This is a genomic window from Binatus sp. (SeqCode) (assembly GCF_035272065.1).
Lineage (GTDB): Bacteria > Desulfobacterota > Binatia > Binatales > Binataceae > Binatus.
The window spans coordinates 1-114,902 of record NZ_DATEQZ010000051.1 but is presented as its reverse complement, the minus strand read 5'-3'; the positions used below and the strand labels follow the sequence as shown (position 1 = coordinate 114,902).

112 protein-coding genes, 1 tRNA gene and 2 pseudogenes (1 of these 115 running past the window's edge) are annotated in these 114,902 nt (G+C 61.7%); 64 read left to right on the top strand and 51 right to left on the bottom strand.

Features of this window, described 5'->3' with window-relative positions; translation table 11 throughout:
* A protein-coding gene (locus VJX68_RS09425) for a helix-turn-helix transcriptional regulator (protein ID WP_324095430.1) crosses the window boundary here: on the bottom strand, positions 1-31 show its beginning. It extends 191 nt beyond the left edge of the window; only the first 31 of its 222 coding nucleotides appear in the window; it begins with the start codon at positions 29-31; the stop codon falls past the left edge of the window.
* Between the two features lie 651 nt (positions 32-682).
* Here VJX68_RS09425 and VJX68_RS19325 point away from each other — a divergent pair.
* The 4 genes from VJX68_RS19325 (at position 683) to VJX68_RS19425 (ending at position 3,100) form a co-directional block, all read left to right on the top strand.
* Positions 683-982: a PEGA domain-containing protein gene (locus VJX68_RS19325; protein WP_414643471.1), complete on the top strand. Its 300-nt coding sequence runs from the start codon at positions 683-685 to the stop codon at positions 980-982.
* Between the two features lie 380 nt (positions 983-1,362).
* Positions 1,363-1,656 (top strand): hypothetical protein, encoded by a 294-nt coding sequence (locus VJX68_RS09420; protein ID WP_324095429.1) that lies wholly within the window; start codon positions 1,363-1,365, stop codon positions 1,654-1,656.
* Between the two features lie 947 nt (positions 1,657-2,603).
* Positions 2,604-2,828 (top strand): hypothetical protein, encoded by a 225-nt coding sequence (locus VJX68_RS09415; protein ID WP_324095428.1) that lies wholly within the window; start codon positions 2,604-2,606, stop codon positions 2,826-2,828.
* On the top strand, positions 2,825-3,100 hold the full coding sequence (locus tag VJX68_RS19425) for a ParE family toxin-like protein (protein WP_422653047.1): 276 nt from the start codon (positions 2,825-2,827) through the stop codon (positions 3,098-3,100). The genes VJX68_RS09415 and VJX68_RS19425 overlap by 4 nt, the downstream gene beginning before the upstream one ends.
* A gap of 52 nt (positions 3,101-3,152) precedes the next feature.
* Here VJX68_RS19425 and VJX68_RS09410 read toward each other — a convergent pair whose 3' ends face one another.
* The 6 genes from VJX68_RS09410 to VJX68_RS09385 form a co-directional block, all read right to left on the bottom strand.
* Positions 3,153-3,338, bottom strand: coding sequence for a hypothetical protein (locus tag VJX68_RS09410; RefSeq protein ID WP_324095427.1), 186 nt, complete (start codon positions 3,336-3,338; stop codon positions 3,153-3,155).
* Positions 3,339-3,607: 269 nt separating this feature from the next.
* Positions 3,608-3,982 carry a hypothetical protein gene (locus VJX68_RS09405; protein WP_324095426.1) on the bottom strand — a complete coding sequence of 125 codons (375 nt, stop codon included), beginning with the start codon at positions 3,980-3,982 and terminating at the stop codon, positions 3,608-3,610.
* Complete coding sequence (terL, locus tag VJX68_RS09400; protein ID WP_324095425.1) at positions 3,946-5,538, bottom strand: phage terminase large subunit; 1,593 nt, start codon at positions 5,536-5,538, stop codon at positions 3,946-3,948. The genes VJX68_RS09405 and terL overlap by 37 nt, the downstream gene beginning before the upstream one ends.
* Positions 5,535-5,741 (bottom strand): 30S ribosomal protein S21, encoded by a 207-nt coding sequence (gene rpsU, locus VJX68_RS09395; RefSeq protein ID WP_324095424.1) that lies wholly within the window; start codon positions 5,739-5,741, stop codon positions 5,535-5,537. Before rpsU ends, terL begins: the two co-directional genes overlap by 4 nt.
* A gap of 122 nt (positions 5,742-5,863) precedes the next feature.
* Positions 5,864-6,226: a hypothetical protein gene (locus VJX68_RS09390; RefSeq protein WP_324095423.1), complete on the bottom strand. Its 363-nt coding sequence runs from the start codon at positions 6,224-6,226 to the stop codon at positions 5,864-5,866.
* Positions 6,219-6,695: a P27 family phage terminase small subunit gene (locus VJX68_RS09385; protein WP_324095422.1), complete on the bottom strand. Its 477-nt coding sequence runs from the start codon at positions 6,693-6,695 to the stop codon at positions 6,219-6,221. Before VJX68_RS09385 ends, VJX68_RS09390 begins: the two co-directional genes overlap by 8 nt.
* Positions 6,696-6,994: 299 nt before the next feature.
* On the opposite strand from VJX68_RS09385, the gene VJX68_RS09380 reads away from it, so the two are divergent.
* Positions 6,995-7,183, top strand: a complete 189-nt coding sequence (locus tag VJX68_RS09380; protein ID WP_324095421.1) for a hypothetical protein — start codon at positions 6,995-6,997, stop codon at positions 7,181-7,183.
* Between the two features lie 275 nt (positions 7,184-7,458).
* On the opposite strand, the gene VJX68_RS09375 is transcribed toward VJX68_RS09380, so the two are convergent.
* Complete coding sequence (locus VJX68_RS09375; protein ID WP_324095420.1) at positions 7,459-7,734, bottom strand: nuclear transport factor 2 family protein; 276 nt, start codon at positions 7,732-7,734, stop codon at positions 7,459-7,461.
* A gap of 120 nt (positions 7,735-7,854) precedes the next feature.
* On the opposite strand from VJX68_RS09375, the gene VJX68_RS09370 reads away from it, so the two are divergent.
* The 8 genes from VJX68_RS09370 (at position 7,855) to VJX68_RS09335 (ending at position 15,654) form a co-directional block, all read left to right on the top strand.
* The gene (locus tag VJX68_RS09370) at positions 7,855-10,221 is read left to right on the top strand and encodes a phosphoketolase family protein (protein WP_324095419.1); all 2,367 of its coding nucleotides are present in this window, start codon (positions 7,855-7,857) and stop codon (positions 10,219-10,221) included.
* Between the two features lie 4 nt (positions 10,222-10,225).
* Complete coding sequence (pgm, locus tag VJX68_RS09365) at positions 10,226-11,890, top strand: phosphoglucomutase (alpha-D-glucose-1,6-bisphosphate-dependent) (protein ID WP_324095418.1); 1,665 nt, start codon at positions 10,226-10,228, stop codon at positions 11,888-11,890.
* Between the two features lie 9 nt (positions 11,891-11,899).
* The gene (locus VJX68_RS09360; protein ID WP_324095417.1) at positions 11,900-13,078 is read left to right on the top strand and encodes an acetate/propionate family kinase; all 1,179 of its coding nucleotides are present in this window, start codon (positions 11,900-11,902) and stop codon (positions 13,076-13,078) included.
* A gap of 89 nt (positions 13,079-13,167) precedes the next feature.
* Positions 13,168-13,731, top strand: a complete 564-nt coding sequence (locus VJX68_RS09355; protein WP_324095416.1) for a glutathione S-transferase family protein — start codon at positions 13,168-13,170, stop codon at positions 13,729-13,731.
* A gap of 12 nt (positions 13,732-13,743) precedes the next feature.
* The gene (locus VJX68_RS09350) at positions 13,744-14,445 is read left to right on the top strand and encodes an SOS response-associated peptidase (RefSeq protein ID WP_324095415.1); all 702 of its coding nucleotides are present in this window, start codon (positions 13,744-13,746) and stop codon (positions 14,443-14,445) included.
* Between the two features lie 247 nt (positions 14,446-14,692).
* Positions 14,693-14,768 (top strand) — tRNA-Cys (locus VJX68_RS09345).
* A 203-nt stretch (positions 14,769-14,971) separates the two neighbouring features.
* Entirely contained in the window at positions 14,972-15,289 is a 318-nt protein-coding gene (locus tag VJX68_RS09340) for a hypothetical protein (RefSeq protein WP_324095414.1), read from the top strand.
* 47 nt (positions 15,290-15,336) lie between these two features.
* On the top strand, positions 15,337-15,654 hold the full coding sequence (locus VJX68_RS09335; RefSeq protein WP_324095413.1) for a hypothetical protein: 318 nt from the start codon (positions 15,337-15,339) through the stop codon (positions 15,652-15,654).
* A gap of 73 nt (positions 15,655-15,727) precedes the next feature.
* Here the strand turns inward: VJX68_RS09335 and VJX68_RS09330 are convergent, their stop codons facing one another.
* The 7 genes from VJX68_RS09330 to fabF form a co-directional block, all read right to left on the bottom strand.
* On the bottom strand, positions 15,728-16,627 hold the full coding sequence (locus tag VJX68_RS09330) for a pyridoxamine 5'-phosphate oxidase family protein (protein ID WP_324095412.1): 900 nt from the start codon (positions 16,625-16,627) through the stop codon (positions 15,728-15,730).
* Between the two features lie 5 nt (positions 16,628-16,632).
* Positions 16,633-17,112, bottom strand: a complete 480-nt coding sequence (locus VJX68_RS09325; RefSeq protein WP_324095411.1) for a hypothetical protein — start codon at positions 17,110-17,112, stop codon at positions 16,633-16,635.
* 4 nt (positions 17,113-17,116) lie between these two features.
* The gene (locus VJX68_RS09320; protein ID WP_324095410.1) at positions 17,117-19,042 is read right to left on the bottom strand and encodes a methylmalonyl-CoA mutase family protein; all 1,926 of its coding nucleotides are present in this window, start codon (positions 19,040-19,042) and stop codon (positions 17,117-17,119) included.
* Between the two features lie 109 nt (positions 19,043-19,151).
* Positions 19,152-19,553: a GFA family protein gene (locus tag VJX68_RS09315; protein ID WP_324095409.1), complete on the bottom strand. Its 402-nt coding sequence runs from the start codon at positions 19,551-19,553 to the stop codon at positions 19,152-19,154.
* Positions 19,554-20,017: 464 nt separating this feature from the next.
* Positions 20,018-20,977 (bottom strand): ArsA family ATPase, encoded by a 960-nt coding sequence (locus tag VJX68_RS09310; RefSeq protein ID WP_324095408.1) that lies wholly within the window; start codon positions 20,975-20,977, stop codon positions 20,018-20,020.
* Positions 20,978-21,081: 104 nt separating this feature from the next.
* Positions 21,082-22,059: a beta-ketoacyl-ACP synthase III gene (locus VJX68_RS09305; RefSeq protein ID WP_324095407.1), complete on the bottom strand. Its 978-nt coding sequence runs from the start codon at positions 22,057-22,059 to the stop codon at positions 21,082-21,084.
* A 20-nt stretch (positions 22,060-22,079) separates the two neighbouring features.
* Positions 22,080-23,327, bottom strand: coding sequence for a beta-ketoacyl-ACP synthase II (gene fabF / locus VJX68_RS09300; RefSeq protein WP_324095406.1), 1,248 nt, complete (start codon positions 23,325-23,327; stop codon positions 22,080-22,082).
* Positions 23,328-23,475: 148 nt separating this feature from the next.
* On the opposite strand from fabF, the gene VJX68_RS09295 reads away from it, so the two are divergent.
* The 15 genes and pseudogenes from VJX68_RS09295 (at position 23,476) to tyrS (ending at position 41,457) form a co-directional block, all read left to right on the top strand.
* The gene (locus tag VJX68_RS09295) at positions 23,476-23,844 is read left to right on the top strand and encodes a hypothetical protein (protein WP_324095405.1); all 369 of its coding nucleotides are present in this window, start codon (positions 23,476-23,478) and stop codon (positions 23,842-23,844) included.
* A 113-nt stretch (positions 23,845-23,957) separates the two neighbouring features.
* On the top strand, positions 23,958-25,988 hold the full coding sequence (gene tkt / locus VJX68_RS09290; RefSeq protein WP_324095404.1) for a transketolase: 2,031 nt from the start codon (positions 23,958-23,960) through the stop codon (positions 25,986-25,988).
* A 63-nt stretch (positions 25,989-26,051) separates the two neighbouring features.
* Positions 26,052-28,718: pseudogene (locus tag VJX68_RS09285) on the top strand (bifunctional transaldolase/phosoglucose isomerase); the annotation flags it as partial.
* A 166-nt stretch (positions 28,719-28,884) separates the two neighbouring features.
* Complete coding sequence (gene pgl / locus VJX68_RS09280) at positions 28,885-29,628, top strand: 6-phosphogluconolactonase (RefSeq protein WP_324095403.1); 744 nt, start codon at positions 28,885-28,887, stop codon at positions 29,626-29,628.
* Between the two features lie 30 nt (positions 29,629-29,658).
* On the top strand, positions 29,659-30,186 hold the full coding sequence (locus VJX68_RS09275; protein ID WP_324095402.1) for a DUF2939 domain-containing protein: 528 nt from the start codon (positions 29,659-29,661) through the stop codon (positions 30,184-30,186).
* 133 nt (positions 30,187-30,319) lie between these two features.
* The gene (typA, locus tag VJX68_RS09270; protein ID WP_324095401.1) at positions 30,320-32,167 is read left to right on the top strand and encodes a translational GTPase TypA; all 1,848 of its coding nucleotides are present in this window, start codon (positions 30,320-30,322) and stop codon (positions 32,165-32,167) included.
* 60 nt (positions 32,168-32,227) lie between these two features.
* Positions 32,228-35,233 carry an AsmA-like C-terminal domain-containing protein gene (locus tag VJX68_RS09265; protein WP_324095400.1) on the top strand — a complete coding sequence of 1,002 codons (3,006 nt, stop codon included), beginning with the start codon at positions 32,228-32,230 and terminating at the stop codon, positions 35,231-35,233.
* Entirely contained in the window at positions 35,230-35,940 is a 711-nt protein-coding gene (locus VJX68_RS09260; RefSeq protein ID WP_324095399.1) for a TIGR04282 family arsenosugar biosynthesis glycosyltransferase, read from the top strand. The genes VJX68_RS09265 and VJX68_RS09260 overlap by 4 nt, the downstream gene beginning before the upstream one ends.
* A 9-nt stretch (positions 35,941-35,949) precedes the next feature.
* Entirely contained in the window at positions 35,950-36,198 is a 249-nt protein-coding gene (locus VJX68_RS09255) for a glutaredoxin family protein (protein ID WP_324095398.1), read from the top strand.
* 1 nt (position 36,199) lies between these two features.
* Positions 36,200-36,598: a divalent-cation tolerance protein CutA gene (gene cutA / locus VJX68_RS09250; RefSeq protein WP_324095397.1), complete on the top strand. Its 399-nt coding sequence runs from the start codon at positions 36,200-36,202 to the stop codon at positions 36,596-36,598.
* Complete coding sequence (locus VJX68_RS09245) at positions 36,595-37,638, top strand: Gfo/Idh/MocA family protein (protein WP_324095396.1); 1,044 nt, start codon at positions 36,595-36,597, stop codon at positions 37,636-37,638. The genes cutA and VJX68_RS09245 overlap by 4 nt, the downstream gene beginning before the upstream one ends.
* 7 nt (positions 37,639-37,645) lie before the next feature.
* Positions 37,646-38,731, top strand: coding sequence for a histidinol-phosphate transaminase (hisC, locus tag VJX68_RS09240; RefSeq protein WP_324095395.1), 1,086 nt, complete (start codon positions 37,646-37,648; stop codon positions 38,729-38,731).
* A 12-nt stretch (positions 38,732-38,743) separates the two neighbouring features.
* The gene (gene pth, locus VJX68_RS09235) at positions 38,744-39,427 is read left to right on the top strand and encodes an aminoacyl-tRNA hydrolase (protein WP_324095393.1); all 684 of its coding nucleotides are present in this window, start codon (positions 38,744-38,746) and stop codon (positions 39,425-39,427) included.
* 243 nt (positions 39,428-39,670) lie between these two features.
* Positions 39,671-40,159: a hypothetical protein gene (locus VJX68_RS09230; RefSeq protein ID WP_324095392.1), complete on the top strand. Its 489-nt coding sequence runs from the start codon at positions 39,671-39,673 to the stop codon at positions 40,157-40,159.
* A gap of 113 nt (positions 40,160-40,272) precedes the next feature.
* Positions 40,273-41,457, top strand: a complete 1,185-nt coding sequence (gene tyrS / locus VJX68_RS09225; protein ID WP_324095390.1) for a tyrosine--tRNA ligase — start codon at positions 40,273-40,275, stop codon at positions 41,455-41,457.
* A gap of 8 nt (positions 41,458-41,465) precedes the next feature.
* Here tyrS and VJX68_RS09220 read toward each other — a convergent pair whose 3' ends face one another.
* On the bottom strand, positions 41,466-41,729 hold the full coding sequence (locus VJX68_RS09220) for a hypothetical protein (RefSeq protein ID WP_324095389.1): 264 nt from the start codon (positions 41,727-41,729) through the stop codon (positions 41,466-41,468).
* A 5-nt stretch (positions 41,730-41,734) separates the two neighbouring features.
* On the opposite strand from VJX68_RS09220, the gene VJX68_RS09215 reads away from it, so the two are divergent.
* On the top strand, positions 41,735-41,941 hold the full coding sequence (locus tag VJX68_RS09215; protein ID WP_324095388.1) for a hypothetical protein: 207 nt from the start codon (positions 41,735-41,737) through the stop codon (positions 41,939-41,941).
* A 13-nt stretch (positions 41,942-41,954) separates the two neighbouring features.
* On the opposite strand, the gene VJX68_RS09210 is transcribed toward VJX68_RS09215, so the two are convergent.
* Positions 41,955-42,395 carry a helix-turn-helix domain-containing protein gene (locus VJX68_RS09210; protein WP_324095387.1) on the bottom strand — a complete coding sequence of 147 codons (441 nt, stop codon included), beginning with the start codon at positions 42,393-42,395 and terminating at the stop codon, positions 41,955-41,957.
* A 498-nt stretch (positions 42,396-42,893) separates the two neighbouring features.
* Positions 42,894-43,247: a hypothetical protein gene (locus VJX68_RS09205; RefSeq protein ID WP_324095386.1), complete on the bottom strand. Its 354-nt coding sequence runs from the start codon at positions 43,245-43,247 to the stop codon at positions 42,894-42,896.
* A gap of 237 nt (positions 43,248-43,484) precedes the next feature.
* Between VJX68_RS09205 and VJX68_RS09200 the strand changes: the two genes are divergently transcribed.
* Positions 43,485-43,817 carry a gamma-glutamylcyclotransferase family protein gene (locus VJX68_RS09200; RefSeq protein WP_324095385.1) on the top strand — a complete coding sequence of 111 codons (333 nt, stop codon included), beginning with the start codon at positions 43,485-43,487 and terminating at the stop codon, positions 43,815-43,817.
* A gap of 64 nt (positions 43,818-43,881) precedes the next feature.
* Here the strand turns inward: VJX68_RS09200 and VJX68_RS09195 are convergent, their stop codons facing one another.
* The 6 genes from VJX68_RS09195 to nadA form a co-directional block, all read right to left on the bottom strand.
* The gene (locus VJX68_RS09195; RefSeq protein WP_324095384.1) at positions 43,882-45,303 is read right to left on the bottom strand and encodes a sigma-54-dependent transcriptional regulator; all 1,422 of its coding nucleotides are present in this window, start codon (positions 45,301-45,303) and stop codon (positions 43,882-43,884) included.
* Positions 45,275-46,783 (bottom strand): sensor histidine kinase, encoded by a 1,509-nt coding sequence (locus VJX68_RS09190; RefSeq protein WP_324095383.1) that lies wholly within the window; start codon positions 46,781-46,783, stop codon positions 45,275-45,277. Before VJX68_RS09190 ends, VJX68_RS09195 begins: the two co-directional genes overlap by 29 nt.
* 30 nt (positions 46,784-46,813) lie before the next feature.
* Positions 46,814-47,443, bottom strand: coding sequence for a DedA family protein (locus VJX68_RS09185; RefSeq protein WP_324095382.1), 630 nt, complete (start codon positions 47,441-47,443; stop codon positions 46,814-46,816).
* Positions 47,444-47,445: 2 nt separating this feature from the next.
* On the bottom strand, positions 47,446-47,868 hold the full coding sequence (locus VJX68_RS09180) for a CYCXC family (seleno)protein (protein WP_324095381.1): 423 nt from the start codon (positions 47,866-47,868) through the stop codon (positions 47,446-47,448).
* A 21-nt stretch (positions 47,869-47,889) separates the two neighbouring features.
* Positions 47,890-48,528 (bottom strand): NUDIX hydrolase, encoded by a 639-nt coding sequence (locus VJX68_RS09175; RefSeq protein ID WP_324095380.1) that lies wholly within the window; start codon positions 48,526-48,528, stop codon positions 47,890-47,892.
* Between the two features lie 71 nt (positions 48,529-48,599).
* Positions 48,600-49,613, bottom strand: a complete 1,014-nt coding sequence (gene nadA, locus VJX68_RS09170) for a quinolinate synthase NadA (protein WP_324095379.1) — start codon at positions 49,611-49,613, stop codon at positions 48,600-48,602.
* 139 nt (positions 49,614-49,752) lie between these two features.
* Between nadA and VJX68_RS09165 the strand changes: the two genes are divergently transcribed.
* Positions 49,753-50,901 (top strand): acyl-CoA dehydrogenase family protein, encoded by a 1,149-nt coding sequence (locus tag VJX68_RS09165; protein ID WP_324095378.1) that lies wholly within the window; start codon positions 49,753-49,755, stop codon positions 50,899-50,901.
* 73 nt (positions 50,902-50,974) lie between these two features.
* Here VJX68_RS09165 and VJX68_RS09160 read toward each other — a convergent pair whose 3' ends face one another.
* From VJX68_RS09160 to VJX68_RS09130, 7 genes are all read right to left on the bottom strand, one after another.
* A complete protein-coding gene (locus VJX68_RS09160) occupies positions 50,975-51,706 on the bottom strand; it encodes an alpha/beta fold hydrolase (protein WP_324095377.1) in 732 nt (243 codons plus the stop codon).
* 229 nt (positions 51,707-51,935) lie between these two features.
* Positions 51,936-53,144: an efflux RND transporter periplasmic adaptor subunit gene (locus VJX68_RS09155; RefSeq protein ID WP_324095376.1), complete on the bottom strand. Its 1,209-nt coding sequence runs from the start codon at positions 53,142-53,144 to the stop codon at positions 51,936-51,938.
* 2 nt (positions 53,145-53,146) lie between these two features.
* Positions 53,147-54,310 (bottom strand): ABC transporter permease, encoded by a 1,164-nt coding sequence (locus VJX68_RS09150; RefSeq protein ID WP_324095375.1) that lies wholly within the window; start codon positions 54,308-54,310, stop codon positions 53,147-53,149.
* 1 nt (position 54,311) lies between these two features.
* Complete coding sequence (locus VJX68_RS09145; RefSeq protein ID WP_324095374.1) at positions 54,312-55,451, bottom strand: ABC transporter permease; 1,140 nt, start codon at positions 55,449-55,451, stop codon at positions 54,312-54,314.
* Positions 55,452-55,524: 73 nt separating this feature from the next.
* Complete coding sequence (locus VJX68_RS09140; RefSeq protein ID WP_324095373.1) at positions 55,525-56,253, bottom strand: ABC transporter ATP-binding protein; 729 nt, start codon at positions 56,251-56,253, stop codon at positions 55,525-55,527.
* Between the two features lie 30 nt (positions 56,254-56,283).
* The gene (locus VJX68_RS09135) at positions 56,284-56,961 is read right to left on the bottom strand and encodes a PadR family transcriptional regulator (RefSeq protein WP_324095372.1); all 678 of its coding nucleotides are present in this window, start codon (positions 56,959-56,961) and stop codon (positions 56,284-56,286) included.
* Positions 56,962-57,030: 69 nt separating this feature from the next.
* Entirely contained in the window at positions 57,031-57,552 is a 522-nt protein-coding gene (locus VJX68_RS09130; protein ID WP_324095371.1) for a sterol desaturase family protein, read from the bottom strand.
* 502 nt (positions 57,553-58,054) lie between these two features.
* Here VJX68_RS09130 and VJX68_RS09125 point away from each other — a divergent pair.
* The 13 genes from VJX68_RS09125 (at position 58,055) to VJX68_RS09065 (ending at position 71,911) form a co-directional block, all read left to right on the top strand.
* Entirely contained in the window at positions 58,055-58,639 is a 585-nt protein-coding gene (locus tag VJX68_RS09125) for an RNA polymerase sigma factor (RefSeq protein WP_324095370.1), read from the top strand.
* Positions 58,632-60,173 carry a cupin domain-containing protein gene (locus tag VJX68_RS09120; RefSeq protein WP_324095369.1) on the top strand — a complete coding sequence of 514 codons (1,542 nt, stop codon included), beginning with the start codon at positions 58,632-58,634 and terminating at the stop codon, positions 60,171-60,173. Before VJX68_RS09125 ends, VJX68_RS09120 begins: the two co-directional genes overlap by 8 nt.
* An 18-nt stretch (positions 60,174-60,191) precedes the next feature.
* Positions 60,192-60,686, top strand: coding sequence for a VOC family protein (locus tag VJX68_RS09115; protein ID WP_324095368.1), 495 nt, complete (start codon positions 60,192-60,194; stop codon positions 60,684-60,686).
* Positions 60,687-61,011: 325 nt separating this feature from the next.
* A complete protein-coding gene (locus VJX68_RS09110; protein WP_324095367.1) occupies positions 61,012-61,473 on the top strand; it encodes a peroxiredoxin in 462 nt (153 codons plus the stop codon).
* A gap of 232 nt (positions 61,474-61,705) precedes the next feature.
* Positions 61,706-63,346 carry a DegQ family serine endoprotease gene (locus VJX68_RS09105; protein ID WP_324095366.1) on the top strand — a complete coding sequence of 547 codons (1,641 nt, stop codon included), beginning with the start codon at positions 61,706-61,708 and terminating at the stop codon, positions 63,344-63,346.
* 88 nt (positions 63,347-63,434) lie between these two features.
* Positions 63,435-64,670, top strand: a complete 1,236-nt coding sequence (locus VJX68_RS09100) for an NAD(P)/FAD-dependent oxidoreductase (protein WP_324095365.1) — start codon at positions 63,435-63,437, stop codon at positions 64,668-64,670.
* A 127-nt stretch (positions 64,671-64,797) separates the two neighbouring features.
* Complete coding sequence (locus tag VJX68_RS09095) at positions 64,798-65,010, top strand: hypothetical protein (RefSeq protein WP_324095364.1); 213 nt, start codon at positions 64,798-64,800, stop codon at positions 65,008-65,010.
* A 23-nt stretch (positions 65,011-65,033) separates the two neighbouring features.
* A complete protein-coding gene (locus VJX68_RS09090; protein WP_324095363.1) occupies positions 65,034-65,858 on the top strand; it encodes a helical backbone metal receptor in 825 nt (274 codons plus the stop codon).
* Between the two features lie 75 nt (positions 65,859-65,933).
* Positions 65,934-66,317, top strand: coding sequence for a hypothetical protein (locus VJX68_RS09085; protein WP_324095362.1), 384 nt, complete (start codon positions 65,934-65,936; stop codon positions 66,315-66,317).
* A gap of 9 nt (positions 66,318-66,326) precedes the next feature.
* Positions 66,327-67,529: a CaiB/BaiF CoA transferase family protein gene (locus tag VJX68_RS09080; protein ID WP_324095361.1), complete on the top strand. Its 1,203-nt coding sequence runs from the start codon at positions 66,327-66,329 to the stop codon at positions 67,527-67,529.
* 71 nt (positions 67,530-67,600) lie between these two features.
* Positions 67,601-68,923 (top strand): aminotransferase family protein, encoded by a 1,323-nt coding sequence (locus tag VJX68_RS09075; protein ID WP_324095360.1) that lies wholly within the window; start codon positions 67,601-67,603, stop codon positions 68,921-68,923.
* Between the two features lie 41 nt (positions 68,924-68,964).
* Positions 68,965-69,837, top strand: a complete 873-nt coding sequence (locus tag VJX68_RS09070; RefSeq protein ID WP_324095359.1) for an alpha/beta fold hydrolase — start codon at positions 68,965-68,967, stop codon at positions 69,835-69,837.
* Between the two features lie 13 nt (positions 69,838-69,850).
* Positions 69,851-71,911 (top strand): chloride channel protein, encoded by a 2,061-nt coding sequence (locus VJX68_RS09065; RefSeq protein WP_324095358.1) that lies wholly within the window; start codon positions 69,851-69,853, stop codon positions 71,909-71,911.
* On the opposite strand, the gene VJX68_RS09060 is transcribed toward VJX68_RS09065, so the two are convergent.
* Genes VJX68_RS09060 through VJX68_RS09045 form a run of 4 tightly spaced genes read right to left on the bottom strand, consistent with a single transcriptional unit; the run spans position 71,887 to position 75,792 of the window.
* Complete coding sequence (locus VJX68_RS09060; protein ID WP_324095357.1) at positions 71,887-72,537, bottom strand: PHP domain-containing protein; 651 nt, start codon at positions 72,535-72,537, stop codon at positions 71,887-71,889. The genes VJX68_RS09065 and VJX68_RS09060 overlap by 25 nt on opposite strands.
* Before the next feature lie 11 nt (positions 72,538-72,548).
* Positions 72,549-74,066 (bottom strand): serine/threonine-protein kinase, encoded by a 1,518-nt coding sequence (locus VJX68_RS09055; RefSeq protein ID WP_324095356.1) that lies wholly within the window; start codon positions 74,064-74,066, stop codon positions 72,549-72,551.
* A 60-nt stretch (positions 74,067-74,126) separates the two neighbouring features.
* Positions 74,127-74,459 (bottom strand): hypothetical protein, encoded by a 333-nt coding sequence (locus VJX68_RS09050; protein WP_324095355.1) that lies wholly within the window; start codon positions 74,457-74,459, stop codon positions 74,127-74,129.
* Between the two features lies 1 nt (position 74,460).
* Positions 74,461-75,792: an FHA domain-containing protein gene (locus tag VJX68_RS09045; protein ID WP_324095354.1), complete on the bottom strand. Its 1,332-nt coding sequence runs from the start codon at positions 75,790-75,792 to the stop codon at positions 74,461-74,463.
* Between the two features lie 147 nt (positions 75,793-75,939).
* Here VJX68_RS09045 and VJX68_RS09040 point away from each other — a divergent pair, with 147 nt between their 5' ends.
* Together VJX68_RS09040 and VJX68_RS09035 are read left to right on the top strand one after the other, a co-directional pair.
* The gene (locus VJX68_RS09040) at positions 75,940-77,010 is read left to right on the top strand and encodes a CaiB/BaiF CoA transferase family protein (protein WP_324095353.1); all 1,071 of its coding nucleotides are present in this window, start codon (positions 75,940-75,942) and stop codon (positions 77,008-77,010) included.
* Positions 77,007-77,165: a hypothetical protein gene (locus tag VJX68_RS09035; RefSeq protein WP_324095352.1), complete on the top strand. Its 159-nt coding sequence runs from the start codon at positions 77,007-77,009 to the stop codon at positions 77,163-77,165. The genes VJX68_RS09040 and VJX68_RS09035 overlap by 4 nt, the downstream gene beginning before the upstream one ends.
* Here the strand turns inward: VJX68_RS09035 and VJX68_RS09030 are convergent.
* Positions 77,162-77,989 carry a TIGR03619 family F420-dependent LLM class oxidoreductase gene (locus VJX68_RS09030; RefSeq protein WP_324095351.1) on the bottom strand — a complete coding sequence of 276 codons (828 nt, stop codon included), beginning with the start codon at positions 77,987-77,989 and terminating at the stop codon, positions 77,162-77,164. The two genes, VJX68_RS09035 and VJX68_RS09030, sit on opposite strands and share 4 nt — an antisense overlap.
* 102 nt (positions 77,990-78,091) lie before the next feature.
* Between VJX68_RS09030 and VJX68_RS09025 the strand changes: the two genes are divergently transcribed.
* From VJX68_RS09025 to VJX68_RS09010, 4 genes are all read left to right on the top strand, one after another.
* Positions 78,092-78,724 carry a TetR/AcrR family transcriptional regulator gene (locus VJX68_RS09025; protein ID WP_324095350.1) on the top strand — a complete coding sequence of 211 codons (633 nt, stop codon included), beginning with the start codon at positions 78,092-78,094 and terminating at the stop codon, positions 78,722-78,724.
* A gap of 23 nt (positions 78,725-78,747) precedes the next feature.
* Entirely contained in the window at positions 78,748-79,770 is a 1,023-nt protein-coding gene (locus tag VJX68_RS09020; RefSeq protein ID WP_324095349.1) for a hypothetical protein, read from the top strand.
* 20 nt (positions 79,771-79,790) lie between these two features.
* Positions 79,791-80,564, top strand: coding sequence for an enoyl-CoA hydratase/isomerase family protein (locus tag VJX68_RS09015; protein ID WP_324095348.1), 774 nt, complete (start codon positions 79,791-79,793; stop codon positions 80,562-80,564).
* A gap of 99 nt (positions 80,565-80,663) precedes the next feature.
* Entirely contained in the window at positions 80,664-80,921 is a 258-nt protein-coding gene (locus tag VJX68_RS09010) for a hypothetical protein (RefSeq protein WP_324095347.1), read from the top strand.
* A gap of 46 nt (positions 80,922-80,967) precedes the next feature.
* On the opposite strand, the pseudogene VJX68_RS09005 reads toward VJX68_RS09010, so the two are convergent.
* The 5 genes and pseudogenes from VJX68_RS09005 to VJX68_RS08985 form a co-directional block, all read right to left on the bottom strand.
* Positions 80,968-82,082: pseudogene (locus tag VJX68_RS09005) on the bottom strand (LLM class flavin-dependent oxidoreductase).
* A gap of 157 nt (positions 82,083-82,239) precedes the next feature.
* Positions 82,240-83,895, bottom strand: a complete 1,656-nt coding sequence (locus VJX68_RS09000) for a PfkB family carbohydrate kinase (protein WP_324095346.1) — start codon at positions 83,893-83,895, stop codon at positions 82,240-82,242.
* Positions 83,888-85,078 (bottom strand): dihydrodipicolinate synthase family protein, encoded by a 1,191-nt coding sequence (locus VJX68_RS08995; protein WP_324095345.1) that lies wholly within the window; start codon positions 85,076-85,078, stop codon positions 83,888-83,890. Before VJX68_RS08995 ends, VJX68_RS09000 begins: the two co-directional genes overlap by 8 nt.
* A gap of 285 nt (positions 85,079-85,363) precedes the next feature.
* Positions 85,364-86,065 carry a hypothetical protein gene (locus VJX68_RS08990; protein WP_324095344.1) on the bottom strand — a complete coding sequence of 234 codons (702 nt, stop codon included), beginning with the start codon at positions 86,063-86,065 and terminating at the stop codon, positions 85,364-85,366.
* Positions 86,062-87,330, bottom strand: a complete 1,269-nt coding sequence (locus VJX68_RS08985) for a hypothetical protein (RefSeq protein ID WP_324095343.1) — start codon at positions 87,328-87,330, stop codon at positions 86,062-86,064. The genes VJX68_RS08990 and VJX68_RS08985 overlap by 4 nt, the downstream gene beginning before the upstream one ends.
* Before the next feature lie 369 nt (positions 87,331-87,699).
* On the opposite strand from VJX68_RS08985, the gene rpmE reads away from it, so the two are divergent.
* The 8 genes from rpmE (at position 87,700) to VJX68_RS08945 (ending at position 94,629) form a co-directional block, all read left to right on the top strand.
* Positions 87,700-87,939 (top strand): 50S ribosomal protein L31, encoded by a 240-nt coding sequence (gene rpmE, locus VJX68_RS08980; RefSeq protein WP_324095342.1) that lies wholly within the window; start codon positions 87,700-87,702, stop codon positions 87,937-87,939.
* 129 nt (positions 87,940-88,068) lie between these two features.
* Positions 88,069-89,130, top strand: a complete 1,062-nt coding sequence (prfA, locus tag VJX68_RS08975) for a peptide chain release factor 1 (RefSeq protein ID WP_324095341.1) — start codon at positions 88,069-88,071, stop codon at positions 89,128-89,130.
* A 6-nt stretch (positions 89,131-89,136) separates the two neighbouring features.
* The gene (gene prmC, locus VJX68_RS08970) at positions 89,137-90,015 is read left to right on the top strand and encodes a peptide chain release factor N(5)-glutamine methyltransferase (protein ID WP_324095340.1); all 879 of its coding nucleotides are present in this window, start codon (positions 89,137-89,139) and stop codon (positions 90,013-90,015) included.
* Between the two features lie 6 nt (positions 90,016-90,021).
* Positions 90,022-91,278, top strand: coding sequence for a UDP-N-acetylglucosamine 1-carboxyvinyltransferase (gene murA / locus VJX68_RS08965; RefSeq protein ID WP_324095339.1), 1,257 nt, complete (start codon positions 90,022-90,024; stop codon positions 91,276-91,278).
* Positions 91,278-92,621 carry a histidinol dehydrogenase gene (hisD, locus tag VJX68_RS08960; RefSeq protein ID WP_324095338.1) on the top strand — a complete coding sequence of 448 codons (1,344 nt, stop codon included), beginning with the start codon at positions 91,278-91,280 and terminating at the stop codon, positions 92,619-92,621. The genes murA and hisD overlap by 1 nt, the downstream gene beginning before the upstream one ends.
* Positions 92,622-92,646: 25 nt before the next feature.
* Positions 92,647-93,312 carry an imidazoleglycerol-phosphate dehydratase HisB gene (hisB, locus tag VJX68_RS08955; RefSeq protein WP_324095337.1) on the top strand — a complete coding sequence of 222 codons (666 nt, stop codon included), beginning with the start codon at positions 92,647-92,649 and terminating at the stop codon, positions 93,310-93,312.
* A gap of 10 nt (positions 93,313-93,322) precedes the next feature.
* Entirely contained in the window at positions 93,323-94,069 is a 747-nt protein-coding gene (locus VJX68_RS08950) for a HisA/HisF-related TIM barrel protein (RefSeq protein ID WP_324095336.1), read from the top strand.
* Positions 94,070-94,458: 389 nt separating this feature from the next.
* Positions 94,459-94,629: a Flp family type IVb pilin gene (locus tag VJX68_RS08945; protein WP_324095335.1), complete on the top strand. Its 171-nt coding sequence runs from the start codon at positions 94,459-94,461 to the stop codon at positions 94,627-94,629.
* A 127-nt stretch (positions 94,630-94,756) separates the two neighbouring features.
* Here the strand turns inward: VJX68_RS08945 and VJX68_RS08940 are convergent, their stop codons facing one another.
* Together VJX68_RS08940 and VJX68_RS08935 are read right to left on the bottom strand one after the other, a co-directional pair.
* Entirely contained in the window at positions 94,757-95,137 is a 381-nt protein-coding gene (locus VJX68_RS08940; protein ID WP_414643470.1) for an NAD(P)-dependent oxidoreductase, read from the bottom strand.
* Positions 95,122-95,778: an NAD(P)-dependent oxidoreductase gene (locus tag VJX68_RS08935; RefSeq protein WP_324095333.1), complete on the bottom strand. Its 657-nt coding sequence runs from the start codon at positions 95,776-95,778 to the stop codon at positions 95,122-95,124. The genes VJX68_RS08940 and VJX68_RS08935 overlap by 16 nt, the downstream gene beginning before the upstream one ends.
* 57 nt (positions 95,779-95,835) lie before the next feature.
* On the opposite strand from VJX68_RS08935, the gene VJX68_RS08930 reads away from it, so the two are divergent.
* Both VJX68_RS08930 and VJX68_RS08925 read left to right on the top strand, forming a co-directional pair.
* Positions 95,836-98,010, top strand: a complete 2,175-nt coding sequence (locus VJX68_RS08930) for an acetate--CoA ligase family protein (protein WP_324095332.1) — start codon at positions 95,836-95,838, stop codon at positions 98,008-98,010.
* Positions 98,011-98,116: 106 nt separating this feature from the next.
* Positions 98,117-99,295, top strand: a complete 1,179-nt coding sequence (locus VJX68_RS08925; protein WP_324095331.1) for an acyl-CoA dehydrogenase family protein — start codon at positions 98,117-98,119, stop codon at positions 99,293-99,295.
* Positions 99,296-99,660: 365 nt separating this feature from the next.
* Here the strand turns inward: VJX68_RS08925 and VJX68_RS08920 are convergent, their stop codons facing one another.
* On the bottom strand, positions 99,661-101,055 hold the full coding sequence (locus VJX68_RS08920; RefSeq protein WP_324095330.1) for a hypothetical protein: 1,395 nt from the start codon (positions 101,053-101,055) through the stop codon (positions 99,661-99,663).
* A gap of 52 nt (positions 101,056-101,107) precedes the next feature.
* Between VJX68_RS08920 and sppA the strand changes: the two genes are divergently transcribed.
* Positions 101,108-102,922: a signal peptide peptidase SppA gene (gene sppA, locus VJX68_RS08915; RefSeq protein ID WP_324095329.1), complete on the top strand. Its 1,815-nt coding sequence runs from the start codon at positions 101,108-101,110 to the stop codon at positions 102,920-102,922.
* 8 nt (positions 102,923-102,930) lie between these two features.
* On the opposite strand, the gene VJX68_RS08910 is transcribed toward sppA, so the two are convergent.
* The 7 genes from VJX68_RS08910 to VJX68_RS08880 form a co-directional block, all read right to left on the bottom strand.
* Positions 102,931-103,854: a DUF2333 family protein gene (locus VJX68_RS08910; RefSeq protein ID WP_324095328.1), complete on the bottom strand. Its 924-nt coding sequence runs from the start codon at positions 103,852-103,854 to the stop codon at positions 102,931-102,933.
* 56 nt (positions 103,855-103,910) lie between these two features.
* On the bottom strand, positions 103,911-104,672 hold the full coding sequence (locus tag VJX68_RS08905; protein WP_324095327.1) for an acyl-ACP desaturase: 762 nt from the start codon (positions 104,670-104,672) through the stop codon (positions 103,911-103,913).
* A gap of 141 nt (positions 104,673-104,813) precedes the next feature.
* Positions 104,814-106,064, bottom strand: coding sequence for a D-alanyl-D-alanine carboxypeptidase family protein (locus VJX68_RS08900; RefSeq protein ID WP_324095326.1), 1,251 nt, complete (start codon positions 106,062-106,064; stop codon positions 104,814-104,816).
* An 82-nt stretch (positions 106,065-106,146) separates the two neighbouring features.
* Entirely contained in the window at positions 106,147-107,220 is a 1,074-nt protein-coding gene (locus VJX68_RS08895) for a GNAT family N-acetyltransferase (protein WP_324095325.1), read from the bottom strand.
* Positions 107,221-107,302: 82 nt separating this feature from the next.
* Positions 107,303-107,920, bottom strand: coding sequence for a GNAT family N-acetyltransferase (locus tag VJX68_RS08890; protein WP_324095324.1), 618 nt, complete (start codon positions 107,918-107,920; stop codon positions 107,303-107,305).
* A gap of 181 nt (positions 107,921-108,101) precedes the next feature.
* Entirely contained in the window at positions 108,102-109,097 is a 996-nt protein-coding gene (gene gspC, locus VJX68_RS08885; protein WP_324095323.1) for a type II secretion system protein GspC, read from the bottom strand.
* Between the two features lie 18 nt (positions 109,098-109,115).
* Complete coding sequence (locus VJX68_RS08880; RefSeq protein ID WP_324095322.1) at positions 109,116-110,480, bottom strand: glutamate--cysteine ligase; 1,365 nt, start codon at positions 110,478-110,480, stop codon at positions 109,116-109,118.
* 236 nt (positions 110,481-110,716) lie between these two features.
* Between VJX68_RS08880 and VJX68_RS08875 the strand changes: the two genes are divergently transcribed.
* The 3 genes from VJX68_RS08875 (at position 110,717) to VJX68_RS08865 (ending at position 114,779) form a co-directional block, all read left to right on the top strand.
* The gene (locus VJX68_RS08875; RefSeq protein WP_324095321.1) at positions 110,717-112,315 is read left to right on the top strand and encodes an arylsulfatase; all 1,599 of its coding nucleotides are present in this window, start codon (positions 110,717-110,719) and stop codon (positions 112,313-112,315) included.
* A 251-nt stretch (positions 112,316-112,566) separates the two neighbouring features.
* Positions 112,567-113,067, top strand: a complete 501-nt coding sequence (locus VJX68_RS08870; protein WP_324095320.1) for a potassium channel family protein — start codon at positions 112,567-112,569, stop codon at positions 113,065-113,067.
* 56 nt (positions 113,068-113,123) lie between these two features.
* Complete coding sequence (locus VJX68_RS08865; RefSeq protein ID WP_324095319.1) at positions 113,124-114,779, top strand: NHL repeat-containing protein; 1,656 nt, start codon at positions 113,124-113,126, stop codon at positions 114,777-114,779.
* The last annotated feature ends 123 nt before the right edge of the window (positions 114,780-114,902 follow it).

Below are 114,902 nucleotides of genomic sequence, written 5' to 3'. Positions count from 1 at the left end.
GGTCGGGTTCGGGAATGTTTGGTTTTCTCATCGCGCCACCTCTGCTTCGGCAGCGCGATCCAAAAAAAACGAGCGGCCGAAGCGATTAAGATTAATCGCCTCAAGGCCCGCTCGATTCTTTCGATACAGCCGAGTCCTTGCGGTACTCGGTCAGGGACGCCCTTTGAATTTAGGTTCGCCCTGTATTGCTGTTACAAGACTATAGAGAGGTGCGCGCGCAGTCAACTCCCGAGGTTCAATGATCGTCGCCAAAGGCAAATGAAAAAGTCTAATAGGAAATGGCGCTTTCAATTAGCCCCGTTTGCTTCATCTAACGAGCGTTAGGGACACGCGCGAGAGTCACGGCTTCTTGCGCTTTCGCGCCCTTCGCCCGCACTCGCTTCATCTCGGCTGATATCTGTTCCGCCGTCCAGCCGGCAAACCGCGATTTACCGCCCTTGCTCGCAAAGACCTTTCGATCTTCCTTCTTGAGTTTGCGCATCCGCCGCCGCCCCAGAGCCACCGCCGCAGGATTCTGTTTCCTCGCGACGACCGCATCATATACCGGGCGAACGTGCGACCGCGGCAACAACGGCGCGACGGCGGCAACAACGGCGGGCTGCGCTTGCGCTAACGTGCCTTGTGCTAGCGCGCGTCGACTAGTATTTTCGCCTGAACAAGTGCCCATTGCGCGGGGGAGTAAGTGAAACGAACGGGTGTCCGATTTGGAGCGGTAGTGGCGCTAGCGCTAGCGGGCCTTCTTCAACAAGGATGCGCCACAATTTTTCACGGTAAATCCCAGACAGTAAATGTAACCTCGGACCCTCCAGGTAGTTTGGTCGCTGTCGGAGGCAATACGTTTGTAACTCCCGCCCAGGTCACGCTGCGAAGAGATTCCGACTATACCCTCGTTGCTTCGAAGCCCGGTTACCAAGGGACCGGTAGTATCCAGCATTCCGTGGATTGGTATACCTTTCTTGGGAACATATTTTTGGCGGTCTGATTGGCTGGGCCATCGATTTTTCTAGCGGTTCCGCCTACGAGCTATCTCCAGAGACTGTCGCCATTCAGATGGTGGCGGTCCAGAATCCTTCCGGCCAGAACTATGGCGATACCCGTCGGCCGGCCGCTCCGCCGTCACGCGCACCCGTAGCACCGCCAGATCCGGAGCCTAAGGTTTTGCAACCGCCTCCAGTCGGCAATAATTTCCCCCCGCTTTAATCGGGACGCAACGATTACGACTGGGATCGACCAATCCGCATGGAACTTCCCTGGAAACGAAAGCTTCCGATCGGCGAAACTCTATACAGAGAGGCAGAACGGCTCGGTCTTCATTTCGACAAAACAGACAAAACGCGCGATGCCGATTTGCAACAACGAGTATTGGTCGCTTGGGCGGAGCGGCGAAACGCGATCGTCAACTATACGCAGACCTTCGCTATTGTCGGCACACTTCTGATCACGTTGGGCGTCGCGCTCTCGACCCAACGCGAACAAAGGAATCGAGAATCGGCCGACCTGATGCTCAAGTTTGACCAGCTGTTGTATTCGGGCAGAAGCGCGCCCGTAATGAGGGCACTGGAGATGGATGTCGGACTCGACAAGGCAAAGGACGTTGACGACGAGGCGATCGACGAATTTCTTGGAAACTACGAATTACTGGACGCGGCTTACTAGCGTAAACTGATCGACCCAGACATGGCCTACAATGCGTTCGAGGGTGACCTGAAGAGTGCGCTAAAGGATGCAAAGGTAAGGCGTTTCATAACCGACTCGAGGAGCGGCAACGATAACGCGGATATTTACAGTGGCGTATTGCATCTCGCCCGCGTTTGGAACCTCCAGTTCGTTCCACTCTCCTCTGCGAGTCCGGCCGGCGCACCCAGCGTCGGGTCGCCACCTTCTCCCAGTCCCTGATAACCAAGCGATTGCGCGTCGCCACGCCCGCCGCGCTCGGGTTCACAGTTTGATTAGAACACATTTGACTTTGCTCTAGTCGACAACTAGCGTCGCGACCTGATGCCGGTTACGCATCGCTCGCTCGCCGTCGCAGCGGGTTTGCTTTTTCTTGGCTGTGTCGCAGCCCCCCAGCCCGACTCACTACTCGTTGAAGCAGCCAACGCTCCGATAAGATGCAGCGAATCGAAGGATTGCGAAGTGAAATGGGCGCGGGCCTTTGATTGGGTGCGGCATCATTCCTCATGGCAAATTACTGCGGCCAGTCCCGAATTGATTCAGACCGAGGGGCCGATGGGCCTGCCGAATCCTGCTTTCGTAGTGCGGCGCGTCTGCCGCGATTCGCGCACGAGTTGACTGCCTCAAGGCGCTACTCATTACGACGGATCCGATTGACGCGTGTGAGGAGGGTGGCTGGCCGTTACGCAAGCTCACCAAGCAGATCGACAAGGATTTGCAAACGCTTCGCAGACAGTTGCCGAAAGCGGCGCCGCGGACATCGACCCCGTTGATTGCGCAATGGCGGAGGGAGGAGGATGCGCGCCGCGCCGCGCTTAGATAGTCAGAACCGCCCCTCGGGCGCTTTGCGGCTTGAGCGAGATCAACCCGCGCACCACAAATTGGCACATATTTGCCCTGCCGTGAGGTTCGTGTATAGTCGGATCGTTATGACGGAACGGCTCAAGCAAGCCTTCGAAAAGGTGGTCGCCGAACTGCCCGAATATGAGCAGGACGCCTTCGCGGAGGTGATTCTGAAACTGATTGAGTCCGATGAGCACCAGTGGGATGCTCAGTTTGCGAGTTCTGCACCGAAGCTTGAAAAGCTCGCCGACCAAGCCCTTGCAGAGTATTCGGAAGGGCGCACCGAAATTCTTGACGTCTCGAAACTCTGACTTCTCGAACGACAAAAGCGTTCCGGGGCTGCTATCGTAGTATTCCAGGGCCGGTCCAATCGCTCGCGAATCAAACTTACAAACAGTTCGTTCAAGACCCCTTTCACCCTAGTTTGCACTTCAAACAAGTACATCCGACACGACCGATTTGGTCTGTTCGCATCGGGATTCATTATCGGGCAGTCGGCGTCAAGCCATATGCTGATCAAATAGTCTGGTTCTGGATCGGCTCGCACGCCGACTACGACAAGCTGATCGCCAACCTTCCATAGTGCTTGGCTGTCTCTCGGTCGCTTCACTGCATCGGCACGCGGCTTCGCCAATTCAATCTAGCTTCAACTTGGCCGGCGGCCGTTTGACCTGATCGAGGTTAACGATGATCGGGTCGCGCAAGTTGGGGAAAAGGGCGAGCTTCTGAGCTTCTCCGAAAGTCACACATTCGTCGCCGAATTGCACATAGCGGACCTGGCCCTTCGGCCCGATCGTCTTCGTGAGTACGATGAAGGCCATCCGACTTCTAATTTAAGCACAGGTGAGGCTGCGGCGCTTCACCGGAGCGCCGCAGCTTACCGATGGTGACTCCAGCCGAGATTTTCGGAACGTTCCGAAAGTTCAACGCCACGGGTGATCGTGCGCTGGCGGGCGCGGGGGACGGGTCCGTCGTTTTCTCGCGCACGAGCGGCACGTGTCCCTTCGGCCGTCAGGCTGAGACCTCTCGCGGCCAAACAGCGCCAGGGGCCGCCTCTGCTTGCACGTGTCGCACCTTTTCACGACCAGCGTCACTGCATCGGCCCGTCCGGGCTTTGGCGCAGGACTTCGCGTGCAACTACCCGGAGCAGAAGGGGGTTAGGATTCGCGGCCGCGCAGGGACCACATAATATGGCGGCGAGAATCGGACTCTCCGGCACGAACACGAGCAGCCAGTCCCGGATGGCGCCGGCAATGTCCGCTGGGTCGGGCGCCCAATACGCGTGGCACTCCGAGCAGATCAAGAACCCGCGATCACCCTTTCGCGCCGCTTCGATGAGTGCGCGACGTAGCGAATGGCGCTCGGCGCAATCGCCACAGAGCCCTTGCGCTTCGCGGATCGTTTCGTCAAGCACGGTGCGATAAGTAATCACTTTGCGTTCACCTTCTCCGACTTCGCGAAGCATTCGAGATGAAATCTTTTCGCTCCTTGGTCGATTCCAGTGCCGGAGACCGGCCGTCTGCAGACCGCGCAGGTATTCCGAATCGCGCGCAACCGCGCAGTCTCCTCGTCGTACCAATTGCGCCATGAATCATCCCGCACCGGCTCTTCGCCGCGCGCGTACAGCTCGGCGTTAGCGCGGGTGAACTCATAGACGCCGCCGTAACCGCCGCGCGTATAGTTGAGCGCCTGACTGAGCGCGTCCACCATGTCGTCGTGGGGTGCTGCGGGAAAGCTCGATACCTCTTCCAGGAAATCGCGAAGCCAGGGCGCATCTTCCGGCAGATAGACGCGGCCGCTTTCCACCAGCGGCGTGACCGCCGTGGCCCTCGTGACCTTGTCGCTGTCGACCTTGATCGCGTCGATCGGCAGTCGAGAATTATTCTGAAGCTCCTGGATCAGCGATTGGCCGCTCGCTTTATCTTCGACTAGGACGCGATCCGGATTCCATTTCAGGGCCAGCATTTCCACCTGGCGCTTGAGCGCGGGGAACTCGACGCGATCGCGCCAGACGTCAAGAACGTAGTAACCAGTCTCGCCGACACCGAGCACTAGGCCCACCGAGTAGTCGTTCGACGAGCCGGCCTTGAACGCCGTGTCGAGACTAACAACGATCTGTTCGAAACGCGCTGGCAGCGTCGCGGGCGTGTGGTACTTCCACCACTCGCGTTTGAAGATCGCGCCTTCTGCCGCCGCCGGCCGTTGCTGGTAAAGTGCGGCCCAGGTAGCCCCACCGACCTGCTCGCGGATCTTGGCGAGAGTCTTGAGCGGAAACTTCTTGGGCCAGAGCGCCTCGCCTTCGTTGCGCCAGCCTTCGTCGGCCTCTGCGATCGCAGGCAAATTCAGCACGGACCAGTTTTGATCGGGATGCTCGCGCAACAACCATCCGCAAAGGTCGTCCTGATGCCATCGCGTGCTGATGATGACGACCGCGCCCTCCGGTTGCAGCCGCGGATAGGCGACGCTTTCGAACCACTCGTGAAGTTGGCGCCGGTAGGTTTCGCTGTTCGCGTCCTCACGGCCCTTGATTGGATCGTCGATCAGCAGAAGATCCGCGCCGCGGCCGGTGATAGGTCCGCCACTGCCGACCGCATAGTACGCGCCGCCCTTCACCATGCTAAACCGATGCGCTGCGGTGGAATCGCCAGCCAGCTTCGCGCCCGGGAAGATCTGCTGAAATAGGCTGTCAGACATCAGGTTGCGAACGCGCCTGCCAAAGTCGGTTGCGAGCTCGCTGCCGTAACTCGATGCGATGACGCTTTGCTCCGGATGACGGCCTAAGTACCAAGCCGGGTAGAGGGTCGACCCGATGAGCGATTTACCGTGGCGAGGCGGCATGAAGATCATCAACCTGTCGGTCTCGCCCCGTTCGATCTTCTCGAGTTCGTTCACGATGAGCCGATGGTGATGCGCGTGTTCAAACTTGGGGTAGGACATCGAGCAGAAGCACGCCAAATCGGTGCGCGCGAGCCTGATGGCGCCATCCATAGAGCCGGGATTGTTCACTATTCCGGCCTTCATGACGCCACCTGGACCCGACGCCGTTCCTTAGCGCGTCGGCGCTCGGCTTCGGCGTGCTTGCGCTTGCGGCGAGCTGAAGGCGGCTCGTAGGAAACGTGGCGCTTCCACTCTCGAAGTACGCCTTCCTTGCTGAGCTTGCGCTTGAGAATCGTCAGCGCCTTGTCGACCGCCCACGGCCCGTTGCCATTTACGAATACTTCCACCTGCCCAACCTCCACTGACCGTATAGAGCGGACGCCCTACGTTCATAATCCGCACAACCTCTAGCCATCGACCGCATACCCTCTGAAACCATATGCAAAACGACGCCAATGGCGGCAAAGACCTACAGTTGCGGGCCGTCAGGGTGATTCGGTATGCGCCGGCTGAGCAGACTCGCCCTTTCGCGCCGCCTCGCCTGTTCCTCGGTTGGCAACGCATCCCAACGCGCCTTGCCGGCCGCGCTGCGCTTGTCGCTAACGATCTCGGCGTGCTTCAGTCCGCCCGTAGGCAACTCGGGATAGCGAGCGGCAATCGCGACTCGGGTCGATCGCGTCGCCTTGCACAAAGAAACTGCGCCAATTGGCGCACTTCCCTTCGGATCCGAGCGCAGGACAGGCCCGCGCTTGCCCATCTGGTAGTCGAGCGGGCAGTCGTTACACGAGCAGCGCTGAAAACGCGGGCATTCATTGAACGGTTGATTACGCATCTCCATCGTCCTTCCCCTCCACGTCAGCAGTCGCTTCCTTGGCGCGCTGGGCGCGCTCTGCGGCGCGGGATTCGCCGATCTCCATGACGTTCGCGATCACTGCGGCTGAGATGTCAGTTACATCGCGGCTGCCGAGCTTGAGCTGCGTCCTGGCCAGCGGCGTTAGGCCGAGCGCGTTCGCATAGGCGAGCTGCGTCTGTTTCATCCGCCTGTGAGCGTCGACCAGGGCGCGAACCTCAAGATCGCGGCCGTCTGCCGTCAACTTGGTCACGCCCGTTTCGGTCAATCTCGCGAATATGCTGGCGCTTAGGATTTCGAGCTCACAGTAAGCCCGCGCCGTCGATTCGTCGGCGGGCGACAGCCAATCCGCCACGACGCGCAGCCGGCGCATCATCCGAGCGATCTTCCGCGCGCGAATCTCCAGCGCAGACTTCGATCCGGCGTATAGCCCATGTGTCAACGCGGGCATTTTTCAGGCGCTCACCTTTCGTGCCGAATCTTGTTCGAAACGATCCGCGAGCTGACGAACAGTTCCGGCTGGATACTTCGTGGACACCAGCGCCAATAACCGCTTGATATTGCTAAGCTTTTTCGTGGTGTCATGTTCCTTTATCATGTGCATGTTGAGCTAATGCTTGAAGATCGGCGTGCGGGGATCCTTCTTCTATTAATATAAGGTCTATTTGATTTACTTTATTTGATTTAAGTCTTTTTGAATTGACAATCAGACGCTTTCGTTGTATCTGATGTTTCTACGGAGGAGATACAATGAAAAACCTTCCTAAGTGGATTTTGACCGTTGCAGCTGGTGCCGTCTTCGCGGTTGGCTTCCAAGGAGTCGCAGGTGCAACCCGCGCGTGGCCTGCTCCGGAGCTCGATCCAGGAACCGTCGCCAGTGGCTTGGCGCTTCTGGTTGGTGGTTCTTTGATCGCGCTCGAACGCTACCGTTCGCGCTAGTCGGCCTCGCCCTGCGTTGCTCTTCGCGCCGCTCATGCAAGCTTCCGCGAGTTCTTCCGCCGCCGCTCACGGCAACTGCCTCGTGTAGATCCCGGGGTCGTCGACGACTTCGGCATCATCGACGAGTAACGCTTGAAAATCGGCGCGGCGGTATCTTCCACTCCGATGAGAGGACTTTCAGGTGTCCAACAGGTGTCCAGCGTGAGGTGATCTCACGCGATCTTAGGGCACCTCGATCGGCAAAAAGTGTAGCGTTCTCCGAAGAGCTACCCGACTCAGACGACCCTACCCGAGGCGAGGTCTTGCTTCGTGATCATGTGTTGCGTCGCCTTAAGGCCGCTGAGCGAGCGCCGCGCCGCCTCGGTCCATCGGTCGGCGCTCACCTTGCGCGGCTCGCCGCCGAAGACCGACGTGAAGTCGGGCTCGATTTGATCGGTGAAGCATGAGCGGAACAGCGGCCAGTCGCGCGAATCCAATCCGGTCGCGTAGCGCAACTGCACGTCGCTGATCTCCGCGCGGTCGAGCAGCAACTGAAGCTTGGTGTCATCCATGATGGCGGTCTCCTTCAGAACGTCCGTAGCGGAAACGGAAATTTCACTTCTTGCGTCTATCACCAAACGGCTGTCAGTGGGAGAATTTCATAAGAGATTGCTATTCGAGGTCTCTTCTTGATGTCAGAACCGCTATCGGACCAGCAGCTTTCTCTCCTCGACGCGTACTGGCGGGCGTCCAACTACTTGACCGTCGGACAGATCTACCTGATGGCGAATCCCCTTCTGCGCGAGCCGCTCCGCGCCGAGCACATCAAGCCGCGCCTGCTTGGCCATTGGGGGACTTCGCCAGGGCAAAATTTTATCTACGTGCATCTCAATCGGCTGATTCGCGAGCACGACGCCAACGTCATCTATATTTCCGGTCCCGGTCACGGCGGTCCGTCGGTCATGTCGCACACCTATCTCGAGGGGACGTACTCCGAGATTTATCCGCGAATTTCCGAGGACACCGAGGGCCTGCGCCTGCTGTTTCGCCAATTCTCGACGCCGGGCGGAGTACCGAGTCATGCGGGGCCGCACGTTCCGGGCTCCATCAACGAAGGCGGCGAGCTCGGCTACTCGCTCGTGCACGCGTTCGGTGCGGCGTTTGATAATCCCGATCTGATTGTCGCGTGCGTGATCGGTGACGGCGAGGCCGAAACCGCGCCGCTCGAAGGGGGATGGAAGGGCGTACAGTTTCTCAACCCGGTGCGCGACGGCGCGGTTCTGCCGATCCTTCATCTGAACGGATACAAAATTTCGGGTCCCACCGTATTCGGCCGCGACGACGACGAAGACCTGCGACTCCTGCTCGAAGGTCACGGCTACGAGGTCCACTTTGTCGAAGGCGACGATCCACCAAGAATGCATCGCGAGTTCGCCGCGACGCTCGACCAATGCTACGCGGCGATTCTCGCGATCCAGAGCGACGCACGCGCAAACGGACTCCACAAGCGGCGGACATGGCCCGCGATCGTACTGCGAACGCTCAAAGGCTGGACCGGTCCGAAAATTGTCGACGGCGTGCAGATCGAAGGGACGTTCCGCGCGCATCAGGTGCCGCTGGCGGGCGTGAGGGAAAATCCTGAGCATTTGAAATTGCTCGAGACGTGGATGCGCAGTTACCGGCCCGACGAATTGTTCGATGAACGCGGACGCCTGAAGCCGGAGATCAAGACGATCGCGCCGAGAGGAACTCGCCGGATGGGCGCGAATCCGCATGCCAACGGCGGACTCCTGACCATCGCGCTCGACATCCCGTCGTTCACGGACTATGCGGTGAAGCTCGAACAGCCGGGCAGCGTCAAGATTGAGTCGACGCGACCCTTGGGCAAGATGCTGCGCGATATCTTCGCCCGCAATGCCAAGCAGCAAAACTTCCGCCTGTTCTGTCCCGACGAAACCAACTCCAATCGCCTTGGCGACGTGTTCGAGGTCGAGAACCGATGCCTGGTGAGCCGCGTCGAGAGCTACGACGATCACGTCTCGCACGACGGCCGTGTGATGGAAGTGCTGAGCGAGCATTGCCACCAGGGCTGGCTCGAAGGCTACACGCTGACGGGACGCCACGGCGTTTTCGCGTCGTACGAGGCGTTCGCCATGATCGTCGACTCGATGGCGACGCAGCACGCGAAATGGCTGGAGACCTGCAAGACCGAGTTGCCGTGGCGGCATCCAATCCCGTCGCTGAACTACCTGCTCACCTCGACCTGCTGGCGCAACGATCACAACGGCTTCAGCCATCAGGGCCCTGGCTTCATCGACACGCTGCTGACCAAGCGTGGCATTGTGTCGCGAATCTACCTGCCGCCCGACGCGAACTGCCTGCTGTCGGTCGCCGATCATTGCCTGCGCAGCCGCGACTACATCAACCTGATCGTGATCGACAAGCAGGAACATCCGGTGTGGCTCGACATCGACGCCGCTCGCGAGCATTGTTCGCGCGGCGCGTCGGAGTGGCGATGGGCCGGCAACAACGGTGGCGACGATCCGGATCTCGTGCTCGCATGCGCCGGCGACGTGATGACCGAAGAGGCAATCGCAGCGGCGTGGCTGTTTCGCAAGTATCTTCCCGAGATGAAAATTCGAGTCGTGAACGTCGTCGATCTGATGACGCTGTTTCCGCCTGATCGCCATCCGCACGGCATGAGCGAGGATTACTTTCTCGAACTCTTCACGCGCGACAAGGACGTCATCTTCGCCTTTCACGGCTACCCGGGCGAAGTTCACCAACTCCTGCACGGCCGTCCGAATCCTGATCGCTTTCACGTGCGCGGTTACGTCGAAGAAGGGACCACGACCACGCCTTTTGATATGCTGGTGTTGAACAACGCGAGCCGCTATCACCTGTGCATCGAGGGGCTGCGGCGCGCGCCCCACTACCAGGAGCGCGCCCGCGAACTCATCAAGATGACCGAAGCCGCGCTCGATGCCCATCGCAAATACGTAGTCGAGAATCTCGAAGACATGCCCGCGATTCGCAACTGGAAATGGACAGCGGATTAATCCGATGAATGTCAGCCCGCTTGCCGGAAAACCTGTCGAGCAATCGCAACTCGTCGACGTGCCGCGCTTGATCACCGCGTTCTATAGCCTCACGCCCGACGTTGAAATTTTCGCGCAACGAGTCGCATTCGGCACCTCGGGGCATCGCGGCTCCGCGTTCGACACGGCGTTCAACGAGGCGCATATCCTCGCGATTTGCCAAGCGATTTGCCTTTATCGCAAAACTCAGAATATCAGCGGTCCGCTGTACCTCGGGATGGACACGCACGCGCTCTCGGTCCCGGCGTTCACCAGCGCGATCGAAGTACTGGCTGCAAACGGCGTCGAGACGATGGTGGATAGCGCAAGCGGATACACGCCGACGCCGGCGATTTCGCACGCGATCCTTGCTTACAATCGCGGGCGCAAAAGCGGGCTGGCGGACGGAATCGTGATCACCCCGTCGCACAATCCGCCGTCCGACGGCGGCTTCAAGTACAATCCGCCTAACGGCGGCCCGGCCGATACCGCAGTCACGAACTGGATTCAGAATACGGCGAACGATTTTCTCAGAAACAAACTCGAAGGAGTGCAGCGCGCTCCGTACGAGCGCGCGCTCACGGCCGCGACACTTCATAAGCACGATTATATCGGCGCCTACGTCGGCGACCTCGGCAACGTCGTCGATATGGAGTCGATTCGCAGCGCGGGCGTGCAGGTTGGTATCGATCCGCTGGGCGGCGCGGCGGTGCACTACTGGCCCGCGATGATCGAAAAGTACGGCATCGAGGCGACGGTGGTCAGCGACCTCGTCGACCCAACATTCCGCTTTATGACCGCCGATTGGGACGGCAAGATCAGGATGGATTGCTCGTCGCCGTATGCGATGGTGCGGCTGCTCGCGATGCGCGATCGTTTTGACGTCGCGTTCGCCAACGACACCGACGCCGATCGCCACGGAATAGTCACGCGCTCGAGCGGCCTGATGAATCCGAATCACTATCTCGCGGTCGCGATCTCGTACTTGTTTCGCAATCGCACGCGATGGCGCAAGGACGCTGCCGTCGGCAAGACCGTGGTGAGCAGCAGCATGATCGATCGCGTCGCGGCTAGTCTCGAACGCAAGCTGATCGAGACGCCGGTCGGCTTCAAGTGGTTCGTGGACGGGCTGATCGACGGTTCAGTGGGATTTTGCGGCGAAGAAAGCGCGGGCGCGTCATTTCTGCGCACCAATGGAACTGTCTGGACCACAGACAAGGACGGACTCATCCTCGGCCTGCTGGCAGCCGAGATGACCGCGCGCGAGGGACGCGACCCAGGCGCGATCTACAACGACCTGACGAAGAAGTTCGGCGCGCCCGCTTACGAGCGCATCGACGCGCCCGCGACGCTCGCACAAAAAGAAATTCTGAGGAAGCTTGCACCTGAGCAAGTAAATGCGCGCGAACTCGCGGGCGAGAAAATCTTCAAAACATTGACGGCCGCTCCCGGCAACGGGGCAGGCATCGGCGGAATCAAGGTTATCGCGGAGAGCGGATGGTTCGCGGCGCGTCCGTCGGGGACTGAAGAGGTCTACAAGATCTACGCGGAGAGCTTCCGCGGCGTCGATCATCTACATCGGATTCAGACCGAGGCGCAGGAGCTAATCGCGCGAGTCTTCAAGCAGGCCGAATCGGGCAAGAGCAACTAGGAAACCAGCTTGCCGGGTCGTCATATAATACTCTGCATCAACGTCGGCTCGTCGTCGTGCAAGTTCGCACTGTACTCGGTCTCCGGCGGCGTCGAATCGATTGTGGCCGAAGGCGCTGCGGATCGAATCAGCACGAGCGGCGGTAAAATTAAAATCCGCGACGCCCACGGCCGTTCGCTCGCCGAAGCGCACCGCGAACTCGCGCGCCCGCAGGTCGCCGTCGATGCGCTGTTCGACGAATTCGAGCGCCTGAAGCTGCCGCGCCTCGAGGCCGTCGGGCATCGAATCGTCTACGGCGGCGCGCATCATGTGGCTCCGGAAGTCGTCACCTCAGCGCTGCTAGCGGACTTGAAGAAATTGATCCCATTCGCGCCTCTGCACATGCCGGGCGGTATCGAGGGTATCGAGGCGGTTGCCGCGCGGCATCCGAAACTTCCGCAGGTCGCGTGTTTCGACACCGCGTTCCATCGGGGAATTCCCGAGCGTGCCGAGCGCTTCCCGTTGCCGCGCGAGCTGTGGGACGCGGGAGTGCGCCGCTACGGCTTTCACGGCATCTCGTATGAATACATCATGCAGGCTCTGGGAGCCGACGCGCCGCCGCGCCTGATAATCGCGCATCTCGGCAACGGAGCGAGCATGGCCGCGGTGGAAAACGGCCGCCCTCGTGACACCACGATGGGATTCACGCCGGCCGGCGGTTTCATGATGGGCACGCGGCCGGGCGATCTCGATCCCGGGGTGATTCTCTACCTGCTCGAGCAGAAGGGCTACGACGCCGCGCAGCTCGGTGAACTCGTGAATCTGAAATCGGGGTTGCTGGGGGTCTCGGCGCTCAGTGCCGACGTGAAGACGTTGCTGGACGCGCGAGCCACGAACGCGGATGCGGCGCTTGCGATCGAAATGTTTTGCTACCAGATCAGGAAAGCGATCGGGGCATTGACAGCCGCGCTCGGCGGAATGGATATGCTCGTCTTCACCGGCGGGATCGGCGAGCATGCCGCCGCTGTTCGCGCGGAAGTCTGCGAGGGGCTGGAGCATCTCGGAATCACGATCGATGCACGACGCAACGATTCCGGCCAGGACACGATCAGCGCCGCTGACAGCCGCTGCCGGGTGCGCGTCGTCCCGACCGATGAAAACCTGATGGTCGCGCGCCACACGGCTCGGTTGGTAATTCCCACCGGATGAAATAGGCATTCGCTGGCCGCAAGATTGCTCGCGGCGGTATAAGTCATCTGCACAAGTCTCGTCGAGAACATCCTGAAGAGGCACGCGCGATGAAGCTTTATTTCGCACCGCAGACCAGGGCAATAAGGCCGCTCATCATGCTCGAAGAACTCGCGGTGCCGTACGAAATTGTGCTGATCGATTTCAAAGGCGGAGAACACAAGACCGCCGAGTATCGAAAAATTCATCCGCACGGTCTACTGCCCGCGCTGCAGGACGGTACGCTCACGATGTTCGAGTCGGCCGCCATTTGCGCCTACCTTGCCGACAAGTTTCCGGACAAGCGGATGGCGCCGGCGCTCGGCACCGTCGAGCGCGGGATGTACTACCAGTGGCTGTTCTATTCGATGGCCGCGCTCGAGGGGTTCGCGCTCGACCGGGAGCGGATGAAAGAGTGTTTTCTGGTTCTCGATCGCGCGCTCAGCGGGCGGGAGTTTATCGTGGGCAACAAGATCACCGCAGCGGACGTGATGATCGGTTCGGGCGTGATATGGCTCGACGCGCGGCACCATCTGCTGGATGACTTCCCGTCGCTCGACGCCTACGCAAAGCGCTTGATTGCGCGGCCGTCATTCCAACGCGCATTCACGCCGCCGAGTGAGAACGCGCGATAGTAAATTCCCAAGGTGTGCGGACGATTCACAATCACGCGGCGCGACGGTAATTCGCTGGCGGCGGAACTCGGCGTCCCGGCGGACTCGTTCGTCGATTATCGCCCGCGCTACAACCTCGCGCCGACGCAAAATCATTTCATTGTCAGGATCAAGTACGAAAATCGCGAAGTGATTCCCGCCACCTGGGGCCTAGTCAAGAGCGGCTCGAAGGACGCCAGCATGGCGGCCAAGACTATCAACGCGCGCTCGGAGACGGTCGAGACGCGGGGCGCATTCCGCGACGCGTTCCAAAAACGGCGATGCGTCGTGCCCGCCGATGGCTTCTTCGAATGGACCGGGCCAAAGACCGCGCGGCAGCCGACCTGGTTCCATCGCGAGGACAGCCGTCTGATCCTGTTCGCCGGACTCTACGAGTCATGGCAGAAAGAGCAGGGCGTCTGGCAGACGACCTTCACGATTCTAACGACATCAGCCAACGCGCTGCTCGAGTCGTATCACGATCGGATGCCGGTGATCGTGGCAGATCGCGACGCCGACGACTGGATGGACCCGCGCGCCCCGGACCCGCACGCCCTCAAGCGGTTACTGGTCCCCGCGCCCGCCGATTTACTGATCGCAACTCCGGTCTCGCCCGACGTCAACAACGTTGACAACGATTCCCCCGATCTGCTGGAGCCCGCCGGCCAGATGAGTTTTTCAATGCGAAGTGGCTAGGCGGACAAAGGGCATTTCGAACCACATAGTAGAGACGCAGTTACTTCTGACCATGAGCGGTGCCGAAGTAATCGCCGCCTTTTGGGTGGTGGTCTTCGCCGCCCCACTTAATGTCGTTCGGCCGGGGAATACAGTACAGGAATGCGGCGTGGCCATGCGACTAGATACACTTCGTGGATGCTCAATTGATGCACTTTCCGGCGCGTGATAGTTGATCGGGTCCGGTAGTGACTGCGACACGGCGCGGGGCGGCGTACCCAAGTGGTTAAGGGAGAGGTCTGCAAAACCTCCATGCATCGGTTCGAATCCGATCGCCGCCTCCAAAACTTCCAATAGCCCTCGCGAAAATCGCTAGCTTGACGCAAGGCTGGCAACGGCGTATCTCTCCACATCTTCGGCCTGCTTTTCCTGATTCTCTCGGAACCAGCGATTTGCCGAACAAGGGGTGGACGTGGTTGCGAGGCGATATCTCTCGCGACAGCTCCATCGTGATTGTCAACAGTTACTTAACGGCAGGAGGCTCATTATGGCAGCGGTATCAAGCGTCGTGTTTCTCAAACCTCTACCGGGTCGTCTCGAAGCGCTGATGCGCGACATCGGGCGGGCTCAAAAGATGATCAAGCGCATGGGCGGAACACTTCGCGCGTATAACGAGGCGTCGGGCCCGAATGCGGGAGCGATCGCCCTGGTGGTCGAGCACAGCGACTGGAAGGAATACGGCAACTACATGGCAAAGCTCGAGACCGACAAGGACTGGCAGTCATTCGTGGCCGAGATCAGCTCCGCCAAGTCGCCGAACGCCGAAAGGGTCGCGACCGGACTCAACGTGGAACTGCCGAGCTAGACGGAATCGTCGAACGAAGAAAACTCATCACGCATTAGGAGAAAACTATGGCTATCGCACAAGTCTTTACCTGGGCTCCGCGTCCAGGCGCCGTCGAGCAATTTCTCGCTATCGCCAAGCGGGCGGACAAGATTATCAGAGGATTGGGCGCCACCACGCGCACGCTCAGCGCGGTCGCGGGCGCGGCCCCAAACGCCTTCATCTATGTAATTGAAACGCCGAACTGGAAGGCGCACGGCGAACTCAGCACCAAGCTCGAGACCGACAAGGACTGGCAAAAGCTGATCACGGAAGTGAACTCGACGGACAAGCCCAGCGCCGATCTCCTTTCATCGGCGGTTTACTCCGAAATCCCGCTCGGCTGATCGAATCTCGCGGGAGGGGACACGATCCCCTCCCGTCGTTTCCGCGGTTTCAAATTCCCAATCGATTTGCATCTTACAGCTTCGGGTTGTTGCGCGAGAATTGGCGGAATTTCGCGATCAACGGAAAGCCCGTCGCGGTGTCGATGATCTGCTCGAGCTCGAAGTCGATCACTCTTTCCGCGCCGGAAAAGGTGCGCACGCGTATCGGACTCCAGTCGATCGATGCGCGGCCGGTGAGCTGAAGAGTGCGGCCGGAATCGAAATCGATAAACAGGAGCCCGGCGTGTGGATTGACCGTGAGATTGCCCAGCGTATTGAACATGCTGTTGCCGTTGTAGTCGGGGAAAGCGATACGCCGCTCGTCGAGTATCCGCACGAAGCCGGGGTTGCCGCCCTTGTGCGACACGTCGGCGCCGCGCTCCGGGTTATCAGTCGCGATGAAGAAGGTGTCCGCGCGAGAGATCTGCCGTTGCTCCGATTCTGACAGCGCAGTCCCTCCGCTAGCCGTCTGCTCCGCCGCGGGAGTTTGCCGGATGCCGACAAATATCCGCTCCTGCAGGTAGCGCCGGCAGTTGCCGTAAACCTCGTCGGTCGTGATGAAGATTGCGCCGTCCCGGATAACGCCCCGGCCGTTGACGCGGACGCGCCGTGAGGCGACAAAATCCGGCGCGAACAGAGCGATGTGGCCCTCATCTGCCAGATTGCGGAATAGCGGATCGCCGGATGATATCGGCGCCGCGATTCTGAGCGTGCGATCATCAACGGTCTCGATAAACCCGGGTTCGCCAGCGACGACCGAGGCCCAAACGTTACCGCGGCTATCGACACTGCCGAACACCGCCATTTGCCGGCGCTTAAGAAACTCGCTCGCGCCCGGAGGAAGATGGTCGGCGATGCCTTCGCCGACGTCCTCGGCGATGTCGCGGACGCCGGCCCGTTCCTGCACCGCAATTTCGCCGCTGTGAAATTTCATCGCGGTCAGGGCGTAGGCGCGCCGGGCATCGCGAGATGGTGATCTGGCTTTACCTGCAGTTTGACGAGGCAGGGCGGGCCGTCGTCGCCGTAGCAAAGGTTGCTCACTTCGCCGAGTTTCGGATTGCGGTCGTCATGCGTGTAGTCGGGACAGATCCAATGCCCGCCTTCGCGGTAGAGAACGACCGCGAAATATCGGCCGGCCGCGAGACTCCCGGTGATCGGATCTCCGCGCGACGAGATCTCGCGCGAGTTGATGATATCGAAGCCATCATGCGCCGCGTCGGGCGAGTACTGCATGAAGAAAAGTCGCCATTGCCGGCCGGGCCGCGCGGTCGCCTGGTATTCCATCGCGCGATCATACGAGAACACCGGCTTGTCGCGGCATAGCCATGGCCGGACCTCTTCGGCGAAGGCCGGACTCGCGATCAGGATCGCGAACGCGGCCGCAACCGAGAACAATCGTCCAACTTTTAAAATTTTCATAACCTTACTGACCTGCGATCGCGATGATGCGGCCGACGATCTCGCCGAGGTTGGAGTCCTTGGGCGTGAAGATCGCTTTGACGCCGAGCTTAAGCAGCGCTTTACGATCGGCTTCGGGGATGATCCCGCCCATCACGAGCGAGACGTCGCTGGCACCGCGGCTTTTCAGCAAATCGATCGTCTCGCACGCGATCGACATATGCGCACCGGCGAGGCTCGAGATCGCAAGCACGTCGACGTCCTCCTCGAGCACCGTCGCAACCATCTGCTCCGGCGTCTGCTTGAAACCCGCGAGCACTACTTCCATCCCGGCTTGCATGAATGCGTGCGCGAGCAGCTTGATCGCGTTGATATGCCCGTCGAGGCCCGCCTTGCCGAGCGCGATGCGAATCTTCCGCTTCGCGACCGGCACCTGAAGCGCGCCGACGGTCACGCTGGTTTCGAGAATCGGCGGCGTGTAACGGCCACGGCCGACGCGCACGAGCGAATCGGTCCACTCGCCGACGGTGCCTCCGGCGCGCGCGAGATCGATCGTCGCCTCGATCAGTCCGCCGCTGCCGTCATTCGCACCCGCCCGTTCGAGCGCCTCGCGAGCTTTCGCCACAGCCGCTTGGTCACGTGCCGCGCGCCATCTCTTAATCGACTCGACGCGTTCCTTTTCCTTCGACGCCTGCGCGGCGTGGTCCACGTTCTGCTCAGGCGGGGGCGTCAGACCGACTTCGCCAGTGAACGCGTTGACTCCTATTTGCAAGATCTCGCCGGACTCGACTTTGCGCTGACGCTCCGCAAGCTGCCGCGTAAGTTCGCCGCTGACGATTGAAATGGCGCGGGAGTAGCCGGCCTTGCGCAGCCGCATCGCGATTTCGCGCGCGCGCGACGCGGTCTCGTCGGTGAGCTTCTCGATTACTTTGCTGCCCTCGAAAATATCGCCATAGCGCGCGAGCCCGGTTTCGTGCATGAGAACCTGCTGCGTGCGCAGGCTCAGCGTCTGCTCGGCCTGGTCGGGCAGGGCGAGCGCCTCGCGAAATCCCGGCAATTGGAGCGCGTTGACGCGCGCGTCGGCCGAGATGACGACCGGTAGCGCCTCGTACGCGATGCGGATGATGTTCACTTCGGGCTGCGGCTCGGTGAGCGTGAGCGAGCGCACCTGGCATCCGGCGCGGAAGGCGACGCCGGCGACGCCGTACTCGCCGGCGCACAACTCGCGCCAGAGTTTGAAGTACGCGCGAATCTTGCAAATCTCAGGCACCAGCTCGATGCCGCTATTGATGAAAAATGAAATGCGCCTGACGGTCTGCTCGAACGCGGCGGCGTCGAGCTTGGGACGCAGCGCATCGAGAATCAGCAGCGCGTTGCCGAACGCGTAACCGATTTCCTCGGCCGGCCCGGCGCCGCTCTCCATGTAGTGGTAGCCGCAGCAGTTTATCGGGTTCCAGTTCGGCACGCGCTCGACGGCGAATCGAATCAACTCGGTGGAAAGGCGGAAAGAAAGCTCCGGGTGAAAAATCGACGTGCCGCGCGCAACGAACTCCTTCAGCAGATCGTTCTGCGTCGTGCCGCGCAGCTCGGTCCAGGGCACACCGTGCTTTTCCGCGACGACCAGGTAGAGCGCCAGGATGAACGGCGCGGTCGCGTTGATCGTCATCGAGGTGTTGATCGACTGAAGCGGGATTCCCTCGAACAGCCGCTCCATGTCGTTCCAATGGCAAATCGAAACGCCCGCTTCGCCGACCTCGCCGCGGGCGACCGGGGCGTCGGGGTCGTAGCCGTTCTGCGTGGGCAGGTCGAACGCGATCGAAAGCCCGCGCTGACCCTGCTTCAGGTTCGCGAGGAAGCGCTCGTTGGCCTGGCGCGCGTCGCCGAATCCGGCATAGGTGCGGATGATCCACGGTTCGCGAGGCGCGCGAGATTTTTTGTCAGCTTCGGGCATCGCCACAAGGTTAGTTATCGAGGCATCGGGATTCCAGCCGATGTGCGATGAAGATACCGGTTCGGTTTACGAAACATTCAAAGCTGCGCGCGATTCAAACGGTTCAATCTCAGCCGCGTTTCTCAAGCGGTTCGGCTCGTATCTCAACCCAGGGAAATCGACGGCTCTCATGGTAGACGGACACCGTTGGCGGCGGGAAAGAAAGGTCGGCGAAGCCGCCTGCTGAGACAGCAACGAAGCCGGCGAGTTTGTCGATAGTCCAAAATACGGTGGCACCGCAATTCGGACAGAAACTTTGAGTGATGTGGCCGCCGTCGTCGCCGACACGAACGAACTCGGCCGCGCGCCCCTCAGTTGAGACGTATTCTTCGCGAAACCAGGCGCTGAAGCCGAATGCGCTGCCCGTTTTCCGCTTGCAAGCCAGGCAACGGCATACGGCAATGCGAGTAGGTTCGCCGGAGCAGGTCGCTGAAAGCTGGCCGCATGAGCATTCTGCTCGACGCGTGGTCATCGTTGGCTCCTATACGTTCGTTTGGCAATCCCGGAAAAAGCGACTTCATACCATATGTTGGGGTCTTGGGACGTTAGCACTACCAAGGGTAGTTTCGTTCCGTCGAAAACTGTTTTACTGGGAGGCGAGGATCGCCCGATTTGAGGCCGGGCGGTGCATGGGGCGTGCTGACAGTTGTCCATACCCAATACGTAGCACGTCGAGTCCGGCGGGGTCAGGCTGAATAGTTCATCCCCCCTCCGGAACGGATGCGGAGATTCGGAACCGGAACCGGCTTCGCTTGCGCGAAGCTGTCCGAGATCCTTCCTCGCTCGCGTTGCTCCCTTCGTCTGGATGACACAGTCGGCGGTCGCTGTTGCTCGCTTCGTCGGGATGACAGAGGAGAGGGCGCGATGCTCGCGTCGTCTGGATCGCAAATAGAGGGGGTGCGAGCGTTGTCGGGATGACAGAGGAAGGCGGGGCGGTTAGCGGCGATGTGCGGCGCGCGGGGCGGGTTCGTGTTCACGATGGTGCGCCAGATTTTCGACGATGCGGTCAATCAGCGCGATTCCCGAGAGACCGGAGTGCTCGGCGATCTCGAGCACGGGAGTTCCGGTCGCCGTGCGGATTCGCGTGATCGCCTTGCGCGCTTCCGCCGCGCGACTCAGCTCAGACTTTGCCAGCTCGGCGAGATGCTCGAGATCTCTTTTGCGTAAATGAGGTCCGCGGCGACTGGTCAATGCCGATATGTCGGCAGCGTCGAAATCGGATGGCGGTATGCGATTAAAGAACACGGCGGCCGGCGGGAGATGGATGCTGTTCAACTGCGCGTGCGTCTCGATCGTTTCGGAAATCGAAAGACTGTCGGCGGTGGTGACCTGGACGATTGCGCAATTGCGCCGGTCGCGCAGCATCCGCGAGATGTTGCTCGCCTCTTTGCCGACGATGCTGTCGCCGAACGTCGAGCGCGCCGCGGTCGGCATCTTAAGCAGGCTCATCGCCTGTCCGCTGGCGGGCGCATCGACGACTATTAGGCTGCGCGCCGGCGCCTTGGGATCGGTCCGCCCGGCGTCGTAGAAAACCTTCCCGAGCATCATCAGTTCGCGCAGCCCAGGCGCGGCTTGTACGAAAAATTGGTAGAGGCGGCTGGCGAACACCGCCTTCAGCAACATCCGGCCCGGCACCACGAGGCGCAGATATTCCTCGAGCGCAGCGCGCCCATCGAGCGTCATCAGCGCAAGATTGTGCGCGACCTGCGTCGGCACGAACGACGGTGCGACGCCGAACGTCGCTGCCAGCGGGGCACGCGCGTCGCATTCCATGATGAGAGCGCGCGCGCCGGACATGGTCGCGAGCTTTGCAATCGCGGCGCTGAGCGTGCTTTTCCCGACCCCACCCTTGCCGAGCACGATCAGCACGCGCCGCGCGAGGATTTCGTTTAGCATTTGTGGAACAGCTGGGCGACGGGATTTGCGGTCATTGTGCTACGTGGAACCTAACCCCTAACCCCTTCCCGCGCGGGAAGGGGGACCGGATAAAGGCAAGAACCTTACCAACGGATTAGGTTTGCTCCCCAGGTGAGGCCGCCGCCGCATGCGTTCAGCATCACGACGCTGTTGTCGTGAATCCGCCCTTGCTCGAGAGCCTCATCGAGCGCGATCGGCACCGATGCCGCCGAGGTGTTGCCGTAGCGATCTATATTCGTGAAGACTTTTTCCGGCGGCAGCCCGAGCCGCTCGGCGACCGCCGAAATAATCCGCATGTTTGCCTGGTGCGGCACGAACAGGTCGATTTCTTCGAGCTTGACGCCGGCGCGCTCGGCCACCAGCCTGCTCACTTCCTCCATGCTCTTGACGGCGATTTTGAACAGCTCCGGGCCTTTCATCTGAATCGCGTCATCGGTGCATCGACGTACTTCGGAATCAATAGTGCTGCGAGTTCCGGTGGCGCGGACCGAGAGCAGGTTCCAATGCTCGCCGGCTGAGCGCAGCAGGCTCGACAGCACTCCGCGATTTCCCGGCTCTGTCACCATCACACACGCGCCCGCGCCGTCGCCAAACAGCACCGCGGTGCTGCGATCGTTCCAATCCACCATCGTCGAGAGCGCGTCGGCGCCAACCACGAGTACGCGCTTGAAGTCGCCGGCGCGCATTTGTGCGTCCGCGACTTGAACCGCATACACGAAGCCCGAGCACGCGGCGGCGACGTCGAAGGCCGGGATCGACGTGATGCCGAGGCCGTACTGTATCTGGCATGCGAACGACGGGAACGCGTACTCCGACGACACGGTGCCGACGATGATCGCGTCGAGCTCCGCGGGCTTGAGCCCCGCGCGCTCGAGCGCGGTGCGGCTCGCGTCGATCGCGATTTGCGCGAGCGACTCGCCCTGCCGCATCGCGTAGCGGTTGCCGATGCCTGTGCGCGAACGGATCCACTGGTCGGAGGTGTCCATGTACCGCTCGAGATCCTTGTTGGTCAGCGCGGTGCGCGGGACGGCTCGTCCGGTGGCGACAATTCTTGAGCCCATGATGAACCGGTTAGCCCTGGTTAGGCGGGCCTGAAGGCCAGCGTGGTGTTGGTGCCGCCGAAGCCGAATGAGTTGTTGAGCGCGATGCGAATCTTGGCCGGGCGCGCCTTGTTGGGCACGTAGTCGAGGTCGCATTCGGGGTCGGGAACTTCCTGGTTGATGGTCGGCGGCATCATCCCGCGATCGATCGCGAGGACCGTATAGACCGACTCGATCGCGCCGGCGGCACCAAGCGTGTGCCCAGTCATCGACTTGGTCGAGCTGATCGCAAGTTTCGCCGCGCGCTCGCCGAAAACGTGCTTCACTGCTTGAGTCTCGGCGACATCGCCTTGCTCGGTCGAAGTGCCGTGCGCGTTGATGTAATCGACTTCGTTGGGATCGAGGTCGCTGTCTTCAAGGCACATCCGCATGCACTTGGCGGCGCCGCGTCCATTCGGCGCGGGCGACGTGATGTGGTAAGCGTCGCTGTTGGCGGCATAGCCGCAGATTTCGGCAATGATCTTTGCGCCGCGCTTGATCGCAGCGTCGCGCTCCTCGAGTATCAGCGCGGCCGAGCCCTCCGACATCACGAATCCGTCGCGCTCCTTGTCGAATGGACGACTGGCTTTCTCGGGCTCTTCGTTGCGCGTCGAAAGCGCACGCATCGCGACGAATCCGCCCACGCCCAGCGACGTGACCGCCGCCTCCGAGCCTCCGGTGATCGCGGCGTCGAGGTAGCCGAGCCTGATCATCCGGTACGCCTCGCCGATCGCATGACTGCCCGACGCGCACGCGCTGGTGGTCGCGAAATTTGCGCCGCGGGCGCCGTAACGAATCGAGATCTGGCCGGGCGCGAGGTTGCTAATCAGCTTGGGGATAAAAAACGGCGTGACATGGCGCAGCCCGGTCTCGATGAAGACCTTGTGGTACTCCTCGATCGTGCAAAGGCCGCCGATACCGACGCCGACCAGCACGCCGACGTTATCGGCGTTGTCTTCGGTGATCTTGAACCCCGACTGGCGCATCGCTTGCTCGGCTGACGCGACCGCGTACTGGATGAACGGGTCCATCTTTTTGATGTCCCGCTTTTCGATCCAGTCCTCGGGATTAAAATCCTTCACCTCACCTGCGATACGGGCGGGGAATTCCGAGGCGTCGAAGCGCGTGATCAGCCCGATACCGGACCGACCCGCCATCAGGGCATCCCAGTTCTTCTCCACTCCAACTCCGAGTGGGGTTACCAGACCGACTCCGGTGATCACCACACGGCGCTCAAGCATTCGTCTCATCAGGCCCCTCATCCTCCGTCGAGTTCAAACTTAATCATCTACCAAAAAAGAGCGGTGGTCGAGAATCCGCGGTCGTGCAATGCACAGGTTATGCGTCCCCCATCCGCAAGCCTTGCATCTAAACTTGTACCGATGAAACAATCCAGAAGTGCCGTTCAGCAATCCCGCAGACGATCCGTTCACAAAACTCGCGCAAAATCTTGGCGAACTCGAGATTGTGATCGGCGAGCGCGCCCGGCCTGCGATTGCCGGCGTGCGCGAGGGTCTGCGCGACGCGCTCGCATGCCGCGAGCGGGGCGACATGGCCGGGTCGATTGCCGCGATTCGTATTGCGATGGAACGGCTGGCTAATCTCGGCGGCACGCTCGATGAGGCAGAGGGCGCGATGATGCGGTTTATCGCGGAGCGATTCACCGAAGCGCTCGGCGCCGGTCACAAAGGTGATGCGAAAACCAGCGTGGACGTGATGCGTCGCAAGGCCGGCGACATCAAGGACGACGACAAGAAAGATTGGTGACCGCGACTCGGGAAGTTGGCGAGTCGTGCGCGGCCCGCGCTAGATTTAGCTTCATCCATTAAACTAACAACTGGCGGAATCGATGGCCGCCCCCAACCAACCGTGGTGAAATCTTGGCGACTGCAGCGCAAATCAAAGTGAACCGGTCCGACCTGGACCAAACCTGCATCAACGCGATTCGCGTGCTGACCATCGACGCGGTCCAGAAGGCCAACTCCGGCCATTGCGGATTGCCGATGGGCATGGCGCCCGTCGCCTACCTGCTCTACACGCGGTTCATGCGCCACAACCCTAAGAATGCGAAGTGGTTCGGGCGCGATCGCTTCGTGCTGTCGGCGGGCCACGGCTCGATGCTGCTGTACAGCCTGCTCTATCTCACAGGCTACGACATCTCGCTCGACGACATCAAGCAGTTTCGCCAGCTCGGCAGCAAAACCCCCGGGCATCCCGAATATTGGTGCGTCCCCGGCGTCGAGACTACCACCGGGCCGCTCGGCCAGGGCTTCGGTAACGGCGTCGGCATGGCGATGGCGGCGAAGCATCTCGAGGCCCGCTTCGATCGCGACAAATCTGGTTTGTTCGATCATCGCATCTTCGGCATCTGCAGCGACGGCGACCTGATGGAAGGTGTGGCCAGCGAGGCGGCGTCGATCGCGGGCCACCTCGGGCTCGGCAACATCATCTATCTCTACGACGACAACCACGTGACGATCGACGGGCACACCGAGCTCACCTTCGACGAGGACGTGGTCAAACGCTTCGACGCCTACAAGTGGCATACGCAGGATGTCGCGGACGCGAATGATCTCGCGGCGCTGTCGAAGGCGATCGAAAATGGAGTCGCGGAAACGAGCCGCCCATCGTTGATTCGCGTGCACTCGATCATCGGCTACGGCAGCCCGCATAAGCAGGGCACCTCTGCGGCACACAGCAATCCGCTCGGCGTTGAAGAGGTCAAGCTGACCAAGGAATTTTACAGATACCCGACCGAGCCGCCGTTTTTCGTGCCCGACGACGCGCTCGCGCATTTCCGCGAATGCGTCGAGCGTGGCGAGGAACTGGAAAGGGATTGGAGCGCGAAGTTCGAAACCTACGCCAGGAAAAATTCCGCCTTGGCCGGTGAATTTCAGACAGCGCTCGCGAAAGAGCTGCCCGCCGGATGGGACGCCGAGCTGCCGGTGTTCACGCCCAAGGAAAGTCTTGCGACGCGCGTTTCAGCCTCGCAAGCCGAGGCTGCCATCGGGAAAAAAGTCTGGAACCTGTTCGGCGGCTCCGCCGATTTGAACGAGTCCACTTTCACGGACATCAAAGATGGCGGCGATTTCGAGCGCGGGCATTACGAGGGCCGCAATCCGCACTTCGGAATCCGCGAGCACGGCATGTGCTCGATTCTCAACGGCCTCGCGCTGCACGGCGGGTTCGTCCCCTACGGTTCGAGCTTCCTGTGTTTTACCGATTATGCACGGCCGTCGATTCGGCTGGCGGCGCTTATGGAACTGCAGGTGGTGTTCGTCTTCACCCACGACTCGATCGGTGTCGGCGAGGACGGCCCGACGCACGAGCCAATCGAGCATCTGGCTTCCTTGCGCGCGATTCCACATCTCACCGTGATTCGCCCCGGCGACGCGAACGAGGCCGTCGAGGCCTGGCGCACCGTCATGACGCATACGCACGGACCGGTGTTGCTCGCGCTGTCGCGGCAGAAGGTGCCGACTTTCAATCGCACGAAGATGGCGCCTGCCAGCGGCGCACGTCGCGGCGCGTATGTGATCACGGAGACTGCGGGGCGTCCCGCGGACATCATTTTGATCGGCTCAGGTTCTGAACTGCAGCTGGCCGTCGATGCGAAACCGAAGCTCGAAGAGAAGGGCAAGTCGGTCCGCGTCGTAAGCATGCCCAGCGAGAATATTTTCGAGCAGCAGGATCAAGCCTATCGAGACGCGGTTCTGCCGCCGAGCATTCGCCGGCGGCTCGCGGTCGAGGCGGGCGCGCCAATGTCGTGGTACCGATGGGTCGGGCTCGACGGCGACATTATCGGGATGACGACCTACGGCGCATCGGGCAAGGCCGAGGAAGTGATGAAGCATTTCGGCTTCACCGTGGACAATGTCGTCGAGCGCGCGCTGAAGTTGCTCGCGCGCTAAACGGGCTCGACCAATTTTCATTCAGGAGCGAGCGAACAATGGCCAAGCGCCGAAAATCCTGTTAAGCAGTTGGAGCATTTTGGACAGGCCGTATGGCTCGATTACATACGCCGTCATCTGCTCACCTCCGCTGAATTTCGCCGCATCCTCGACGAGGACGGCCTCAAGGGCATGACGTCGAATCCGACGATCTTCGAAAAAGCGATCGCCGGCTCGACCGACTACGACGATCAGCTCAAGGAACTCGCGCCCACTAAAAGAAGCATCGACGAAATATACGAAGCGCTCTCGATGCAGGACATCAGGATGGCGGCCGACGCGTTCCGCCCGCTCTACGACAAGACCGGCGGCATCCACGGCTACATCAGCTACGAAGTTTCGCCGACGCTCGCCAACGACACCGACGGCACTATTGCGGCGGCGCGCCGCTACTGGGATACGCTCGCGCGGCCCAACGTGATGATCAAGGTGCCCTCGACGCCCGCGGGTCTGCCGGCAATCGAGCAGCTCATTTCCGAGGGGCGCAACGTCAACGTCACTCTGATGTTCTCAATTAAGCACTACGACGACGTCGCCGAGGCGTTTATCCGCGGCCTCGAACGCCGGCTCCGGGCGGGTAAATCCATCAACAAGGTCTGGTCGGTGGCGAGCGTGTTCGTCAGCCGCGTCGAGACTCTCGTCGATCGCAAGCTCGAAGATAAACTGAAGGGCGCGCCGAACGAGGCGGTCGCCGCGCTGATGGGCCAGTCGGCGGTCGCCAACTCGCGGCTCATCTACCAGCGTTACAAGGAAATTTTCGCCGGCGCTCGATTCAAGGACATGCTCGCGAAGGGCGGGCGTCCTCAATGGCCACTGTGGGCGTCCACCGGCACCAAGAATCACGCGTACAGCGACGTCAAGTACGTCGAGGAACTCGTCGACCCCGACACCGTCAACACGATGCCGCCCGCGACGATGGATGCGTTTCGCGACCATGGCAAGCCGCGGGCGTCGCTCGCGGAGGACGTCGCCGAGGCGCGCGATGTCGTCAAGCGGCTCGCGGCGGCCGGGATCGACCTGATCGAGGTCGGCGAGGAGTTGCAGAAAGAGGGCGTGGAGTCGTTCGCGCAGTCGTTCGAGGATTTGAGCGCCGTCATCAAAGGCCGGCGCGCGGCAATCATCGATGGTGCGCACGACAAGCAGACGATCGCGGCGATCGGTTACGAATCGCAGGTCAGTACGACGTTCAAGGATCTCGACAAGAACGATTTTCCCGCGCGGCTATGGAAGAAGGACGCTACGCTCTGGTCGAAGGAACCTAAGGAGCAGGAGGCAATCAAGAACGGGCTCGGCTTCCTGACCGTGCCGGAGACGATGGCCGAGCGGGTGAAAGAGCTCGCGTCGTTTGCCCACGAAGTGCGAAGCGCCGGCATCCGCGATGTCGTCTTGCTCGGGATGGGCGGCTCGTCGCAGAGCGCCGAGCTGTTTGCTACAACATTCTCGAGCGCGCCCGGATATCCGAAACTTCACGTTCTTGATACGACGGTTCCCGAAACGATCCGGGCGCTCGATCGCAACATCGATTGCACACGGTCGTTGTTCGTTGTCGCGAGCAAGACCGGCGATACCATTGAAACGGAATCTCACTTCAACACGTTCTTCGAGCACGTGAAGGCGAAGTCGTCGAATCCCGCAGGGTCGCATTTCGTCGCGATCACAGACCCGGGAACCAAGCTCGCGGCGCTCGCGAAGGAAAATAAGTTCCGCCGCGTGTTCCTGAATCGCCCCGAGATCGTGGGCTGCTACGCAGTGCTGTCGTATTTCGGCCTGGTGCCTGCCGCGCTAATCGGAATGGACGTGGCCACTCTCGTGGACCGTGGGATTCGGATGACGCACAGCTCTGCCGGATGCGTGCGGGTCGAGGAAAATCTCGGAGTGAGCCTCGGAGCGGCTCTGGGCGCGCTCAAGAAGGCGGGCCGTGACAAGGCAACGTTCATCATTTCGCCGGCAGTCAGCGCGTTCGGCCTGTGGGTCGAGCAACTGATTGCCGAAAGTACCGGCAAACGGTCTCGGTATCGTTCCTGTTTGCGACGAGCCGATGGTCCACGCGAAGTCCTACGGCAAGGACCGCGTCTTCGTTTACCTCAAGCTCAAAAGCGGCGCCGATTCCGCGCAGGACGGAGCGTTCGCGGCGATCAAAAAGGCCGGGATACCGACCGTGCTTATCACGCTGTCGGACAAAATCGATCTGGGCGAAGAATTCATGCGCTGGGAGATCGCATCGGTGACAGCCGCCGCGGTGATGGGGGTCGAGCCGTTCAGGCAGCCGGGCGTACAGGAGAGCAAGGACAACACCAGCCGCATCCTTGCGGAGTTCGCGCGCGGCAAGAAGTTTCCCGCGCAGGCCCCCGTAGCGGAGGAGGGCAAGCTCGCGCTGTTTTCCGGCGGCGTTGCGAGCGACGCATTGAAAGGCGGCAAAGATTTTCGCGCGATGCTCGCCGCGTTCATGAATCTTGCGCGGCCCGGCGACTACTTCGCTGTGATGGCGTACGTTTCGCCCAATCCGACGGTGGAGAAGGAGATCGCCGCGATTCGCAAAGCCGTCGTCGAGCGCTACGGCATTGCGACAACATTCGGCTACGGTCCGCGATGCCTGCATTCTACCGGACAGTTGCACAAGGGCGGTCCGAACACCGGCTTGTTCCTGCAAATCACGCAGGACCATTGCGACTCGATTACGATTCCCGGTAAGCCATATGACTTCGCGCAACTCAACGAGGCGCAGTCTCTCGGCGATTTCCAGTCGCTCGAAGCGCATGGCCGGCGCGTCATTCGCGTACATCTGGCGGGAGACGATCCAATCGGTGCGATCGAGGCGCTCCGCCGGGAGATCGTCGCGGCCATTGCAAGGTAACTTATGTCTGAACCGAAACTGATCATCCTCAACGACGCGCAGGAGCTCTATGTCCGCGCTGCCGAAGAAGTGGCGCACATAACCGGCGAGGCTATCTGCACGCACGGCGAGTTCACGTTTTGTCTCTCGGGCGGCTCGACGCCGGCCGCCACTTACGACCTGCTCGCGACGCGGTTTCGCCTGAGCGTCGATTGGAAGGAAGTGCAATTTTTCTGGGGCGACGAACGATGCGTCCCGCCCGATCACGCCGAGAGCAATTACGCGATGGCGAATCGCATGATGCTGAGCAAGCTCGGGCTCCGGCCCGACCAGGTGCATCGGATGCGCGGCGAGGACCCCTCGGCCGCGGCGGCTGCCGCTTACGAGAATCTGTTGCGCAAGCGGTTCGGCCTTGGCGACGGCGAATTTCCGCACTTCGACCTCGTGATGCTTGGACTTGGCGACAATCGTCACACAGCGTCGTTGTTTCCCGGCGATTCCGTGATTCACGAAACGCAGCGCATGGTGGCGGGGGTGAAGGTTGACGCCGAGCCTCGCAATCGCCTCACGGTCACGCCGCCGGTAATCAACAACGCGCAGCGCGTGATGTTCCTGGTGGCGGGACAGGGGAAAGCGGCTGCGGTGAAAGACGTGCTGGAAGGACCGCGCGACCCGGACAAATTCCCTGCGCAGATCGTCGCGCCGCACGACGGCGAGCTCATCTGGATTCTCGACAAGGCCTCCGCCAGCCTGCTTTCTCCGCGCTGATCAGACAGAATAGTCGCGATGCGATTCATATTGCGCCACTTCACCGCGGTTCTCATCTTTGCCGCGGTCGCCGGCTGGGCGGTGTTCTACCTGCCGAATTCTCCAAGTTGGGCCATGCTCCGAATGAAACAGGCCATCGACGCGCGCGACGGTGATGAAGCGGCGAAGTACGTCGATTTTGAAAGCGTCGTGAAGAAGGCGGGCTACGAGATGGTGCAGAAGCAGGGCGGCACCGACCCGCTGAGCGCGATGCTCGGCAATGCAGCGATCGATCTTCTCACCAAGCCGATGGCGCAACTGGCGAAGTCGTGGGCGGTCCAGAAAGTCGATGACGGCGCGCGCGAGGTGCAGATGCCCGGCGCTGCGGTGGCGGCCTCGCTCGTGCTGCTGCATCGCAGCGGCGACACCGCGGCCACGGACTTCACGGACAACAGGGGGCAGCGGTGGAGAATACACCTGGCGCGCGGTGGTGACGGCTATTGGCGCGTTACCGAGATCGAAGACGTCGGGCAATTGCTCCAAAAGCTCCAGCGCAACCAGCACCTAGGCACGCCTTAGCGCGCGCGTTACGGGACCGTTTCTCCTGGCGTTAGCGCCCCCTGCGTTTACTCTGCTCCCGGCGACGGCTACAATAGGATTGACGCGCGGGCGAACCTGACGGGCTCGGCCGCGTTTTAGCATTCGCCACAAAATGAGACGCCCAGATATAAGAAATTTAGCGATCGTCGCCCACGTCGATCACGGTAAAACCACTTTGGTCGACGCGATGCTGCGGCAGTCGGGCGTGTTCCGCGCCAACGAGCAGGTAATAGATCGCGTGATGGATTCCAACGCGCTCGAGCGCGAGCGCGGTATCACGATCATGGCCAAGAACACCTCGATCCTGTGGGGTGAGACGCGCATCAACATCGTCGACACCCCCGGCCACTCGGATTTCGGCGGCGAGGTCGAGCGCACGCTCTCGATGGTGGACGGCGTGCTGCTGCTGGTCGATGCATGCGAGGGTCCCCTGCCGCAGACGCGGTTCGTGCTCAAGAAGGCGCTCCAGTCGAACCTGCCCGCGATTCTCTGCATCAACAAGATCGATCGCGCCGACGCGCGCGCGCCCGAGGTTCTCGACGAGGTCTACGATCTGTTCATCGACCTCGGCGCCAACGAAAGCCAGCTCGACTTTCCGGTGCTGTACACGCAGGCCCGCGCCGGCACCGCGTCGCTCAGGCTCGACACGCCGAGTGAAAATCTGATCCCGCTGTTCGACGCGATCGTCGCGCATCTGCCCGGCCCCGAAGTCGATCCCGACGCGACGCTCCAATTTCAGGTCAATAACATCGACTACGACGACTATGTCGGCCGCCTCGCAGTAGGCAGAATCATCGCGGGCTCGATGACGGCGTCGCAGAGCTATTCGCTTTGCCGGCGCGACGGCAAGACTGTCGTCTGCAAGGTCGCCCACATCTACGGATGGCAGGGGCTCACGCGGGTCGAGCGCGATACGGCCAGCGCGGGCGAGATAGTGATCGTCGCCGGGGTCGAGGACATCGCGATCGGCGAAACGATCGCCGACCTCGAGAATCCACGCCCGCTGCCGCCGATTCGCATCGACGAGCCGACTGTGGCGATGACTTTCTCGGTGAACAATTCGCCGTGGGCGGGCCGCGAGGGAGAATTCGTCACCTCGCGCAAGCTCGGCGAGCGAATCGAATTCGAAGCGCGCCGCAACGTCAGCACTCGCGTCGAGCAGTTGTCGCCGGAAGCATGGCGCGTGATGGGCCGCGGCGAATTGCAGCTCGCGGTGATTATCGAAACGATGCGCCGCGAGGGCTACGAGATGCAGGTCTCGAAGCCCACCGTCATCACCAAGCAGGCCGACGGCCAGGTACTCGAACCGATGGAGATGCTCGTCATCGACATCCCGTCCGAGTGCATCGGCGTCGTCACGCAGATGCTCTCGACGCGCAAGGCCAAGATGCGCACGATGGTCACGCACGCGAGCAATCGCGTGCGCCTGGAGTACGACATTCCCGCGCGCGGCCTGATCGGCTTTCGCGGCCGCTTTCTCGAAAGCACCCGCGGCAACGGCCTGATGAATACGCTGTTCAACGGCTACGCGCCGTGGTCGGGCACGATTCGCTCGCGCGCCAACGGCGCGATGATTTCCGATCGCGAGGGCGTCACCACGCCTTACGCGATCTTCCATTTGCAGGAGCGCGGTATATTCTTCGTCGGACCCGGCGAGCCAGTTTACGAAGGGATGATCGTCGGCGAGTATGCCCGCGAGATAAACTTGCCCGTCAATGTGTGCCGTGAAAAAAAGCTCAGCAACATGCGCGCGTCAGGCCACGACGAAGCGGTTCGACTGTCGCCGGCGCGCGTCCCGACCCTCGATGCGGCGCTGGAATGGATCGACGAGGAAGAGCTGGTCGAAGTCACGCCCAAGTCGGTGCGGCTGCGCAACCGCGTCCTCAAGACCGCCCTCAGGAACAAGCATCGTGCGGGATACATCGACGCGCCGCCGTCGGAGATGGCCGAAGGCAACTGATCGCTGCGTGAGCCATGCGGACGGCGCCGCGCCGGACGTGGCGATGGCGTCACGGCAATCATGAGACTGGTCCGAATCGCCGCGCTTTCCGCGCTCATCCTGGCAATCGTGATCGGGGGTTCCGCGGCGCTGATCCTGTTCAACCAGGCGCGCATCGTTGTCTATGTCCTCGCCTCGATCCACAAACGGACCGGCGTCGAGATCATCCCGCGCTCCAGTTCCGTTCATCTCGGTACTCATCTGATTGTTGTCCTCGACCAGCCGCAGGTCATCGACAACGGTCATGAAATCGTCAAGCTGAAGTCGCTCAGCGCCATCGTCTCCTACCATTCACTCTTCACCGGCACCGGCCTTCCTCTCTATCGCTTGACCGCGTCGAGTCCCGAGATCACCCTTCCTGTCACCGCCACTAACTCGGCTGCGCTCCCCGTACCGCGCCCCGGCACGCCGACGATCGATGCGTTGCAGGACACGCTGCATTCGCTCGCGCGGATTTGCTGGCGCGTCGAGGCCATCGACGCATCCGTGCGCTACGCCGACGGAGCCGGACTCGCCAACCATGTCGAAATCGTCGCATATCGGACCCGCCGGGATCCTTCCCGATGGCTGATCGAGTTCAAAGGCTCGCTGCTGAGCTCGCCCGTTTCTGGCGCCGGGATCAGCGGAAAATTCAGCCTTGGCGCCGGCAACAATGCGCGGCCCAGCGAGTTTGGGCATGGCCAGATGTGGACCTGGAACGTGCCGCTGGAGGGTATCGAGGCAGAAGGCTTTACCTTGGCCGGCGCGATCCAGAGCAACCTCAAGTTCTCGGTTCATGACGACGGCGCGTTGACCGGCGAACTCGACGCTAATGCGCAGAATCTGGTGCTCAAGAGCGCGCGGCTCGCCGCGCCGCAGGATTTGGGCGAGTACTCCTTGCATGCCGGCTTCGACGTTACCGACGGCAAGTATGCCGTCACGCAGATCATTTTGCGCCGCGTCAACACAGCGCTGCTTTCCGGCGAGACCGAGATTGTAGGTCCTGAAAGCGAGAAACCGCAGCTGGGAATCCAACTTGGCGGGTTTCACTTCGACGCAGCTACCGTCAAGCAGAAGCTGCTGGCGGTTCGCCATCTGCCTGCTGACTTCGTGAATTTGCTCAACCGGCTCGGTCCAGGCAAGGTGACCGTCGGTGGCGCGACCCTCAGTGCCGCACTCCAGGAGATCAAGACTGCCCCGCTCGATACGATTCGCAAGAACCTCGTGGTGAGCGCCACCATCCAGGACCTGGGTTTCACAATTCCGGCGGATACCAGGCTGCCGGCGGTCGAGGGCCTGAGCGCGCAGCTTGGTTACTCGAAGGGCTTGCTGACGATCTCGCAAGGCACGGCGAAGTTCGGAACCTCCGCCATCCACGACCTCGTCGCCAGCGCGAATCTCGGTAACGGAGTCGAGGGGGCCGACTACAAGACCAGCGTGAGCGTCGACGCGGATCTCGCGGAGCTCTTTCCGGCCATCGCCAGGTCGCTTGATTTATATCAACTGCAGCAACGCGATCGTCTCGAGCACTTGAGCGGCCGCGTCCAGCTGGTTGCGACCGCAACTGGAAAGTTGAGCGTGAAGAATCTGGTTCCGCCCAAGGATTACCAGGTGCGCGCGGATGCTATCGGCACCGTAGTCACGATCAAGGGATCGCCCGGACCGCTCAAAGTTTCTCGCGGCACCATCACCGTCAATCCGGATTCAGTCAAGTTCGACCGCGTGATGCTGGCGGCGACCGGTGGCGATGCGACCCTGGACGGCACCGTGAATTTCGTAAAGCAGGGATTCGCACTGCGCGATGTAACCCTGGGGCTTCATGACTTCCCGTCCGAAACCTGGCTGTCGCTACTGATCGATCCGTCCGACTTCAGTGTGAACGGGCCGATTGGCGGCAAAGTCGTCGTCAACAGCGATCCGAAAAATCCCACGACCATGACGCCCGAAGGCAAGCTGACTCTCGACAAGGGCGATGTGAAATTCAACTTCCTGCGTTCGTCTATCCTGGTTCAGGGAGCCACACTTACGATGCATCGCAAGCAGGTCATCCTGTCGATGCCGGGTTCGAAGCTCGAGGACCAGGCGATCAACTTCCGCGTCACCGTGCCCGACTACACCCATCCCTCGATTCGCATCGACGCCACCGTGCAGAAGCTCGATCTCGAGGTGATGAACTTTGTGCGGATGCCGTGGTCGCCAGCCACGCCGCCGATTCATTTTCCGGTTCCGTGCAGTGGCCATATCGAAGCGCGCGCGGCAAATCTCGCGGCGTTTCAGATGACCGACGTCAAGACTGATTTTACCCGCAGCCCCGCCGGGGATTGGCGCGTTTACAACATGAGCGCGACCGCCTATCGCGGGAAGATGCAGCTCGAACTCGTTGGCCGTGCCCCGGACAACTGGATTCAGATGATGGGCAGCGCCACCGACATGGACCCCGCGCCGCTCTTCATGCTGGGCGGCAAGAACAAGCAGTCGCCGTTGGTGGGGCATCTCTTTCTCGCTGCCGATTTGTGGGGCAACACCGACACCAACTTCTTCGAAACTCTCGCCGGCGACATGACGATCACCGTGCGCGACGGAACGCTCAACAAGTTTACGCTTCTCTCGCGACTGCTCAGTTTTATCGACATCAAGAATTGGCTGAGTGCGCAAATTCCGGACCCGCGCATCAACGGCGTCCCGTTCAAAACGATCTTCACCGATTTCAAAGGCAACGGCGGTCTCTTCTACACCGACAACTTCGTCCTCAAGGGGCCCGTGATGGATATCACCGCCAGCGGCAGCGTTCAGTTCGGCGCGGGCACGCTCGACATGCAGGTCGGCATGTTCCCGTTCGATACGGTGGATTGGGTGTTAAACCACATCCCGCTGATCGGCGAACGCATCGGTGAAGGCACGGGCAAACTGGTCGCGGCGTACTTTCACGTCAGCGGTCCGGTCAGCGATCCGTCGATCTTGCCGAAACCGATCACGTCGGTGGCTGAGTTCGTAAAGAAAACCCTCGGTATGCCGATAAACATTATTCGTCCCAACACGATCAAGTGAGCCTCTCGCGGCCAGCCCTGATCGTTTTTTGCCGCGAGCCGGTCGCAAATCAGTCCAAGACCCGGTTGATCGGAGCACTCACGCCCGCCGCGGCGGCGAGATTATCCGACGCGTTCATTCGCGACGCGCTCGCCAAGGCAGTCTCCATCCGCCCCTCGCAAATCGTTATCGCGGCCAGTGCAACGAGCGGCGCCGAGCGCAGCGAATACTTCCAGCGCCTGGCGCGTCGATTCGCCGCCGAGTTGATCGATCAAGGAAATGGCTCGCTGGGCAGGCGGATGGCGCGCGCGCTCGGGCAGTTTTCATCTCACGGCGCGCTGCTAATCGGTACCGACACGCCCTCACTTCCAACTGCTCTGCTCGACGCCAGCCTCGCAGCACTTTGCCGCACCCGCGTCGTGATCGCGCCCAGCCTCGACGGCGGCTACTACGCGGTCGGCGTACGCGGTCCGATGCCCCCGATCTTCACGGCGATTCGATGGGGCAGCGGCGGCGTCTTCGACTCAACCGTCAAGCTTCTCAAACGCGCCGGCATTCCCTACGCACTGGGGCCGGCATGGTACGACGTCGATCGATGGGCGGACGTGATGCTGCTGGCCGCCCATCTGCGACTGCTGGCGCGATCGCGCCGCCGCGGAAGCTCTTCGCCATGCCCCGTGACGGAGTCCGTCCTCAAGCGTCTTGGAGTCCTGCGCCACGCTCGCTAAAGTACCTCGGTGATCGAGCTGATTCTCTACACACGAAACGACTGCGAGCTCTGCCGCGAAATGGAAGAGGTGATTGCGGGTGAACTCCCAAAATTCGACGCGCGCATCCAGCGCATCGAGATCACCGGCGACCCCGGCCTCGAGGCCCGCTTCGGAATCGAAGTGCCTTTGCTGTTTGTCAACGAACGCAAGGCGTTCAAGTATCGATGCACTCCGCGCGAATTGCGCAAACGCCTGGCGCGCGAGGCGCGGAGCTGAGATGCCGGCGCGAACCCCTCACAAGATGCGGGTGATATTCGTGACCACCGGGAGCGAAGAGCAGGCCGTCGCGATCGCGCGCGCTCTCGTCGGCGAAAGGCTGGCGGCATGCGTCAACATCGTCGGACCGGTTCGCTCCATGTACCGGTGGCGCGGCGGCGTCGAAGACGATCGCGAGTATCTGCTGATCATCAAAACTCGCGCACTGCTTTATATGAAAGTGGAAACGCGTGTGCGCGAGATGCATACCTACGAGGTGCCCGAGGTCCTGGCGCTGAACGCCGATCGCGGCTCGCCTCCGTACATTCAATGGATGCTCGACTCGACCGGCCCGCTCCGCGGACACGCGGACCAAGGTCTATCGAAACCCGCTGCCGGTCATCGCGGACGCTCACGATGATCAGGATTGCGATTGCCGGCGCCGGTGCGATTGCTGAACGCGCGCATATTCCCGCGCTGCGGAGTGTCGCCGACGCGCAAATCATCGCGCTACAGAGCCGCACCATAGAGAAGGCCGAGCACGTAGCAGGGGCGCTTTGGCCGGACGACGCGAGCCGGCCGAAAGTCTATTCCGATTTCGATCAAATGCCGGCGCCCGCGCGTCCCGACGCGGTCGGAGTCTTCACGCCGAACCATTTGCATTGCGAGTTCGCAGTCAAGGCTCTCAGCGCGGGCGCGCACGTGCTCGTGGAAAAGCCGATGGCTCCCACCGCCGCCGCCGCGCGTGCGATGGTCGATTCGGCCGCGAAAGCTCGGCGCGTGCTGATGGTCGCGATGCAGCGGCGCTTCGGCGGAATCGAGCGCGCGATCAAGGAGGCCCTCGCCAGCGGAGCGATCGGCAAGCCCAATTTCATTCGCGCACGGCTTTCGCACGGCGGTCCCGACCTGTGGGCGCCGGGGCAGAAGTGGTTCATGACGGCTTTGGAAGCGGGCGGCGGCGCGATGCTCGATCTTGGCGTTCACGTCGCCGATCTCGCCATCTGGTTCATGGGCGAGATCGATTCCGTCTCGGGACAGGTGGGCGTCCTCGCGAAACAGATCGATGTCGACGATACGGGCGCTATGATCTTGCACTTCAAGTCGGGCGCGATCGGCGTGGTCGAGGCGAGTTGGAGCAGCATGCCGCCCCTGTCGGCGATCGAGATTTACGGGACCAAGGGCAGGGTGATGGCGGGGTATCCGCGCAACGACATCTCGATTCTGAGGGACGACGGCAGTCCGGCGCCCGGGTTCTCGCGCGAGGACGTGATGAGTCGTTTCGATCCGCGCGATCTGCTCGCGCCGTCTCGCGCGCTCGCCGCAAACTTCATCGGCGCAATTCAAGGCCGCGCGAAACCTTCACCCGACGGGAACGACGGACTGCGTGCGGTCGAGGCGGTCGAGGCTTGCTATCGTTCGTCGCGAACCGGCAGTCGAATCAAGCTGCCGCTCGATTCATAATTCAGACATGTTTCGCGAATCGATCAAAAGCATGGCGCCGTATCGGCCCGGCGAGCAGCCGCGTCCCGGCCAGCGCCTGATCAAGCTCAACACCAATGAGAATCCGTATCCGCCGTCGCCGCGCGTCCGCCGCGCGGTTGCGAAAGCGATGGCCGGTTCGGCGCTGCGCCTGTACCCGGCGCCGCGTGCCGATGAATTCGTGGCGAGCGCCGCGAAAATCTACTCGATCCCACAAAGCATGATCATCGCGGGCAACGGCTCGGACGAGCTGCTCGCGATGGTGTTTCGCGCGACGCTCGGTAGCGGCGACACCGTCGCGTATCCGGTGCCGACGTATTCGCTCTACGACACGCTGGCTCTCGTGCAGGAGGCGCGGATCCTCCACTGCCCGCTCGGTGCCGATTTCGCGCTGCCGCTCGACGCGCTGGCCGATGCGCGCGCCAATCTCACGATCGTATGCAGTCCGAATTCGCCGTCGGGCACGCTGACTCCCGCTCGCAAACTCAGCGCGCTAGCGAGACGCCTCGACGGCCGTTTGCTCGTGATCGACGAAGCCTACGTGGACTTCGCAGACGAGAATGCGCTCGGCCTGGTGCGGCGCTATCGCAACGTCGTCGTTCTGCGCACGCTGTCGAAGTCCTATTCGCTGGCCGGGATGCGGCTCGGCCTGTGCTTTGCGCATGCGTCGGTGATCGACGCGCTGATGAAGGTCAAAGATTCGTACAACTTGAGCCGGGTCGCGCTCGCCGCGGGGGCGGAGGCGCTGCGCGACGCGTCCTGGATGCGCCGCAATGTCGCCAAAGTAATCCGGACGCGCATTGCGACCGAGTCGCGCCTGCGCAAGCTCGGCTTCGAGGTGCCGCCATCGCAGGCGAATTTCGTGCTGGCGCGGATGCCGGGACGCGACATGGCGCCCGTCATGCGCGGTCTGCGCCGCGCGGGTATCCTGGTCCGTCATTTCGCGACGCCGCTGCTCCAGGACGCTCTCCGAATATCGATTGGAACTCCGGCCGAGATGGACGCGCTGTTCAGAGCACTCGCGCGGTGGGTCCGCGCAATTCCGCCGAAAGCGAAGCGCCGCGTTCGCGCATGAGCGGTTGAACCGATGGCGGCGATCAGGCGTCTGTTCGGAAGTTTTCGTTCGTCCCGCGGAAAGAATTCTGAATCCGAATCGCGCCCAACCATCCAATGGGTCGTTGCCGGCCTGGGAAATCCTGGCGAGGACTACTCCCGCTCGCGCCACAACACCGGCTTCATGACAATCGATCGAATCGCAAAAGCGAAAGGCGTCGAGCTGGGCCGCCGCCGATTCAAAGGCGTCACCGCCGAAACGACCCTGGCCGGCAAGCCCGCGCTCCTCGTCAAACCCCAGACCTTCTACAATCTCAGCGGCGCGTGTGTTTCGGACTTGCTTGGTTATTTCAAAATCGCGCCGCAGCAACTAATCGTGCTGCATGACGAGCTCGATCTCGAAGCGGGGCGCATCAGGATCAAGCAGGGCGGCGGTGACGCCGGCAACCGCGGCGTTCGCTCGATTGCGGAGTCGCTTGGAACAACAGACTTCATTCGAGTCAGGATCGGAATCGGGCGGCCGCCTGGTTTTACCGTCGAGATGGAACCCGGCCGGCAGCCGAAAACTGAAGAGAACAAGGACTACCTGCTGCGTCCGATGACCGCCGCCGAAAGAAAAGCGCTCGCGCCGATTATCGAGCGCGCGGCGGGCGCTGTCGAGGCGATCGCGGAACATGGACTCGAAGCCGCGATGAATCGTTACAATCAACGCGGCTAGACTATGCTGAGCGACATCGTCTGTAACAGATTGTTCTAAAAACCAATCATTCTGTTGACAAATCCGCAAGTCCCGCGCTACAGCATCAAAACATTGGAGGCTTTGTCGCGTTGGGCGGGTAAAGGTCGCGTCCCGCTCCGATGGCTGCGCTGTTCGTGCAGACGCGAGAGGAGTTTGGGTTAGCCCCAGCCGGCCACACGCTGCGTGCGGTCTCATAATTCTCACCCAGGAAGAAGGGCTGCCATGTCTGAGGAAAACAAGACCCGCTTCAGGAGCGCGGAAGAAGCTCTGCGCTTTTATTTCCGTCTGCGCGAACTGCTTTACAGCGGAAGAACGAGACGGTTGGTGGCCGACGAGTTACCGGCGGATGCGTGCACGATCGCCGCCAACGCACTCGACGATTGCCAATGTATCGGATGGTCCATGCGAGGCCTCGACGACCTCGCCCTGTGGCTGCTCGGCGAAATCTACGGACCGACCTGCTTCGGCGTGCATCGCCGGACCTTCTCCCACGCGTGCAAGGCCGGCGGACTCGAGTTCCCCGACCGCGAGTTCAGATTGCGCGACGTCGGCATGATCCACGAGCGCGCGCTCGGCGTTGTAAAACGGGGGCTGCGCAAGCTGGGCATGATCCCCGGCCGCCAAGTGAAGACCGCGCGCGAAGGCCGCCCGTTGAAGACCGTGCGCAAGCGGGCGCACCTTCACGGCAGCCAGGCGGCGAATCGCGGATGAGGCGCGCGCGTCCAGTCCGATAGCAGTGCCGCGCGGGGTATTCCGCGCCGTCAAAATTCCTGTACGCTTGAGAGCCACTGGAACGCCGGCGAACGGAATTGACGAAGCGGAACGTGAACGAAAATCAGGCGAATGAGCAGGCGGCGGCGCTCGCGCGCGGCGCCACCGAGGTTATTTCCCCGGCGGAGCTGGCGGCCAAAATTGCGCTAGGACGGCCGCTCAGGATCAAGCTGGGGATGGATCCGACCGCGCCCGATTTGCATCTCGGTCACAGCCTGACGCTCAAGAAAATGCGCGACTTTCAGAATGCGGGCCACACCGTAATTTTCCTGGTCGGCGACTTTACCGCCATGATCGGGGATCCCACCGGACGCAACGAGGCGCGCAAGCCCCTGTCGCGCGACCAGATCGAGCGCAACGCCGAAACCTATCGCGCGCAGGCCTTCAAGATTCTCGATCGCGATTTGACCGAGGTCCGCTTCAACAGCGAATGGATGAATGAATTGGGCGTGCGCCGCCTGATCGAGATTGCGGCGAAGGTGAGCGTCGCCCGTCTGCTCGAGCGCGACGACTTCGAGAAACGGCTCGCCGCCGAGGAGCCTTTGTTCCTGCACGAGCTGCTCTATCCCGTGATCCAGGGCTACGATTCGGTCGCGCTGCAAGCGGACCTCGAGATTGGCGGCACCGATCAGAAATTCAACATGCTGGTTGGCCGTGAGCTGCAGCGGCATTTCGGACAGGCGCCGCAAGCGGTGATGACGATGCCGTTGCTCGAGGGTCTCGACGGCGTGCGCAAAATGTCCAAGTCATACGGCAACTACGTCGGCCTCACCGACAAGCCCGAGGACATGTACGGCAAGCTGATGTCGGTGCCCGATCGACTGATGGTGCGATACTACGAGCTGCTCACGACTGCCACATCAGAGGAGATCGCGGCAGTGAGGTCGGGTGGATTACATCCGATGGAAGCGAAGAAGCGCCTCGCCCGCACGCTCGTCACCGAATACCACGGCGCGCCCGCGGCGACTCGAGCAGAGGAATATTTCGAGAGCAAGCACCAGCGCCGCGAAGTCCCCGCCAGCGCGCAGGTCTATCGAATCGCCGAGGATCTGTGGATTTGCGAGCTGATCAAGCAGTTGCAGTTCACGCCCTCGACCAGCGAGGCTCGCCGCCTCGTGAGCCAAGGGGCGGTGCGGGTGGATGGCCGCACAATCACCGACGTGAATTTTCGTTTCGTGCCGGGGGAGCACAAGGTGCTTGAAGTGGGCAAGCGCCGGGTCGCGCGCATCGAGCCCTGACGCGCGCGCTAGTTGCTTTTATTCTTCTCCGCCAGCGCGACCGCCTCGCGCAACTTTTCCATCGTGCGCCCGAGCGCCTTGGTGTAGCGCTGCTTGGTCCACGTTTCCTTGGTCCGCATCTTGAGCCATCCGAGCTTGACCGCGTCGGGCTTGTTGCCCATCTCGCCGGTCGAGACCTCGATGATCGCGCGTTCTTCGGTGTTGAGCGAGTCCAGCACTTCGCGCTTGAGGTTCTGCAGAAAACCGGACTTAAGGTCGATATCGATCTTCATCGAAAATGCACTTCCATCACCTGAGCCTAAACCATCGGATGCGCGTCCTCAACGGGTTGGCAGCGGTGACCCCCGCACCCGGCGGGAAGAAGGATGCGGCGCCCGCCCTGTTAGAAAAGATGACCGCCTGCAACCAAACGGTTGGCGACCCGATGGTGGCGCGCAGCGAATTCGTGAAAGGACTCTGCCTGCTGCCGCCCACGGGCAGTTGAAGCGCGAGTTCGGCTACTCTTCTTCTTCGACGGCCTGACGGATCGCGTTCAATATGAACAGGAACTGATTAGGCGCCGACACGCGTCCGAGCATGTTCACGTTTTTCAGGACCTTGAGTTCGCGAGCCGTCACCTTGTGACGCGCCAGCATCCCGCGATCGCCCGCAAACTTCCGCCATGCGTCCTCGCGCCGCTTGTTGGGCGAGGTCTCGGCGCGCTCGCCGATGATCCACTGTGCTTCCGGATGCGCCAGCAGGAACAGCCGCTTCTTGTCGAGCTCGAGCGTGTCCGAGATTCGCGAGAGCAGCGACAGGGAAGGGCGGCGCCGCCCGTTTTCGAGATATGCGATGTGGCTCGCCTTGACGCCCAGTTTTTTTGCGAGTTCACGCTGCGTGTAGGCGTACGCACCTCGCCGCTGTTTGAGGACCTGACCGAGAGTTTCCTTTTTTTTCATAGTTCGATTCCGCCAGTATTGCCCTTCAGAGTTTTGCGCAGTGTATCTTACCGGTCAGATGTGAAAACTCTGGCCGATCGATGGGGAAGTGCCAGAATCGGTTCCTCACAATTCCTCCGGTTCTCGTGCCGGCTTCTTTCATATGCCAAGTTTCGTTGCGACCGGCTGCGGCCCCAGTTTCAGAATCTCTTGCACCCACCATATACACGTCTGAGCGTTGGTTCAGGTTTCTGTGCCGCGACCAACAGTCTCATATTCATCGACATAAAGTCTACAGCGACAGCTCTCCGCGCAACAAGAATTAAAAGAACGACAGCGAGTTTAGTTTGGCGATAGCAATTTGACTCTGCTATTGACACTACAAGTTGGCAAAACACGCCAAATCTTACCGTTTACGTTACTCAATGACCGTCGAGGGCCAGCACGGAAAGGTGCTTCGCGATTTTCGGACGGTCCGGCAATCGGTCGCCGCGTCGCTCCGATTCGTGGAGTTTCAGCCTAACCCGCTGACGGCGGGGGAAGTTGCGGCTTCTCGCAACCGCCGCCGGTGGCGCAACTGAGGCCGGCGCCGAAATAGATCGTGGCGGCCTTGGCTGGATAGAACAGATAGTTGAGCGGCGTCTCAATCGGATCGAACGGCTGGGGCGGCTCAGCGGTCGCTGCCTGGGCAGGAGCTTGCTGCTCGACTTGCTGCTTGGTGCCGGTGGAGGCCTCGACGTCCTGGACGGTCGCTAAACGATTGTCAGTGCCGAAGATTGCGGCCTTACCCGGTTCCAGCCAGACGTATCGCGTCACGCTGGCTCCGGTGTGATTTGGATCCGCGACACTGTCTTTCAGATCGGGCTCCCCCATCGACTGTACCGTCTGCTGGGGCGTCATACCGGGACCTAACGTCCCACTTTTCATTGTTGAGCATCCAACAACGAACAGCGCGATCAGCCCAACGGCCGCGCGCGTTGGAAGAGTCCTCAGCGTCATCATCGATACCTCAAGCCTCGTATGGAGCTAACATACGAAAACACCTCCGGCAACACGGGCGCCACTATTCACATGAGAAGGCGTTAGGGGTTAGGTTCTTCGGGCGACCGCATGGACAACGACAACCAGATGCTCTTCGTCTACGGTTCTCTGATGAATCCCGCCGAGCGCCTGCGCCTGCTGGGCCGCCCCATCGACGCCAGCCCGGCACGCCTCCCCAACTACGCGCGCGGAAAAAAGCGCTACTACTTCGTCGCGAGACAATCTGACACCGTCACCCACGGCGCAATCCTCGAAGGCCTAAGCGCGCGCGACCTGGCGCTCCTCGACAAATACGAAGAAGTGCCGGCGCTCTACACCCGCGAGCGCGTCGAAGTGCTCACCGCCGACAACCGCAAAATCGAATGCTGGACTTATCTGCCGACTGACTGGGCAAAAGACTAACGGGGACGAAGTCCCGCATCTCGTGAAACCCATCGCGGGTTTCACATTAAATCAAGTGGATTTGTTAACCCTTAACTTCTGCTGGCGGTGGCTTGGGCTGTTCTCCGCGCTTCAGTCCGAACTTGTCGATCCTGTATTGCAGCGTCCGATAACTCATCGCGAGCATTTTGGCCGCCTTCGCGATCACCCAGTCGTTGCGCTCGAGCGCTTGCAGAATCGCGTCGCGCTCGAACGTCTCGAAATTGAAGCCCTCGCTCGGAATCTCGTACTTGTCCCCGCGCTGACGCTCGCCGCTGCGCCCCGGTTTCTTGCGCGACAGGACTTCCTCCGGCAGATCGCGCGGCGTGATCGTGTCGCCTTCGCATAGCAGGATCGCGCGCTCGATCGCGGACTCGAGCTGGCGCACGTTGCCCGGCCACGAGTAGTCGAGGATCACTGCCATTGCCTCGCGCCCGATCTCCTTCACGCGTCCTTCCGCCAGATGCCCGAATTTCGCGAGTGCATGGTTCGCCAGCAGCGGAATATCGCCACGCCGCTCGCGCAACGGCGGCAGCGTGACCGTCACGACGTTGATGCGATAATACAAATCTTCGCGGAAGCGCCCCTCGCCGACTTCCTCCGCGATATTGCGATTGCTCGCCGCGACCAGCCGCACGTCGATGCGAAATGATTCGTTGCCGCCGACGCGCCGCAGTTCTTTCTCCTGCAGCACGCGCAGAATCTTCGCCTGCATTCCCTGCGGCAGGTCCGCGATCTCGTCGAGAAACAGCGTCGACTTGTCCGCGCTCTCGAACAGCCCGATTTTGCGCTCGTTGGCGCCCGTGAACGCGCCCCGCTCATGCCCGAACAACTCGTTCTCGATGAGGTTCTCGGGAATCGCCGAGCAGTTGATCGCGACGAACGGCCGCGCCGCGCGCGGCGACAGCCGATGAATCGCTTTCGCCACGATTTCCTTGCCGGTCCCGCTCTCGCCCTGGATCAGCACCGTCGAGTTCGACGGCGCGACGCGCCGCACCAGCCGGATCACTTCCTGGATTGCAGGATCCTGCCCGATGATGCCCTCGATCTCGAACGTGCCCTCGAGCCGCCGCTTCAGCAGTTGATTTTCCTGCTGCAGATTCGCGAACTCCGCCGCCTTGGCGACGCGCGTCACCAGCTTCTCGCGATCCGTCGGCTTTTCCAGGTAGTCGAACGCACCCGCCTTCATCGCCTGCACGACGCTGTCGGTCGATCCGTGCGCCGTCAACACCACCACCTGGCTGCCGGGATACGTGCCGCGCACCTTCGCGAGCAGCTCCTCGCCCGACATCCCTGGCATCATCAGGTCCGTCAGCACGACGTCGAAACGCGACAGTGCCAGCAGCTCGATCGCGCGCTTTCCGACCGCCGCCTCTTCGACGGCGAAGCCCTCTTCGCGCAAGGTGTCCGCGGTTATTTGTCGTTCGAGGTCGTTGTCTTCAACGACCAGTACTGAGGCCTGCGTCATGTTTGTGTCCGTTTACTACCGCGCTGGGCGGGAAGGTGAAAGTCAACGTGGTCCCGGGTCCGTCCGCGTTCGCTCCGATGTCGATTGTACCCCCATGCGTCTCGACAATCGCCCTCGACAGAAACAGCCCGAGCCCGATTCCCTCGCGCTTGGTGGTGAAGAACGGCTCGAACACGTGATTCACGACTTCCGCTTCGATCCCCGCGCCCGTGTCCGAGAATGAAATCACCATCGAGCCGTCCACGCGCCGAAACGCGATTCGCATCGTGCCGCCTTCGGGCATCGCCTGGATGGCGTTGGCGACCACGTTGATAAAGCAGGTGCGCAGTTTTTCCGCGTCCACGTTGAGAATCGTCGATGCCTCGTTGCATTCCTCGACCAGCTCGATTCCCTGGCTCTTCATCTTCGATTCCGACAGCGCCACGACTTCATCGACCAGTTGATGCACGTCGGTCGGCGCCGGGAATATTTCGATCGGCTTGCCGTAATGTAGAAAGCTCTGCACCAGCTCCGACAGCCGGTGCATCTCGTCCTTCATGATTCCGAGCTGACGCAGAAACGCCTCGCGATCGTTGGGCTGCTGCGGCGCGTAGCGCGCGCGGAGCTGGTCGAGCGCTAGGCTGATGAAGTTCAGCGGATTCTTGATTTCATGTGCCAGACCGCCGGCCAGCTGCCCCAGCGCCGTGAACCGTTCGAGCCGGTTCAGTTCCTGCTCGCGCTCGCGCGCATGCCGCAGTTGCCCGACCATGTCGTTGAAACTGCGCGTCAGCAATCCAATCTCGTCGCGCCGATGCGCCTCCGGCACCGGCTCCAGGCCGCGCGCCGCGATATTCTGCGCCGCGTCCGCGACCGCATGAATCGGCTTCACGTATCGATCGGCGAGAATGTAGGCGAACACCAGCCCGATCGCGAAAATCGCAAACGCGATCATCAGCTCGCGCGTCCGGCTTTCCTCCAGCGGCTGCGCGAAGTCGCCGAAATTCGCCACCACCTGCACGTAGCCGAGCAGATGGTCCTCGACCTCGACCGGAATCAGGTAAACCGTCGTCTCGGGCGCCAGCCCGAGCTTGCCCGGCGGAATCGTCACCAGCGCATTGGGATGCTTAAGTTGCTCGGGCGTCAGCCATTCGGCTTGCTTGGGCCGCAGCGCCGCGCCGATCAGATGCGGATCCGAGCTGTTGACTATCAGATTTTCGCTCGACGCGATCGATACTTCGAGTCCCTGCGTATGCAGGTCGTTCACGTAGTTGTGCAGTTGATCGCGATCGGTATCGCGCACCGCCGTCAATTCCTGCACGCCGATCTGAATCACTCGCGCCAGGTCCTTGACCTTCTCCTGCGTGGTCGCTACGATGGCCGCCTGCGTGCCCAGGCTCACCCACACCTCCGCGCCCAACGTCAGCCCGAGCAGCCCGACCATCAGCACGATCAGCTTCGCCTTGAGGTTCAGCGCGGGAAAGTATGATTCCATTTTCGCCATAGGGGGGTGCGCAGTCCGCCCGCGGCCACCTTACAATTCCGCCGATTCGCTCTTGGCTTCCGGCTCGTTGGCCTTGCGTATCACCAGCAGCCGGGTCGCGTAGACCAGCACGCTCAGGATCGCCACGACCACGATCAGCCGCTCGAAGCCGCCAATATATTTCACCAGCAACTCGAGCTGCTTGCCGAAAACATATCCGAGCGTCACGACGATCGGCACCGATATCAGCGCTCCGAGCAGATCGTAGAACAGAAATATGGCGGGGCGCACGCCGAAAGATCCCGCTGACAAATAGACCAGCGCGCGCAGACCGGCCAGGAATCTCGCGTAGAAGATCGCGCGATGCCCATGGCGCTGCATGAAGCCCTCGATGCGCTCGATCTGATGCTTGCGGCCGGGCCGCCCGATCGAGAAGTAGCGCACCAGTCCCGAGCCGAAGTGCCGCCCCATGAAGAACAGCGAGTTGTCACCTGCGACCACGCCCAGCAGCGACACCACCAGCGTGATCGGATAGCGCGTGATCCCGCGATGTACCAGATAGCCGCCCGCCAGCAGCGCCACGTCTTCGGGAATCGGCAATCCAAGTCCGCACATCATCAGCACGACGAACAATCCAAGGTACGTGAAGTGTTCGATGTACGCGGAGATCAGCCCGACCAAGCTCAGCTCCCGTGCGAGTAGCGCGCCCGCAGTGCGTCGCGGATTTGTTCGATCGCCATTCCGCGGCTGGCCATCGACTCCGCGTCGCGTGCCTCGCCGCAGCAAATCGCACAAGTGCTGCCGTGCGTGTCACGGAAGCAATCGAGCAGGTTCTTGTGCCCGTCGCTCTTGTCGCATCCGCAGTAGCAATGCAGTTGCGCCAGCAGCGCGGGATCCTTCTCTGCTACCTCGTAAGCCTCGCGCACATTGCCCTGAAAATTCCGCGGGTCGAGCGTTATCCGCAATCGCGCGCCCGCATCGCCGGCCGCCGCCAACTGCCCGTCCGACGACTGCGAGTTGCTCGACATGTATCCGCCGTATGCAATCGCCACCACCAAAATCGCGGCAGCCGTCAATGCGACAATTCCTTTGATGCCCTTGAACATGAGTCACTCCGCGGCCCGAAATTATAGCATCTCGATGAACCTTAGGCTTTGAGTCGCGAAACTGTATAGAGCGGCCGGCCGATGCGGTCCGCGGCGCGTATGCGGCAGCCGTTTCAGCATCCCCATCGCCAGAATGCTGCGCCGGAAGTTCCGTCGATCGAGCGGACGCCCGAGAATCAGCGAGTACAGCTCCTCGAACTCGGCGAACGTGAATTCCCGGGGCAGCAACGCGTACGCGATATTCGTATACTCCAGCTTCGACTTCAGCCGCTTCACCGCATATGCCGCCATCTGCGAATGATCGTACGCCAGTTGCGGCAGCCGGGTGACTTCGTACCATTTGCCGTTCGCGTATTTCTCCGACGCCGCGTCCACCGCATCCGCCTCCGGAATCAGTGCCATGTACGCGACCGACACCACGTGCGCCCGCGGGTCGCGCGACGGATCGCCAAACGTGAACAGTTGCTCAAGGTAAGCGCCACGCAGTCCCGTCGAATCATAGAGCTCGCGCCGCGCCGCGTCGTCAAGCAACTCGCCAACTCGCACCAGCCCGCCCGGAAACGCCCACCGCCCGCGCCCCGGCCCGCGCCGCAATTCGACCAGGTACGTCTGCAAGCGCCCGTCCCGGATCGCGAACAGCACCGTGTCGACCGCGACCATCGGCCGCGCCAGCCGTTCGCCGCGCTCTGACTCGCGCGCTGACCCCCGCGCGACGCTCTGTGGATTCGCGCTCAGACGCTCAACTCGAGCATGCGCTCCAGCGCCCGCTTCGCGCCCACGCGCACGTCCTCGGTAAGTTCGATTTCGTAGCGCAGGTGGCGTAGCGAATCGAGCGTCCCCTCCAGCGTGATCATCTTCATGAACCGGCATAGCTTGCACGCTTTGTAAAAATGCTTGTCCGGAATCTCCATCAGCAGCCGATCCGACAGCCCGCATTCCGTCACCACCAGAAATTTGTCCGCGGCGCTGCTGCGCGCGTAGCCGAGCATCGCGCTCGTCGATAGCACCGCGTCCGCAATCGCGAGCACGTCGCGACGGCACTCCGGATGCGCAATCACCTTGATCCCGGGGAGCGCGCGCTTGACCTTGTTCACCTCGTCCGGAGTTATCTGATGGTGCACGTAGCAGTTGCCGTCCCACGAAATCACCCGTTTGCGCGTCTGCCCCTGCACGTAGTTCGCGAGATTCTGATCAGGCACGAACAAAATATTTTCCGAGTCGATCCGCTCGACAATCTTCGCCGCATTCGCCGATGTGCAACACGCGTCCGACAGCGCCTTTACGTCCGCCGTGCAATTCACGTACGACACCACCTTCAGGTCGGGATAAATCTTCAGCAGTTCTTCTTTCCGCTCCGCCAGCGCCTCTGCCGTCACGCTGTCCGCCAGCGAGCATTCCGCCTTCAGGTCGGGCAACAGCACCTTGCGCTCGGGGTTGAAGACCTTGGCCGTCTCCGCCATGAAATGCACGCCGCAAAACACGATCACGTCCGCGTTCCGCACGTCGCGAGCGTTGCGCGCCAGCTCAAGCGAGTCGCCGATAAAGTCCGCGACCTCGAAAATTTCCGGCCGCTGGTAGTTATGCGCCAGCACCACTGCGCGCCGCGCCTTCTTCAGCTCCTTGATCTCCGCGATCATCTCCGCATAGCGCTCGCAGGTCTCAGCCGTGTAGCTGTCGTTGCCGAGCACCGCCAACTTGTCGCGCAACTCACTCGCGCCAATCGCCACCTCTGCAGATTCGTCCACTTGAATCCTCTTCGCTTGCTACTTTGCGTCAATCTGACACTTACTCTAAACCGCCGCCGCCCGCTATGCAACCCGTTTCGCGCTCTGATAAATCCAGTGAAAATTGCGCCCGCGCGCAGCCTTTTCAGGAGTTAAAGCAATGGATGAAGTATTGGAGCGCGAGATCGTCGCCGCCGTCCGCCGCTTCGTCGATCGCGATGTCATCCCCAACGCCTCAGCCCTCGAGCATCGCGACGAGTACCCGCATGCGATGGTCGCCACGATGCGCGAGCTAGGCCTGTTCGGCGCCACCATCCCGGCCGACCTCGGCGGCCTCGGCCTCAGCTTCACTACTTACGCGCGCGTGATGGAAGAGCTGGCGCGCGGATGGATGAGCCTCGCCGGCGTCATCAACAGCCATCTCATCATGGCCTACGTCATCGCCAATCACGGCACCAACGCGCAAAAAAAATATTTCCTGCCCGCGATGGCCCGCGGCGACAAGCGTGGCGGCCTCGCGCTCACCGAGCCGCACGCCGGCAGCGACGTACAATCGATTCGTACGACAGCCGTCCGCCGCGGCGACGACTACATCCTGTCCGGCTCCAAGATGTTCATCACCAACGCGCGCAACGGCACGATGCTCGCCGTCGCCGCGAAGACGGATTCTCACGCCGATCCCGCCTACGCCGGCATCAGCATGTTCGCCGTCGAGAAGAGCGACCGTGGCCCGATCATCAGCCGCAATCTCGACAAGCTCGGCTACAAAGGTATCGACACCTGCGAAGTTCTATTCGAAGACGTCGCGGTCCCCGCCGCGAATCTGATTGGCGGAGCCGAAGGCGCCGGTTTCAAACAAGTGATGAGTGCGCTCGAAGTCGGACGAATCAACGTAGCCGCGCGCGCAGTCGGAGTAGGGCAGGCCGCTTTCGAAACCGCAATCCTCTACTCGCAGCAACGCACCGCCTTCGGCAAACCCATCTGCCAGCATCAAGCGGTCCAACTGCTCCTCGCCGATATGGCCACCCGAGTCGAAGCCGCGCGCCTGCTGGTCGCCAACGCCGCCCGCAAAAAAGACGCAAACGAACGATGCGACGTAGAGGCCGGGATGGCCAAGCTCTTCGCCTCCGAAGCCTGCGCAAAAATCTCGCTGGACGCGATGCGTGTGCTGGGCGGCTACGGCTTCATGGCCGATTTCCCGGTCGAAAGATTCTACCGCGACGCCCCCCTGATGATGATTGGCGAAGGCACCAACGAAATTCAGGCCCTGGTAATAGCCCGCGGCCTCCTAGCGAGGTATCGGATCTAATTTTTTCTTGTTCCCCTTCCACCAGGGGAAGGGGTAAGGGGTTAGGTTCTTCGCATCGAGCACACTGCCCGCATCATTCTCCGCGCGCCAACTCATGCAACGCCCGCGCGCATTCCAGCGGATGCGTAAACATTACCTCATGCCCGCTCTTAACGAACTTGAGTGTCGGATTCCTGAGTCTGCTCGAAAAATGCGGATGCCAATTCGGCGCGCCCGCCACCGGCGTCTGATCGTCCTCGCAAACGATATAGCTGCTCGGAATTCCGGTGGCGAAGTAGGGCGCCATCGGCACCGCCGCGATCATCGGCCCGATCGGTTGCGGCCCCACCGCCGACAGCACGTAATCTCTCAACGCCGGCGCCATGTCGTTGCTTAGCCCATCGAGAAATTCCTTGCCCATCATCTCGATTGGAATTGATCGCTCCGCCAGCGTCTCCGCCGCCGCCGCGAGCGGCGATGTCGCCTGATCCACGATGGGCTGCCCGTCGATCGCCACCAGCGCCGTGACCCACACCACGCGCTTTATCCGCGCCGGAATTTTCGCCGCGACTCCCGGAATCGTAAGCCCGCCTAGACTATGCCCCGCAAGCACCACGTTCCTCAGATCGTGCCGTTCGATAAAGTCCGCAACGCTGTTGACGTAACTCTCAAGCATCACCTTCGAGCGATCCGCCCGGTTCATCCCATGCCCCGGCAAATCAACCGCATACGCCCTATCGCCCAGCTTCTCGAGTTGATTGATAACCGCCGCCCAACACCACGCCCCATGCCACGCGCCGTGCACCAAAACAAACGTCTCGGCCATTTTCTCCCTCCTATCCAATTCCCTCGCCAGCGCTCCGTGTCATTCTGAGCGCAGCGAAGAACCCCTGAAACAGTGCGGAGTCGCGCACCAAAATCCGGGATTCTTCGCTGCGCTCAGGGTAAACTCTGCCCCCATCTTCTCTTGATGCCGGGTGCAGGGGTCACCCCTGCCGAAGGAAGCGTGAAACCCACCGCGGGTTTCACATTAGATCAAGAGATTTACCCTTCCCCTAACTCGCGACCGCCGTAACTTCCTGCCCTTCCTTCAACGTCGCCGCCGGCACCACTATCACCATCTCGCCGCCGCTCAGTCCCTGCTTGACCTCGACCCCATCCTGGAACTCGCGTCCCACCGTGATCGGCACCAGATGAGCCGTGTCGCCGCGCACGACCCACACCGAACTCGCACCGCCTTCCGTCATGATCGCCTTCTTCGGCACCAGCACCATCGGCGCCGCCGCCGTCTGCGTCATGATCGATTGGAACGTGACCTTGGCGCTCATTTCCGGCTTGATAATCTTGAGATCCGGCTGCAGGATTTTCACTTCGACTTTCACGGTGCCTTTCTGCCGGTCGGCCTCGGGATAAATTTTCACCACCTGCGCCGGGAACGGATTGTCTGGATACGCATCCGGGATCACCGTCGCCGGCGTGCCCATCTTGACCTTCGCGATATCGCTTTCGTTGATATCGACTTCGCAGCGCAGATCGCTCAGGTCCGCCAGCTGCGCGATATCCGTGGCGCCGCCGCCAGCCTGGATTTCGCCGCCGAAGTTAATCGTGTCGCCCAGTTCGCGGTACTTCTGCAGCACCACACCGTTGATTGGCGACGTGATCACCGTCTGGCTCACGTTGAACTTCGCGAATTCAATCTCGCCATCCGACTTCTTGAGGTTCGCCACCGCCACCGCGAGCTGGTTCTCCGCGTCGTCGAGCGAGTCCTTCGATTGCACGCCCTCCTTGTAGAGCTCCCGGATGCGATCCGCGCGCGCCCGCTTCAGCACCAGGTTGGCTGCAGCCAAATCGCGATCCGCGTAAGCCTGCTTCAGCTGCGCCTGGTAATCGCGATCGTCGATTCGCGCCAGCAGGTCGCCGACCTTGACCCGCTGCCCTTCCTCGATCGGCTCCGCGACGATCTGCCCGAGAATCTTGGTGCCGATCACGATATACTTGTGCTGCGTGACGATATATCCGCTGCCCGTCAGCACGGTGCCCGCCTGTCCCGCCTGCTTGACGCTAACGATCGCGGTCTGTACTTCCGGCGGGCGGCCAAGCGTCCGCTGGTAAACGACGTATCCCGCCACGCCGAGCACGGCGAGAATCGCGAGCGCGATCACCGCCGGGATCAGCCGGCTCGGCTTCTTCGGCTGCCCGGTGCGCGCAATCCGCAACGACTCGAGCTCGCGAATATTCGGTCCTCTTGGTGCCTCGGTGGACAAGGTCAAACGCTCCTCAGCGCGTCTACTACCGGCATTTTCATCGCCTGCCGCGCCGGCAGCCAGCCCCCGACCACACCCATCACAGCGGCGAAAATCAGCGCCTCGATCACGATTGCAAACGTGACGCGGAAGCTGAACGCCAGCGTCGAGAACGTGACAAAATTGCCGAACGTCGTCGACAGCCCGTTGATCGGCAGCGCGAGGATTATTCCGATCACGCCCGCCGCCAGCGCCAGCACCAGCGACTCGAGCAGGAACGACGTCATCACCGCCATCGGTGCAAAGCCGAGCGCGCGCAACGTGCCGATTTCAGTGGTGCGCGACGACACCGCCGCGTACATAGTATTCATCGCGCCGAAAATTGCGCCCACCGCCATGATCACCGCGACGATCATCCCGAGCACCCGCATCTGGTTGGCGACCACCGCCTGGTCCCTGTAGTAGTCGGCCTCGGTCTCTGCCTGCAGATTGATTCGCGGATCGTCCGCCAGCCGCCGAATCAGTGCGTCGGTGTCCGCTCCCGGCGCCAGCTTGAGCCGCACGTCGGCATAGTACGCGCCGCGCTGCGCGTCGTCCTGCACGTTATGAATATCGCCCCACACCTCGGACTCGAACGACCCGCCGTCCGCCGCCATAATCCCAACCACCTTCCAGTTGCCGCGCCCGAACCGGAGCGTCGAGCCGAGCTGCATATTCTCGTAATGCCCCTGCAGGCCCTTGCCGACAACCACTTCGTTGACCGAAGGGTTGAACATCCGCCCTTCGATAATCTTCACCTTCGGATGTACTTTCAGCGCGATCGGCAGAACTCCGCGCACCACTATATTGTCCCGCCCGCCGCCGACGCGTTCCATCAACGCCTGCACCGGCAGCTCCGGCGACGCGTCAACTGTGCCGTCAGGCTCGCGCCGAATCTGCGGCAGAAATTTCATCGCATCGAACTGATCGAGCTGTATAGCTGAATAGGTCTCAGTGGTAGCCCCTTTGCGCAGCACGATCACATTGTCCGGATCCCCAGTATCCGAAATCGCCGAATTAAGCCCCGCCACGAGCGCCATCACGATCACGAACACGCACACCACCAGCGCTATTCCGCCACCGGTCATCGCCGTTGATACCCGCCGCACCAGCAGCGAGCGCACATTGTATTTCAGCGGAATCGCCATCTCACGCAACCGTCCTCAGCGCATCAACAATATTCCTCCGCGCCGCCGAACTCGCCGGCACCATCGCACTGAACAGCCCAATCAACGCCGCCACCACCAGCGTCTCGGCCAGGATCACCGGCGGCATCCGGATCGCTCCGAGCGGTCCGCCCATGTTGCCGACCGAGAATGCCTTCAGCACGATGTACGCCGAGCCGCACCCGATAACCCCGCCTATAAGTCCAATCAGGATCGACTCAGCCAGCAGCAACGACAAAATCGTCCGCGACGGAAATCCCATCGAGCGCATCACCGCGATCTCGCCGCGCCGCTCGCGTATCGACATCGCCGCCGTATTGGCCGCCACCAGCCCTATCGTCAGCACCACGATAAAACCGAGAACTTCGGCCATCCTGAAAAACGTGCGGTACTGCTCCATGAAGCTGCCGATAAATGCCGCCTCGGACTCCGAGATCGTCTCCGCCGACGAGTTGGCAAAGCCTTCATCAATCGCAGCGATCACTTGCGGCACATTCCCCGGCTTGTCGACCTTGACCCAGATGTTATCGACGATCCCGGGACGCCCGGCCGCCTCTTCCAGGTAGTCGCGCCGGAACAGCAGGAAATCCGGCGGCGCTTTGCCGCCAATCGTGCCCACGATTTGCAGCGTCACGTTGAACGGGTAGAGCGTGCCTTTGAGTTGGATCTGCTGCCCGATATGCAGATGGAATCGCTTCATCGTATCGCCGCCCACCAGGCACGCGGTGCGGATTTTTTTGAACTGAGCGAACTGCTCCTTGCTGATTCCCCAGTCGGGCCACATCTGGTCGACCTGCTCGGGATCGGCCGCCAGGTTGGGAAACTGATCGTAAACTTCGTGGTACACGCCGCCGAACCAGCTCTCCGGCACCACCACTTCGACATGCGGTACTGCGAGGATCCGCTGCTTGTAGGCGACCGGGATCGAGTAAGCCAGCCCGGCCTTGTTATGCGTGGCAATCCGCGTCGACGACGCCGTGTTGCCAAGAATCTGATTGGCCACGGTGGGAATGCTGACTAGCGCCGAAAAAATAAACAGCGACACCGCAATCGACAGCACCGTCAAAAAAGTGCGCCGCTTGCTCCGAATCAAATTCTTAAAAACCAGCGCCGTATACTTCATCGCTAGCCCCCGGGCACAACAACTCTGTTCCCCTTCCCGCGCGGGAAGGGGTTAGGGTTTAGGTATCCTAGTCCTACCCATGCGCGGCCGCCTCCGCGGGCGCACCTCTCTTCCCCGGCTCAACTCCCGCCAAAACGCCCTTGTCTAGCCGATAAACCGTATCCACATACCGCTCAGCCCGCGGATCATGCGTGACCATCACAATCGTCTTGTGAAACTGCCGATTCATATCCACCAGCAACCCCAAAATTTCCTCGGCCGACTTCGCATCGAGATCTCCCGTCGGCTCGTCTGCCACAATGATCGTTGGGTCCGCCACGATCGCGCGCGCAATCGCAACCCGCTGCTCCTGCCCGCCCGACAACTGCCGCGGATAATGGTCCATTCTGTCCGCCAGACCAACGACTTTGAGCGCCGTCTCGACATGCTCCCGCCGCTCGGCCTTGTTTAGGCTCGTCAACAAGAGCGGCAACTCGACGTTTTCAAATGCCGTCAGCACCGGAATCAGGTTGTAGAATTGGAACACCAGCCCGATATGCCGCGCGCGCCATCCCGCAAGGTCGCGCTCTTTCATCCCCGTGATTTCCTCGCCACCAACCGCGACCCGTCCGCTGCTCGCGTGATCGATTCCCGCGATCAGGTTAAGCATCGTGGTCTTGCCCGACCCCGACGGCCCCATGATCGCGACGAAGCGCCCGGCCGGAATCTGCACGGTCACGTCATCGAGCGCGCGGACCTCGAACTCGTCGCGCTTGTAGATTCGGGTCACGTGCTCGAGATCGATTGCGTACTTTTCGTCCATGACAACCTGTCCTTTGAACCCGATTCCGGGTCATTTCCCCGCCGCGCCGGTGGCGACCGCGGCGATGCGGGATGGTTTAAGCCGCGATCCAACGCGCCGCTTCACTTGTATTTCACGCCTTAATTGCGAGCAAAGCCTTGCCAGCACGCGCGCCTTGGCTCCCGTGATCTCGCAGCCGAGCTCCACCACCATTCTTCGCACCGGGCTCGCGCCCGCGCGGCGCATCTCGGCGACCATCTCGGTCAAAATCGCGGTGCGCGCTTCATCGTCGCGCCGCGATCGCTCCAGATGCTCGAGCGCAATCTCCGGCTCCTGGTCCGCAAAATAAATTTTCACCTGCGACTCGTCGAACACGAACAGCGGCTGCGCCGGCTCGCGCAGCATCCGCATGAAATGCGCCCGGCCGCGCGGCGTGATCGCATAAACCTTGCGCGCGCGGCGCCCGCGGCGCTCAGTGCGCAGCCTCACCAGCCCGTCGCGCGCCAGTTTTTTCAGTGCAGGATATATCGATCCATCGCTTACTCTATAAAAGAACCCGACCGGGTCCTGAAACCGCTGCTTCAGGTCGTAGCCGGTCGCCTCCGCCTCCATCAAAAATCCGAGGATCGGAAACTTCACGTCCATTCGCGGCGGCGTCTTGTCGAATTCCAGCACCGACTTCGCCGGAAACAACTGCGCCCCGGAGCGATATCCATTCAACGATGCCAACGACACCTCATGCATACCTATCGAGCCAATAGCTCGACTTGAGCTATGAGTCAAGAAGCGTTGAACGAATCAGGGTGCCGCGATCCGCCTGCGGATCACTCGCCCAAGATTGCTCGAACCAGAAAGCGGAGCGACCCGCGCCACGCCGGCCGCCAGCTCGCGCATCCGCTCCGGCTCAGGCTCTGTGCCGAATACGACATCCCAAATTCGCGTCGTGACCCCGAAAATCGCATCCGGCTCACTCATATGATGCGCCAAATGCCGCGCGCGCAGACGCGCTTCAACCGCGCCCGAGGGCTTCGCGAAATGAATTCGATAATGCACGTACTCATACACGGCGAATCCGCTAACGATTCCGCCATAGAAGATCACGCCCGACGCCAAACCGAACCACGCGAGCGCGCCGGCCAGCACGAGCGCCGTCGGAATCCACGCGCCCAACGCAAACACCGCCCGAGGATCGCGATGGTGCACGTCGTGCAGCGGCGTCACTAACGTGCGATACGCATGCCCGAGCAGGCCATGGATGACGTACTCGACAATCGTCCGTGCGAACAGCCCCGCCACGAACACCAACACATCGACAAGCATCGACCCTGATCGTAGGTCGGTTGCGCACCCGTAAGCAACGCAGCGATCAGCTTGCATCGGCGTCATTCGGGCACTTGACGGACGACTAAAGTGCGAGTGGGCAGTCGGCGAGATCGAGCGCAATCGCGCACTGTTGCCCGCGGAGAACATCAAAGCCATGCTGAAGCCGCTTATTCCGTTCGATCCGATCCGGCACGGAAACACAATAGCCGCAAGGCCTGCGAGAAACAGAGAGGAAAGCATCATCCACGTGATTCAATGTGAAACCCGCGGTGGGTTTCACGCATCCTTCGGCAGGGGTGACCCCTGCACCCAGTGTTAAGAAAGATGCAGGTTCGTCCACCTAACCTCTCCTCGGAAAAGGAGCGGCTAGGAGCACCGTAACCTTTTCGGGATATCGGGGTTTCTGTAGATAGAGGCTGATGTGTCCCCGCGATCTGTATCCCTATACGCGCGATCTGCTGGGCGCGAGATCAGCCACGCCAATGCGTCGGAGGGTGGGATGAAGGGGCGGGACGCATCCATGGCTTCAGACGCCGCCGACTACTCGGCGGAGCGAGATCTGATTGTTGCGGCGCAGCGCGAGCCGGGGCGGTTTGGGGAGTTGTATGAAGCCAACTTTGAGCGGGTTTATGCTTATGTCGTGCGGCGGGTGCGGGATCGGGACGACGCTCAGGATCTTACTGCTGATGTTTTTCATCTCGCGCTTAAGAATCTGACGCGGTTTGAATGGCGCGGGGTGCCTTTTGCTGCCTGGCTTTTCAAGATTGCTTCCAACGAGATAGCCGATCGATCGAAGAGCATCGCCAAGCGCCGTGCTCATGAGCGCGAGGCTCTTTTTCAGGAAACAGATGACCGCGTTGGTGTCGCGGCAGGCTTTGAAGAGGCGGAGCGGCAGGGGCGGTTGTTCAGGCTGGTCGAGCGGCTGCCGCGGGATCAGTCGCGGGTTATCGCGATGCGGTTTGCGGAGGATAAATCGATTCGGGAAATCGCGGCCGCGCTCGGACGCACCGAGGGCAGTATCAAGCAGCTTCAATTCCGCGCGATGCAGAATTTGCGGGTGCGGTTGGGTGATACGAATGGCTAAGGGGAAATTGATCGAACAACTGGACCTTGCGGTGGAGGCTCTCGTGGCCAAGCCGAACGCGCCGATCCCGACTTCGGACCCGCGGCTGGCGGCGATTTTGCGGATCGCGGGCGAGTTGAGGGATTTACCGCGAGCCGACTTCAAGAGTCGCCTCAAGGCGGAGCTGGCCGCGCAATCGAAAGAGATCGGATCGTCGACACCGCCGCGGACGCCGGCTGGAGGAAAGCCGCTGTTCACGGAGGCGGATATCGAAGAGCGGCTCAAGGAATTGGCCGCGCAGCCGAAATTTATCGTGCATGATTTGCGCGCTGCACTCAGTGATTTGCCCGACATGTCGATGCGATTCCTCGACTCGATGAACGAGCACACTCTGATCGTCTCGCGCGGCAACCGGCGTACGCATTGGGAGCGCCATTTTGGCGGCGACGAGATGATCTACGTGATGGACGGGGAGACCGACGTCGTCACGTTGACCGACGGCGGGCCGATGAAATCGACGATTCATGCGGGGTCGGTGTTTGTCTGCCCCGAAGGACTGTGGCATCAGCTGACACCGCGGCCGTTCGTGTCGGCGGTTTACCTGACACCAAGCGAGCGCACCGAAGGCTCGGACGCGAAGGATCCGCGGCCGAAGAACGAGCGCGTCGCAAGGAGGCCGGTGCGCAGGGGAACCGCAGCGAAGCTCCAGGAGCACGACCTGCGCGCCGCGCTGCGCGAGGTGCCGCATCTCAATATCACGGCGGAAACGACCGAGGCAAAAGCCGATGCGGCGGTGCGCCACATCGCGAAGATAGGAAATCTGACGATTGGCGTGATGAGCTATACGGGGCTGACGCCTTGGGAGCGGCATCCTGACGGCGACGAGCTGCTGCTGGCGCTCGACGGAGAGCTCGATCTGACGGTGCTGACTGACAACGGGTCGGTGACGCGCAAGCTGAGTGCGGGCGAGGCGTTCGTCTGTCCGCAAGGATTGTGGCATCGGCAGAACGCGGAGAAATCGGTGTCGATGTTGTACGGGACGCCGATCGAGACGAGCGAAATTTCGATGGCGGACGATCCTCGCGTCGAGGAAAAAGAAGTTAGCGCGGCCGTCGCAGGCGTTTCGCGGAGCATCATGCCGTTCCTTTACATTGCGGGCGCGGCGAGTGCGGTGGAATTTTACAAGAGCGTGTTTGGCGCGACGGTGTTGATGCGCGACGAGGAGCCGAGCGGGATCGTGAGCCATGCGATGCTCAAGATGGGCGACACGACGGTCATGCTGTCGGATCCCACGTCGGCGGACGTGAAGCAGAATGATACGCAGGGCTTGTCGCGCACGCCGCGATCGTACGGCGGCTCGCCGGTGCATCTGTACATTTATGTCGCGGACGTGGACGAGGTCTTCAGGCGCGCGCTCGAGGCGGGCGCGAAAGTAGTCGAGAAGGTTGAAGACAGGGACTGGGGCGACCGGTGCGGCGGAATCGAGGATCCGTATGGTCACGTTTGGTGGGTTGGAACGCCGTTGAAGGATCTGCCGCCGAAGAATTCGAACTAGCGATAAGGGAGAGTAACCATGGCGAGCAAAGTGAAAACGATTCCCGACGGCTGGCATAGCGTGACTCCGTTCCTCTGCGTCAACGACGCGGCGCGGGCGGTCGAGTTCTATCGCAAGGCGTTCGGCGCGACCGAGTTGGAACGCATGGCGGAGCCTGACGGGAAGGTTAATCACGCGCTGCTGAAGATCGGCGATTCGCTCATAAGGCTATCGGACCACAGCTCGAAACACGTGGCAGAGTGGGTGGCCAAGGGATGGTCGCGCAGTCCGCAATCGCTGGGCGGTACGCCGGTGCATTTTTATGTTTACGTCGAGGACTCGGATGCGGTGTTCAAGCGTGCAATTGCCGCGGGCGCGAAAGCTATGGAGCCGGTGGTGGACAAGGACTGGGGCGACAGGACCGGCGCGCTGACAGATCCTTTTGGACATATCTGGATGATCGCGACTCACAAGCGGGACGTGCCTTTCGAGGAAGTCGCGAAGCGCCGCGCGGTAGCCAGGCGCGCGGTATAATCGAAGCGGAAAAGAGATCTCGCTCGCGATGAGCGCTGATCCGTATCCGTTAGGAGCAGAGGCAGAATCTTGAATCACGCGCCAAAAATGCGCGCTGTAATTGGACCCGCACCTTCATCCTCGCCCTGACAGGTCGAGGAGACAGACAGGATGACTCAAAAAGAAGAGACGAGCTTGGGCACTTTTATGTTCCGGATTTCGGTCGAATCGTGGAAATTTTGGCGCGGGCGAAACCAGCGCGCGCGTGCTAGGCTTGAGCGGGCGGAGCGCCCTGACCGCATTCCTCACAATTAAACGCGTCGCGCGCGACGAAAGGAAAACAATCATGCTCGAAACCGGAAAACCGTTTTTGAATTTTGCCCTCAAGAACCAGGACGGCAAGCAGATGAAGCTCGGCGATTTCGCAGGCAAGTGGCTGGTGGTGTACGTCTATCCCAAGGACGACACTCCCGGCTGCACGATCCAGGGCAAGTCGTTCACCGCGAGCAAGGCGGACTTCGACGCGGCGGGAATCAGGGTGGTGGGCGTCAGCGCGGACGACGTCGCGTCGCACAAGAATTTCTGCAACAAGTTCGCGTTCACGATCGACCTGCTCGCGGATCCTAACGCGGAACTGCTCAAGGCTGCCGGCGTCGGGCAGACGGACTACAATGGGACCAAGTATTGGAACCGGACCAGCTTCGTCATTGATCCCAAGGGCAACCTGCGCAAGGTTTACGAGAAAGTGAATCCGCAGGGGCATGAGAAAGTGCTGCTCGCGGACATCAAGGAGATGCAGCAGGGCTAGCGTCGGAGGGCAGGATCGGGACGGTCCCGGGCCGGTTTGGGGAACGTTTTATTCCTGCCGCGAATTTGATTTGATGGATCAGTTAGCAGGGGCCTTGACCATGGTGCGGGGACGGTCGGCGGTCAGGCGGGAGCCTGAATTTTGGACGTAATTTTATCGTCCGATAGCTAGATGGTCCGGTACTTGTCCTGCCTCATGACGCAAGAGTTTCGCTACATTCCAGGAGGAATGCATGGTTAAGAAGATAGCCGCCGTGGCCGGCGGCGTTTTGATCGGCCTCGCAATAGCCTTTGCACGCGTCGGCGCGTTCCCCTTCTGGGGTTCCGATTCGGATGCTTCCAAGGCGCAGCCCGCGCAGCAAGCGCAGGCGAATCCGCCAGAACCCTTGCCGGCGCCGCCGGTGCCGGGGGCTCAGATCGCGCCATTGGCGCCTGCCGCGCCGAATACACCGGAGCCGGGTGAAAAGGTCGGGGTGATTACCTCGTTCGCGCCGCTGGTCAAGAAAATGATCCCGGCGGTGGTGAGCGTCAACGTCGTGCAGGATGTGAAAGTTTCGGGGACGCCGTTCGGCCCACAGGCCGGACCCGGCGACGACAATGGCGGTGGCGATGACAACGGCGATAGTGGCGGCGATCAAGGCGGTGGTCCGCCGTCTGGCGGCGGCGATCCGTTCGACCAGTTGCGCCGTTACTTCGGACAAGGCGGTCAGCGCGAGTACAAGCAGCACGGGCTGGGCTCGGGCGTGATCGTGTCGGCCGACGGCTACATCCTGACCAACAATCATGTCGTCGGTAACGCCGACGAAATCCACGTCACGCTGCAGGATCGGCGCGAGTTTACCGCGAAGGTAATCGGCAAGGATGCGAAGACCGACCTTGGCCTTATCAAAATCGACACGAAGGACTCGCTGCCAGTCGCGCCGCTCGGTGACTCCAAGACGACTGACGTTGGCGACTGGGTGATCGCAATCGGCAATCCGTTCAACGTCGGCATGACGGTGACGGCGGGAATCGTAAGCGCCAAAGGAAGAATCCTCGGCGGCGACTACGACGACTTCATTCAGACCGACGCGTCGATTAACCCCGGCAACTCGGGTGGCCCCCTGATCAACACAAAGGGCGAAGTCATCGGAATCAATACCGCAATCTACAGCCGCACCGGCGCCAACAACGGTATCGGCTTCGCGATTCCAATCGACATGGCACGCAACGTGATGGATCAGTTGAAGGCGCATGGCCGCGTGGTGCGCGGGTGGCTGGGCGTCGAGATTCAGGAAGTGACGCCGGACCTTGCGCAATCGTTCGGCTTGCCGAAGCCCGAGGGCGCGCTGGTCGCGAGTGCGGACAAGGACGGACCCGCGGGCAAGGGTGGAATCGAGCGCGGCGATATCGTGCTCAGCTTCAACGGGCATCCGGTCGACGACGAACATGAGTTGCCCGCGCTGGTCGCACAAACCCCGATCAATCAGACGGTGCCGGTCGAGGTGGTGCGCAACGGCAAACACATGACGCTCGAGGTTACGATCGGCGAGCGCAAGGAACCGCAGGTCGCGTCGGCGAAGGCCGAGACGCCGGGCGGTAATTGGGGAATGCAAGTGGGCGACATCACGCCCGAGATAGCGCAACAGTTCCATCTCGAAAGCAGCAAGGGCGTCGTGATTCAGAAGGTCGCTCCGGACAGCCCCTCGGCGGAAGCAGGTCTGCAGCCGGGCGACATCGTACTGGAAGTGAATCACGACAAGGTCGCGGCGGTTTCGGATTTCGTGGCGAAGGCGAAAGAAGCGCAGACCAACAAGAAGCCGGCGCTGCTGCTGGTGCAACGCGGCGGCGCGACGCTGTACACGGTGATCAAGCCGGCCGAGGGCCAGGGCTGATCGCGAGTACTGATATGCAGTCGAAGCGCGGCGCATCGAGGTGATCGATGCGCCGCGCTTGTTTTGATGCTAGGCGTTGAAGCCTGCGATGGAGTCCTCGCGAAGAATTGACGTGGTGATCGCCGGCGCTGGCCCAGCGGGACTGGCGACGGCGTTGTTCCTCGTGAAGAATCGGCCGAGCCTGGCGGGCCGAATCGTGGCGATCGAGAAATCGGCGCATCCCAGGTTCAAAGTCTGCGCTGGCGGCCTCATTCCCAAGACGATGCTCGCGCTGGACGAGCTTGGAATCGCGCTTGACGTTCCCAAAGTCGAAGTGATTCGCGGCGAGGCGGCAACACCGGTTGGCGGCGTCGATTTGTCGCGCGGCGGCGAAGTCCTAGCCACCGTGATTCGGCGCGATCTGTTCGACTCGATGCTGGCGCGGACTGCGAGCGAGGCGGGAGTCGAAATTGTAGAACGCAGTCGCGTGCTCGACATTGTTCAGGACGCGAGCGGCGTGGACGTCAGCACAGAGCACGGCATCTTCGATGCGCAAATCCTCGTTGGCGCTGACGGCTCGGGCAGCCGGGTCCGCCGCGCGGTGTTTGGCGCTCGCAAGGAAACGATCGGGCGCGCGTTGATGACGGACATCGCAGTCGATCCCGAGCGCACGCCCGAATTCACCGAGAGGCGCTACCGGTTCGATTTCCGCTGCGTGAGCCGCAGGATCAACGGCTATAGCTGGTCGTTCCCATGTCTTATCGGCGGCGCGCCGCATCTCAATCTAGGCATTTACGATCAACGCCCGCGCGAATTCGTTGAAACCGGCGGCGAACAATCGCGGATGATTGCGGAACTCGTCGCGGCCTTTCCCGAAATCCCACTCGACGGCCTGAAGCGGCACGCGACGCAGTGGCAGTCGTTCCCGATTCGATGGTTCGACGCCGGGGACAGCTACGCATCCGGTCGCGTGATTCTTGCTGGTGACGCGGCAGGCGTCGATCCGCTGATGGGCGAGGGCATCTCGTGCGCATTCGAGCACGGCAAGCTGGCGGCGAATGCGATCTGCAAATTCCTTGACGGCGACAGCGGAGCGCTGCGGGCCTACGATCGCGCGCTACATGAAGGTGCGGCGGGAAAGAAACTGAGCAAGCTCGCGTTTGCGGCGCGCCATTTCTACAGCCCGCATCACCGGCTCTTCTTCCGAATCGCGGGCATCAGCCGCCGCGCGCAGGAGATTGGCGTGGATTGGTATAATGGCGCGCGGCATCTCGACGAGGTGCCTACTCGGCGCCTGATCGCTCGATGGGCGCGCGCGGTTCTATCACGCGAGCCTGTGCGATAGCATCTCGTTGTCGCTCGCGGTGGAGGGAAACCAGGTGGCGGATCGAGTACGAGGGGGGCCGGCGCGAAAGCGTAGCGGAAAGCGGCCGTCGAAAAGGAAGCGGATGCGGCGGCCGGGAATGCTCGTGATGGCCGCGCTGGCGGCGCTGATTTTGGGATTTTTGGCGAAACGAGTGATGATCCCGTCGGCCGTCCACTACATCGCGTATCGACCGGCTGATCAGCCGCAAGCAAATCCGACTGCGGCCTCGGAAGGCAATGGCGCCTCCGACGCCTCGGAAAATTTGACGCCCGGCGATCGCAGCGAGCTGGACGCGATTATTAAGCGCAAGGCCAAGTGACGAACAGTTAGATGGCGGGCTTGATGCAAATAGCGGACGACATGGGGTTTCGTGTCGAGCTTGAACGCCCGCCGTCGCGGATCGTGTCGTTGGTGCCAAGCTGGACGGAGACGCTGTTCGCGCTTGGATTCAATTCCGAAGTCGTGGGCGTGACGAAATTCTGCGTCGAGCCGGTCGCGGCGGTTGCGTCGATTCCGAAAGTCGGTGGAACCAAGAACCCGGACGTTGCCGCGATCGTGAAGCTCGAGCCCGAGCTGGTGATCGCCAACGCCGAGGAAAACCGGCGCGAGGACGTCGAACGGCTGCGCTCGGCAGGGATCCCGGTGTTCACGACCTATCCCCGCACGGTGCCGGGCGCGGTCGAATCGATCCTGCGATTGGGGCGAGTGTTGAGTCGCGAGGCGGACGCCGCCGCACTGGCCAAAGAGATCACGCTGAGCGTGAGCGGAATCGAAGCGGCGCTCGGGGTATGGAGCAAGCTGCGGCTCCGCGTTTTCTGCCCAATATGGAAGAAGCCGTGGATGTCGTTCAACGCCGACACCTATGCGCATGACGTGCTGCGGATGCTCGGCTACAACAATATCTTTGCGTCGGCGGGCGAGCGGTACCCCGTCACGACGCTCGAGGCGGCAGTCGAACTCCGTCCCGATATCGTGATACTTCCCGACGAGCCGTATGAATTCGATGAGTCCGACGTCGCCGAGTTGAAGCCGCTGCTGCCGGCCGCGCTCAGCCGCCGCGTGCTGATAGTCAGCGGACGCGACCTGCATTGGTACGGCGTGCACATGGTGCGGGGGCTCAAGTCGCTGGCGGAAAGAATGGCGCGGGTGCGGGCCGCGGTTCTATAATCGGGCCGTGCGGAACGACGACATGCGTTCATCAAGACGACGCCGTGCGTCCATCAAAATGAATGGGAGATTCGTATGATCCCGAAAATCAGTGTGGCGGCCGCGTTCCTTTTGATGGTGGCGCCGCCGATGGCGTGCGCTTCGAATCTCGGTGCCGCGACTCCCGCGCCGATGACGCGCGCGGCGCATCGTTCGCCGCAGGGCATCATCATCGCCCAGGACAGTCAATCGAGCGCCGGCACTACCGACAATGATAGTGATAATGACAACGACAGCGATTCAAACGACAGCGCCGACGACAATCAGAACGGCGACAGCAGTCAGATGAATCAGCAAAATAGCGCCGGCGACGATCAGCCGGTTCTGCCTACAGTCCTCAACGGCAACGAAAACGATCCGGACGATGCGCCGCAATTCAATCAGGCTCCGCAGCCGCAGCCGGTGAACCCGTATCAATAAGGCGTCACGATGCCCGCACCACTGGACGGAATCAAAGTACTCGATCTGACCAAGCTTGCGCCGGGACCGTTCTGCACGATGATCCTGGCGGATCTTGGCGCTGAAGTGATCAGGATCGAGGAGCCGGGACCTCCCACCGGAAGACGCCCGCAGCAAGCGGGCGCTGCAAGTACGCGGGCGCAAACGAACACCTTCGGTAGCTCGCCGTATAACGCGCTCGCGCGCAACAAGAAGTCGATCGGGATAAATCTCAAGAGCGGCATGGGCAGGGAAATCTACACTCGCCTCGCACAGCGTGCCGACGTCATCGTCGAGGAATACCGGCCGGGCGTCGCCAAGAGGCTGGGGATCGATTACGAGAAGCTTGCGTCGCCCAACCCGCGGCTGATCTATTGCGCGATCACCGGCTACGGACAGACCGGGCCGTATCGCGACCTGGTCGGCCACGACATCAACTACATCGCGACCGCCGGCGTGCTATCGATGTTCGGACGGCCCGGGCAGCCGCCGACGATTCCGCACAACGTGGTCGCGGATTACGCCGGTGGCGGGATGCATGGCGCGATCGGAGTGCTTGCGGCGCTGGTCGCGCGCAGCCAGACCGGGCGCGGCCAATACGTTGATATCTCGATGATGGACGGCAGTCTCGCGCTGTTGGCGCAAGCGTTCTCGACTTTTTTTGCGAATCACAAAGTGCCACGGCGCGGCGAGACCATAAACGACGGCGGCATTCCAAACTACAACGTCTATCTGACGAAGGACGACAAGTACATTACGATCGCGGCGATCGAGCCGTGGTTTTTCGCCAACCTGTGCCGAGCGCTCGGCCGCGAAGATTTCATTCCGCATGAATACGATTCGAGCAAGCGCCCGGAAATCGCCCGCACGTTCACTGAAATCTTCAAAACGAAAACGCGCGATGAGTGGTTCGAGATTCTGAGCAAGAGCGACATCTGCGCCGGCCGGATGCTCACGCTCGACGAAGTGCCCAACGATCCACAGGTGCTCGCGCGCAACATGATCGTCGAGGTCGAAGCCCCTGGCGGCAAGAAGGTCAAGCAGGTGGGGGTCTCGGCGAAGTTCTCGGATACTCCCGCATCGATAAGGTCGCTCGCGCCGCAACTCGGACAGCATACCGACGAAATCCTCGGCGCGCTCGGCTACGCCAAGGACGATATCAGCCGCTGGCGTGAGTCGGGCGCAATCAAGTAGCGCGTCGTCCGTCGCTGCCGCGAGATTCGTCGCGTTGCCCGCGGCATCGAATCACGGTTAAGATTCCGTTTATGCCACAGCCAACTCCGATGTTCATGCGCGGGCCGCACGATCCGATTCGCATCGAGCGCGCCGAAGGCGCCTGGCTCTACGCCTCCAACGGCCACAAGATCCTCGACGCGGGCGCCGGCGCCGTGGTCGTGAATATCGGGCAGGGCCGCCGCGAAATCGCCGAGGTAGCGGCGCGCACGATCGCCAACCTCGATTACATCGTACCCGTCTGGACCTCGCCCGAGCGCGAGAAGCTGGTTGATCGTCTTACGCGATGGACTCCGGCGGGGCTCACGCGATTCTATTTCACCAGCGGCGGATCGGAGTCGGTCGAAGCGGCGCTGAAGTTCGCGATCCTCTACAACAAGGCTCGCGGCAAACAATCGAAGAGCAACATCATTGGACGCCGCTTCTCCTATCATGGCAACACTATCGCGGCCTTGTCGGCGGGCGGGAGTGGCCGGCGCGCGGACTACGAACATATTTTGCTGGACTGGCCGAAGATCGATCCGACGTACTGCTACCGATGCCCGTGGGACAAAACGTATCCGTCATGTCAGCTCGACTGCGCGACGGCGCTCGAAAAAGAGATCCTCAAGCACGGCGCCGACTCGATCGCCGCGTTCATCGCGGAGCCGATGATGGGCTCGAGCGGTGGCGTGGTCCCTCCCGTCAAAGAGTACTGGCCGGAGATTCGCGAGATCTGCACGCGCTACAACGTGCTGTTGATCGCCGATGAAGTGATGACCGGCTTCGGGCGTACCGGGCGGCGCTTTGGCGTCGATCATTGGGAAGTCGTGCCGGACATTCTGGTCGGCGGCAAGGGACTCACCGGCGGCTACATGCCGATGGGAATGATTGCGGTCAAGGAATCGCTGGTCGAGGAACTCGAACACGCCAGGGCCGACTTCATGTTCTACACCTACAGCTCGCATCCCGTCGCGTGCGCGGTCGCCGACGAGGTGCTGGCAATCATGGAGCGCGAGCGGCTCGTGGAGCGGTCGGCCGAAGTCGGCGCGCGGCTGGGCGCGAGTTTGAAGGAAGAACTGTCGGGGCATCCGATGGTCGGCGACATCCGCGGTACCGGCATGTTCTGGGGGATCGAGCTGGTGCAGGACAAGGCGACGCGCATGCCGTTTGCGCCCGAAAAAAAGGTGACCAATCGCGTGCTGGGCGCGTCGGTGCGAAAAGGGATGTTCTTTTATCCGGCGACCGGGATGGCGGGCAAAGCTGGCGGCGACGCGATGATGATCACGCCGCCGTTCATCATCGGCGATGCCGAAATCGAGTTCATCATTCGCACGGCGCGCGCGGCACTCGACGAGATTCAGCCTAACCTGTAGCGTTTGCGGAACACGTTCTAGCTTCGTGGAGAGACCGGCACATGGCCGATAGCATCATCGGGCCGATGTCGCATTATTTTTATTCGCAGCGCCTGAAACTGCACTACGTCGATTGGGGCAATCCCGACAAGCCCCTGCTGGTGCTGGTGCACGGCGGCCGCGACCATTGCCGCAACTGGGATTGGGTCGCACTCGATTTGCGCCGTCACTATCACATCATCGCACCCGACCTTCGCGGCCACGGCGACTCCGACTGGGCGGTGGGCAGTGGCTATTCGATGATCGACTATGTGCTCGATCTCTCGCAGCTCATGAACGCGGTGTCGAACGAGCCCGCGACACTCATCGGGCACTCTCTGGGCGGCGGAATCGTTTTGCAATATACCGGCACGCATCCCGACGCCGTCAAGCGCGTGGTCTCGATCGAGGGGATGGGCCCGCCGCCCGGGATGATCAAGGACACCCCCGCTTACGAGCGGATGAACAACTGGATCGGCCAGATGCAAACGCTCGCGCGGCGCAAGGTGCGCGAGTATCCGTCGATTGAAGAGGCGCTCGCGCGCATGATCGAGGCCAACCCGCACCTCAGCCGTGAGCAGGCGCGCCATCTCACGATTTGGGGAATTCGCCGCAACGAGAACGGCACCTACTCGTGGAAATTCGACAACTACGTTCACGCCACGTCGCCCTATATGTTCAACAACCGCGACGCCCGCGAGATTTGGGGGCGCATCACGTGCCCGACGCTGCTGATTCGCGGCACCGAGTCATGGGCGGGCGATTGGGTCAAGGACGGGCGCATCCAGGCGTTCAAGCACGCGGAGTCGGTCACGATCGACAAGGCCGGCCACTGGGTGCATCACGATCGCCTCGACGAGTTCCTCGCCGTCACGCATCGGTTTCTCGGCGTGTAGCGGTTCCGGGCTCATGCGACGACCTTCACTTTCGCTGCGCAGCGATCAGTTCGAATACGTCCAGTTGATTCTGCTCGCCGTGACCGTGGGCGTGCTCGCGGCGCTGGGAAATCTCGGCTTCCGCAAATTGATCGAATTGTTTTCGTGGCTGTTTCGTGAGGTCGAGTGGAACGCGCTCGGAATCGAACTCGCCGGAGCACATCGTGCATTGATTCCATTGATCCTGCTTAGCGGAGGCGTCGCGATACTGTTGCTCGACCGGGTTTTTCCTGAAGACGTGCTCGGTTACGGCTTTCCGAATTTCCTCGAGATGGTCAATCTGGGCACCGCAAGGCTCAAGCGCCGCTGGATTTTCGTCAAGGCCGCCGGCGCCGCGATTTCACTTGGCGCCGGCGCTTCGGTCGGCCGCGAAGGTCCTATCGCGCAAGTCGGAGGCGCCATTGGATCGACTATCGCGCAGCTTAGAAAGCTATCGCCCGATCGCGCCAAGGTGCTGGTCGCCGCCGGCGCCGGCGCGGGCATCGCGACCACCTTCAACGCGCCGATCGGCGGCCTGATGTTCGCGCAGGAGATCGTCCTGCTCGGCCACACCGAAATCGCCAACCTCACGTTGCTGATCATCGCGACCTTCACTGCGGTGATTACCTCGCGCGCGATTGTCGGCAACTCGGTGGTTTTCCTCGCGCCCGAATTCGTACTGCGCAGCTACTGGGAAATGGCGACGTATGCGCTGATGGGCGCGGCGCTCGGCGCCCTCGCCGCAGGCTACATCCGGTTCTTCAACGCGACCGAGGCATGGTTTCGCAGACTCAATCTCCCGGTCTGGGTAAAGCTCGAAGCGGGCCTTGCAGTAGTCGGTGCGATCGCGATTTGGCTGCCGCAAAACTTGTCGGACGGATATCCGGTGATCAACAGCGCGATGGCTGGCGAGTTCGGCATCGGGATGCTGGCTGCGATGACCTGCGCGAAGTTCTTCGCCAGCAGCGTGTCGCTCGGATGCGGCGCACCGGGAGGCTCCTTCGGCCCGACGTTTTTCATTGGCACGATGGCGGGCGGGTTGTTCCAGCGCGTCTCGGCGATGCTGATTCCGCACCTTACCGGCCCGCGCGGATCGTATGCGCTGGTGGGGCTCGGCGCGTTCCTCGCCGGGACCACGCACGCGCCGCTGACGGCGCTGTTTCTGCTCTGGGAGATGACGCACAGCGACACGATCGCGCTGCCTTCGATGATCGCGACGATTACGGCGCTGGTCGTGGCGCGTGCGATCGAAACCGAATCGATCGACGAGTTCCGCCTTGCGCGCCAGGGCAAGACGCTGCAAATCGGCAGCGAGCGGCTAGCGCTTACGCTGATACCGGTCAGCGCCGTGGTCACGAAAAACGTGACGATAGTGAGCGAGAATACTTCGCTCTCGGAAGTGCTGCGCACCGCCGGTGAGACGTCGCAATCCACCCTGCCGGTAGTCAATAGCGACGGGGAGCTGGCCGGCACAATCGTAGTACGCGATTTGTTGTCGGTGATCAGCGGAGGACAGGAACTCGGTCCGCTGGTCAACGCGTTCGACATTTGCAATGCGCATTGTTCCACTGTGTCGCTCGACGCGAATCTCGATGAGGCGAGCCAGTTGATGGAGCACGACGGGCTCGATGAGATTCCGGTGGTCGATCGCACCAGCCGGCGCTTTCTCGGCCTGGTCACCAGCCGGCAAATCGCGCAAGCGCTCAACCGCGTAACGGTTTCTCTCTCGACTCTCGCGACGCGCGACCCGAATGTCTATTGGGCGACAGGTTATCGCGTGTCGCGCATAATGGTTCCCGCCAACGCGGCTGGAAGAACCGTGCGCCAGCTCGATGCCCGCGCACGATTCAGCGTTACCGTGCTTGCCGTACAGGATGCGGATAATCCGCAGGGTGAATTCACGCCGATCACTCCTGATCGTCCGCTAAAGGCCGGCGACCAGCTGATCGCGGCCGGGCGCGCGCAAGACATCCGGCAATTCACGCACGAATTGGAGAGTGCGGAATCCGTCGGTGCCGCGCGGGCTTCGGCTCAGTCCGGATCGGCAAAGACATAGGGGCGCGCGCGGCCGGCGCGGATCTCGGCGCACATCTGCTCGACTGTGTTCACCTCGCGCTCGAACTCCGTGGCGACCGTCATGAACCATTTTGCACTCGCGAAATGAGCGTCGCTGCCGCCGACCGCCGTCAGTCCGAGTTTGAGCGCCGCGTCCTCCGCGCGCCGATTCTCCTCGATCGAGTTCTGGCCGTTCAGCACTTCGACCGCGCCAAGCGCCACGCCATGGCGGCTCAGCAGCGTGTCCAGCCGCGAGCCGTAGCCCGAGTCGCGAAACGGATGGGCCGGAATTGCGATGCCGCCCTCGTGATGGATCACTTCGATCAGGCTGTCGCTCTTGAGCATCCGCGCCGTCAGGTCGAAGCGGCGAATCACTTCCTCGGTGACGCCAAATAGCAGGAGATGCCCAAGGTCGGTGTCGGCCTCGATTCCCTTGAAGATGGCAATTTGAAATCGCTCGGCGAGTTCCGCGTATTGCCGGCCGACGTTGGCATCGCTCGGGAACAGGCGATGCTCGGTGAAGCAAATCGCGCCGAGGCCGCGGCCCTTCGCAAATTCCAGATACTGCTCCGGCGCGACGTTGGAGTCGGACGAAAGCCGGGTGTGGACGTGGAGGTCGGCGATCATGAGGTGGGATGTTACGGCTCGGCGAAGGTGTCGCGCACCTGGATGTGATCCTCGATCGAAAAAATTCGCGCGACCAGGAATATCTGCGTCTGCACCATCAGACGATCGGCTTCCGTCGGCACGGTGCCCCAGAGAATGATCGTGTCGCCGTCCATTTTGAAATGAACCGAACCGTAGCCCTGCGCGTTGAGCGCCTGGCGCAGCGCGACCTCGCGCGGCTCGGTGTGCGCCGGTTCGGACGCGTCGGGCGCGCCGCCATTTGGCACGGAAGGAACCCCGCCGTAGTCGGGGCCGGTGTCGCCGTCGGAAGGCTGCGGCTGCGACGAATGGAAGATCATGTACCCGATCAGAAAAAATCCGCCGACCACCAGCGCCATCGTTCGCACCGGATGCCGCCTGCGATGGCGTGGATGGAAGATCGGACCCGAATATCCGCCGGGCGAAGCAACGTCGTCGAGCACAATCGTTTGCGCCTCGTGCGCGCCGCCGCGATCCATCGCCGGCATTTGCAGCCGTCCCGTTACGTCCGCGGCGCAGAATGAGCAGTAGTTTGAATCCACCGGGATGATACGGCCGCATCGCGGGCATTCCGTATCGATCGCATTGCTCAGCATCGTCGGCGCCGACGCTTGCTGCTCTTTGGACTTGACGCCGCTTAGCGGCAGCTTGAGTTGCGGACGCGCCGCCGCCGCCGCTGGCGAATTACGCTGTGGCATCGCCATCGGCGTCCCCGACTTGATCGCCATCAGCCGCTGTCTGAATTCGGCGGCGTCGGCCACGCGCAGGACCACGTCGTACTTAAGCGCCTGATCGACCAGCTCGCAAAGCGCGGGACTCATGTCAGGGCATAGCGAGCGCAACGGCGGAAAACTGAACGGCGGCTCCAGCGCCGGGTCGCGGCCCGACAGCGCATGATGCATCGTGGCGCCGAGCGCGTACAGGTCCGAGCGGAATTCGACCTTGCCGCGATATTGCTCGGGCGGCGCGTAACCCTGAGTGCCGATCATCGTCGCGTTGCTGAGCGGCTGGAACAGGCGCGCGATCCCGAAATCGATCAGCTTGACCTGCGCTGACGGTGTGAGCATCACGTTCGACGGTTTCAGGTCGCGGTAGATCACCGGTGGTTCCAGGTTGTGCAGGTATTCGAGCGTGTCGAGAACCTGCAGCGCCACGTCGATAACCTCGCTCTCGGGCAGCTTGCCGCCCGCGTCTTTGAGTTTCTGCTCGAGCGTGATCCCGTCGATGAACTCCATCACGAGATAGTGATGGTTCTGATCGCTGAAGCGATCGAACACGCGCGGGATGTGTTCGTTGCTGAGCTGCGCGAGCATGTCGGCCTCGCGCTGAAACGCGGCGACCGCCTGCTTCTGTGTGTCCGGGCTGGTGAAGCTATCGACCATCTCGGCCAGCGCACACGGCCGCGCGGCAAGCCGCAAGTCCTCGGCGAGATAGACGAGCTTCATCCCGCCCCCGCCTAGCGGCTTGGTCACGCGGTAACGGCCGCCGACGATGGTGTTGGGCGCAATCATTCCTATCGCGAGAATCTAACCATTACTACAATTCGATGGGAGCCGGCGGAGTCCTTATGCCTATCGCGCAATCATGTCCTCGCGCAGCGTCCCCGAGAAGGCCGCATTAGCGGCGCATATAATGTGAATCAGAATGCCGAGCGGCGGTCCCATGCCGTAGGCTATCGAGACGAAGAAAAACCACAAAATTCCCTTGAAGGGCTTGCCCCGATAGATATGGCCGACGCCTGGAACGATGCTTAGCACGAGCGCCAGCACCGGGTTGAATCCCGAATTTGTGCGCAGCAGCGGGAAACGTGTTACCGGCGCGCCGCACGATTTGCAAAAGCTCGCCTCGGCGACGACGATCGGCGCGCCGCATCGCGAGCAGAACCTCGGTTTTTCGAAGTCCACTTCAGCCACGGAAGGTAAACTGCGCGTCGCCGACCCGTATGATGTCGCCATCGATGACGCGCGTCGGCTCGGTCACGCGCCGATTGCCGACGAACGTTCCGTTCTGGCTGTTGAGGTCGCGCACCACGAATGCGCCGTTGGAATTCTCGATGCTCGCGTGATGGCGTGAGACCGACGAATGGCTGACCACGATTTCGTTGTCGAGCGCGCGCCCGATCCGGGTAACCGCGCCGGCGTGGACAGGGTAGGGCTGCCCCGACGCGTCGAGCAGGCTCGGCCCATCGACCTTCGCGTTCGCGCCCGCCAGCCGCGTGGCGACATGCGCGGGATTCACCGCATCGACCGCCAGCGACGCCTGTTGCCTGGCCGCCGCCGACGTCCCGCGCAGATGGAACATCATCTCGTAGCCGCCAATGTTGATTCGATCACCATCGTGCAAGTCAACGCTTTCAATTCGCTTGCCGTTGACGAAGGTGCCCTCCTGCACCGCAAGATTTCTGATGACGTAGTCGGCGCCGCGCCGCTCGATCACCGCGTGCCGCTGCTGCACCAGCGGATCGCCGAACAGGCCGACCGGATTTTCCTCGGCGCGCCCGATCGTCGCGCGCGCGCCTTCGATTCGGTACTGCCTTCCGCGCAACCGCCCATGCTCGACCGTGACCCACGCAGCCTTGGTCAGCTCTTGCACCAGCCCGATGAACAATCCGATTGCGAGTCCGGTGACTGCTTCGCCAAAGAATCGCGAAGCCAATCCGCCGCCGGCGATTGCGCCGATCAAATCGAAGCCGATTCCGCCGACCGCTCCGCCGACCAGCCCACCCACCGCTCCCTTGGGTACGTTTTCCATCGTGAGCGTCGCCAATCCAACGCCGGCGCCCACCAGCGCTCCGTCGATTGCCCATCCCAGCAATCTTGCGATGACGAGGGTTATAATCGAGCCCGAGATCAGCTCGCCATTTGGACTGAAGCCGACTCCGCCTGCCTGGAGGACCGCGTTGAATACGTAGTTTCCAAGGTAGGTGGACAGCAGCGATAGCAGCGCGCAAATCGCGAAGCCGCGGATGAAGCGGCGCTGAGACTCCGGCGTCACACGAACGGCAGACGTATCCACGGCAGTGATGAACGCACCGATCGCGCCCGCGGCGATCGCCGCCGATATGTAGTACGCGATCGTGTCACCGGTCGTCTGCACCTGCCCGAGATGAGAGTTGTGCGAGGCCAGTTCGACAGGAAGCCATCCAATGGCGCCGCCGCACAGGCCCGCAAGCGCCTTGAACGTCAGTTCGCGCCGGTTCAGAGAATCGCTTTTGAGAAGAGCTAGAGGTGAATCCACGCCACCCTCGGCATAAGTCTACGGGTTAAGAATATAATAGCCCGCGGCAGGTCGCTGGAAAACGCTCTCCGCGAACAACATGCAATCAACCGGCTGCGGCTATCGTATTGCTCAGGTCGGACCAAAACAGGCATCATCGCCGGACCTATGAGCATCGAAAATCTTGTTGCTGAAAAATTCGGCCCTCTGCAGGGCGTGAAGATCATCTCGACCGGGACCCTGATCGCGCAGCCGTTCGCCGCCGAGCTGGCCGCCGAGATGGGCGCGGAAGTGATCCAAATCGAGCGGCCGGGAATCGGCGACGTCGGATGGCGCAATATAGGCATCAGGCTCGCGACCACCGACGGCAAGTCCGCAGTCGCCACTAGCTGGATCCAGGAGCGCCGCAACGTGTTTTGTGTCTCGCTCGATTTGTCGAAGCCGCGCGGCCGCGAAATCTTTCTGAAGCTGATCGCGCGCGCCGACATCTGGATGGAAAGCTCGAGGCCGGGCACATACCCGAAGTGGAACCTCGACGATGCGTCAGTCTGGAAGGTTAACCCCAAGCTGGTGATCACTCACGTCTCGGGCTTTGGGCAGAGCGGGGATCCCGATTACGTCCATCGCGCGTCGTACGACGTGGTCGGGCAGGCGGTCGGCGACAGGGTTCCCGATCCGACTCCACCGACGCGCGCCGCGCCGTGGACGGGCGACTACATTACCGCGCTGTTCACGATGTGGTCGTCGCTCGCCGGCCTGACCTATGCGCGCGCAACCGGAAAAGGCCAGTCGATCGACGTCGCGCAGTACGAAGCGATCCACAAAACGATGGGCGGCACGATGCTCGAATACTTTCAGAACGGAGTCGTTCGCGAGCGCTCCGGGAATCGCGCGCAGGGATTCCAGCCGCTCGACTCGTTCCAGGCCAGCGACGGATGGGTCGTGATGGGTGCGCTCGGTGACGTGTACGGGCGGCTGCTACGCGTGATCGGGCTCGATCCTTCCGACCCGAAATGGGAAACGGCGCGCACGCAACTCGAGTCGATCGAAGGAATCGAGTTCGATGCGATTCTGCGCGGATGGATTTCCGAGCGCACCGTTAAAGACGTGGTGGCGGCGATGGCGGCCGGCAACGTCCCATGCTCGCCGATCATGTCGAGCAAGGACATCGCCGAGGACCCGCAATACCGCGCGCGTGGATCCACGTTGAGTGGGAAGACGAGCAGGTCGGCAGGGTGAGAGGCATCGGCGTCGCACCGAAGTTTTCGCTGACGCCGGGAAAAATCGTGCGCGGCTCGGTGCCGGTCGGGCACGACAACGATCGCGTCTATGGCGAGATGCTCGGCGTCAGCACGAACGATCTAGAGTTGCTCCGCCGCGAAAAAGTGATCTAGCTCGCGACTTTCACCATAAACGTCTCGACCGACTTGCCGAACGACTGCTCGTCCGGATAGCGCCCCAAGTCCAGGATGAAATACGTCGCGCTGGCTTCCTTCTCAGCCGCGACTTTTGCGCGAGGCCCCGCGGTGTCGTCGAGCCGCAGCCCGCGCCGCACGATGATTTCAGGAAGCTCGCGTCCCGCCGCATGCGCACGCGCGTGCAATTCTTCAACTTTTGCTTTAAGTTCCGTCGCCGGTAGCATCGGATGCCAGCCGTCGCCGAATTTCAGCGCTCGATTCATCGCAGCCGGCCCGTTGCCGCCAATCCAGATAACAGGGCGCTTCGGTCGGGGCAGGAACACGAACGATGGAAACTTCACGAGAGGGCCGTCGTAGGCGCCCGGCACGTCGGCGCTGAAGAGATGATGGATCACGCTCAGCGTCTCGTCGGTAATCGCGCCGCGTCGGCGAATGTCGGCGCCCAATGCGGAGAACTCCGGCTTCATCCACCCCACGCCGATGCCAAGAATCATTCGCTCGCCCGATAGTTCCTGGATCGTCGCGACCTGCTTCGCGGTCAATACGGCGGGCCGATAGGGAACCACCAGCACAGAGATACCGAGCCGGATTTTCTCGGCCGCGCCGGCGATGAAGGCCAGCGTCGCGAGCACGTCGAGATAACGGCCGCCGGAGCCCTCGGTCTGGTCCGGCGGAATACAGAAGTGATCGGAAACGAAGAGCGCATCGAAGCCGGCTTGCTCGGCGATTCGTGCGCAGGCGCGAATCGTCGCGCGGTTGGATTGCGGACCCATGTTGCGGATTGCGACTCCGAATTTCATCGCGGATTCTCCCGGGCGCTGGAGCGCGGCTGTCACGAAAAGACTGGCAAGCTCGCGCGCATCCAGTCAAACTCCCGCCCAGCCACTGGAGGCGACAAACGCGTGGGCCGTCCATCCGCGAAGCAGCGCAAGCCCTACAATCTTGACGCGATCCTCGATGTGGCGGTGCGTGTGTTCCGCGAGCGCGGCTACGACGGCAGCACGCTTGATGATGTCGCGCGCGCTGCGGGAATCACCAAGGCCAGCATCTACTATCACGTTCGCAGCAAGGAAGAGCTGCTGTCGCGGGGCGTTGGCCGCGCGCTTGACGCGCTGTTCGCGGTGCTTGACGAGCGGCCCGCGAAGCGGGGCCGCGCGGCGGCGCGCCTCAGATACATCGTGCATCGCACGATCGAAGTCACGGTAGAGCAGTTGCCCGAAGTGGCGCTGCTGCTGCGCGTACGCGGCAACACTCCGGTCGAGCGGCGGATCATGCAACGCAGGCGCGCGTTCGACCATCTGATCGCCCGGCTAATGCGTAACGCGCAGCGGCAGGGCGATCTCCGTGCCGATGTGGAGCCGCGACTGGCGACGCGGCTGTTGTTCGGAATGCTCAACTCAATCACAGAATGGTACCGGCCGGGCGGCGGGCTGGACGCGCCCGAGGTGGCCGAAGCAATCTTCCGGATGGCCTTCGAGGGGATGGAGCAGGGCGCCGGCCGCCGCGTTTTGACAAATCGACCGAATGGTAGGTAGATTAAATCAGGAGACAAACCGCGATGAGCGAATTCGAAATTCCTGAGGGCGGCCTGGTCGAGGCGCCCGCCGTCCCCCAGCCGAACATTTTCCCGATCGAATGGCGATGCGAGACGTCCAAGCTCGCCGAGATTTACGAGCGCGCCAAGCGCGAGGGCTTCAATCCCGCGGATATCAACTGGAGCGAGCTTTCGCCCGAAGCATGGAGCGACGACGAGAAGGTTGCGATCATGTACTGGTGGGCGCTCCTGTCCAACTTTGATTCGTCGGGGCCGGCGGTGTTTGCGCGCGCGACAATTCATGCGTGGGAGATGCACGAGGAAGATCCGGTTCGCAAATGCTTCTTTTCGATAACCCGGGACGAGACCAATCACGAGGAAACCTGCCAACGCGTTATCCAGCGTCTGGTGCCAAACGGTCCGCAAGGATTCGCGCCGAAGAGCGAGCTGCAGCGGGTGGCGCTCAATAATATTGGCTGGCTCTATCATAACGGTGGCCGCTACTGGACCGGATACAACCGCGCGATCGATCGCTATCCGCTCGCGGTAATCTTCACTTCGTTCATGATGGGCGAAGTGGCGTCATCGACGCTGTTCCACGGTATGGCGCACGCCACGACGCATCCGGTGTTCCGCGAAATTTTCACCAAAATCGGTCGCGACGAAGCGCGGCATCTCCAGATCTGCATCAACCTGCTTGAGAAGGAGTGGCCGGGACTCACCGACGAGCACAAAACTTTCATTACCAAGCAGCTGCGCGCCGGCTTCGTGTTCCTCTCGATGGTGCTCTGGGAGCCACCGGCACAGTTCTGGGATTTGCCCGGCTACTTTCTGCATAACCATCGCATCTTGCTGCGTACAGCGCGCGAAGCTGGACTCGGAATCCTGACCTTCGAACAGCAGGCCGACAACTGGCGGCTGGCGATCGCGCGTGTGCGAAAGCTGGTCGAGAAGTGGGACATCCAGTTCCCCGCGATTCCCGAACTTGATATTGAAGGCGTTGACGTCGGCAACATAACCGCCGAGGACATAATTCCTGTGTTCTAGCAACCTGTGAGGCCACGAATATGAGCGTCGATTTGTCGGTCGAAGGCGGTCTTGCGGAAATAGTTCTCAACCGGCCCGACAAGATGAACGCGTTGAACGACGCGATGGTGGCCGAACTGAACGGATGTCTCGAGCGCGCGGCGTCGCGGGGCGTGCGCTCGATGATGATTCGGGGAGAAGGACCGGCGTTCTCGGCGGGACGCGATCTCGCGGATGCGCATCCGGGCGACGAAGACGCCGAAGCGATAATCGAGACGACGTTCAATCCGCTGATCAAGCGAATCGTCGCGTTCCCCGCGCCGACTTTCGCCGCGGTTCATGGCGCGTGCCTGGGAGTCGGATTGGGACTGGCGCTGGGATGCGACGTGGTCTATGTCGCCGACGACGCGAAGATCGGATCGCCGTTCGCGCGTATTGGCGCCGTGCTGGACTCGGGTGGCCATTCGTTTTTCGTCTCGCGTCTGGGGACGCATCGCACACTCGAGCTGATCTACACGGGAAGATTGCTCTCGGGCGTCGAGGCGGCACAACTCGGGCTCGTCAATCGAAGCATGCCGAAGGACTCGCTCGTCGCCGAAACAAGGAAAGTTGCGGCGCAGGTGGCGGCCGGTCCGACCGCGGCGTTTATGCAATCGAAGCGGTTGGTGCGAAGAATGGACGAAGAGGCGATGGGCCTGTTCGCAGTTCTCAAATGCGAGGCCCAGGCGCAGGGCGCAGCGGGGCGTACCGCCGACTACAAGGAAGGCATTACGGCCTTTCAACAAAAGCGCGCGCCGAAGTTCGTGGGCAAGTAGGCCGGGATTCGACGAAGCATCCAGCTCGACCCACCGCGGATTTCGGCGGATACTGACACGGTGCGTCGTCGAGGCGCTGGCGCGGTGGAGAAATGCGTCGTGCAAGAAAAAATTCAAATTGGATTCCAGGCTTTTGTTTCCGACGGAGGAGAGGAGTTTGGCGCCGTTCGCCAGGTTGCGCCGGGCGGCCGGCCTGAACTTGTGATCTACGTCGAGAATGCCGGTGACTTCACGGTGCCACTCAGCGCGGTCGAAGCGGTGCATTCGGAGAAGGTTGTCCTGAATTGCGCCAAGCTCGATCGCCGGCTGCGGCATGCGATCGGTCATGCGCATGACAGTGAGAAGCCCGGCGCGTGAAGTGGGCGACCGCAAATTAAGGGACTATGCGCGCTGGCTAAATGACTCACCGGGCTGCCGCCGATGATGGAATCGGGGCCGGATCAGTCAGCGGCTCGGTGTTCCACTTCTTCAGTTCGGGCAACACATACTTCGCGAAGCACTTGATGCTGCGCTCCGCGTCGTCGTACGGCATCCCGCCGAAACTGAAATTGAACATCACGCCGTTGGCGTCGATGGTGTCGCGGATGAACGCGCACTTCTCGAGCACCTGGTCGGGCGTTCCCCACGGCATCAGCATCGCGAAGTCGCGCGCGGCATTGTCGGCGCCGGTCTTTTTGATGAACTTGCCGACGTTGCTGTAGAACTCGTAGCTCTTCTTGGTACCGAACTCCGGCGACGTCATCTCGTAATGCTTCATGACGGTGTGGTAGTTGGCGGCGATCCATTTCATCGCGAGTTCTTCGGCGCGGTCCTTGTTTTCGTCGACGACGCAGAAGCCGCCGGAGATAGGCTTGGGCGCGGGCGCGTCACCGTTAACCTCGCGCCAGACCTTGTGATAGACCTCGAAATCTTTTTTGACGGCGTCCCACGGTTTTTGCGGAATCACTAGCAGGCCGACTCCCAGCTTCGCCATTATCGGCATCGACTCCGGCGAGACGGCGGCGGCGTAGGTGCGGCCTTTGAACGAGCGCGCGGGGCGGGGCGAATCTCGCGGCGCGGCTGGCGGGTGAATTTGCCGCCTTCCATATAACCGTTTTCGAGCGCGTTCAAAACCAGCTCGGCATACTCGACAAACAAGTTGCGGCCTTCGTTCTGGTCGAGGCGGAAACCGTCGTACTCGATGCGCGCGAGGCCGCGGCCGAGACCCAGGATGACGCGGCCGTTGGAAACGTGATCGAGCAGCGAAACCTGCTCGGCGACGCGGATGGGATCGTGCCAGGGGAGCACGACGACGCCCGAGCCGAGCTTCACATGCGATGTGCGGCCAGCCATGTAAGAGAGGAATTGCAGCACGTCGGGGCACATCGTGTAGTCGTCGAAGTGATGCTCGACTGACCAGATGGAATCGAAGCCGAGCGGCTCAGCCATCTCGGCCAGGCGCAGCTCGTTGCGATAAACCTCGGCGTCAGGAAGTGCGTTGCCGGGGTTCTGAAAAACTGCTCCATATCCAACGTGCATGGTGTGAGCCTCCTCCGCTGATCTCTAATTTTCATAGACCCACCGCTGTCCAGAGCACAACTCCTCCTAACTGCCTCGCCCGTTAGTCGGGAGAGGCCGACGCTCGTCTTCGCGTCGGGTTAGGGACCAAATGTTCCCGATTCCGAATGCCTGCGGACTACGCGCGGCGGTTCGATGTTCTCGTTTCGGCGAGGCGGCGGGCGGCTTCGCCGATTGCGCCCGCGCGGTGCCATCGGGAGTATTCTTCGACGGTGAGGCCGTGCGCGAGCTCGAGCGCGACCGACAATCCTGCGAGCACGAAGACTTCGCCGAGCACGCTGATGCGCGGGGCAAGGCCGAGACCGCCGCCCTCGTTGGGAATGGGGACGTGGATGACGAGGTCGGCTAGTTGCGCGAGGCTCGAATCCTTGTTGCCGGTGATCGCGATCAACTGCGCGCCCTGCTCGCGGATGGCACTCGCGGTCGAGAGCAGTTCGTCGGTGCTGCCGCTGTTTGAAATCGCGATGACGACGTCGCGCGGATGCACCTGGCCGAGGCTGCCGTGCAGCGTTTCTGTCGCGTGCAAGAATGTCGCGGGCGTGCCGACCGAGCAGAACACACTCGCGGCGTAGCGTGCGACGTGCTCGGGCTTGCCGACTCCGGTCACGTGGACGCGGCCACCGCGGCCGAGCGCGGTGCGGATTATCTCGACGGTGCGCGAGATGGCGGCGATGTTCAAGCTGCCGCGAAGCGCGGCGAGCTCGGCGAGCGCGAGGTCGAAGAACTTTTCGACTTCGCCAGTGGAATCACCGATGGCGGCTGCGCGCGGCTCCGCGTCGAGACGCGGCGTCGGCAGCGCGAGCGGCTCGGCACAGAGGTCGAGAATTTCCTCGCGTACTTCGAATCCCGACGGAAAAGCGCCGAGGCGCGTGACCGCGACCGCGCCGGCGGCATTGGCGAGCCGGCCAATCTTGTCCCACGGCATCCCGAGACGAAGGCCGGCGCAAATGCCCGCGAGAAACGCGTCGCCGGCGCCGGTGGAATCCACTTGCTTGACCTTGAAGGCGGGCACGCGAATGGACGTGTCACGTGCCGCGATCGAACATCCTTTGTCGCCTTCGGTGATGATGACGGCGCGATTTCCGTACTTCGCGCGAATCGCGTCGGCAATCTTCAGAGGATCGCGGCCATTGCCGGCGATTTCGCGCGCGGCGGCCTTCGAGGGTTTCAACCAGGTCGCGAGTTTCAACGCGCGTTCGAGTTCGGCACGCGTGCCGAGCGATCCGATCGCGTCAGACGGCGGTACATCAACGTCGAGAATCGTCGGAATCGAATGTGTGCGCGCGAAGAGCAGGATCGCGAGCACTGTCCGTAGCGGGAGCTGCGAGATTTCGGTCGAGACGAGATTGGCGCGGCGGATGAACCCGCCGTGGCGGCTGCGGACCTCGGCGGGAGTGAGCTCGCCGGTCGCGCCGCGCGCCATGTAGATTGCGCGATCGCCTGCGGCGTCGACGAAGATTGTAGCGAACGCGCTGGCGGTGCCGTCGAAAGTCAGGTGATGGCGGATGCCGAGGCGATCCATCCCGTCGCGCAGGAACTCGCCGTTGCGGTCGTCGCCCATCTTGCCGAAGATGCCGGTTTTGAGGCCGAGGATGCGGCCCCATCCGAGATGGTTCAGGACCAGCCCGCCAACTTGCGTGCGCTCGATGGCGGCGCTGGCGGTGTGTGCGCGGAGCAGGATTTTTTCGTCGGCGCGGATGATGCGCGGCGTGCGGTAGAACAGGTCGACAACCATGCTGCCGCATCCGACGACGTCGAGTTTTTCTTCAGCCATTGCGCCCCGCAGATTTTCGTTCCGTTGCCGGCGCGTGGCTGGCGGGCGAATCGCATTCGCTGACCCATCCGCGCTCAAGCATCTCGGCGTTGCGTTCGCGCAGCGCGCCGAATCGTGCGGAGAATTCGCGGCGCTCGGTGTCGCTGAGCGGCGGCGTTCCGGCGCCGACCGCGTCGCTGTCGATGACGCCGAGTTCCTTGAGCGCCGCCTTGAGCGTTGCAATCGTCGGGCGATATGCCCTGGCGCCGCGCTTGAAGGTGCACGCGATCCGAAATTCCTCGATCGCGTCCGCATACAAGCGCATCAGCTCGACGTCGCCCGAGCGGCAGACCTGCCACGCGCGCTGCCATTCGCGCGGCATCGCGTTGGCGGGCCCGGCGACGACGCCGTAAGGGCGCGTGCGCTGAGTCAGGTAGCGGTTCCAGTAGTGGCGCATGCGATCGCCGACGCCCTCGGGCGGTGCGAACAAGTCGAAAATGAGGTACGCATTGCCGGCGTAAATGGCGAACTCGTGACCCGCCTTGAAGTGCGACGCGGCGCGCGTGTAGTTGCCGATAACGGTCTTGCTGGCGGTGACTTTTATTCCGCGCACGTACGCCAGCCGCGCCATCGCCTTGACGTCGCGCGTGTGCAGGTGCGCCGCTTTGCCGGGTGCGGCGATGTCGGCGTTGTCGTAGAGGAACAGCGGGAGCATGCGACCGGCGCGATTGAAAACGGCGCCGATGTCGCGCTCGACGAAGTCCGCGGGATGCTCGACGTCCTTGATCGACAGGGGCGCGACGACGACCGCGTCGGCGCCCGCGTGGATTGCATAGTTAAGATTGTCGAGCGTGTCGCTGCGAGTGTGCGCGGTGATGCCGGCCCATGCTTCGATCTTTTTGGCAGCAGACTCGCGCGCGCGACGGCATTCCTCTATGGCGATTCGTGCCACCGCCTGGCGGCGCGAGTTGTCGATGCGATCCCATTCTCCGGTGGTGCCCGCAGCAAAGATGATGTCGGCGCCGGCGCCGTCCTGGAACGCGAAGCGGATGACCGCGCGCTGCTGGTCCTCGAGGATGCGGCCGCGCGCGTCGAGAATCGTGACGATGGGAACCGACAGGCCCGGGCGCGGAATGTAGTCGTCGAGCGATTGCACGGCGGCGATTTTAGCAGAAGAGTCCGCTGGCTGCTGCTTGAAGTTCAATAGAGCGCGCTCCCATCGCGATAGGACTCAAATTGACGCAATTTTGTTTTCGCTAGTTCAGGCGAAAACGTCAATTTCATACCACTGGTGGTGGTTCCTGGGAGGCGCCGCTCTAAGGGTAGTTTCGTTCCGTCAGAAATTGTTTTTACCCTGAGCCGGCGTCGCCCAATTTCGGGCGAACCTTGGGGATTGTGACTGATCCTCATGCCGTATGAGTAGCACACAAAATCCGGAGGGGTCAGGCTGAAAAGCTCATCCCCGAACCAACGCAGTTCGGACGCGACACTAGCCGATGCCGAGTCCGAGATCGGTGATGAAGCTCCAATGATGCTCATCGCTGGAGGCGAAGTTCTGCAGCTTCAACTTGATCGTCAGCTTGTAGTTGCCGTCGCCGGAAAGGGCTTCGACGGGCGGATTTTCGTACCAGATACTTTTCTTGCAGACGTCGAGCATCATGCGATCGATTTTCGCTTTGCCCGAGTGCTGCTCAAGGATGAGTTCGGTAAGCTTGCCGCTTTTGTCCAAGATGGCAGTGATGATAACGGCTTTGAGGTCGGTGGGCAGCTTGGTTCGCGAAATCTCCTCGCTCCGCTCGGCGATAATGAGTCGGGCATATATGCGATCGAGAATCACCGAGGCAAAATTTCCGAACTTGGCGGCCTTGTTGTTGAGCAGGCGGACCGTGGCAGGATTTCGTTCGGTACCAATCTCGCGCGAGATGCCGGGGTCTTCCTCGAAGGTGCGGGGTCCGGCCGAGACAGGGCCGGCATCGTGCAGCAGTCCTTCGCCGGGGGCGGGAACCGCGTTGACGCCGAGCGGATCGACGGGGGTGCTAGAGACGTCGGACAAACTGCCCAGCAACTTCGGCTGCTGCGCGCCGGCGTCTGGCATGGGAGGCGGCGGTTTGTCATTTGTGGCGCATCCCGCGAGGATTGCAACTGCAAAGAACGCGGCGGTAAAGAACCGTTTTCGTGGTGCGCGACTCATTTGGATTTTTCCTGGCGGTCATCCCTATCCGAATCCAATGCGATGATCGCCGGACGCGCATCATTATAGTCGGCGACGAAAGCGTCGAAAAGTTCCTCGAAGAAAGCGCGCTCCTCGGCGCGAACCTGATCGTTGTGCTCCTGCGCGACCGCGTCGCCGATCCGCGCGAGCAACTCGAGCGTGGGCGAATAATTCAACTGCGCCGTGGCGCCGCCCGCGAAATCGTAAGTGCCGTTGGGCAGCAGGCGCGAAGTGAGCCTGGTGTTGAGGCCGCCGTTCCCGGTGGCCAACACGCGCAGAAAATCGCCCGCAATCAAGTCCATCATCTGATGCACGCCCGGCGGCGCGATCAGTTGCGGAACTGCGTCCATGCGGTTGACGAACGTCACGTTATCCGCGTCACGGCGGTAGTGAGTCGCGAATCCAATGTTGGCGAGGCCGAAATTCATCGCAAGACTCGTGATCTGCCCTGACGCGAGCGTGCGGTAGCTGCCGTGCGTCAGTTGGTTGAGCGCGACGCTGTTGCCCGCCGGCTGCATCGCGGCGTTGAAGGGAGTCAGCAGGCCGTCGCGAATCATCATCATGACGCGGATGTGGCCGTGGTCGAACGCCTCGCGGAACCAGTAGTTGGCGTGCGAATCCAGAATCTCGGATTTCGCGGTCACGGCGGGCACGACCTTGCGATAGAAATCGTAAAGGAGCGGATATTTTTTCAGCGCGTCCTGGTGAACTTCGGCATCAACGTTGAAGAGCACGATTGGACCCGCGGGCGAATTGAACTCGTCGAGCAGATTGTTGAATTTGAAATAGTGATCGAACTTCGCCGCCAGGTGGGGCATCTGGCGGTGGAATCTGTCCATCGCGGCGCGGTCGTGATGGTTGAAGGTGCCGGGCGCGGAATCCCACGGAGCCTTCAGGTCGCCGTGAAACTCGCGCAGTGTGTCGGCCAACGTATCGACGAGCGCGCCGATGCCGTAAGTATCGATCATCAACTCGCCCGCGAGCGTGCCGGTGACGCTCGAAATGTTGTCGGGCGTCGAATCCGCCGCAGGCTTGAGGCCGAACACTCCCGAGAATCGCGCAGGCTCCTCCGGACTGCGCCAATCCTGGGCGAGCGTGTAGAGATAGTCGGCGTCGGCGGGTTGTCCCTTGACCAGAATTTCATGCGTGCCGTCGGGCTCGTCGCGCCACGGAATTTCATTCTTCGAGTAGAGCGCGGCGGCGCGAATCATGGTCGATTGGCGCGGCGGTAGCAGGTCGATCACTTCCTGAAGCGACGGACCAATCTTGGGATGGAACGAAATCTTGCGCTGGAAGGCGAGCTGCCGGTCGAGGATCGCAATTGCACGCGAGGCACGCGCGGGGCCAGGCGGTGCGAGACAGACGATTGGTGCAAAGAGGGTCCGATTGTCGGGCGCAAAGCCGGCGTTCGACGCCGCTGAGGTTGGTGCGGGCCTTGGGGGCGAAGATGCGGCGTAGGTGGCAATCGCCCAGATTGTGATTATTATTGCTGCCAGCGAGGTGGCTAAAGCGGTACGGAAAGCCCGAAATGGCAGTCGCGACTGGCGAATTGTGCGAGATACCTTGCGATGATATCCTGCAAAGTAATAGCTGGAAGAGTTCGAGACGGAAAAATGAAAGCTGGAATCCATCCTGAATATCGCCGCTGCACAGTAGTCTGTGCGTGCGGCAACACGTTCGAAACGCGCTCGACGCTCAAGGAGCTTCACGTCGAGGTCTGCTCGAAGTGCCATCCTTTTTACACTGGCACGCAACGCCTGGTCGATACAGCGGGGCGAGTCGAGCGGTTCAATCGCAAATACGGCATCAAGAAGCCGGCGGAAAAAACGGCGGAAACCGCCGCCGAGAAGTAGCATAGCAACTCCCGCCGCCTGCGGCCCTCGACGCACCCGGGTGCGCGGGGGAGAATCCATCGGCACGGCCATCCTTGGCCGCGCCGTTTTTGTTTTCAGGGCGATTTTCGGTGTGGAGCTTGGGCGTCGATGCTGGATAAGGCAAGCGCAATAGAAGAGCGGGTTGCGGAACTCGAGCGCAAGCTCAGTGACCCGGCCACGCTCGGCAATCAGCGCGAATACGCGCGGCTCGCCAAGGAGCGCTCGCAACTTTCCGAGGCGGCGCAATGCGCGCGCGAGTACATTCGCATTGCCGACGAAATCGCGGGGCACAAATCGATCCTCGACGGCAACGACCCCGATCTGCGCGAGCTTGCCAAGGCCGAGATGCCGGCGTTGCAGAAAAATCTCGGCGCTGTCGAAGAGAAGCTCAAGGAGCTACTCACGCCGCGCGATCCCAACGACGAAAAGAACGTGATCCTCGAAATCCGCGCCGGCACGGGCGGCGAAGAAGCGTCACTGTTTGCCGGCGACCTGTTCCGGATGTACACGCGCTACGCCGAGCGCCACGGCTTCAAGCTCGAAACGCTCAGCTTGAGCGACACCGGCCTCGGCGGAATCAAGGAAGTGATCGCGCTGGTTAGCGGACGCGGCGCATACTCGCGCCTCAAGTACGAAGGCGGGGTGCATCGCGTGCAGCGCGTGCCGGAAACCGAGGGCTCAGGGCGCATTCACACGTCGGCGGTCACCGTTGCCGTGATGCCCGAAGCGGATGAAGTCGAGGTCAATATCAACGAGGCAAAGGACCTGCGAATCGACGTGATGCGTGCGTCGGGGCCGGGCGGGCAGAGCGTCAACACCACCGACTCGGCAGTGCGAATCACGCATATCCCGAGCGGGATGGTAATAATCCAGCGCGACGAAAAATCGCAGCACAAGAACAAGGCGAAGGCGTTGAAGATCCTGCGCGCGCGGCTGCTTGAACAGGCGCAGTCGGAGCAGCAGGCGAAAATCGCACAGACGCGGCGCTCGATGGTGGGAACCGGCGACCGTTCGGAGCGAATCCGCACCTACAACTTTCCGCAATCGCGTGTGACCGACCATCGCGTCAACCTGACGATTCATCAGCTCGACAATTTTCTCGACGGCGCGATCGATCCGGTTATCGACGCGCTCGCGGCCTACGACCGCGAGCAGTCGCTCAGCGCATAAGGTGTGATGAGCGAGATGCTCGCGCGGCGCGCGTTAGAGGCGATCGACAAGGTGTCGCGCCGGCTTGCCGACGCGGGCATCGAATCGTCGCGGCTCGACGCTGAACTCCTGATAGCGGCTGCTGCGGGAGTTTCGCGTGAAGCGGCTATCACCGGCTCGATCGACATGTCGTCTGAAACGCTGAAAAGATTCGACGCGCTGGTCGCGCGCCGCGAAAAGCGCGAGCCGATCGCGTACATCCTCGGGCACAAGGAGTTCTACTCGCTTGATTTTGAGGTCTGTCCGGCGGTGCTGATTCCGCGCCCGGAGAGCGAGCTGGTCGTCGGCGCGGCGCTCGAATTTGTCGCCGCGAAGCCAGACTCGCGCGTGCTCGACATTGGCACCGGTTCCGGCGCGATTGCGGTCGCGATTGCCGTGAACGCGCCGCACGCCCGTGTCACCGCCGTTGATATTTCCGCCGATGCGCTCGAGGTAGCGTCGCGCAACGCCTGGCGTCATTGGGTTGAGGATCGGGTGAAGTTCTGTCGCGCTGACTGCTTCGATGTTTTGGACGCAGCAGAAGCGCTCGGAACTTTCGAGGTTATAGTCTCCAATCCGCCGTACCTGGATGACGCGGAGATCGGAGCTCTGGAGCCCGACGTGCGCGGCTACGAACCGCGCGTCGCGATGAGAGCGGGAGCCGGAGGGCTCGATATCCTGCGCAGGATTGTAGCGGGCGCGACGCGGCATCTTGCACTCAATAGCGAGCTGATCATCGAAGTGGCGGCGGGGCAGGCGGACACGGCCGCGAAACTTGTCGAGGACGCGGGCTTGAGGGTCGCCGCTGTGATAAACGATTTCGCGGGGCATCCGCGCGTCGTGCGCGCGCGAAGGATCGGGAAGTAGTTGCCAATGGAAAAAATGATAATTCATGGCGGTGCGCCGCTGCGCGGTACCGTCACGCTTAGCGGCAGCAAGAACGCCGCGTTGCCGATCATGATGGCGTCGCTGCTGACCTCGGAACCACTCCATCTCACCAACGTCCCGCGCCTTCGCGACGTGAAAACCGCGATGGATCTCCTGGTTGGACTCGGCGTGCAGGCGCGCTGGACCGACGATCATCGCATCGAGTTGCGCGCCGCAAACGTTACCTCGCACGAAGCCTCGTACGAGCTCGTCAAGACAATGCGTGCGTCGTTCGTCGTGCTGGGCCCCCTGCTGGCGCGGACGGGACGCGCGCGCGTCTCGACTCCGGGCGGATGCGCAATCGGTGCGCGCCCGGTGAATCTGCACATCGCGGGGATTCGCGCGCTCGGCAGCAAGATCCAGTTTCGTCACGGCTACGTCGAGGCGCACGCCGAGAAGCTGACGGGCGGGCGCATCTGGCTGGATTCGCCGTCGGTCGGCGCGACCGAAAATATTCTGATGGCGGCGGTCACTGCCCGCGGACGCACCGTGATTGAAAACGCGGCGCGCGAACCCGAGGTTCAGGATCTCGCCCGGGTGCTGGTCAAGATGGGTGCGAAGATCAGTGGCGCCGGCACGCACGTGATCGAAATCGAGGGTGTCGAGCGGCTGCATGGCGCGGAGCACGAAGTGATACCCGATCGAATCGAGGCCGGGTCGATGATGGCGGCGGCGGCAATCACCGGCGGCGACGTTACGATTACAAATGCGCCGCTCGAGCATCTCGACGCTGTCGCGGCCAAGCTGCGCGAGGCGGGCGTCACGGTCGAGGCGAATGGCAAGGGCCTCCGCGTCGCGCGCGCCAATGGACTCAAGTCGGTCGAGCTGCGCACGCTGCCGTATCCCGGGTTTCCGACCGACCTCCAGGCGCAGATGATGGCGATGGTGACGCAAGCGGACGGCACTTCGGTCATCACCGAGACGATTTTCGAAAACCGGTTCATGCACGCACAGGAGCTGGCGCGCATGGGCGCCGACATCCTGATGAAAGGGCCTACCGCCGTCGTGCGCGGGCCATCGAAGCTGAGCGGCGCGCCGGTGATGGCGACCGATCTGCGCGCCAGCATGGGCTTGATAATCGCCGGGCTCGCGGCGGAACACACGACCGAGCTCAGCCGCATCTACCATCTCGATCGCGGCTACGAAGCACTCGACGCCAAGCTCTCGCAGCTCGGCGCGCGAATCGAGCGCGCGCAAGAATAATGAGGCCGCGGGTTCTCAAGTCCCAGTCGCCGGACTTCAGAAAATTTCTGGCGACGATACTAACGCGACGGGGCGGCGACAGCGCCGGCGTCGATAGCGCTGTGTCGAAGATAATCGCCGACGTGCGCAAGCGCGGCGATCGGGCGCTGATAGATCTCACGGCCAAATTTGACCGCGTGAAACTAACACCGGCCACGCTCCGCGTGACCCCTGCGGAACGCCAATCTGCGATCAATCGAATCCCTGCCGACGATCGCCGTGCGCTGGAGCTGGCGGCCGAGCGAATCGCGGAGTTCCATCGCCACACGATGGAGAAGTCGTTCATCTATCGCGACAAGTCCGGGATGCGGCTAGGTCAGATGGTGCAGCCGATGCGACGCGTCGGGATCTACGTGCCCGGCGGACTGGGCGCGTACCCGTCGTCGGTGCTGATGAACGCGATTCCCGCCAAGGTCGCCGGCGTCGCCGAAATCGTGATGGTCTCGCCGCCGTCGTCCGAGGGCGAGCGCCTCGCGGTTCTTGCCGCTGCGGAGATTGCGGGCGTCGATGAGTTCTACCGCGTCGGCGGAGCGCATGCGGTAGCCGCGCTCGCGTACGGCACGGAGAGCATCAAGCCGGTGGACAAGATCGTCGGGCCCGGTAACTCGTACGTGCAGGCGGCCAAGCAGATGGTCTATGGCGTCATCGATATCGACAAGATGGCGGGACCGAGCGAGGTGCTGGTGATCGCCGACGACCGCGCGCATCCCGAATGGATCGCCGCCGACCTGATTGCGCAGGCGGAGCATGGCTCGGGCGACGAGGCGGCCGTGCTGCTGACGACTTCGGCGAGTATCGCGCAGCGGGTTGCCGAGGCGGTGGAAGTCGCGCTGAGAACTTTGCCGCGCGCCCCCCAGGTCGAAGCTGCATTGGTCAAGCGAGGCGCCGTGGTCGTCGTTAGCGATCTCAACGAAGCCTTCGACCTTGCCAACGAGATTGCTCCCGAGCATCTCGAGCTTGACCTCCGCAATCCCTCGCGATGGCTGCCTAGGGTCAAGGCGGCAGGTGCGGTTTTTCTCGGCCCGCTTACTCCCGCGCCACTCGGTGACTACCTTGCGGGCCCGAATCATGTGCTGCCGACCGGGGGCGCCGCGCGTTTCGCATCGCCTTTGGGCGCATACGATTTCCTGAAACGAACCAGTATAATCGAGGCGTCGATGGGCGCGATTGCGGCGCTCGGACCGACGGTCGCGCACCTGGCGCGGATGGAAGGGTTCGAGGGCCACGCGCGCGCGATGGAACTTCGAGCAGGGGTGGATGGAAAGGCGAAACGGGCGCGCCGGAAATCGAAATGGCAGGGGTGACCCCTGCACCCAGTATTAAGAAAGAATGCAAAACAAACGCAAAATATTACGAAACGAAGCCAAGACCGCGACGCCGGTCGCGCGGCTGGCGCCAGCCAAGGCGAAGCGCAGTGCCGAAGTCGAGCGCAAGACGCGTGAGACTTCCGTGACAGTAGCGCTCAAGCTCGACGGCACCGGGCGCGGCGAGGCGAAGACGGGCGTGCCGTTCCTCGATCACATGCTCGAGAGCTTCGCCCGCCATGGATTCTTCGATCTGAAGGTCGAGGCCAGCGGCGATTTGCACATCGATGACCATCACACGGTTGAAGACGTCGGAATCGTGGTGGGCAAGGCGTTTCGGCAGGCATTGGGCGATCGCGCGGGAATCAAGCGCTTTGGCGAGGCGACCGTGCCGCTCGACGAGGCCGTCTGCACTGCGATTGTCGATATCAGCGGGCGCGCGTACCTAGGCTACAACGTCTCGATCAGCCAGGAGCGTGTCGGCAACTTCCAGACCGAGCTGGTGCATGACTTCATGAAAGCGCTCACCGACGAAGTCGGGATGAACCTGCACCTGAACCTGGTCAGCGGACGCAACCCTCATCACATCATCGAGGCCACCTTCAAGGCGTTGGCGCGCGCGATGGATCAGGCGACGGCGCGCGAGCCGCGGCTGTCAGGCGTGTTGTCGACCAAGGGCACGCTCAGCTAAATCGGTTAGAATGGTCCGCTTGTTCGAGAAGTTCACTGTTATTCCCTCGATTGACCTGAAAGGCGGCCAAGTCGTGCGCCTGCTTCACGGCGACATGAACCGCTCGACCGTCTACAGCGCCGATCCGGGCGACACCGCGCGCTGCTTCGAGGACGGGGGGGCAGAACTTATCCACATCGTAGATCTGGATGGCGCAATCGCAGGGACACCGCGCAATGTCGCGGCGGTCGCGCAGATTCGCGCTGCGGTGAAATGCGCAATCGACGTCAGTGGCGGGCTCCGCACAATCGATGCGGTACGCGCGACGTTCGGGAGCGGCGCCGACCGCGTCTCGATCGGTTCGGCTGCGTTGCTTGACCCCGAGTTGGTCCGGATCGCTTGTGCCCAGTTCCCAGGCCGGGTCTTCGGGTCGTTGGACATCCGCGACGGCCGGCTCGCCGTCAAAGGTTGGGTCGAGACCAGCCAGCTCACTGTAGCCGACGCGGCTGAGCGGTTCCGCACGGGAGGCGTCGCGGCCGCAATCGTGACGGACATCGCGCGCGACGGCGCGCAGGTCGGGGTAGATACGGCGCGGATGGCAGAAATCGCCGCTGCGGTCCGACTGCCGGTGATCGCGTCGGGGGGCGTCGCGGGTCTCGACGACATTCGCGCTCTTAGGACGCGATTCGACGCCGGGGTTGTGGGCGTCGTCGTCGGGCGCGCCCTGTACGAGGGGAACTTCAGCCTGCACGAAGCTCTAGCGGCAGCTATCTCTTAAAAAACTGCTGTTTCTGTCGGTCATCTGTAAAACTTCCTAATAGTTCTACACTGTCGCTTAAGGTCTATTAGTCTTCCGAAGTATTAGCTAGCATTAGCTTAGAGCTCGCCGAAGTATTCATCCCCAAGCTAATTGGTAAGACTAGGAGCACACTGTGCGCTTGACATAAGCATGACGCATATAGAGAATACGAAAACCGGGTATAGGGCATGAATTTAAAGTCGTAACTAATCAAGAGCAAAGAATGCTTGAGAATTGTCTGTCCGACCTAGCTAGTAGTAGGCCTATATAACGCAAAGCTGAGTTTTCCTACAACTAGTAACATTCACAGAGCGCGAGAGTTTCCCCGCGCTGTTTGAACGAAAATAAAAGGACGGAGGGACACGGAGATGGATCTGATCAGGAAACTGTACGTGAAGGTGGATGGGTTAGCACGCGGCCAGACGATGGCTGAGTATGCGCTGATCCTTGCGGCGGTCGCGGTCGTAGTTTTCGTCGGCTACAAGACAATGGGTACGACGATCACGTCGTTGCTGACCACAGTAGACGGCAACCTCTAGTCGCGCGCCGACTTCGCCGGGCGGCTGATAATCTAACCGGCGGGGGCTTGCACCTCCGCCGGTCCGGTAGCGCTGCGCAGGGTTGATGAAGCCTGTAGGCAGCCGCCCCTGAAAACTAAACACTGGGTCAGGTTGCGTCGGTGAAATGACGCAGCCTGACTTTCGGGTTGACGCACCATAGCGGCAGCCGTCTCCTCAACACAGCCAGGATATTATCCACCGCTATCGCGGCCATCCGCGCGCGCGTCGCGATGCTTGCGCTGCCTATGTGCGGCGTGATCACGACGTTTTCGAGCCGCAGCAACGGGTCGCCCGACGCGATCGGTTCGGGGTCGGTCACGTCGAGACCCGCGCCACCCAATTGACCCGATTTCAGCGCCGCTACCATCGCAACCTGGTCAACGACCAAGCCCCGCGCTGTATTGATTAGAATCGCGCCCGGTTTCATCAGCCCGAACTCGCGCGCCCCTATGAGGTGACGCGTCTCTGCCGTCAGCGGCACGTGCATCGAGACGTAGTCCGATTGCGCCAGCAAGCGCGGCAGGCTGACCCCGACGGCGCCGGCAAGGCGCACGTCGGTTGGCTTCCCGGCGGGCGTTTGCGGCTGAGATAGAGCACGCGCATCCCGAAACCCATCGCGCGGCGCGCCATCGCCTGACCGATCGCGCCGAATCCGATTATCCCGAGCGTGCTCGAGTGGACATCGCGGCCGAGCATCGTCATCGGCCCCCAAGTCCGCCACTTGCCGGCGCGCACATAACGATCCGCTTCGGCAATTCGCCGCGCAGTGGCCATAAGCAAGCCGAAAGCAAGGTCCGCGGTAGCCTCGGTCAAAACTCCGGGGGTATGGCCAACCGCGATGCCCGCGCGGGTGGCTGCTTCGAGATCGACATTGTCCACGCCGACAGCCAGGTTGCTGATTACGCGCAGCCGCGGCGCACCCGCAATCACTCGCGCATCGATCTTGTCGGTGACCATCGAGAGTACCGCGTCGGCATTCGCCAGCGCGGCTCGCAGCGCCGCCGGCGGTGGTGGCGTTTCGCCGGGCCAGACAGTGACCGCGGCAACGGCGCGAAGCCGCTCGAGCGCGGTGCTGTCGATCGCGCGGGTGACGAAGACTTTTCTGCGCTGGCGGGCCGGACGCGGCATGCGGCTAAACTCCCCGGTGGTTCAAATAGTTCTTTGGCTCTGCTATACGCGACAAGCGTGACTGACTCCATCGTTTCATCGGTAATTTCGTCCGCTCGTTCGAGTGGACGGACGGTTCTTACGGAAATCGAGAGCAAGCGGATCCTGCATTCGCTTGGCCTGCCGGTCGCCGTGCCGGATTCGGCTGTGACGGCTGACGACGCGGTGCGGGCAGCGTTACGAATCGGCTTTCCCGTTGTGCTGAAAGTGCTGTCACCCCATGTAAGCCACAAGAGCGACGTCGGCGGTGTCGAGCTGAATCTCGACAATGAGTCCGCGGTGCGCGACGCGTTCGAGCGAATTCGCGTGAGTCTCGCCGCCAAGGCCCGGGACGCGCGCTTCGATGGCGTCGCAGTTCAGCCGATGGCGAAGCGTGGTGGCGTCGAGCTGATTGCCGGGACGTTCCACGACGAGCGATTCGGCGCGATGGTGATGGTCGGGCTGGGCGGCGTGTTGGTCGAGGTGATGAAAGATACCGCGCTGGCGCTGGCGCCGATTGGCGGGCGCGAGGCGTCTGCGATGCTCGCGCAGCTTCGCGGCGCCCGGATTCTCCGCGGCGTCCGCGGTCAGCCGGGCGTTGATATCGACGCGATCGTCTCGCTCCTCGAAACCGTCTCGGGCATCGCGGCGACGCATCCGGATATCGCCGAGATGGATCTCAATCCCGTGGTCGCGTACGAGGACGGCCTCGCAATCCTCGACGCGCGAATCGTACTCACGGCAGATTCGGGACGGGCATCGCAGCCGGACCCGCATCGCGCGGCACGGCTTAAAAATCTCGAGCGCGCGTTCAACCCCCGCACAGTTGTCGTCATCGGCGACAAGCGGATGGGCGGGTACATGTGGCTGCGCGCGATGGCGCACCTCAAGGGCAAGCTCTACTCGGTGCAAATCGATCCGAACGAGATACCAGGAATCGAGGAGATGGGCGTCGAGAACCGTAAGAGTCTGGCGGAGATCACGGAGCCAATCGACTACGCAGTGAGCGCCGTGCCGCGGCAGATCGCGCCGCGAATTTTGAAGGACTGCGTGGCCAACCACGTCGGCTCGATCGGATTTTTCACGTCAGGCTTTTCAGAAACGTCGGAGGAGCTGGGAATCAGGCTCGAGAACGAGCTCCGCGACCTCGCGCTCAACTCCGAAATCGCGCTGGTCGGCCCCAATTGCATGGGGCTATACAGCCCGAGCTCCGGGCTGCGAAATTTTCCCGAAGAAAAAGTCGGAGAGGCGGGCGACGTCTGCTTCATCTCGCAGAGCGGCACGCACACGATCAACTTTTGCCTGCAGGCTCCCAGCCACGGCATCAAGGTGAACAAGGCGGCGTCGATCGGCAACGTGCTGGTGCTGGAGGCGGCGGACTATATTGACCTGATGGCGGCCGACCCGGCGACGCGCGTGATCGGCATGTATATCGAAGGGGTGCGCGATGGGCGGCGCTTCTTCGACAGCGTCCGGCACGCGGCTGAACGACATCCGGTCGTCATCTGGAAGGGCGGGGTGACCGAGGCCGGTGCGCGCGCGACGTTCTCGCACACCGGCTCGCTCGCGACGCCCGAGGCGATCTGGCAGACGGTAGTGCGGCAGAGCGGAGCGGTCGAAGTGGCCAGCCTCGACGCGATGCTCGACGCCGTCGAGCTGTTCGCACGCGCCAAGCGCCTCGGCGGCCGGCGCATGGGCCTGGTTGCGATGACCGGTGGGCAATCGGTGGTAATCACCGACACGTTCGCGACGGCGGGACTCGAGATTCCCGCGCTGTCGGAGTCGTCCTACGACGAGCTGAAAACATTCTTCAACATAATCGGCGGCAGCTACCGCAATCCGCTCGATGCGGGCGGCACGATCGGCGCCGGACATCACCAGGGTAATCTCGATCGCATCCTGGAGATTCTCGAGCGCGATTCGGTCATCGACGCGATCGTGCTGGAGGTCGGCACGGGGTTACGCGCCGCGCGATGGGCCGCGCACGAGGATGAAATCACGGGGCTGCTCGACAAGCTGGCGGATTTTGCCAACCGCTCGACGAAGCCGTTCGCCGTCGTGATGCATCCTGCGCACGTCGAGGCGATCGTGGCGCGCGGCAAGGAACTTGCGCGAGCGCGCGGCCTGGTCGTGTTCGACAGCTTCGAGCGCGCCGCGGCCGCTTTCCGCACCGCGTCGGACTACTGGGCAAATCGCGCGCGCCTGGGCAGCTAGACTCAATCGGGATCGACAAAGCGCGCAGCTCCCTTGCTGCGTGAGGCCGACTGCGTTGACAGCGCAAGGTTGTGCCCCAAGACTTGTCACACGAGAGGTGTTGAATATGGATCCGATCTTGTCCGAACGCGCCAGGCCTTATTTTGAAAAGGTGCAAAAGCTCGCGCCGATCATTCGCGAGCATGCCGATCGCGCCGATCGCGAGGCGCAGATGCCGCGGGAGGTTGCCGACGCCTTTCGCGACGCCGGACTGTTCAGGATTCTTCTGCCGCGCCAGATGGGCGGGGGCGAAGTGACGATCCCGGATTTGCTGCGGCTGTGCGAAGAAGTTTCGCGCATCGACGGGTCGGTTGGATGGAACTTCGCAATTTGTTCGGGCGGTCCGCTCTTCGGATATAACCTTTCCCGCACGGCCTTCGAAAAGATTTACAGCGATCCGCGCGGCGTGAGCGCCGGTTCGCTGAATCCCGCGACCACCCGCGTGGTTCCGGTTGAGGGCGGATGGCGTTTCAGCGGGAAGGCCACCTATGCCAGCGCCTCGGCTCACGCGACCTACCTGATGGCGGCGGGGATGGTCCTGCGCGACGGTGCGCCGCAAATCGTCGATGGGGTTCCGGTGATGCGCGGGGGTCTTTTTCCGATCGAACATACGAAAATCCTCAACACCTGGTCAACCGCCGGAATGCGCGGCACCGGCAGCAATGATTGCGTGTTCGACAACGTTTTTGTTCCCGACGAATTCACCTTCGACTGGCTCAACGCGAAATCGCCCTGGCAGCGCGGCCCACTCGAGAACATTCCTTTGCAACTGCAATTTGTCGGCGGCTTGGTATCGGTGGTGCTTGGCACCGCGCGACACGCCCTCGATACGCTGAACGAAATCGCACAAGCCAAAGTGCCGGTGGGCACGCGGGCCACGTTACGCGAGCGTCCCCTCGCACAAATCCAGTTCGCGCAGGCGGAAGGCCTGCTGAATGCGGCACGCGCGTACTTTTACAGTTGCAACGATGAGATCTGGCGCAAGGGCGAGGCCGGCGAGAGCTTCAGCATCCAGGACCGCGCGCACGCGCGGCTCGCCGTGGTAACCGCGGCGAAGCTGGCGGTGCAGGCGGTTGATCTGGTTGCGGATGCGGCCGGGATGAACTCGGCGCAGACCTCGTGTCCGATCGAGCGATGCTGGCGCGACGTGCATACCGCCACGCAGCACGTCCTGATGAATACGGCCCGCTTCGAGGTGGTAGGCCGCGTGCTGTTCGGCCTGGATCCAGGCTCGCCGGTAATCTGAAACCTGTTCAGGGTGCTGGTATACAGATGCCGGCGTTCGCGACGCCCGTGCCGTCATTTTTTTGTGTCATCCTGACCGAAGCGAGCAACGCGAGCGCAGTGAAGGGATCTCGGACAGCTTCGCGCCAGCAAAGCCGGTACCGGTTTTGAAATCGCGAAGCGGTCCTTTGCTGATGTCGTCGCGCAGGCCTCCGGATTCTCATTGGATGCAGCAATGCAAAGCCGGAACCGGCGGCGCTTACCCGCCACTGTCCGAGATCCTTCCCTATGCTCGCGTTGCTCGCTTCGCTCAGGATGACAAGTATTTCAGCAGTGCGGATGTGCTGGTTGCTCGCTTCGGTAAGGGTGACACGCAGACGCGGAATCCTACCGCGGCGGTTCGATCACTGTCATCACCGTGCCCGCGGTCGCGTCGCCGTCGAGGAACGCCAGCCATCTGCCCCGTAGCGACCAGCTCATCGTGACGGTGCCTTGCGCTGGGCCTTCGGCCAGCAGGAACGCACTGTCGTAGTGCAGCGAGTACGTCACGATTTTTCGCCATGGCACGGGCAGGCTCGGCGCATAGATTTGCATCGCGGCTTCATCCGCGCCCTTCGAATAAGCCATCGTGCTCCGCGCGAGCATCTCCGGCCACGTGTCGAAGCCCAGCGATTTCACGTCAACCTGACTCTGGTCGGATTGCGCGACCGCGACCTGCGCGGGTATCGATTTTTCGGGGCGCTCGATTGCCCGCGCGAATGTGAGATCCCGATTGCCCAGTGTGACCGTGTCGCTGCCGGCGGCAAAGGAGGCCGCGCCCGTCGATACGCCCATCAGATGTTCGGCGCCAGTCGCGATGTTGTACTTAAATACGCCAATCGTGTGTCGCGTCGGGTCGGGCCCGACATACAGAAACGACCCTTCGTCGTCCTTGTCCCAATCGAGCACGTGGATTGGCTCGCGCACATGAAACCTGGTGCAGGTCGAGGCGCGCCGATCGATTATGACCGGCGGCGCGCCCGCGTCGCCCTGTCCGACCGCATAGACGCCGTGCGCGCTCCAACTGAGCGGCGACATCGGGCACGACAACTTCAGAGGTGCGACGGAAGCGGCGCCGGTGATGACGATCAACTGCAACCCGTCCGAGCGTGTTGGCGGCGGCTCGGCGTCTGGCTGGTCGGAATCGGACTTCGGCGCTTCGTCACTCACGCCGGACTCTTCCGGCGGCTCCGGATGGGCTCGTAGCGCGAGCGCTATCGTCGAGTCATTCAACCAGCTCATCGAGATGGAATCGTACCGGCCATTGAAGTCCGAGATCGCGTTGCCCGGGCCGGTGGCAATCAGGTCGCGAATGATCACGTCGACTCGATCGCCGCCCGGCGCGACCATCGCCGTCGCGAGCGTCAGCCCGTTGGGGCTCACTGCGAGGTCCGCGAGCGTTCCCTCCTCGGCGGCGGCCGGCCCCGTCTCCGCTACGAGGACACGGCCGGTTCGCCACCCGGCACCCCCCAATCCATACATAATTGTGTGTCCCGCCTGGGTACCGACGACGCCAATCTCTTCACCGTTTTGCAGCCAGATGGGCGGACGCGTGGAAATCGGCGCGAAGCCTTGCGGCATCGCGACATTGGTCAGCACCTTGATACCGTTGGTGACCGCAAGAGTGGTCGAACGAGCGAGGAATGGCGGTGGCCCCGGCTTGGGCGCGGGCGTACTAGTCGAGCACGACGCAACGCCCACGGCAGTCAGGGCAAGAATCAAGATGAAGACAGACCTGGGCATCGAAAAGCGGTAGTGTATTTGGACCGATCAAAAAAGGCGACCGATTCGAAGAATGAAGAATCCGTTTATCGAAAGACTGTGGATAAGCCGCGAGGTCCGACTCGCAATCATTGTCGCGATTTTGTTCGCGGTCGGCGTGGTTGCATGCGCGGCCGGCGACTGGAAGGCGGGAATCACCGCACTTGGCATTGCGGCGGCTATCATCGCTGCCTTCTATTTCGCCGTCGTCCGACCCGCACAAATCCCGCATGACGCCGTCCTAATAGTCCGGCTCGCGGGTCCGATCGAAGAGGACGTGACTGGCTCGCCGCTCGATCAAATTATGCGCCGCGGCGCCCAAAGCCTCGACCATCTGCGCCATGCCTTCGAGTCGGCAGCCATAGACAAAAACGTTCGCGCGATAGTGGTCGAGATCGCGAGCTTCGGCGCTGGTCTGGCCACCGCGCACGAAATCCACCGCCTTATGCGCGCCGCGCAGGCGAGCGGCAAGCGCGTGATCGCGCTGCTGCGCGATGACGCCGGCCTTCGCGAATACCTGGTCGCGGCCGGCGCGGGCGAGATCGTCGCCAATCCCGACACGATGCTCACGATGCTCGGTGTGGCCACGGGCGGCGTGTTCCTGAAGAACGCGCTCAACAAGCTGAAGATTCAGGCGCAAACCCTGCAATGGAAAGAGTACAAGGGCGCCGCTGAGACTCTCGCCCGCGACACGATGTCGCCGGCGGTGCGCGAGAGCATGGAGGCGATCGTCGCGGATTGGGAGAAAATCCTCGTCGAGACGATCTCTTCGGCGCGGAAGCTAGCTCCGGAGCGCGCGCGCGAGCTGATCGCGGCGGGCTTCGTCAGCGCAAAGTTCGCGGTCGAGAATCATCTGATCGATCGCGAAGGCTACATCGAAGATATCCGCGCTGAATTCGATCCCGAGTCGAAGCACAAAGTGTTCGTCAGCCTCGCGCGATACCGTCGCCACGCAATCTTCACGCGCGAGCGCGGGCCGCGCGCGCGAATCGCACTCGTGCACGCCAGCGGACCGGTAATTTCGGGCGAGGCACCCGCCGCCGGCGAATTTATCAGCGGCGTCGCGACCGCCGCGCAGATCGATCGCGCCTCGCGCGACGAACGCGTCAGCGCAATCGTGTTTCGCGTAAATTCACCCGGCGGCTCCGCCGTAGGCTCCGACCTGGTGTGGCGCGCCGTGCGCGAGGCGCAGGGACGCGGCAAGCCGGTCGTCGTCTCGATGGGTGACGTCGCAGGCTCGGGCGGCTACTACGTCGCGGCGGGCGCCGACGCGATCGTCGCGGAGCCGGCCACTATCACCGGCTCCATCGGCGTCGTCTACGCGAAGTTCAATCTGGGCAATCTGCTCAGCGAACTCGGCGTCCACTTCGATTTCGTGAAGAGCGCGCCCATCAGCGACGCGATGTCGATGGCGCGCGCGATGACCGACGCTGAACTCGCACAGCTCAACGAAACCGTCGGTCATCTTTACTCGGCGTTCACCGCGAAGGTCGCGCAAGGCCGGCGGTTCAGCCCCGAGCAGGCTGAAGCTGTCGCCAAGGGGCGCATCTGGAGTGGCCTGGCGGCCAAGGAGCGTGGACTGATCGACGAAGTCGGCGGGCTTTCAACCGCAGTCGCAATCGCGCGCGATCGCGCGCATATCGCTGCGGATCGCCGTCATCAACTGGTGACCTATCGCGCCCAGCGCCGATGGCTGGACTTCCGGGGCGGCAACGCCGAGGCCTCGACGCCGTGGGCGATTCGCGCGACTGCCGCCGCGCTCGGCATTCCAAGCCGCTGGGCGCCCGCGATGCTCGAGCTGCTCATCCGCGGCGGTGTAATGCTCCTCTGCCCGTTCATCGAGCTGTAGCGGCACGCCTAAAGCGGCGAGCGTTCCAGTTCTTCGCGTATCGAGTACATCTTCTGCCGCGCCTCGGTGATGTAGGCGTCGAGGTTGCGGCGATGGTTCGCGAAGAGTCCGTCGGGCGATCCGTTCATCACGACCAGCGGTTTCATCACTGCGGCTTTGCTGAGCGCGTCGATCGAATCGTCGAACAGAGTCTTCAGCACCGGGTCGTCTTTGATCTGTCCTGCGTATTCGCGCTCGAGCGCCTCCATCATGTGGTACATCACGTGCGCGTAACCCTGCGAGTGATAGAAGTAGTGGTCGCAGTCCCAGCTATGAACCGGACTGCCGTCGTCCTTGGTCGCGCGGTAGAGGTTTGCATGCGCGTCGCCGAGCAGGTCGGTCCACGTCTGAATCAAGCGGACCAGCTCGACGGCGCGGGTGTTGAGCTCGCGCGACGACGGCGGCGTGGTATGCAACCCCGCGACGTACGCGCGTAGATGCGCGACGCCGTCGTCGTACTTGCCTTCGGGCGACGGCAGTATCCACTTCTCGGCGTCATTGCGAAAATCCGTGTCGGCGATCACCAGATTCGGGTCGTACTGATTCGACGAAACTTTGGTCAGGTGATCCTTGAAGACGCGCGTGGTCTCGCGAACCGCCTGGATTATCCCGAGCTGCCGATCGGAGTTGTTGTCCGCCCCCACCTTCGGACCCCACAGGAAGAAATCGTTGGGACGCCACCCGAAGCCGGTGTGCAGCTCATGGTCCATGATCGCGGCCAGCGTCGACGCATAGATCTCGCCGGGCGTGAATGGCTTGTCGGGCGGAAAATGTGCGTCGATGTCGTAGTCGAGACGATCGTGATACTTCAGGCCAAAGTGAAGCGCGAGGTTGCCGCCAATCCAGATCAGCAGAAGGGCCGCGGCCCCATACAGAAGTCGGTTCCGGTTCATCGCGACGGAGTTGGCATCAAGCAGCGATTCTGCCGGACGGAACTATATCACGATTGCTACGATGCCGCGCGCAGTGGAACTACTGCGGCGCTCGCGCTCTTCAGTTCGTCGCGGCTGGTGCCCAACTGCTTGAGCAATGGCAGCAGCGCCCGCGTGAAGAACAGGCGCGGACTGATACCGCCGCCGCCGATTCGAAGGTTCTCGTGATAGTTCGGAATCAGGCCGTCGCCCGGCATCTTGAAGTTCGCGATCACGTGCGCGAGATCGGCCAGCGTACCGACCCTATCTTCGGCCATCTCGATCTCGATCATCGCGCGGTAGAAGCCGGCGTGAGCGGCTTCGTCGCGGCTGACCAGGAAGAAAATCGCCGCGAGCGTCGCGTCGTGCTCGAGTTCGGCGCGATCCTTTTGCGCGCGATACGCGATATAGGTCGCTGACTCCTGCAGCGCTCCATAGCAACTCATCCGGCGCCGCGTCGCAAATGAAGCTTTCCACGGGCGCGAAAACACGTCGCTCTCCATCGCGTCGAACTGCGCTTGCGTGCGCAGTCCGGAGCGGATCAGGTACTCGCGGAACACCAGTCCGTGGCGCGACTCCTCATAGCTCCACGCGTTCTGAAACCATTCGAGTCCAAACACCCCGCGTAACATCTGGTTGCCGGCCAAAGTGTAATCCGGCAAGTACATCTCCTCGGCGCAGTATGTTTCGATGCGAATCGCGCGCTCCTCAGTGTTCGTGTCGGGAGTGAGCTTGTCCCACGGCACATCTTCGAAAAGATTCCAGCGGCGCTTGCGCTCCGCGGTTTCAAAGAAATCCATGTACGCGCGGTAAAACTTATCTTTTGGGGTCATCAAGCAACAGTCGTCATCGGACAAGCCTATAAAAGTTATACTATCAGGGACGAGACCCATTACCTAACCGAAAATGTTATCTACAGAACGCATCTCGGAATCACGTGTTCAGAAAATACTTAATAAACGTTTAGTTAACGACGGCCTTTTGGCCACATCGGAAGGTGCCAGCAACGCGATCGTGGCCACCGATTTGCCGCCCGCAGTCACGTTTGCAGTGCCAATTTGCTGGCCAGCCTTGAGCGGTGCCGCGATCGACGGCGGCAGGTTGTAGTCCACTTTGATCGCGGCGCTCGCGTCGCCACGCTTGACGAAAACGCCCGCATCGCCGCCCCAAACCGGCTTGATACTGCCCGCTTCCGCGTCGGTCACCGCGACGGTTTGCGCGATCGGCGCGCCTTTCTTTGCGACCGGATGCATCTCGTAGTTGAGAAATCCCTGCGACAGCATCTCGGACGCTTCCTTGAAATTCGTCAGCTTGTGCTGACTGCCGAGCACCACCGCGATGAGCCTCAGATCATTGCGTTTTGCAGTGGCGACTACGTTGAACCCCGCCTTGTCGTAGAATCCGGTCTTGAGGCCGTCGCATCCGGGATACGTCCGCACCATGTGATTGGTGTTGCGCAGAATGAACGTTCCGGCGCGAAACGGCGCCGTGTCGATCGACGACCATCGAAGCACGTCGGGATATTTCAGCAGCTCGCGCGCAAGAATCGCCTGGTCGTAGGCGCTCGCGACGTCAGCCGACTCGCCCTTCCCCGGCGGCAGCCCGTGCACCGAGTAGTAGTGCGAGTCCTTCATCCCGATCGCGGCGGCCTGCTGGTTCATCATCACCACGAACGATTCCGTCGAGCCCGCGATATACTCCGCGACCGCCACCGACGCGTCGTTGGCAGAATGCACGACCACCGCCTTCATCATGTCGTCGAGCGGAAACGTCTCACCTTCCTTGAGATAGACTTGCGAACCGCCCATCTCGGCCGCTTTGCGCGAAGTGGTTATATTGTCGGTGAGTTTGAGCGAGCCGTCGTGGATTTTTTCGGCGACGATCAACATCAGCATCATCTTGGCCAGTGAAGCGGTCGGCCACGGCGTGTGATCGTTCGCCTCGAAGATGACGGTGTCGGTGGTCGGTTCGAGCACGCACGCCTCGGAATACGGACCCAGGGCGGTGCTCGACGAACTCGCGGCGCTCTCTTCTTCGGCAGCGGGCGCGGTGGCTGCGTGATGGCGCCGCGCGGCGAAAGCGGTATGCGACGCCATCAGCACAGCCAGCGCGACGATCACGGCGACAGATCCAAATTTTCGGCTAGCGGAAATTCCGGCGACGGATTCGCCGAACGCGGAAAGAACTCTCATCAAGCACACCTCCACAGCACATCGAATCGACAGAACGATACTAGCCAACAACTCGCACCGCGGCGAGCGCCTGCGCGAATAACTAGAAGCGGTCGGCGGTCCAGAACACCGATCGCGAATCCGCGAAGATTTCGAACGCGCGCGCTGACGCGGCTTCGGGAGCCATCGCGAACCGTCGCGCGAGCTTCTCCGGCGCCAGCACTCGCCACATGTAGTTGTTGTCGATGTGATGGGCGACGGGGCACCCCGCGTCGCCTAGCGCGTTTTCGAGCGCAGGATCATGCGCGGTATGCGTCACGAGCACGGAAGGCTCGTCGGGCTTCGACGCGTTGTGGAGCAGGGCGGCGCGCTTGTGATCACCGACACGCTTCACCGTGACCGGCACGCCGGCCGCCGCCTGCCCGAGGTACTTGAACGTCGCGAGCATCGCCTCAATCCCAGCCGCGCCCGGAGTGTAGCCGTATTCCATCACCATCGAGACGCCGTGGAACCGTGTAACCCGCGCATACGCCGCGATTCGTGCGCCGTCGCGGCACACGATGAAGTACTCTTCTGAGCCTTCACCCGGATGGAGTGGCTGATTGCCAGCAAACTTCAGATTCGCGCGCCATGCGGAGTCGTCGCGGACCGCAGTTACATTGAATCGACCACTGTACCCGCGATGTATCTCGGCAATCTCGCCAAGGTCGCACGCACTCTCGAAACTGTCGATCACAAAACGATCGGCCACGTTGAGCGAAGTCGCGCCCGCCAGGATGCTGAACTTGCGCTCGACTTCGCGCCATCCGAACTGGTTGTAAAAGGTAAGCCGTTCCGCAAACAGCAGCGAGACTTCGAAACCTTCGCGCACCATCGTCTCGACAGATAGCCGCATCAGCGCCGAGGCAACCCCCTTATGCCGGTACTGTTCGAGCGTGAACACAGAACCGATTCCGCCCATCGGGATCGATTGTCCTTCGAGATTGATCGCGCGATCGAAAATCTGAACGGTAGACACCAGCCTGCCCGCGTCGCGCGCCACCAGGCACAACTCGTCCCGAAACCCAGGATCGTTATGATTGTAACGGGCGAAAAACTCGCCCCGATCGTTGTACCAATGGCCAAGCAGGTCGAGCACCTCATCCCGCTCGCCGTAGTGCGCAGCCCGAACTTCCATAGTTCAGGTTTTGTAACTTACTTAAGCGGGGGCCGCTAGTTGTCGCGCCTCGCGTTCGCCCGGAGCAAGAGTTCCATGGGCCTCATACGCGTTGCGGCATGCGGCGGAAGGTCCAGAAGCGGACGCCGCTGGCGCCGGCCTCTTCGCCGTTCACGATCATCTCGAAGCCCTGCTTCAGATAGAACGCGACGTTGCGCTCGTTCTCGGTTTCGAGATAGCACGCGACCTGCTCGGCGTCGGCGCGCTCGAGCCCCGGACGCATCAGCGCGCCACCGAGTCCGCGACGCTGACTGCTCGGCTCGACGCCGAGCAGGAACAGGTACCAGCACGAGCCGGTCATGTCGCGCTCGCGCGCCTGCCACTCGCGTCCGACGACTTCGCGATAGCGCTGATAGGCGTCGTTGCCGATGAGCGCCGGCATCTGATGCATCCCCGACGCTTCGATATTCTCGCGCGTCCATTTCGCGTTGGGCGGCAGCCACAGCGCGACTCCTTCGAGCGCGCCCGCCGTTGCGTAAACTTCGCCCGCGAGCACGCCGAAACGGATCATCCTCGCATACACGTCAGGCAGCAGCCGCACGCGTTCCGCCCGGTCGGGAATGGCATAAATCATGAGCGGATCGTCGTGAAACGCGCGCGCGAGCGCCGCCGCGGCCGCGGGTATTTGCGAGTCAGTGAGCCTGACGATTCTCGCACTCACGCGTGAATCCTCGCACACCGCGCAACCGAAAGCACAGGATGTCGAAATTGCGGGTACTGATTCAGTTTGCCAACCGGAGGCAGGAACCTAACCCCTAACCCCTTCCCGCGCGGGAAGGGGGAGAAAATCGCGCGCGACAACGGAGCGCGGCCTTAATGCCGGGTGCAGGGGTCACCCCTGCTTAGCGGAGGTCGAGATGAACTGACGTTGGCGTGCCGCCGCGATTCACCGTTAGATCGATCGCCGACGCGGTTTTCACGGCCTGAATCAACCCCATCGCCTGCATCGGGTTGGTCACCGGCTGCCCGTCGATCGACGTCAGCAGGTCGCCGTTCTGCAGGCCGAGTTGTTCGAAGACCGAGCCCGGCGCGACCTGCGAAATCGAGAAGCCGTCGGTTTTGCCGTCGACAAAATGGGGCATCGCGCGCATCTGCGAGAAGAACTGCGCGGGATTTTCCATCGTCTGCTGAACTTCGGCGCGGCTGACCTCGAATTTCCCGGGAGCGATCTTCTTGAGCTGAAGTTTGGCGCTGCTGTTGTCGTCGCTATCGTCGTTGTCGTCGCTGTTGTCGTTGTCATTGTTGTCATTGTTGTCATTGGCGGCCGGCGCACCGCCGTGGAACCCGCGCAGCCTGTGCCGCATCGTCGCACCAAACCCCCTGAGCGGCGGCTTTATCACACCGCCCAACTGGGAGGGCGGCGCTTCGGGAATTTCCGGCGACGGAATCTCAATTGCGACGCGATGACCGCCGCGGTCGATGATCGCGCGGTTGGTTTCGACGCTGACGAGCCTGCCCGCGTCCGGGATGTCCTCGCCCACCTGGTAGAGCGATTCGTTGCCGGTGGTATCTTCAATTATCGCGTACGGCTTCGATTTGCTCGCCAGCGAAGTGCCGATCAGCTTGAGATTCAGATCCGCCTCGACCACCGGCGCGGGCCCGCTCTCCTGCGGCGTCTCGTTGAAGATGTCGCGCTTGACGATCAAGTCGTAGTAGGCGCGGGTCCGCACGCCGGTCGGGCTCCTCCGCGCAGACGATGCGACGCCCACGGTGTCGGGTTCATTCGAAACGGCGCGCACGATTATGTCGCGCACGCACATCGCCGAAACGATCGCCAATGCCGCTATCAGCACGAAGTTCAGAATTGTGACATGAATCTGTGAGAACCTTAGTTGCATCTACAGGATCGGTTGCATCTATAGGATCGATTCAGCCCCGTAAGCGCATCCTTTGACTAGACGGCCGACGTCGTAGTTCCATTCACCCTTCCAGCGGCTGATCACGAGGCTGGCCTGGCTATGCCCGCCGCGCACCAGGTCCATCAGGCGCAACAGGTAGATGCTCTCATCCTGGCCGAGATTGTTCAACGCCCTCTGGCGCTCGAGGCCCCTGGCCGCAATCTGCATCAGCTCGTAGCCGAGCGCTTGCAGCTTGAAGCGCCCGGCGCGCGCGTCGAGGCCGTTCTTATGCGCCGCGTCGGCGATTTCGATCCGCTCGCGATAGCTCCATCCCTTGATCAGGTCCCACGCCGCCGCTAGGCAATCGTCGTCGTACAACATCCCCTTGAGCAGCGCCGGCAGCGCGAGCATGAATTGCGGCGGCTGGCTGTCCGCAGTGCGCACCTCGACGTACTTCTTCAGCCGCACCTCGGTAAAAATCGTGGTCAGGTGATTGGTCCAGTCGTCAACGGTGGCACGCTCGCGCCCGTACCCGTTCGCGAGATATTGGCGGAACGTCAGCCCCGGCGGCTTGGTGAGATCGATGTATTCATGGTTGCGAATCAGGAAGTACATCGGCACGTCGAGCGCGTACTCGGCGTAATCCTCGAACGAACAATCGTCGCGAAACACGAACTGCGGGACTCCGCTGCGTTGGTTGTCGGTGTCGGTCCAGATATGCCCGCGGAAGCTGTGGTAGCCGTTCAGGCCGCCGTCGCTCAGCGGTGAGTTCGCGAAAATCGCGTACAGGATCGGCACGATCCCCATGCTCACGCGCAGCTTGCGCATCGCGTCGGCCTCGTCGCTGTAGTCCAGGTTGGCCTGCACCCCCGCGGTCTGCTTCATCATCCGCTGGCCGAGCTTCCCCATCCGCGCCATGTACGGGTACATGATGTGGTAACGGGCCTTCGGCAGCAGCTCGATCTGGTCGATGCGGCTGACCGGTTGCATCCCGAGGCCCAGCACGTTCGCGCCGATCTTGCTGGTTACGTCGATCAGTTGTTCTACGTGCGTCGCGAACTCGGCGTATGCACAGTGGATAGTCTCACACTGCTCGCCCGACAACTCGATCTGCCCGCCGGGTTCGAGCGTGATTTCGGCTCGCTCGCCCTTGAGCGCAAGGATATGCCCGTGCTCGTCTTCAGGCTCGAAGCCGTAGTCTGCCACCATCCGTCGCAGGATGCTCTCGACGCCGCCGTCGCCGGAGTAGGGGATAGCGGTGGCGTCGGCGCTCCTGACAACGACCTTCTCGTACTCGGTGCCGGTCCGCCACTGCGCGCGGGGCTTGCCGCCTTCCCGGAAGTAGCGGATCAGGTCGTCTTTCTTTTCAAGCAACTCACTCATGAACCAATTCCATTCGCGACTCCCTGAAAAGAAGCTCCGCCAAGCGCGCCTATAATGGCCCCGCCAAACCTGCGAGGCAAGTATGCGCGATCGTTATTCCGGGAGCCCCTCGTCACGCCGCAAGGCCGCCGGGATCAGAGTGATCCTGTACCAAAGTACAGTATCGCCCCCCCTGAAGATGAACGAATCTTGTAAGACTCGTTGAATGAAAATGCCACCAACAGGAGGAGCTTCTAATGCTCGATTGGAGCAGTAGGCGTTTTGCGATCGCGCTCTTGATCGCCACAATTATCTGCTCGACCTTCGTGCGTGCCGCATGGGCCGGCGATAAGCCCGATATCCTCGTGATCATGGGCGACGACATCGGCTACTGGAACATCAGCGCCTATAACCGGGGTATGATGGGGTATCGCACGCCCAACATCGATCGCATCGCCGACGAGGGCGCGATTCTCACTGACTACTACGGTCAGCAATCCTGCACCGCCGGCCGCGCGGCGTTCATTACCGGCCAAAGCCCAATCCGCACGGGTCTTCTGAAAGTAGGGCTGCCCGGCGCGAAGGAAGGTCTGTCCGACAAGGATCCGACGCTTGCCGAGCTGCTCAAGCCGCTCGGATATGCGACCGGTCAATTCGGCAAGAACCATCTCGGCGATCGCAACGAATTCCTGCCGACCGTCCATGGCTTCGACGAATTCTTCGGCAACCTCTACCATCTCAATGCCGAGGACGAGCCGGAACATCCCGACTATCCCAAAAATATCGAATTCAAATTGCGCTTCGGGCCGCGCGGCGTTCTGCGATGCACCGCCACCACGACCGAGACCCAAGGTGAAGATCCGCGCTTCGGCAAATGGGGCAAGCAAAGCTGCACCGACACCGGTCCGCTTACCAAAAAGCGGATGGAGACCGTGGACCAGGAGTTCCTGAGCGCCACGCTCGACTTCATCGATCGCGCGAACAAGGACAAGAAGCCATTCTTCGCCTGGTTCAATTCAAGCCGCATGCACATTTGGACTCGCCTCAAGCCCGAGTCTCAAGGGAAAACCGGTCTCGGTATCTATCCGGATGGGATGGTGGAGCATGACGCTCAGGTGGGTCAACTTCTGAAGAAGCTCGACGATCTCGGCATCGCCAACAATACTATCGTTATCTACACGACCGACAACGGCGCTGAGACCTTTACCTGGCCCGACGGCGGCACTACGCCGTTCCGCGGCGAGAAGAATACCAACTGGGAGGGTAGCTATCGCGTGCCGGCGCTCGTGCGATGGCCCGGGCTGGTTAAACCTCACACTGAAATCAATGACATCGTCTCGGCTGAGGACTGGGTACAGACTCTGATGGGAGCGGCGGGGGACCCCAATGTTCAGGATGAGCTTCTGAAGGGCATGACCATCGGCGACAAGACCTACAAGGTGCACCTCGACGGCTACGATCAGCGCGACGTGCTCGCTGGTAAGGCTAACGATAAGCGCCACGAGTTCTTCTATTGGACCGACGACGGCGACCTCGCGGGCCTCCGCTATGACCAGTACAAGGCCGTATTTATGGAGCAGAACTCTCATGGCTTGGAGGTATGGCTGCAGCCGCTGGTCCCGCTCCGCGCGCCCAAGCTTTTTAACCTGCGCTCCGATCCGTTCGAGCGTGCGGAAGACGAGGCCGGCGACTACACCAAGTGGTTCGTCGAGCACATCTTCGTGATGGTTCCCGCGCAGTATATCGTCAGCCGCTATCTCCAGACGTTCCAGGAATTTCCGCCGCGCCAGAAGCCGGGCAGTTTCAACGTCCGCGAAGCTTTGGACATGCTGACGAAGCCACAGAGCAGCGATTAGAAGGTGGAACCACTGCTCACAAGCATCCGCCAATATTTCGCGCCGCACCGGCATAGTGCTCTGCTCGCAGCGCTCATCGCCGCGTTCGCGGTCCGCCCGTTGATAGGCGAGTCCGACACCAGCTCCGCCGTTTTCGGCATCGCGCTGATACTTGTTCTGCTCGTCGCTTTTTCCACATCAACGTCGATGAACTGGTTGGTGAGAGGGACCGCCTTCTGGCCCAAAGCAGAAGGAGAAGATTCCTTGGTTGGATGCTCGCCACAGCAGCCGCATCGGAGCGGATAGTCGTCATGTTTGTGGACAGCAGGACGCTCAACCTCGCGGGTACGATCATTTGGCTGCTCTTTATCGTGTACGTCACGAGCAGCGAGCTGCGCAGCGTGCTGAAGCAAAGAGAAGTGACCACCGAAACCATTTGCATGGCGGTCTCCGTCTACCTCTTGATGGGTTTCAGCTTCGCTCTTCTGTACGCATTTATGTTCCAGCGTCATCCGGAATCCTTTGCCGGCATCGTGACCGGAAACGCCGCGCCGCCCACCGAGTTCCAGCATTTTTTCCCGATCTTCGGCTACTTCAGCCTGACGACCATATCCACCATAGGATTCGGCGACATAACTCCGGTGACTCTACAAGCGCGCTACGCCGCCGTCGCCGAAGGAATCACCGGCCAATTCTACATGGCGATCCTGGTCGCGCGCCTGGTGGGAATGCAGATGAGCCGCTCAGCCGATCAGCACACAGGAAGTCCATGACGTTCAACGTGATTCGAAACGATTTCGTAACAGAGTCTGTAAGAGGACAAAGCAAAATGGATCTGAAAGGTGGCGTTCGCCGTCTATGCGCAGCTGTACGACTAAGCGTCGCAGCTCTTGTCGTTTTAGCAATCTCATTGGCTGGTCAAGCCTATGCCGACAGTATCCAAGGTCAGGTGCTCGGCGCGGGTGCACTGATTGCAAAATCGACAGTGACTTTATGGTCTGCGAGTGCCGACGCGCCTAAGCAGTTAGCTCAGACCCAGACTGGCGACGACGGGCGATTTACTTTGAACGCGGAAGGATCGCCTGACGGCATCCTGTATATAGTTGCCAAAGGCGGGGTAGCGGCTGCCAGCAAGGGCGGCGGCGACAACCCTGCCATTGCACTCATCTCGGTCGGCGGCAACAAACCGCCTGCTCACGTCGTCATCAACGAGTTCACAACTGTCGCGTCGGTATGGACCAACGCGCAGTTCCTCGACGGCACCGCACTCAAGGGCAACGCACTGGGGCTGCGCATCGCGGCAGGCAACGTTCCCAACTTCGCCGATCTCGAAACCGGCGGCTATGGCGTGATGATGCAGGACGCGCTGAACAGCACCCAGACCCCGACAATGGCGAATTTCGCGACGCTCTCCAATGTACTTGCGGGCTGTGTGACCCGGGTGAAGGACGATGCGTGCAGCAGCCTGTTCGCCGCCGCGACGCCCCCGACGGGAAAAGCTCCGACCGATACGCTAACCGCGGCTGAGTCGATCGCTCTGAATTCCGCGTTCAAGCCTGGCAGGGTGTTCGCGCTGCTAGACAATTTCTATCCGGTTTCCGAGGGCAAGCAACTTCGTGCAACCCCGTTCATGCCCTATTTGAGCTTTGCGCCCAGCGCGTGGGTCCTGCCGCTCGAGTTCACCGGAGGCGGTTACACCGGCGGCGCCAAAGTGATGTTCGACAGTAAGGGCAATGCATGGAGCGGCGCCAATTTCATCGTCGGGTCGCAGGGGCACGATGCGTTGTGGGATGGCAATCTGTCGGAGTTTGCCCCGAACGGCCGACCACTTTCGCCGATGACGACAGGCTTTACTGGCGGAGGCCTGCAAGGCCCAGGGTTCGGTACGGCGATCGATGCCAATGATCGGATCTGGATCGACAGCACGAGCGGCAAAACAATCTCGCTGTTCGACAAGAATGGCAAGGCGCTGTCGCCGCCACAGGGTTACAACTTCGGCGGGAAGCTCGGCTTTATGCAGGGCGTCATCGTTACGCCAAGTGGCGATGTATGGGCGTTAGATTTCACCAACGACAGGGTAGTGTTCATGCCCAAAGGAGAGCCTGCCAGCGCGAAGTTCTACTGCGAGTCCACCAACGGCAAGCCCAACAAGGACAGTCCGTGCAAGCTAAATGCCCCGTTCGGCATTGCGATCGACCAGCAGGACCGGATCTGGATCGATAACGCGATCGGTGGCACGGTTACGCGCTTTCCGGCGAGCGACCCGAGCAAGGTCGAAGTGTTTCCCACCGGCGGCCACAGTGGCAAGGGCATGGCGGTCGACAGCACGGGTAATGTCTGGATTACTAACACCTTGGGCGCCGGAATGACTCTGGGGACCAAGTTGCGTCTCCTCAAACTCAAGTTGACCGGTGGTACGGCCACTGGGATGGATCAGGTTGCTCTCAAAGATCTGCTGTCTCATCCAGGTCTAGCAGGGTGTTGAGAAACGCCTCTTCGATGGGATCGACGGAAGGTTTTGCATCGGTATAGTGGAACGAGGCCAGTTGGGTTGAGGAGGAAGCGGAAGATGCGAGGATACGATCGGGCACAGAGCACGATGCTGACG

Bases quoted from the DNA above. Each gene is read 5' to 3' on its own strand.
- VJX68_RS09370 (WP_324095419.1), top strand. From the start codon at position 7,855: ATGTCAGAACCGCTATCGGACCAGCAGCTTTCTCTCCTCGACGCGTAC.
- VJX68_RS08870 (WP_324095320.1), top strand. From the start codon at position 112,567: ATGCTCGCCACAGCAGCCGCATCGGAGCGGATAGTCGTCATGTTTGTG.
- cutA (WP_324095397.1), top strand. From the start codon at position 36,200: ATGCCGGCGCGAACCCCTCACAAGATGCGGGTGATATTCGTGACCACC.
- VJX68_RS09000 (WP_324095346.1), bottom strand. From the start codon at position 83,895: ATGGCTGAAGAAAAACTCGACGTCGTCGGATGCGGCAGCATGGTTGTC.
- rpmE (WP_324095342.1), top strand. From the start codon at position 87,700: ATGAAAGCTGGAATCCATCCTGAATATCGCCGCTGCACAGTAGTCTGT.
- VJX68_RS08925 (WP_324095331.1), top strand. From the start codon at position 98,117: ATGGATCCGATCTTGTCCGAACGCGCCAGGCCTTATTTTGAAAAGGTG.
- VJX68_RS09075 (WP_324095360.1), top strand. From the start codon at position 67,601: ATGCCACAGCCAACTCCGATGTTCATGCGCGGGCCGCACGATCCGATT.
- VJX68_RS08940 (WP_414643470.1), bottom strand. From the start codon at position 95,137: ATGCACGTGCCGCTGACGGCAGAGACGCGTCACCTCATAGGGGCGCGC.
- prmC (WP_324095340.1), top strand. From the start codon at position 89,137: ATGAGCGAGATGCTCGCGCGGCGCGCGTTAGAGGCGATCGACAAGGTG.
- VJX68_RS09125 (WP_324095370.1), top strand. From the start codon at position 58,055: ATGAAGGGGCGGGACGCATCCATGGCTTCAGACGCCGCCGACTACTCG.
- murA (WP_324095339.1), top strand. From the start codon at position 90,022: ATGGAAAAAATGATAATTCATGGCGGTGCGCCGCTGCGCGGTACCGTC.
- VJX68_RS08945 (WP_324095335.1), top strand. From the start codon at position 94,459: ATGGATCTGATCAGGAAACTGTACGTGAAGGTGGATGGGTTAGCACGC.
- VJX68_RS09040 (WP_324095353.1), top strand. From the start codon at position 75,940: ATGAGCATCGAAAATCTTGTTGCTGAAAAATTCGGCCCTCTGCAGGGC.
- VJX68_RS09330 (WP_324095412.1), bottom strand. From the start codon at position 16,627: ATGAAATTTCACAGCGGCGAAATTGCGGTGCAGGAACGGGCCGGCGTC.
- VJX68_RS09335 (WP_324095413.1), top strand. From the start codon at position 15,337: ATGGCTATCGCACAAGTCTTTACCTGGGCTCCGCGTCCAGGCGCCGTC.
- VJX68_RS09375 (WP_324095420.1), bottom strand. From the start codon at position 7,734: ATGGATGACACCAAGCTTCAGTTGCTGCTCGACCGCGCGGAGATCAGC.
- VJX68_RS09385 (WP_324095422.1), bottom strand. From the start codon at position 6,695: ATGCCCGCGTTGACACATGGGCTATACGCCGGATCGAAGTCTGCGCTG.
- VJX68_RS09310 (WP_324095408.1), bottom strand. From the start codon at position 20,977: ATGCTAAACGAAATCCTCGCGCGGCGCGTGCTGATCGTGCTCGGCAAG.
- VJX68_RS09355 (WP_324095416.1), top strand. From the start codon at position 13,168: ATGAAGCTTTATTTCGCACCGCAGACCAGGGCAATAAGGCCGCTCATC.
- VJX68_RS09405 (WP_324095426.1), bottom strand. From the start codon at position 3,982: ATGCTTCGCGAAGTCGGAGAAGGTGAACGCAAAGTGATTACTTATCGC.
- VJX68_RS09165 (WP_324095378.1), top strand. From the start codon at position 49,753: ATGGATGAAGTATTGGAGCGCGAGATCGTCGCCGCCGTCCGCCGCTTC.
- VJX68_RS09060 (WP_324095357.1), bottom strand. From the start codon at position 72,537: ATGATCGCCGACCTCCACGTCCACACCCGGCTTTCGTCCGACTCCAAC.
- VJX68_RS09410 (WP_324095427.1), bottom strand. From the start codon at position 3,338: ATGGCCTTCATCGTACTCACGAAGACGATCGGGCCGAAGGGCCAGGTC.
- VJX68_RS09205 (WP_324095386.1), bottom strand. From the start codon at position 43,247: ATGGGGGAGCCCGATCTGAAAGACAGTGTCGCGGATCCAAATCACACC.
- VJX68_RS09100 (WP_324095365.1), top strand. From the start codon at position 63,435: ATGGAGTCCTCGCGAAGAATTGACGTGGTGATCGCCGGCGCTGGCCCA.
- terL (WP_324095425.1), bottom strand. From the start codon at position 5,538: ATGAAGGCCGGAATAGTGAACAATCCCGGCTCTATGGATGGCGCCATC.
- VJX68_RS09210 (WP_324095387.1), bottom strand. From the start codon at position 42,395: ATGAAAAAAAAGGAAACTCTCGGTCAGGTCCTCAAACAGCGGCGAGGT.
- VJX68_RS09320 (WP_324095410.1), bottom strand. From the start codon at position 19,042: ATGCCCGAAGCTGACAAAAAATCTCGCGCGCCTCGCGAACCGTGGATC.
- VJX68_RS09175 (WP_324095380.1), bottom strand. From the start codon at position 48,528: ATGGTCGCGGTCGACACGGTGCTGTTCGCGATCCGGGACGGGCGCTTG.
- prfA (WP_324095341.1), top strand. From the start codon at position 88,069: ATGCTGGATAAGGCAAGCGCAATAGAAGAGCGGGTTGCGGAACTCGAG.
- VJX68_RS09055 (WP_324095356.1), bottom strand. From the start codon at position 74,066: ATGATTGCGCCCAACACCATCGTCGGCGGCCGTTACCGCGTGACCAAG.
- VJX68_RS09090 (WP_324095363.1), top strand. From the start codon at position 65,034: ATGCAAATAGCGGACGACATGGGGTTTCGTGTCGAGCTTGAACGCCCG.
- VJX68_RS08875 (WP_324095321.1), top strand. From the start codon at position 110,717: ATGCTCGATTGGAGCAGTAGGCGTTTTGCGATCGCGCTCTTGATCGCC.
- VJX68_RS08865 (WP_324095319.1), top strand. From the start codon at position 113,124: ATGGATCTGAAAGGTGGCGTTCGCCGTCTATGCGCAGCTGTACGACTA.
- VJX68_RS09160 (WP_324095377.1), bottom strand. From the start codon at position 51,706: ATGGCCGAGACGTTTGTTTTGGTGCACGGCGCGTGGCATGGGGCGTGG.
- VJX68_RS09065 (WP_324095358.1), top strand. From the start codon at position 69,851: ATGCGACGACCTTCACTTTCGCTGCGCAGCGATCAGTTCGAATACGTC.
- VJX68_RS09110 (WP_324095367.1), top strand. From the start codon at position 61,012: ATGCTCGAAACCGGAAAACCGTTTTTGAATTTTGCCCTCAAGAACCAG.
- VJX68_RS09095 (WP_324095364.1), top strand. From the start codon at position 64,798: ATGGCCGCGCTGGCGGCGCTGATTTTGGGATTTTTGGCGAAACGAGTG.
- VJX68_RS08895 (WP_324095325.1), bottom strand. From the start codon at position 107,220: ATGGAAGTTCGGGCTGCGCACTACGGCGAGCGGGATGAGGTGCTCGAC.
- VJX68_RS09080 (WP_324095361.1), top strand. From the start codon at position 66,327: ATGCCCGCACCACTGGACGGAATCAAAGTACTCGATCTGACCAAGCTT.
- pth (WP_324095393.1), top strand. From the start codon at position 38,744: ATGGCGGCGATCAGGCGTCTGTTCGGAAGTTTTCGTTCGTCCCGCGGA.
- VJX68_RS09070 (WP_324095359.1), top strand. From the start codon at position 68,965: ATGGCCGATAGCATCATCGGGCCGATGTCGCATTATTTTTATTCGCAG.
- hisD (WP_324095338.1), top strand. From the start codon at position 91,278: ATGAGGCCGCGGGTTCTCAAGTCCCAGTCGCCGGACTTCAGAAAATTT.
- VJX68_RS09305 (WP_324095407.1), bottom strand. From the start codon at position 22,059: ATGGGCTCAAGAATTGTCGCCACCGGACGAGCCGTCCCGCGCACCGCG.
- VJX68_RS09230 (WP_324095392.1), top strand. From the start codon at position 39,671: ATGTCTGAGGAAAACAAGACCCGCTTCAGGAGCGCGGAAGAAGCTCTG.
- VJX68_RS09200 (WP_324095385.1), top strand. From the start codon at position 43,485: ATGGACAACGACAACCAGATGCTCTTCGTCTACGGTTCTCTGATGAAT.
- VJX68_RS08900 (WP_324095326.1), bottom strand. From the start codon at position 106,064: ATGAGAGTTCTTTCCGCGTTCGGCGAATCCGTCGCCGGAATTTCCGCT.
- VJX68_RS09195 (WP_324095384.1), bottom strand. From the start codon at position 45,303: ATGACGCAGGCCTCAGTACTGGTCGTTGAAGACAACGACCTCGAACGA.
- VJX68_RS09085 (WP_324095362.1), top strand. From the start codon at position 65,934: ATGATCCCGAAAATCAGTGTGGCGGCCGCGTTCCTTTTGATGGTGGCG.
- VJX68_RS08910 (WP_324095328.1), bottom strand. From the start codon at position 103,854: ATGAACCGGAACCGACTTCTGTATGGGGCCGCGGCCCTTCTGCTGATC.
- VJX68_RS09115 (WP_324095368.1), top strand. From the start codon at position 60,192: ATGGCGAGCAAAGTGAAAACGATTCCCGACGGCTGGCATAGCGTGACT.
- gspC (WP_324095323.1), bottom strand. From the start codon at position 109,097: ATGCAACTAAGGTTCTCACAGATTCATGTCACAATTCTGAACTTCGTG.
- VJX68_RS09315 (WP_324095409.1), bottom strand. From the start codon at position 19,553: ATGACCACGCGTCGAGCAGAATGCTCATGCGGCCAGCTTTCAGCGACC.
- VJX68_RS08990 (WP_324095344.1), bottom strand. From the start codon at position 86,065: ATGAGTCGCGCACCACGAAAACGGTTCTTTACCGCCGCGTTCTTTGCA.
- pgl (WP_324095403.1), top strand. From the start codon at position 28,885: ATGTCTGAACCGAAACTGATCATCCTCAACGACGCGCAGGAGCTCTAT.
- VJX68_RS08935 (WP_324095333.1), bottom strand. From the start codon at position 95,778: ATGCCGCGTCCGGCCCGCCAGCGCAGAAAAGTCTTCGTCACCCGCGCG.
- VJX68_RS09120 (WP_324095369.1), top strand. From the start codon at position 58,632: ATGGCTAAGGGGAAATTGATCGAACAACTGGACCTTGCGGTGGAGGCT.
- typA (WP_324095401.1), top strand. From the start codon at position 30,320: ATGAGACGCCCAGATATAAGAAATTTAGCGATCGTCGCCCACGTCGAT.
- pgm (WP_324095418.1), top strand. From the start codon at position 10,226: ATGAATGTCAGCCCGCTTGCCGGAAAACCTGTCGAGCAATCGCAACTC.
- VJX68_RS09220 (WP_324095389.1), bottom strand. From the start codon at position 41,729: ATGAAGATCGATATCGACCTTAAGTCCGGTTTTCTGCAGAACCTCAAG.
- VJX68_RS09325 (WP_324095411.1), bottom strand. From the start codon at position 17,112: ATGAAAATTTTAAAAGTTGGACGATTGTTCTCGGTTGCGGCCGCGTTC.
- VJX68_RS08920 (WP_324095330.1), bottom strand. From the start codon at position 101,055: ATGCCCAGGTCTGTCTTCATCTTGATTCTTGCCCTGACTGCCGTGGGC.
- VJX68_RS09020 (WP_324095349.1), top strand. From the start codon at position 78,748: ATGAGCGAATTCGAAATTCCTGAGGGCGGCCTGGTCGAGGCGCCCGCC.
- VJX68_RS09140 (WP_324095373.1), bottom strand. From the start codon at position 56,253: ATGGACGAAAAGTACGCAATCGATCTCGAGCACGTGACCCGAATCTAC.
- VJX68_RS09150 (WP_324095375.1), bottom strand. From the start codon at position 54,310: ATGGCGATTCCGCTGAAATACAATGTGCGCTCGCTGCTGGTGCGGCGG.
- VJX68_RS09265 (WP_324095400.1), top strand. From the start codon at position 32,228: ATGAGACTGGTCCGAATCGCCGCGCTTTCCGCGCTCATCCTGGCAATC.
- fabF (WP_324095406.1), bottom strand. From the start codon at position 23,327: ATGAGACGAATGCTTGAGCGCCGTGTGGTGATCACCGGAGTCGGTCTG.
- VJX68_RS09245 (WP_324095396.1), top strand. From the start codon at position 36,595: ATGATCAGGATTGCGATTGCCGGCGCCGGTGCGATTGCTGAACGCGCG.
- VJX68_RS09105 (WP_324095366.1), top strand. From the start codon at position 61,706: ATGGTTAAGAAGATAGCCGCCGTGGCCGGCGGCGTTTTGATCGGCCTC.
- VJX68_RS09380 (WP_324095421.1), top strand. From the start codon at position 6,995: ATGAAAAACCTTCCTAAGTGGATTTTGACCGTTGCAGCTGGTGCCGTC.
- VJX68_RS09190 (WP_324095383.1), bottom strand. From the start codon at position 46,783: ATGGCGAAAATGGAATCATACTTTCCCGCGCTGAACCTCAAGGCGAAG.
- VJX68_RS09415 (WP_324095428.1), top strand. From the start codon at position 2,604: ATGACGGAACGGCTCAAGCAAGCCTTCGAAAAGGTGGTCGCCGAACTG.
- VJX68_RS08905 (WP_324095327.1), bottom strand. From the start codon at position 104,672: ATGGATTTCTTTGAAACCGCGGAGCGCAAGCGCCGCTGGAATCTTTTC.
- VJX68_RS09015 (WP_324095348.1), top strand. From the start codon at position 79,791: ATGAGCGTCGATTTGTCGGTCGAAGGCGGTCTTGCGGAAATAGTTCTC.
- VJX68_RS09180 (WP_324095381.1), bottom strand. From the start codon at position 47,868: ATGTTCAAGGGCATCAAAGGAATTGTCGCATTGACGGCTGCCGCGATT.
- VJX68_RS08880 (WP_324095322.1), bottom strand. From the start codon at position 110,480: ATGAGTGAGTTGCTTGAAAAGAAAGACGACCTGATCCGCTACTTCCGG.
- VJX68_RS09390 (WP_324095423.1), bottom strand. From the start codon at position 6,226: ATGCGTAATCAACCGTTCAATGAATGCCCGCGTTTTCAGCGCTGCTCG.
- hisB (WP_324095337.1), top strand. From the start codon at position 92,647: ATGCAAAACAAACGCAAAATATTACGAAACGAAGCCAAGACCGCGACG.
- VJX68_RS09340 (WP_324095414.1), top strand. From the start codon at position 14,972: ATGGCAGCGGTATCAAGCGTCGTGTTTCTCAAACCTCTACCGGGTCGT.
- VJX68_RS09130 (WP_324095371.1), bottom strand. From the start codon at position 57,552: ATGCTTGTCGATGTGTTGGTGTTCGTGGCGGGGCTGTTCGCACGGACG.
- VJX68_RS09030 (WP_324095351.1), bottom strand. From the start codon at position 77,989: ATGAAATTCGGAGTCGCAATCCGCAACATGGGTCCGCAATCCAACCGC.
- hisC (WP_324095395.1), top strand. From the start codon at position 37,646: ATGTTTCGCGAATCGATCAAAAGCATGGCGCCGTATCGGCCCGGCGAG.
- sppA (WP_324095329.1), top strand. From the start codon at position 101,108: ATGAAGAATCCGTTTATCGAAAGACTGTGGATAAGCCGCGAGGTCCGA.
- VJX68_RS09215 (WP_324095388.1), top strand. From the start codon at position 41,735: ATGCACTTCCATCACCTGAGCCTAAACCATCGGATGCGCGTCCTCAAC.
- VJX68_RS08950 (WP_324095336.1), top strand. From the start codon at position 93,323: ATGGTCCGCTTGTTCGAGAAGTTCACTGTTATTCCCTCGATTGACCTG.
- VJX68_RS09145 (WP_324095374.1), bottom strand. From the start codon at position 55,451: ATGAAGTATACGGCGCTGGTTTTTAAGAATTTGATTCGGAGCAAGCGG.